The sequence below is a fragment of the Vibrio atlanticus genome (assembly GCF_024347315.1).
In the GTDB taxonomy this organism is placed as follows: Bacteria; Pseudomonadota; Gammaproteobacteria; order Enterobacterales; family Vibrionaceae; genus Vibrio; species Vibrio atlanticus.
On sequence record NZ_AP025461.1, the window covers coordinates 346,029 to 461,371 of the forward strand.

General features: G+C 44.1%; 111 protein-coding genes and 2 pseudogenes (2 of these 113 cut by a window edge). 57 read left to right on the forward strand and 56 right to left on the reverse strand.

Annotated elements, in window-relative coordinates; genetic code table 11:
• Positions 1–60: the 5' end (the start) of a response regulator gene (locus OCV30_RS17265; RefSeq protein WP_065679160.1), read on the reverse strand. The gene continues 645 nt to the left of window position 1, outside the view; 60 of the gene's 705 nt are visible here — the first part of the coding sequence; its start codon is at positions 58–60; the stop codon falls past the left edge of the window.
• A gap of 360 nt (positions 61–420) precedes the next feature.
• The gene (locus OCV30_RS17270) at positions 421–2,616 is read right to left on the reverse strand and encodes an EAL domain-containing protein (RefSeq protein ID WP_065679161.1); all 2,196 of its coding nucleotides are present in this window, start codon (positions 2,614–2,616) and stop codon (positions 421–423) included.
• Positions 2,617–2,894: 278 nt separating this feature from the next.
• Here OCV30_RS17270 and OCV30_RS17275 point away from each other — a divergent pair, with 278 nt between their 5' ends.
• From OCV30_RS17275 to OCV30_RS17345, 15 genes are all read left to right on the forward strand, one after another.
• The gene (locus tag OCV30_RS17275) at positions 2,895–4,007 is read left to right on the forward strand and encodes an alpha/beta hydrolase (protein ID WP_065679162.1); all 1,113 of its coding nucleotides are present in this window, start codon (positions 2,895–2,897) and stop codon (positions 4,005–4,007) included.
• Between the two features lie 424 nt (positions 4,008–4,431).
• Positions 4,432–5,037 carry a transcriptional regulator BetI gene (gene betI, locus OCV30_RS17280; RefSeq protein ID WP_065679163.1) on the forward strand — a complete coding sequence of 202 codons (606 nt, stop codon included), beginning with the start codon at positions 4,432–4,434 and terminating at the stop codon, positions 5,035–5,037.
• 113 nt (positions 5,038–5,150) lie between these two features.
• Positions 5,151–6,611, forward strand: a complete 1,461-nt coding sequence (betB, locus tag OCV30_RS17285; protein WP_065679164.1) for a betaine-aldehyde dehydrogenase — start codon at positions 5,151–5,153, stop codon at positions 6,609–6,611.
• Between the two features lie 72 nt (positions 6,612–6,683).
• Positions 6,684–8,411, forward strand: a complete 1,728-nt coding sequence (gene betA, locus OCV30_RS17290) for a choline dehydrogenase (protein ID WP_065679165.1) — start codon at positions 6,684–6,686, stop codon at positions 8,409–8,411.
• A gap of 157 nt (positions 8,412–8,568) precedes the next feature.
• Complete coding sequence (locus OCV30_RS17295; RefSeq protein WP_065679166.1) at positions 8,569–9,540, forward strand: choline ABC transporter substrate-binding protein; 972 nt, start codon at positions 8,569–8,571, stop codon at positions 9,538–9,540.
• A gap of 111 nt (positions 9,541–9,651) precedes the next feature.
• Complete coding sequence (choW, locus tag OCV30_RS17300; protein WP_009845976.1) at positions 9,652–10,494, forward strand: choline ABC transporter permease subunit; 843 nt, start codon at positions 9,652–9,654, stop codon at positions 10,492–10,494.
• 2 nt (positions 10,495–10,496) lie between these two features.
• A complete protein-coding gene (gene choV / locus OCV30_RS17305) occupies positions 10,497–11,711 on the forward strand; it encodes a choline ABC transporter ATP-binding protein (protein WP_065679167.1) in 1,215 nt (404 codons plus the stop codon).
• A gap of 362 nt (positions 11,712–12,073) precedes the next feature.
• Positions 12,074–12,556 carry a MarR family winged helix-turn-helix transcriptional regulator gene (locus OCV30_RS17310; RefSeq protein ID WP_009845974.1) on the forward strand — a complete coding sequence of 161 codons (483 nt, stop codon included), beginning with the start codon at positions 12,074–12,076 and terminating at the stop codon, positions 12,554–12,556.
• A gap of 443 nt (positions 12,557–12,999) precedes the next feature.
• Positions 13,000–13,656, forward strand: coding sequence for a Qnr family pentapeptide repeat protein (locus tag OCV30_RS17315; protein WP_012600074.1), 657 nt, complete (start codon positions 13,000–13,002; stop codon positions 13,654–13,656).
• A 230-nt stretch (positions 13,657–13,886) separates the two neighbouring features.
• The gene (locus tag OCV30_RS17320) at positions 13,887–14,147 is read left to right on the forward strand and encodes a DUF5062 family protein (RefSeq protein ID WP_009845972.1); all 261 of its coding nucleotides are present in this window, start codon (positions 13,887–13,889) and stop codon (positions 14,145–14,147) included.
• A 468-nt stretch (positions 14,148–14,615) separates the two neighbouring features.
• Positions 14,616–15,149, forward strand: a complete 534-nt coding sequence (gene ectA, locus OCV30_RS17325; protein ID WP_009845971.1) for a diaminobutyrate acetyltransferase — start codon at positions 14,616–14,618, stop codon at positions 15,147–15,149.
• A gap of 35 nt (positions 15,150–15,184) precedes the next feature.
• Entirely contained in the window at positions 15,185–16,450 is a 1,266-nt protein-coding gene (gene ectB, locus OCV30_RS17330) for a diaminobutyrate--2-oxoglutarate transaminase (RefSeq protein ID WP_065679168.1), read from the forward strand.
• Between the two features lie 13 nt (positions 16,451–16,463).
• Complete coding sequence (locus OCV30_RS17335; protein WP_065679169.1) at positions 16,464–16,850, forward strand: ectoine synthase; 387 nt, start codon at positions 16,464–16,466, stop codon at positions 16,848–16,850.
• Positions 16,851–16,929: 79 nt separating this feature from the next.
• Positions 16,930–18,354, forward strand: a complete 1,425-nt coding sequence (locus OCV30_RS17340) for an aspartate kinase (protein WP_065679170.1) — start codon at positions 16,930–16,932, stop codon at positions 18,352–18,354.
• Between the two features lie 183 nt (positions 18,355–18,537).
• Complete coding sequence (locus OCV30_RS17345; RefSeq protein WP_065679171.1) at positions 18,538–19,203, forward strand: HAD family hydrolase; 666 nt, start codon at positions 18,538–18,540, stop codon at positions 19,201–19,203.
• Between the two features lie 222 nt (positions 19,204–19,425).
• Here OCV30_RS17345 and OCV30_RS17350 read toward each other — a convergent pair whose 3' ends face one another.
• Positions 19,426–20,001, reverse strand: coding sequence for a sugar O-acetyltransferase (locus OCV30_RS17350; protein ID WP_065679172.1), 576 nt, complete (start codon positions 19,999–20,001; stop codon positions 19,426–19,428).
• 296 nt (positions 20,002–20,297) lie between these two features.
• Positions 20,298–21,296 carry an adenosine deaminase gene (gene add / locus OCV30_RS17355; RefSeq protein ID WP_065679173.1) on the reverse strand — a complete coding sequence of 333 codons (999 nt, stop codon included), beginning with the start codon at positions 21,294–21,296 and terminating at the stop codon, positions 20,298–20,300.
• Positions 21,297–21,416: 120 nt separating this feature from the next.
• Here add and OCV30_RS17360 point away from each other — a divergent pair, with 120 nt between their 5' ends.
• Positions 21,417–22,403: a LysR substrate-binding domain-containing protein gene (locus tag OCV30_RS17360; RefSeq protein WP_065679174.1), complete on the forward strand. Its 987-nt coding sequence runs from the start codon at positions 21,417–21,419 to the stop codon at positions 22,401–22,403.
• An 86-nt stretch (positions 22,404–22,489) separates the two neighbouring features.
• Here OCV30_RS17360 and OCV30_RS17365 read toward each other — a convergent pair whose 3' ends face one another.
• Positions 22,490–23,281 carry an AraC family transcriptional regulator gene (locus OCV30_RS17365; RefSeq protein ID WP_065679175.1) on the reverse strand — a complete coding sequence of 264 codons (792 nt, stop codon included), beginning with the start codon at positions 23,279–23,281 and terminating at the stop codon, positions 22,490–22,492.
• Positions 23,282–23,379: 98 nt separating this feature from the next.
• Here OCV30_RS17365 and OCV30_RS17370 point away from each other — a divergent pair, with 98 nt between their 5' ends.
• Positions 23,380–24,513 (forward strand): multidrug effflux MFS transporter, encoded by a 1,134-nt coding sequence (locus OCV30_RS17370; protein ID WP_065679176.1) that lies wholly within the window; start codon positions 23,380–23,382, stop codon positions 24,511–24,513.
• Between the two features lie 230 nt (positions 24,514–24,743).
• On the opposite strand, the gene OCV30_RS17375 is transcribed toward OCV30_RS17370, so the two are convergent.
• The 4 genes and pseudogenes from OCV30_RS17375 to OCV30_RS17390 form a co-directional block, all read right to left on the reverse strand.
• Positions 24,744–26,252 (reverse strand): SgrR family transcriptional regulator, encoded by a 1,509-nt coding sequence (locus OCV30_RS17375; protein WP_065679177.1) that lies wholly within the window; start codon positions 26,250–26,252, stop codon positions 24,744–24,746.
• A 10-nt stretch (positions 26,253–26,262) separates the two neighbouring features.
• Entirely contained in the window at positions 26,263–27,273 is a 1,011-nt protein-coding gene (locus tag OCV30_RS17380; RefSeq protein WP_065679178.1) for a Gfo/Idh/MocA family protein, read from the reverse strand.
• A 113-nt stretch (positions 27,274–27,386) separates the two neighbouring features.
• Positions 27,387–28,286, reverse strand: coding sequence for a homocysteine S-methyltransferase family protein (locus OCV30_RS17385; RefSeq protein WP_065679179.1), 900 nt, complete (start codon positions 28,284–28,286; stop codon positions 27,387–27,389).
• A gap of 136 nt (positions 28,287–28,422) precedes the next feature.
• Positions 28,423–28,620 (reverse strand): annotated as a pseudogene (locus OCV30_RS17390) (IS110 family transposase); the annotation flags it as partial.
• An 89-nt stretch (positions 28,621–28,709) separates the two neighbouring features.
• Here OCV30_RS17390 and OCV30_RS17395 point away from each other — a divergent pair.
• Both OCV30_RS17395 and OCV30_RS17400 read left to right on the forward strand, forming a co-directional pair.
• A complete protein-coding gene (locus OCV30_RS17395; RefSeq protein ID WP_065679181.1) occupies positions 28,710–29,099 on the forward strand; it encodes a hypothetical protein in 390 nt (129 codons plus the stop codon).
• 141 nt (positions 29,100–29,240) lie between these two features.
• Positions 29,241–29,942 (forward strand): lipoate--protein ligase family protein, encoded by a 702-nt coding sequence (locus tag OCV30_RS17400; RefSeq protein WP_065679182.1) that lies wholly within the window; start codon positions 29,241–29,243, stop codon positions 29,940–29,942.
• A 113-nt stretch (positions 29,943–30,055) separates the two neighbouring features.
• On the opposite strand, the gene OCV30_RS17405 is transcribed toward OCV30_RS17400, so the two are convergent.
• Positions 30,056–32,128: an alkyl/aryl-sulfatase gene (locus OCV30_RS17405; protein ID WP_065679183.1), complete on the reverse strand. Its 2,073-nt coding sequence runs from the start codon at positions 32,126–32,128 to the stop codon at positions 30,056–30,058.
• Between the two features lie 188 nt (positions 32,129–32,316).
• Here OCV30_RS17405 and OCV30_RS17410 point away from each other — a divergent pair, with 188 nt between their 5' ends.
• Positions 32,317–33,231 carry a LysR family transcriptional regulator gene (locus tag OCV30_RS17410; RefSeq protein ID WP_065679184.1) on the forward strand — a complete coding sequence of 305 codons (915 nt, stop codon included), beginning with the start codon at positions 32,317–32,319 and terminating at the stop codon, positions 33,229–33,231.
• Positions 33,232–33,319: 88 nt separating this feature from the next.
• Here the strand turns inward: OCV30_RS17410 and OCV30_RS17415 are convergent, their stop codons facing one another.
• Complete coding sequence (locus OCV30_RS17415) at positions 33,320–34,150, reverse strand: DMT family transporter (protein WP_029222796.1); 831 nt, start codon at positions 34,148–34,150, stop codon at positions 33,320–33,322.
• Positions 34,151–34,416: 266 nt separating this feature from the next.
• Between OCV30_RS17415 and OCV30_RS17420 the strand changes: the two genes are divergently transcribed.
• The 5 genes from OCV30_RS17420 (at position 34,417) to OCV30_RS17440 (ending at position 38,857) form a co-directional block, all read left to right on the forward strand.
• Entirely contained in the window at positions 34,417–34,806 is a 390-nt protein-coding gene (locus OCV30_RS17420) for a VOC family protein (protein WP_017102273.1), read from the forward strand.
• A gap of 51 nt (positions 34,807–34,857) precedes the next feature.
• On the forward strand, positions 34,858–35,382 hold the full coding sequence (locus OCV30_RS17425) for a hypothetical protein (RefSeq protein ID WP_065679253.1): 525 nt from the start codon (positions 34,858–34,860) through the stop codon (positions 35,380–35,382).
• Positions 35,383–35,552: 170 nt separating this feature from the next.
• Entirely contained in the window at positions 35,553–36,992 is a 1,440-nt protein-coding gene (locus OCV30_RS17430) for a 6-phospho-beta-glucosidase (protein WP_065679185.1), read from the forward strand.
• 99 nt (positions 36,993–37,091) lie between these two features.
• A complete protein-coding gene (locus OCV30_RS17435; RefSeq protein ID WP_065679186.1) occupies positions 37,092–38,090 on the forward strand; it encodes a LacI family DNA-binding transcriptional regulator in 999 nt (332 codons plus the stop codon).
• A 203-nt stretch (positions 38,091–38,293) separates the two neighbouring features.
• Entirely contained in the window at positions 38,294–38,857 is a 564-nt protein-coding gene (locus OCV30_RS17440; RefSeq protein ID WP_065679254.1) for a sugar O-acetyltransferase, read from the forward strand.
• A 57-nt stretch (positions 38,858–38,914) separates the two neighbouring features.
• On the opposite strand, the gene OCV30_RS17445 is transcribed toward OCV30_RS17440, so the two are convergent.
• Entirely contained in the window at positions 38,915–40,102 is a 1,188-nt protein-coding gene (locus tag OCV30_RS17445; RefSeq protein ID WP_065679187.1) for an MFS transporter, read from the reverse strand.
• 281 nt (positions 40,103–40,383) lie between these two features.
• Between OCV30_RS17445 and OCV30_RS17450 the strand changes: the two genes are divergently transcribed.
• The gene (locus tag OCV30_RS17450) at positions 40,384–41,265 is read left to right on the forward strand and encodes a LysR family transcriptional regulator (protein ID WP_017067576.1); all 882 of its coding nucleotides are present in this window, start codon (positions 40,384–40,386) and stop codon (positions 41,263–41,265) included.
• A 154-nt stretch (positions 41,266–41,419) separates the two neighbouring features.
• On the opposite strand, the gene OCV30_RS17455 is transcribed toward OCV30_RS17450, so the two are convergent.
• Together OCV30_RS17455 and OCV30_RS17460 are read right to left on the reverse strand one after the other, a co-directional pair.
• On the reverse strand, positions 41,420–41,917 hold the full coding sequence (locus tag OCV30_RS17455; RefSeq protein WP_065679188.1) for a hypothetical protein: 498 nt from the start codon (positions 41,915–41,917) through the stop codon (positions 41,420–41,422).
• A 139-nt stretch (positions 41,918–42,056) separates the two neighbouring features.
• On the reverse strand, positions 42,057–42,590 hold the full coding sequence (locus OCV30_RS17460) for a dihydrofolate reductase family protein (protein WP_065679189.1): 534 nt from the start codon (positions 42,588–42,590) through the stop codon (positions 42,057–42,059).
• A 93-nt stretch (positions 42,591–42,683) separates the two neighbouring features.
• Here OCV30_RS17460 and OCV30_RS17465 point away from each other — a divergent pair, with 93 nt between their 5' ends.
• Positions 42,684–43,253 (forward strand): TetR/AcrR family transcriptional regulator, encoded by a 570-nt coding sequence (locus OCV30_RS17465; protein WP_065679190.1) that lies wholly within the window; start codon positions 42,684–42,686, stop codon positions 43,251–43,253.
• A gap of 206 nt (positions 43,254–43,459) precedes the next feature.
• Entirely contained in the window at positions 43,460–44,992 is a 1,533-nt protein-coding gene (locus OCV30_RS17470) for a phospholipase D family protein (protein WP_065679191.1), read from the forward strand.
• 90 nt (positions 44,993–45,082) lie between these two features.
• Here OCV30_RS17470 and nfsA read toward each other — a convergent pair whose 3' ends face one another.
• The gene (gene nfsA, locus OCV30_RS17475) at positions 45,083–45,805 is read right to left on the reverse strand and encodes an oxygen-insensitive NADPH nitroreductase (RefSeq protein WP_065679192.1); all 723 of its coding nucleotides are present in this window, start codon (positions 45,803–45,805) and stop codon (positions 45,083–45,085) included.
• Positions 45,806–46,084: 279 nt separating this feature from the next.
• On the opposite strand from nfsA, the gene OCV30_RS17480 reads away from it, so the two are divergent.
• Both OCV30_RS17480 and OCV30_RS17485 read left to right on the forward strand, forming a co-directional pair.
• Positions 46,085–47,329, forward strand: a complete 1,245-nt coding sequence (locus OCV30_RS17480) for an NADH:flavin oxidoreductase/NADH oxidase family protein (protein WP_065679193.1) — start codon at positions 46,085–46,087, stop codon at positions 47,327–47,329.
• A 322-nt stretch (positions 47,330–47,651) separates the two neighbouring features.
• Positions 47,652–47,888: an HP1242/YdcH family protein gene (locus OCV30_RS17485; protein WP_065679194.1), complete on the forward strand. Its 237-nt coding sequence runs from the start codon at positions 47,652–47,654 to the stop codon at positions 47,886–47,888.
• Positions 47,889–48,139: 251 nt separating this feature from the next.
• On the opposite strand, the gene OCV30_RS17490 is transcribed toward OCV30_RS17485, so the two are convergent.
• From OCV30_RS17490 to OCV30_RS17515, 6 genes are all read right to left on the reverse strand, one after another.
• Positions 48,140–48,949: an SDR family NAD(P)-dependent oxidoreductase gene (locus tag OCV30_RS17490; protein ID WP_065679195.1), complete on the reverse strand. Its 810-nt coding sequence runs from the start codon at positions 48,947–48,949 to the stop codon at positions 48,140–48,142.
• 302 nt (positions 48,950–49,251) lie between these two features.
• Entirely contained in the window at positions 49,252–50,811 is a 1,560-nt protein-coding gene (gene glpD, locus OCV30_RS17495; RefSeq protein WP_029224413.1) for a glycerol-3-phosphate dehydrogenase, read from the reverse strand.
• Between the two features lie 287 nt (positions 50,812–51,098).
• Entirely contained in the window at positions 51,099–51,884 is a 786-nt protein-coding gene (locus OCV30_RS17500) for a DeoR/GlpR family transcriptional regulator (RefSeq protein ID WP_004732237.1), read from the reverse strand.
• 292 nt (positions 51,885–52,176) lie between these two features.
• The gene (gene glpK, locus OCV30_RS17505; protein ID WP_004732235.1) at positions 52,177–53,700 is read right to left on the reverse strand and encodes a glycerol kinase GlpK; all 1,524 of its coding nucleotides are present in this window, start codon (positions 53,698–53,700) and stop codon (positions 52,177–52,179) included.
• Between the two features lie 59 nt (positions 53,701–53,759).
• A complete protein-coding gene (locus OCV30_RS17510) occupies positions 53,760–54,614 on the reverse strand; it encodes an MIP/aquaporin family protein (RefSeq protein WP_004732234.1) in 855 nt (284 codons plus the stop codon).
• 448 nt (positions 54,615–55,062) lie between these two features.
• Complete coding sequence (locus tag OCV30_RS17515) at positions 55,063–55,494, reverse strand: PACE efflux transporter (protein WP_065679196.1); 432 nt, start codon at positions 55,492–55,494, stop codon at positions 55,063–55,065.
• Between the two features lie 130 nt (positions 55,495–55,624).
• Here OCV30_RS17515 and OCV30_RS17520 point away from each other — a divergent pair, with 130 nt between their 5' ends.
• Positions 55,625–56,512, forward strand: a complete 888-nt coding sequence (locus tag OCV30_RS17520; protein ID WP_065679197.1) for a LysR family transcriptional regulator — start codon at positions 55,625–55,627, stop codon at positions 56,510–56,512.
• Positions 56,513–56,638: 126 nt separating this feature from the next.
• Here OCV30_RS17520 and arsB read toward each other — a convergent pair whose 3' ends face one another.
• From arsB to OCV30_RS17535, 3 genes are all read right to left on the reverse strand, one after another.
• Positions 56,639–57,694 (reverse strand): ACR3 family arsenite efflux transporter, encoded by a 1,056-nt coding sequence (arsB, locus tag OCV30_RS17525; RefSeq protein WP_048609881.1) that lies wholly within the window; start codon positions 57,692–57,694, stop codon positions 56,639–56,641.
• Between the two features lie 102 nt (positions 57,695–57,796).
• Entirely contained in the window at positions 57,797–58,138 is a 342-nt protein-coding gene (locus OCV30_RS17530; RefSeq protein WP_004732207.1) for an ArsR/SmtB family transcription factor, read from the reverse strand.
• Positions 58,139–58,272: 134 nt separating this feature from the next.
• A complete protein-coding gene (locus tag OCV30_RS17535; protein WP_029224304.1) occupies positions 58,273–58,797 on the reverse strand; it encodes an HPP family protein in 525 nt (174 codons plus the stop codon).
• Between the two features lie 138 nt (positions 58,798–58,935).
• On the opposite strand from OCV30_RS17535, the gene OCV30_RS17540 reads away from it, so the two are divergent.
• The 4 genes from OCV30_RS17540 (at position 58,936) to OCV30_RS17555 (ending at position 62,465) form a co-directional block, all read left to right on the forward strand.
• Positions 58,936–59,532, forward strand: a complete 597-nt coding sequence (locus OCV30_RS17540) for a TetR/AcrR family transcriptional regulator (protein ID WP_061022292.1) — start codon at positions 58,936–58,938, stop codon at positions 59,530–59,532.
• 78 nt (positions 59,533–59,610) lie between these two features.
• Positions 59,611–60,408 (forward strand): Cof-type HAD-IIB family hydrolase, encoded by a 798-nt coding sequence (locus OCV30_RS17545; protein WP_065679198.1) that lies wholly within the window; start codon positions 59,611–59,613, stop codon positions 60,406–60,408.
• 181 nt (positions 60,409–60,589) lie between these two features.
• Positions 60,590–61,237, forward strand: a complete 648-nt coding sequence (locus tag OCV30_RS17550; protein WP_065679199.1) for a DsbA family oxidoreductase — start codon at positions 60,590–60,592, stop codon at positions 61,235–61,237.
• Positions 61,238–61,271: 34 nt separating this feature from the next.
• On the forward strand, positions 61,272–62,465 hold the full coding sequence (locus tag OCV30_RS17555; protein ID WP_065679200.1) for a winged helix-turn-helix domain-containing protein: 1,194 nt from the start codon (positions 61,272–61,274) through the stop codon (positions 62,463–62,465).
• 65 nt (positions 62,466–62,530) lie between these two features.
• Here OCV30_RS17555 and OCV30_RS17560 read toward each other — a convergent pair whose 3' ends face one another.
• Entirely contained in the window at positions 62,531–63,388 is an 858-nt protein-coding gene (locus OCV30_RS17560; protein ID WP_017096297.1) for a LysR substrate-binding domain-containing protein, read from the reverse strand.
• Between the two features lie 106 nt (positions 63,389–63,494).
• Between OCV30_RS17560 and OCV30_RS17565 the strand changes: the two genes are divergently transcribed.
• The 3 genes from OCV30_RS17565 (at position 63,495) to OCV30_RS17575 (ending at position 65,333) form a co-directional block, all read left to right on the forward strand.
• The gene (locus OCV30_RS17565) at positions 63,495–63,818 is read left to right on the forward strand and encodes a putative quinol monooxygenase (RefSeq protein ID WP_065679201.1); all 324 of its coding nucleotides are present in this window, start codon (positions 63,495–63,497) and stop codon (positions 63,816–63,818) included.
• A gap of 3 nt (positions 63,819–63,821) precedes the next feature.
• Positions 63,822–64,796: a Gfo/Idh/MocA family protein gene (locus OCV30_RS17570; RefSeq protein ID WP_065679202.1), complete on the forward strand. Its 975-nt coding sequence runs from the start codon at positions 63,822–63,824 to the stop codon at positions 64,794–64,796.
• 198 nt (positions 64,797–64,994) lie between these two features.
• On the forward strand, positions 64,995–65,333 hold the full coding sequence (locus OCV30_RS17575; RefSeq protein ID WP_065679203.1) for a Fis family transcriptional regulator: 339 nt from the start codon (positions 64,995–64,997) through the stop codon (positions 65,331–65,333).
• A gap of 81 nt (positions 65,334–65,414) precedes the next feature.
• Here OCV30_RS17575 and OCV30_RS17580 read toward each other — a convergent pair whose 3' ends face one another.
• From OCV30_RS17580 to ulaR, 4 genes are all read right to left on the reverse strand, one after another.
• Entirely contained in the window at positions 65,415–66,314 is a 900-nt protein-coding gene (locus OCV30_RS17580; RefSeq protein ID WP_065679204.1) for an AraC family transcriptional regulator, read from the reverse strand.
• A 136-nt stretch (positions 66,315–66,450) separates the two neighbouring features.
• Entirely contained in the window at positions 66,451–66,693 is a 243-nt protein-coding gene (locus OCV30_RS17585) for a hypothetical protein (protein WP_017078551.1), read from the reverse strand.
• 64 nt (positions 66,694–66,757) lie between these two features.
• Entirely contained in the window at positions 66,758–67,825 is a 1,068-nt protein-coding gene (gene ulaG / locus OCV30_RS17590; RefSeq protein WP_065679205.1) for an L-ascorbate 6-phosphate lactonase, read from the reverse strand.
• A 120-nt stretch (positions 67,826–67,945) separates the two neighbouring features.
• On the reverse strand, positions 67,946–68,701 hold the full coding sequence (gene ulaR, locus OCV30_RS17595) for an HTH-type transcriptional regulator UlaR (protein WP_065679206.1): 756 nt from the start codon (positions 68,699–68,701) through the stop codon (positions 67,946–67,948).
• Between the two features lie 339 nt (positions 68,702–69,040).
• Here ulaR and OCV30_RS17600 point away from each other — a divergent pair, with 339 nt between their 5' ends.
• The 6 genes from OCV30_RS17600 (at position 69,041) to OCV30_RS17625 (ending at position 74,582) form a co-directional block, all read left to right on the forward strand.
• A complete protein-coding gene (locus OCV30_RS17600; protein WP_065679207.1) occupies positions 69,041–70,864 on the forward strand; it encodes a PTS ascorbate-specific subunit IIBC in 1,824 nt (607 codons plus the stop codon).
• Positions 70,865–70,930: 66 nt separating this feature from the next.
• Positions 70,931–71,398, forward strand: a complete 468-nt coding sequence (locus OCV30_RS17605) for a PTS sugar transporter subunit IIA (RefSeq protein WP_017069724.1) — start codon at positions 70,931–70,933, stop codon at positions 71,396–71,398.
• Between the two features lie 10 nt (positions 71,399–71,408).
• Complete coding sequence (locus OCV30_RS17610) at positions 71,409–72,107, forward strand: L-ribulose-5-phosphate 4-epimerase (protein WP_065679208.1); 699 nt, start codon at positions 71,409–71,411, stop codon at positions 72,105–72,107.
• Positions 72,108–72,218: 111 nt separating this feature from the next.
• Positions 72,219–73,040, forward strand: coding sequence for a pyridoxal phosphatase (locus OCV30_RS17615; RefSeq protein WP_065679209.1), 822 nt, complete (start codon positions 72,219–72,221; stop codon positions 73,038–73,040).
• A gap of 4 nt (positions 73,041–73,044) precedes the next feature.
• A complete protein-coding gene (locus tag OCV30_RS17620; RefSeq protein WP_009845897.1) occupies positions 73,045–73,692 on the forward strand; it encodes a 3-keto-L-gulonate-6-phosphate decarboxylase UlaD in 648 nt (215 codons plus the stop codon).
• Positions 73,693–73,700: 8 nt separating this feature from the next.
• Positions 73,701–74,582 carry an L-ribulose-5-phosphate 3-epimerase gene (locus tag OCV30_RS17625; protein WP_065679210.1) on the forward strand — a complete coding sequence of 294 codons (882 nt, stop codon included), beginning with the start codon at positions 73,701–73,703 and terminating at the stop codon, positions 74,580–74,582.
• Positions 74,583–74,748: 166 nt separating this feature from the next.
• On the opposite strand, the gene OCV30_RS17630 is transcribed toward OCV30_RS17625, so the two are convergent.
• Positions 74,749–74,958, reverse strand: coding sequence for a hypothetical protein (locus OCV30_RS17630; protein ID WP_009845895.1), 210 nt, complete (start codon positions 74,956–74,958; stop codon positions 74,749–74,751).
• 246 nt (positions 74,959–75,204) lie between these two features.
• Here OCV30_RS17630 and OCV30_RS17635 point away from each other — a divergent pair, with 246 nt between their 5' ends.
• From OCV30_RS17635 to OCV30_RS17645, 3 genes and pseudogenes are all read left to right on the forward strand, one after another.
• Positions 75,205–75,834 carry an HAD family hydrolase gene (locus OCV30_RS17635; RefSeq protein ID WP_009845894.1) on the forward strand — a complete coding sequence of 210 codons (630 nt, stop codon included), beginning with the start codon at positions 75,205–75,207 and terminating at the stop codon, positions 75,832–75,834.
• Between the two features lie 4 nt (positions 75,835–75,838).
• A pseudogene (locus OCV30_RS17640) lies at positions 75,839–76,033 on the forward strand (ribulose phosphate epimerase); the annotation flags it as partial.
• Positions 76,034–76,280: 247 nt separating this feature from the next.
• The gene (locus tag OCV30_RS17645) at positions 76,281–76,418 is read left to right on the forward strand and encodes a hypothetical protein (RefSeq protein WP_012600138.1); all 138 of its coding nucleotides are present in this window, start codon (positions 76,281–76,283) and stop codon (positions 76,416–76,418) included.
• Between the two features lie 217 nt (positions 76,419–76,635).
• On the opposite strand, the gene OCV30_RS17650 is transcribed toward OCV30_RS17645, so the two are convergent.
• From OCV30_RS17650 to yiaK, 13 genes are all read right to left on the reverse strand, one after another.
• The gene (locus OCV30_RS17650; RefSeq protein ID WP_065679212.1) at positions 76,636–77,853 is read right to left on the reverse strand and encodes an MFS transporter; all 1,218 of its coding nucleotides are present in this window, start codon (positions 77,851–77,853) and stop codon (positions 76,636–76,638) included.
• 89 nt (positions 77,854–77,942) lie between these two features.
• Positions 77,943–78,266, reverse strand: a complete 324-nt coding sequence (locus OCV30_RS17655; RefSeq protein WP_065679213.1) for a hypothetical protein — start codon at positions 78,264–78,266, stop codon at positions 77,943–77,945.
• Positions 78,267–78,276: 10 nt separating this feature from the next.
• Positions 78,277–79,146, reverse strand: a complete 870-nt coding sequence (locus OCV30_RS17660) for an L-ribulose-5-phosphate 3-epimerase (protein ID WP_065679214.1) — start codon at positions 79,144–79,146, stop codon at positions 78,277–78,279.
• 9 nt (positions 79,147–79,155) lie between these two features.
• Positions 79,156–79,914 (reverse strand): IclR family transcriptional regulator, encoded by a 759-nt coding sequence (locus OCV30_RS17665; RefSeq protein ID WP_065679215.1) that lies wholly within the window; start codon positions 79,912–79,914, stop codon positions 79,156–79,158.
• A 7-nt stretch (positions 79,915–79,921) separates the two neighbouring features.
• Positions 79,922–80,608, reverse strand: coding sequence for a 3-keto-L-gulonate-6-phosphate decarboxylase UlaD (locus OCV30_RS17670; protein WP_065679216.1), 687 nt, complete (start codon positions 80,606–80,608; stop codon positions 79,922–79,924).
• Positions 80,601–82,094, reverse strand: a complete 1,494-nt coding sequence (locus tag OCV30_RS17675; RefSeq protein WP_065679217.1) for an FGGY-family carbohydrate kinase — start codon at positions 82,092–82,094, stop codon at positions 80,601–80,603. Before OCV30_RS17675 ends, OCV30_RS17670 begins: the two co-directional genes overlap by 8 nt.
• Entirely contained in the window at positions 82,094–82,582 is a 489-nt protein-coding gene (locus OCV30_RS17680; RefSeq protein ID WP_065679218.1) for a NanQ anomerase/TabA/YiaL family protein, read from the reverse strand. Before OCV30_RS17680 ends, OCV30_RS17675 begins: the two co-directional genes overlap by 1 nt.
• Before the next feature lie 48 nt (positions 82,583–82,630).
• Positions 82,631–83,494 carry a Cof-type HAD-IIB family hydrolase gene (locus OCV30_RS17685; protein ID WP_065679219.1) on the reverse strand — a complete coding sequence of 288 codons (864 nt, stop codon included), beginning with the start codon at positions 83,492–83,494 and terminating at the stop codon, positions 82,631–82,633.
• A 10-nt stretch (positions 83,495–83,504) separates the two neighbouring features.
• Positions 83,505–84,215: an L-ribulose-5-phosphate 4-epimerase gene (locus OCV30_RS17690; protein WP_065679220.1), complete on the reverse strand. Its 711-nt coding sequence runs from the start codon at positions 84,213–84,215 to the stop codon at positions 83,505–83,507.
• 96 nt (positions 84,216–84,311) lie between these two features.
• Positions 84,312–85,286, reverse strand: a complete 975-nt coding sequence (locus OCV30_RS17695) for a DctP family TRAP transporter solute-binding subunit (protein WP_065679221.1) — start codon at positions 85,284–85,286, stop codon at positions 84,312–84,314.
• Positions 85,287–85,307: 21 nt separating this feature from the next.
• Positions 85,308–86,588: a TRAP transporter large permease subunit gene (locus tag OCV30_RS17700; RefSeq protein WP_065679222.1), complete on the reverse strand. Its 1,281-nt coding sequence runs from the start codon at positions 86,586–86,588 to the stop codon at positions 85,308–85,310.
• Complete coding sequence (locus OCV30_RS17705; RefSeq protein WP_065679223.1) at positions 86,588–87,076, reverse strand: TRAP transporter small permease; 489 nt, start codon at positions 87,074–87,076, stop codon at positions 86,588–86,590. The genes OCV30_RS17700 and OCV30_RS17705 overlap by 1 nt, the downstream gene beginning before the upstream one ends.
• 24 nt (positions 87,077–87,100) lie before the next feature.
• Positions 87,101–88,102, reverse strand: coding sequence for a 3-dehydro-L-gulonate 2-dehydrogenase (gene yiaK / locus OCV30_RS17710; protein ID WP_009845879.1), 1,002 nt, complete (start codon positions 88,100–88,102; stop codon positions 87,101–87,103).
• A 427-nt stretch (positions 88,103–88,529) separates the two neighbouring features.
• Between yiaK and OCV30_RS17715 the strand changes: the two genes are divergently transcribed.
• The 3 genes from OCV30_RS17715 to OCV30_RS17725 all read left to right on the forward strand — a co-directional run bounded on the left by OCV30_RS17715 (position 88,530) and on the right by OCV30_RS17725 (position 92,455).
• Positions 88,530–89,699, forward strand: a complete 1,170-nt coding sequence (locus tag OCV30_RS17715) for a glycerate kinase (protein WP_065679225.1) — start codon at positions 88,530–88,532, stop codon at positions 89,697–89,699.
• A gap of 201 nt (positions 89,700–89,900) precedes the next feature.
• Entirely contained in the window at positions 89,901–91,352 is a 1,452-nt protein-coding gene (katE2, locus tag OCV30_RS17720; RefSeq protein WP_065679226.1) for a catalase KatE2, read from the forward strand.
• A gap of 230 nt (positions 91,353–91,582) precedes the next feature.
• Entirely contained in the window at positions 91,583–92,455 is an 873-nt protein-coding gene (locus tag OCV30_RS17725; protein WP_065679227.1) for a patatin-like phospholipase family protein, read from the forward strand.
• Between the two features lie 118 nt (positions 92,456–92,573).
• On the opposite strand, the gene OCV30_RS17730 is transcribed toward OCV30_RS17725, so the two are convergent.
• The 3 genes from OCV30_RS17730 to OCV30_RS17740 all read right to left on the reverse strand — a co-directional run bounded on the left by OCV30_RS17730 (position 92,574) and on the right by OCV30_RS17740 (position 94,988).
• Positions 92,574–93,566, reverse strand: a complete 993-nt coding sequence (locus OCV30_RS17730; protein ID WP_012600151.1) for a 2-hydroxyacid dehydrogenase — start codon at positions 93,564–93,566, stop codon at positions 92,574–92,576.
• Positions 93,567–93,789: 223 nt separating this feature from the next.
• A complete protein-coding gene (locus tag OCV30_RS17735; protein ID WP_065679228.1) occupies positions 93,790–94,122 on the reverse strand; it encodes a TehB family protein in 333 nt (110 codons plus the stop codon).
• 62 nt (positions 94,123–94,184) lie between these two features.
• Positions 94,185–94,988: a ferredoxin--NADP reductase gene (locus OCV30_RS17740; RefSeq protein ID WP_041473024.1), complete on the reverse strand. Its 804-nt coding sequence runs from the start codon at positions 94,986–94,988 to the stop codon at positions 94,185–94,187.
• Between the two features lie 340 nt (positions 94,989–95,328).
• On the opposite strand from OCV30_RS17740, the gene OCV30_RS17745 reads away from it, so the two are divergent.
• A complete protein-coding gene (locus tag OCV30_RS17745) occupies positions 95,329–96,282 on the forward strand; it encodes an acyltransferase (protein ID WP_065679229.1) in 954 nt (317 codons plus the stop codon).
• Between the two features lie 149 nt (positions 96,283–96,431).
• Here OCV30_RS17745 and OCV30_RS17750 read toward each other — a convergent pair whose 3' ends face one another.
• The 3 genes from OCV30_RS17750 to glgX all read right to left on the reverse strand — a co-directional run bounded on the left by OCV30_RS17750 (position 96,432) and on the right by glgX (position 101,303).
• Positions 96,432–97,175 (reverse strand): tRNA (adenine(22)-N(1))-methyltransferase, encoded by a 744-nt coding sequence (locus OCV30_RS17750; RefSeq protein ID WP_065679230.1) that lies wholly within the window; start codon positions 97,173–97,175, stop codon positions 96,432–96,434.
• 153 nt (positions 97,176–97,328) lie between these two features.
• On the reverse strand, positions 97,329–99,071 hold the full coding sequence (locus tag OCV30_RS17755; RefSeq protein ID WP_065679231.1) for a sensor domain-containing diguanylate cyclase: 1,743 nt from the start codon (positions 99,069–99,071) through the stop codon (positions 97,329–97,331).
• 258 nt (positions 99,072–99,329) lie between these two features.
• A complete protein-coding gene (gene glgX / locus OCV30_RS17760; protein WP_065679232.1) occupies positions 99,330–101,303 on the reverse strand; it encodes a glycogen debranching protein GlgX in 1,974 nt (657 codons plus the stop codon).
• Between the two features lie 432 nt (positions 101,304–101,735).
• Here glgX and OCV30_RS17765 point away from each other — a divergent pair, with 432 nt between their 5' ends.
• The 3 genes from OCV30_RS17765 (at position 101,736) to OCV30_RS17775 (ending at position 105,133) form a co-directional block, all read left to right on the forward strand.
• Positions 101,736–103,133 carry a carbohydrate porin gene (locus OCV30_RS17765; protein WP_065679233.1) on the forward strand — a complete coding sequence of 466 codons (1,398 nt, stop codon included), beginning with the start codon at positions 101,736–101,738 and terminating at the stop codon, positions 103,131–103,133.
• 78 nt (positions 103,134–103,211) lie between these two features.
• The gene (locus tag OCV30_RS17770) at positions 103,212–104,108 is read left to right on the forward strand and encodes a MalM family protein (RefSeq protein WP_083994602.1); all 897 of its coding nucleotides are present in this window, start codon (positions 103,212–103,214) and stop codon (positions 104,106–104,108) included.
• A 197-nt stretch (positions 104,109–104,305) separates the two neighbouring features.
• Entirely contained in the window at positions 104,306–105,133 is an 828-nt protein-coding gene (locus tag OCV30_RS17775) for an alpha/beta hydrolase (RefSeq protein ID WP_065679234.1), read from the forward strand.
• 116 nt (positions 105,134–105,249) lie between these two features.
• Here OCV30_RS17775 and OCV30_RS17780 read toward each other — a convergent pair whose 3' ends face one another.
• From OCV30_RS17780 to OCV30_RS17790, 3 genes are all read right to left on the reverse strand, one after another.
• A complete protein-coding gene (locus OCV30_RS17780; protein WP_065679235.1) occupies positions 105,250–108,126 on the reverse strand; it encodes an amylo-alpha-1,6-glucosidase in 2,877 nt (958 codons plus the stop codon).
• Between the two features lie 30 nt (positions 108,127–108,156).
• Positions 108,157–109,335 carry a maltose/maltodextrin ABC transporter substrate-binding protein MalE gene (gene malE, locus OCV30_RS17785; protein WP_009845865.1) on the reverse strand — a complete coding sequence of 393 codons (1,179 nt, stop codon included), beginning with the start codon at positions 109,333–109,335 and terminating at the stop codon, positions 108,157–108,159.
• Positions 109,336–109,875: 540 nt separating this feature from the next.
• Positions 109,876–111,507 carry a glycoside hydrolase family 13 protein gene (locus OCV30_RS17790; protein WP_065679236.1) on the reverse strand — a complete coding sequence of 544 codons (1,632 nt, stop codon included), beginning with the start codon at positions 111,505–111,507 and terminating at the stop codon, positions 109,876–109,878.
• A 194-nt stretch (positions 111,508–111,701) separates the two neighbouring features.
• Here OCV30_RS17790 and OCV30_RS17795 point away from each other — a divergent pair, with 194 nt between their 5' ends.
• The 3 genes from OCV30_RS17795 (at position 111,702) to OCV30_RS17805 (ending at position 113,391) form a co-directional block, all read left to right on the forward strand.
• The gene (locus tag OCV30_RS17795) at positions 111,702–112,619 is read left to right on the forward strand and encodes a LysR family transcriptional regulator (RefSeq protein ID WP_065679237.1); all 918 of its coding nucleotides are present in this window, start codon (positions 111,702–111,704) and stop codon (positions 112,617–112,619) included.
• A 173-nt stretch (positions 112,620–112,792) separates the two neighbouring features.
• A complete protein-coding gene (locus OCV30_RS17800; protein WP_009845862.1) occupies positions 112,793–113,041 on the forward strand; it encodes a prevent-host-death protein in 249 nt (82 codons plus the stop codon).
• An 11-nt stretch (positions 113,042–113,052) separates the two neighbouring features.
• Positions 113,053–113,391, forward strand: a complete 339-nt coding sequence (locus OCV30_RS17805) for a type II toxin-antitoxin system RelE/ParE family toxin (protein WP_065679238.1) — start codon at positions 113,053–113,055, stop codon at positions 113,389–113,391.
• 165 nt (positions 113,392–113,556) lie between these two features.
• Here the strand turns inward: OCV30_RS17805 and OCV30_RS17810 are convergent, their stop codons facing one another.
• From OCV30_RS17810 to OCV30_RS17825, 4 genes are all read right to left on the reverse strand, one after another.
• A complete protein-coding gene (locus OCV30_RS17810) occupies positions 113,557–113,802 on the reverse strand; it encodes a response regulator (RefSeq protein WP_065679239.1) in 246 nt (81 codons plus the stop codon).
• Between the two features lie 382 nt (positions 113,803–114,184).
• Positions 114,185–114,529, reverse strand: coding sequence for a hypothetical protein (locus tag OCV30_RS17815; protein WP_065679240.1), 345 nt, complete (start codon positions 114,527–114,529; stop codon positions 114,185–114,187).
• 142 nt (positions 114,530–114,671) lie between these two features.
• Complete coding sequence (locus OCV30_RS17820; RefSeq protein ID WP_083994603.1) at positions 114,672–115,214, reverse strand: YbjQ family protein; 543 nt, start codon at positions 115,212–115,214, stop codon at positions 114,672–114,674.
• 92 nt (positions 115,215–115,306) lie between these two features.
• Positions 115,307–115,343: the 3' end of a hypothetical protein gene (locus tag OCV30_RS17825; RefSeq protein ID WP_065679241.1), read on the reverse strand. It continues 377 nt past the right edge of the window; only the last 37 of its 414 coding nucleotides appear in the window; its start codon lies off the right edge, out of view; its stop codon occupies positions 115,307–115,309.

Genomic DNA, 115,343 nt, shown 5'->3' on the forward strand with positions numbered 1-115,343 from the left:
TTGCAGCATTTTCTGAAGTTTCAAATCGTCTTCCACGATGATCATTTTAGGTTTTGTCATTCCGTTATCAGCCTTATTGTGCGTTTAATTTATTGAGATTACGTGAGCTCGTTTAATTTTGGCAGCTCCTACTGTTGCATATTCATCACAAATGCGTCACGAAGAAATTTCTGACGTGAATGATTAAACACTTTCCATGCTAGTTCAATGCCGATTTGTAATTTTTGCTTGCGTTTTTCAGTAGGTTAGAGGTGGTGTTTTAGTCTGTTGGTGAAGAAGGCCGGAAATGAGAGCTCTAATGTCGAGTTTTTAGTTTAATAACAGAAGAGCCAGCCATGAAGCATCTTTTTAAAAAGGTTTCATGGCTGGTTGGAACTTAATTGGATTTTAAGTCAAAAATTAAGGCCTACGGTTTGAAATCTAAGCATGCGTATTTCTGTGTTCCGAGTTATGATTTTTGGCAAACAGAACAAAATCGTCTAGTGGCATTGGTTTTGCGAAATAGAAGCCTTGTACTTCGTGACACCCTGCGCGGCCTAAAAATTCAAGTTGTTCTTTTTCTTCAATGCCTTCAGCAAGTACATTGAGTGAGAGTTCGGTTGCTAACTTACAAATCATGCTCAAGATAGCTTGGTCATCGGTGTTGTTAAGTAAGTCCTTTACAAACTCTCGATCTATTTTCAGTCGATCGATAGGGAGTAGCTTCAAATAGCTAAGAGATGAATAACCAGTACCGAAATCATCTAACGCTATTTCAATGTTTAACTTCTTTAAGTCATTCAATACAGCCACGACCTTCGACACATCACCCAACATGGCACTTTCTGTTACTTCTAATTCCAGTAAACTCGGAGAAAGGCCAGTTTTTTCTAAGGTTAGTTGCGTCAGATCTAAAATGTTCTGTTCCGAAAACTGAATGCTCGAAATATTAACGGCAACCTTTACACCAGCAAGCGCTTTATGATTCTGCCACTGTTGGCAATCAGTGGTAGCTTGTTCGAAAATATGAGCCCCCATTGGAATGATTAAATGGGATTGCTCTGCCAGTTCTATAAAAAGGTCAGGCCTTACGAGGTCTCCATTTGGCTTTTTCCAACGCATGAGCGCTTCGGCACCAATGATACGATTGGTCTTTAAGCAAAATTGAGGTTGGTAATAAGGAATAAATTCTCTGTTTTCAATCGCATTGTTTATCTCTTTGATTAACGTTATACGTCGCAACGCAGCATTTGACAGTTCAGGTTGATGCTTAACCGTAATGTCATCGCCTTTTTCCTTGGATACATATAGAGCGATGTTCGCTTGAATGAGCATTTCAGAACTGCTTTGTGCGCCATTTGAACTGCAGGTTGCACCAAGGTTAGCCACTAGTTTTATCTTGTTCTCATCAATGATAATTTCATTTGAAACCACATCAATCAACATAGCAAAAAAAGCATCCGAACCTTGATCGCCATTGTGTTCTTTCGCAGGCACTGCGATACAGAACTTATTTTCATCCAATCGAGCTAAATTAAAATCAACCATGGTTGTGCATGCGGATAAGCGGTTGGCTAGGTGAAGCAAGATTGTGTCCCCGGCTTTATAGCCGAGTGTATTGTTGATATCTCTAAAACGTTTAATATCAATGATTAACACGGTGATGCGTTCATTTTTTTCTTTGTGTTTATTGAGCAACTCATCAAGCGATCGCAAAAACCCAAGACGGTTCGGCAACTTAGTGAGCGAATCATAGTAAGCCAGTGTTTCGATTTCTTTTGTTAATGCTCTGCGTTGCTGCTCTTTATCATAAAGGCTAGAAAAAGCACTTTGTAGTTCCGTTATCTCGTAATATTTTGCTGGTGGTAAAGACGCACTTTCTTCTTTGCCTTGTGCCAATAAACTAAGAGAGCGAGTGATGTTTTTTAACGGAGTCGATACTCGACGAGCGATGGCAAAGTTAATAAACATCACCGTCATAAAGCTGATTATGCTAATAGACATCAAAGATTGATTGATCATCTTTCCATATGTTAGCCATTCATCTACAACTGTATTTACCTCGAGAATCCCTCGTACATCGTTGAGTTCCCAATCGTGTTTAGGCGAGTCGGGGTGGCTATTGTGGCAGTTTACACAAGTTTGGTCATTGAGGCGGTCTGCCCGAGCGACGCGTACTCGGGTTCTGTCTTGCTCTTGTACAAACTCGACGTAGAACTCATCTGGTTTCTTGTTAATCGCGACCCACGCCCGTTGTTGAAATTCGTCAAAAAGCCTACCTTGACGGTTTTTAAAAGGATAAGGGCTGGTAAACGAGGTCGTGATGGTGAGATCTTTATCAGATTTATCAAGCATTTCGATTAAGAAGGTAGCAGGAACCGGAATAGTGTTCTCTAAGGATTGGTGCTGGGCTGTTGCCACGAGTTCTTTACTATCAACAACTTTCTGTACGACATTTGATGAGTAATAGTTACGAATACTATGAAATGTAGTCACGTAGTTCTTTGCATTTTCAACCGACACTTTTTGGACGAAATCTTCAAGGATAACGGTCGATATTAAAGAGAATAGTAAAATACAAGCAAGTGCTATTCCTATGATTGGATAAATAATGGTCCAAGATAGTGAACGCTTCATTGTCTACCTTTATTGATATTTTTAATTGCCTGACACTACTGAAGTGGCTTTCCATGTGGCTTGTTGATGATTTGTTAGCATTATATATAATTTTAGAGTTGCTGAATGTAAGCTCGTGTAACTGGTCTTATGAGTTGGTTTGCACTCTGGAGTGAGTGTTTTTAGCAAGGAAGGGGGGCGAGGATGTAGATGAAATACATTCCATTACATAGTTACGACAGATAATTTGATGGTTAACCAATAGAATTTCTCCAATCAAAATTTTGGGGAATAACGGTATGAAGTACTATCGAAATACGTGGCTAGCGTTACCTTTGGCTCTCTTGGCTGGCTGTAATTCAAGTTCAAACACGGGACAATCAACCACCATTTCGCAAAAGGAACCGAAGGCTGACTACGTATTTTCTTCAGCTAAACTTGGTGAATTGTATAAAGAGAGGCAAGAGCTCCAAGAAGAGGCTATGAAGCTCTCTTACGATGGTATTTTGTATGAAAAAATTCAGTTTGCTGAAGACATTAGTGATAAGCAAAAAGTGATTAGGCTTTTGGATGGCTTAGGCCAAAGTGTTGATCTGTACTTTCCTGAAGCTGGGTTTGATAGTTGTGGTATTTATACAGAGAGCAAGGGCTTGGATCTATTTGATTGTGATGCAGCACAACGCTTTACTTCAAATGATACAACGTCAATAAAAGCAATGACGAAGGATAAAAAAGTCTCCGTTAAGCTTGAATACCAAAACGAGTTGTCGCAATACGTAACGAGCCTAGGTTCGACGATTCTAAGTAAATCCAAAAATGGTAATAAAGTCACCATTACCACATCGTTTGCCTTCAACGCTTTTTACCGCGATGTGCTTAACGAGACTGGCGCTGTTGAACGCATTACTTCCACTCTAGGCGCATCAACCTATTCTCAGCTTTTTGATATCGTGAAGTTATACCGAGGCAGTGAGATGACGTTGAAGTTCACCAACCATATTGGCGGTAGTGCTGATGACGAAATCAACATGTACACCGGGCGTATGATCAATAACAACAAGATGACGACGGTTGTGACTCCAACGGGTTCGGTTTTTTCGGGTGGTACGGATCTATTTGCTGCTGGCAACCCACGCATATTGCAACGCGCTGATACTACCAAGGTCATTGAACTGAATAAACAGGTGGGTGTGCATAGTTGGGCTGAAGGGGATAAAACGGCCAAAACGGCCAAAGAATTCCCATACACCGACGTGGGTCATCGTAGACAAGCGACCTATTTTCAAAAGGTGATGGGAGATAAAGGGATCGATTTCTATATCTTCACTTTAGATTCTGCACCTGCTGCTGGTGAGCACTGGATGACCAAAGCAGACTCAGATAAGTACGGTTTCATTACAAGTATTGAGTAGTCAAAGAAAGTAGCAATAACGACTTCGTAAAGGTTGGTGATGGCTCTGTCATTATCGGCCTTTTTTGTTCATGTCTTGATTCGTTACTTTGTTGAGTGCAGATTTCCTAGTCTTAAATTTCAGTATTAAGACTCATTGATACCACCTTTCAACTTCCCCCAAAAAAGTGTCTACACGTATTCCTACTGATTTATGTTTTGCTCTTCCTAAGCAAAACTTTTGACCCGTAACCATCACACCTCAAATCTTTAATGATTTTATTTAGTGGTCTAAATGATATTTAATGCATTGTTTTAAAATGACTTATTTGATTTTGAATGGCGTATTGTTACGAGTTTGTTTTAAATAATCATTTGAACCCTAATTAAATTTCTGTCATTTTATATTTAACTGAACGTTCAATGAAAAATAAAAGGACTAAGAAATGCCCAAGGTAGGGATGCCTGATATACGCAAACCACAGCTCGTCCAAGCTACGATGACCGTGATTGATCTAGTGGGTTTACATGCCGCGAGTATTGCGTTGATCAGCAAAGAAGCGGGAGTCTCCACTGGTATTATTAATCATTATTTTGGTGGAAAGCATGGGCTGCTCGAAGAGACCATGCGAGAAATACTGCGCCAACTTTCGAATACCGTAACAACAGAATTAAAAGCGCTCCCTGCTGATGCTCACCAGCAAAGGATTAACGCTATCATCAACGGTAATTTCGAAGGCTATCAAGCGGAAAATAAAGTGTCGAAAACATGGCTCGCATTCTGGTCTTATTCGATGCATGACGCTCAACTCAAGCGCCTTCAGCGCGTGAATGAAAAGCGTTTGATTTCTCACTTACTTATTGAATTAAAATCGATTTTTCAACCTGATCAAGCGGAATTGATCGCACACGGCATCGCATCATTAATTGATGGCATCTGGCTGAGAGGGACGCTCAATCCTGAAGGCATTAACGCCGACAAAGCTCGTGCAATCATCAATGACTACTTAGACAAGCAGCTTACGTTTTACTCGTGTCAGCGCGATCAATGAGTCATCAAAAATTCTAGTGAGTGAGCTCAAAAGGCTCGCTCTCAACAACGATATGCATTCACAAATACATAGACCGATAGAGTCTAACAACAATAATTAAGTCAGAAGATCAAATGGAAATGAACTCGTTATACATCGATGGTAAAGCGGTTGACGCTACCTCAGGCGAAACTTTCGTCAGCATTAACCCTGCAAACGGCGAACCTATCGCAACGCTTGGCCAAGCTTCTTCAGCTGACGTTGAAAATGCGATTGAATCGGCGAAGCGCGGATTTGCGGTATGGTCAGCAATGACAGCCGTAGAACGCAGCCGCATTCTTTTAAAGGCGGTAGAGATACTTAGAGCTCGAAATAATGACCTTGCGAACCTTGAGGTTGTCGACACGGGCAAGCCGTTACAAGAAGCGATCGAAGTCGATGTGGCTTCTGGCGCCGACGTTATTGAGTATTTCGCAGGGCTAGCACCTACGCTGCAAGGTGATCAACAACCTCTTAGTGACACTCAATTTTTCTACACACGCCGCGAACCGCTAGGTATTTGTGCGGGCATTGGCGCGTGGAATTACCCTATCCAAATCGCAATGTGGAAATCGGCTCCAGCACTTGCTGCGGGTAACGCGATGATCTTCAAGCCTTCGGAAGAAACGCCGCTAACGGCAATTAAACTTGCTGAGATTTTCACAGAAGCTGGCCTTCCTGATGGCGTATTCAACGTAGTTCAAGGTGACTACCGAGTGGGTCAAATGCTAACGGCTCACCCTGACATCGCTAAAGTGTCTTTCACAGGAGAAACCGGTACGGGCAAAGCGGTAATGTCAGACAGTGCTAAAACACTCAAGTCTGTAACGATGGAGCTCGGCGGTAAATCACCAATGATCATCTTTGATGATGCGAAATTGGACGATGCGGTGTCGGCTTCAATGGTCGCTAATTTCTACACCCAAGGCGAAGTGTGTACTAACGGTACTCGTGTTTATGTACACGAAAACATCTACGACGCCTTTATCGACCAACTTAAAACACGTACTGAGAAGCTGATCATTGGTAACCCAATGGACATGGAGACTCAGATCGGCGCGTTGATTTCTAAAGAACACCTTTCAAAAGTCCTTGAAGCAATTGAGCTGGCTAAACAGTCTGGCGCTACCTTGCTGACTGGTGGTTATCAAGTGACGGACAACGGCTTAGCAAACGGCAACTTTGTTATTCCTACGGTATTCACCGATTGCCATGACGACATGCCTCACGTTCAGCAAGAAATTTTCGGCCCTGTTATGTCGGTGTTGAAGTTCACTGATGAAGACGATGTGATTCGTCGCGCTAATGACACCAAATATGGTCTTGCGGCTGGTGTGTTCACGCAAAACCTTTCTCGTGCTCACCGTGTTATTCATCAAATGCAGGCGGGTATTTGTTGGGTTAATACATGGGGTGACTCACCTGCAGAAATGCCTGTTGGTGGCTACAAACTTTCAGGGGTTGGCCGCGAAAACGGGCCAGAAACTCTACTCCACTATACGCAGACTAAGAGCATTCTTATTGAACTTGGCGACTACGCCAGCCCTTATGCCTAACGCGTAACACTCAATTTTATGGGTTAGCTTAACAGAACTAACCCTACTGACTCATCTCAGGGAAATCAAAACATGGAACAACGCTACGATTATATTATCGTCGGCGCGGGTTCGGCCGGCTGTGTGTTAGCGGATAGGCTAACGGAAAGCGGTGAACATAGCGTTTTATTATTGGAAGCGGGTGGTACGGATAAGAGTATTTTTATCCAAATGCCTACTGCGCTTTCTTACCCGATGAATACTGAAAAGTACGCTTGGCAATTCGAAACTCAACAAGAACCGGGCCTTGATGGACGTGAACTGCATTGCCCACGTGGCAAGGTGTTGGGTGGCAGCTCATCGATCAATGGCATGGTTTACGTTCGTGGTCACGCTTGTGATTTTGACCAATGGGAAGAAGAGGGCGCAGCCGGTTGGAATTACCAAGCTTGCTTGCCTTACTTCCGCCGTGCTGAATCATGGAATAAAGGTGGTGACGAATATCGTGGCGACAGTGGCCCCGTCGGCACTTGTAACGGTAACGATATGGCGCTTAACCCCCTTTACCAAGCATTCATTGATGCAGGTAAAGACGCAGGTTACCCAGAAACACAAGATTACAACGGCTACCAGCAAGAAGGCTTCGGCACCATGCACATGACGGTAGACAAGGGTGTTAGAGCCTCAACCTCTAACGCTTATCTACGTCGTGCATTGAAGCGTTCAAACCTTACCTTGAAAAAAGGCATCGTGGCACGTCGTTTCTTACTTGAAGCACTCGTCGCAAAAGACCAGTCATCAGAAGGTCAATCAGGCTTGAAAGCGGTTGGTGTCGAGTTTGAAAAGTCAGGCAATACCCAAGTGGCTGTAGCGAACAAAGAAGTGATCTCTTCTGCGGGATCTATTGGCTCGGTTCAACTGCTGCAACTTTCTGGTATCGGCCCGAAAGCGGTACTTGAGAAGGCGGGTGTTGAGCTTAAACACGAACTCAGTGGCGTCGGTGAAAACCTACAAGACCACTTGGAAGTGTACTTCCAATATCACTGTAACGAACCCATCACGCTCAACAGCAAGCTTGGTTTAGTAAACAAAGGCATGATTGGCGCAGAATGGATTCTGACTCGCAAAGGTTTGGGGGCCACTAATCACTTTGAATCGTGCGCGTTCATTCGTTCTCGCAAAGGCTTGAAGTGGCCAAATATTCAATACCACTTCCTACCAGCAGCGATGCGTTACGACGGACAAGCGGCCTTTGATGGACACGGCTTCCAAGTTCACGTTGGGCCTAATAAACCAGAAAGTCGCGGTACGGTAGCGATCACTTCTGCTGACCCGCATGCCAAGCCAGAGATCATTTTCAACTACATCTCGACTGAACAAGACCGCCAAGATTGGCGCGATTGTATTCGTCTGACGCGTGAGATTTTGTCGCAACCGGCGATGGATGTTTACCGTGGTGAAGAGATTCAGCCAGGTTTGAGCGTAACTTCTGATGAAGCGATAGACGAATGGGTTAAGCAGAACGTTGAAAGTGCTTATCACCCTTCTTGTGGCTGCAAAATGGGCGCTGATGATGACCCAATGGCGGTACTTGATGAAGAGTGTCGTGTTCGCGGTATTGATAATCTGCGCGTGGTCGACTCCTCTGTTTTTCCTGTTATTCCAAACGGTAATTTGAACGCACCGACCATTATGGTTGCTGAGCGTGCCTCGGATCTGATTCTGGGCAAGCCCGTTTTAAAAGAGCAAAACGTTCCGGTATGGATAGCACCGGAATGGGAAGAAACCCAAAGAATCAATAAGCCAGTAAGAGAAGCGTAAGCGTCTGTTATTGGCTAAAAAATAGCAAAAGCAGCAAAGAATTAGAACAACAAGTAACAAGCAAAAAATAACAAAACTAATTAGTTAAAAGTCAGAAGAACTGCTCTCTATCGGTGTTGATATCGAGCAGCAAAAGGAAAGATCAAAAGGAACCATTATGACGACTCTAAATATTCAGAACGTGGCGACAAAAACGTTAACAACACTCGCTATCAGCTCATTTGCATTTGCGGCGAACGCTTCTGTTGAGCCACAGCAATGTGAAAACGTGCGCTTTGCTGATGTCGGTTGGACAGACATCACCGCAACAACGGCAGTCACTTCTGAGCTACTGAAAGGCCTTGGCTACAAAACCAAAACAGACCTGCTTTCAGTACCCGTAACTTACTCTTCTATGGCCAATGGCGACATTGATGTATTCCTAGGTAACTGGATGCCAACCATGGAAGGCGATATTGCTAAATATCGTGAAGCGGGCACCGTTGAAACCGTTCGTGCCAACCTTGAAGGTGCGAAATACACGCTCGCTGTACCTAAGTATGTATACGACGCAGGTGTGAAAAGTTTCGCAGACCTAGCAACACATGCCGACAAATTTAAAGACCGCATTTACGGCATTGAACCTGGGAACGATGGTAACCGCCTAATCCAGTCGATGATCGACTCTGACGCATTTGGTCTAAAAGATTTCAGCTTAGTTGAATCAAGTGAAGCGGGCATGGTATCGCAAGTATCTCGCGCTGCTCGTCGTAGCCAGTGGATTGTTTACCTTGGTTGGGCTCCGCACCCAATGAACAGCAATGTTGAGATGGAATATCTATCAGGTGGTGACGACTTCTTCGGCCCTAACTACGGCGGCGCGAATGTTTACACCAACGTTCGTTCAAACTACCTGTCTGAGTGTGCAAACGTCGGTCAACTTCTACAAAACCTAGAATTCACTCTTGAGATGGAAAACCAGTTGATGGAAGAGATTCTTAACCAAAAAGTGAAGCCAGAGAAAGCGGCTCAACAATGGTTGAACAATAACCCTCAACAAGTTGAAGCTTGGTTGGACAACGTAAAAACGCATAAAGGTGAATCAGCGACTCGAGCGGTTACTGAATACCTAAAACAAGTTAAAGCTTAGTTTTACCTACCTACCTATCGATCTATTTATCAAAGCTCTATAAATAAAAAGGTGGGCTGACCAATTTATCGATTGGTTTGAAGTAGCCCACCCATAATAAAAGGCAATATTGTGAATTTTATTACGGAAAACAAAATCCCTGTTGGTCAATGGATGGAAGCAGGTGTTGATTGGCTAACAATCAATGCAGCAGGATTCTTTGACGCTATTTCGATTTTTCTAGAAACCGTCATTATGTTTTTAGTCGATGTATTTAAGTGGATGCCACCGGCTTTACCAATCGTGATGACCGCGGCGATTGCATGGTATTTACACCGTAAACCCTCGCTTGTGATTTTCGTGGTTGCAGCTTTGCTGACTATTTTAAACCTTGGCTACTGGCAAGAAATGCTGGAAACCTTTGTCCTCGTGTTTGCAGCGACAACGATTTCCGTATTAATTGGCGTTCCAGTTGGCATTATGGCCGCGCATCGCCCTTGGTTGTATACGGTGCTTAGACCCATTCTTGATTTAATGCAGACGGTTCCAACGTTTGTGTATCTGATTCCGACTTTGGTTTTATTCGGCTTGGGCATCGTTCCTGGCTTAATCTCGACCATTATATTCGCCATTGCCGCGCCAATTCGTTTGACCTATTTAGGCGTCACCAAAGTGCCTGAAGAGTTGATTGAAGCGGGTAAAGCGTTTGGTGCGAGCCGCATGAAACTGCTGATGAAGGTCGAATTACCAGCTGCTTTACCAAGCATTATGGCGGGTGTCACCCAATGTATTATGTTGTCGCTTTCGATGGTGGTTATCGCCGCTCTTGTCGGTGCTGACGGACTTGGTAAACCTGTTGTTCGCGCATTGAACACAGTGAACATCTCACAAGGTTTTGAAGCCGGGCTGGCGATTGTATTAGTCGCTATCATTCTTGATCGCTTGTGCAAAACACCCAATCAGAAGGAGGCTTAATCATGTCTAGCTCTCAGGAAAAAAAGACAATGGACGCGATTACCATTAAAAACCTTGATGTTGTTTTTGGTGATAAGTCGAAGCAAGCGCTCGAGCTACTCGACCAAGGTAAAACTCGCCAAGAGATCATTGATGAAACCGGCCAAGTGGTTGGCGTAGATAATGTGTCGCTGACCGTTGAAGAAGGCGAGATTTGTGTATTGATGGGTTTGTCTGGTTCTGGTAAATCATCTTTGCTTCGCGCAGTTAACGGCTTGAATGAGATCAGCCGTGGCTCATTGGCGATCAAAGATGGAGACAAGCTGGTTGATTTAGGTGAACAGTGCGACGAAGCGACCTTGCGTCACCTTCGTACTCACCGCGTTTCTATGGTGTTCCAAAAGTTTGCCCTAATGCCTTGGTTAAACGTGTCAGATAACGTCGCGTTTGGCCTTGAAATGCAAGGTGTCGCCAAAGATGTTCGTCGTGCTAAAGCGCGTGAACAACTTGAAATGGTGGGTTTGGCAGAGTGGGAAACCAAGTATCCGCATGAGCTTTCTGGCGGTATGCAGCAACGTGTTGGCCTAGCGCGTGCTTTTGCGATGGATACCGATATTCTTCTTATGGATGAACCGTTTTCAGCGCTTGATCCGCTGATTCGTGCGCAGTTGCAAGATGAGCTAATTCTATTGCAAAACAAGCTTAACAAAACGATTCTGTTCGTGAGTCATGATTTAGACGAAGCGCTGAAGATTGGTAATAACATTGCGATCATGGAGTCAGGCAAGTTGATTCAACATGGCAAACCTGAAGAGATCGTACTCACACCAAAAACGGAATACGTGAAAGATTTTGTCGCACACACTAACCCGTTGAACGTATTGAAAGGTCGCTCGTTGATGCAGCCACTGGATTCTTTGAAACAAGAAGATGAAAGTTGGAAGATCTGTGACTCTAAAGACTTATGGATTGAGCAGAGTGAAGGTACTTTGTCTGTAAAAGGTGAATCGACTTTAGCGCTTGTTGAGTGGAACGAATCCGACGATTTAACGGCAATCAGCGCGTTGAGTGTTGTAGTGGCAAGTCCAGAGATTGGAATGCGCGATGCGATTAAGCTTAAGCAGATCAGTAACCACCCAATTCTGTTGGTTGAAAACAATCAATTGGTCGGTATTTTGGATAACAGTGAATTTTATAATGCGCTTACTGGTAACTTTCAGATGAATACCGCTGCGTAAAATTTCGTTTTTAAGCTTAGCTATTGAGGCTGGTTTTTTATTGGGTGGAGAGGGTTAAATCTCTCTACCTCTATGATTATTAAAATATATTATTCTTTGAGTTTGTATTCTCTGACTCATTATTTTTGTCTTCATTGAAGCTTTGATTCCCCCTTCATTAGGCAAAAGTGCCGTACCACGCAAGTTTAGTGGTATAGAAAAGATTGAGAATAGTATTAACATCAGTACAATGCGGAAAAATCAATGAAGTAAATTATCAATTTACAGTGTAATTCGAGCGATCCTAAGCTGTTCAGTTTGGAAATCTCATCGCCACGGCACTGTAAAGTCACTCACAGTATATTAGTACAAAGGTCTGCATCTTGGATAAACATGACGAAATCTTGGTCGCTATTCGCCAAATTATTCGCGCTATCGATTTACACTCGAAAAAGCTGAGTAAAGAGTATGGTTTGACGGGCCCTCAATTGATTTTAATGCGCGCAATCCAAGAGATGGGTAATGTGACGATCAAAGAATTGTCTAATCAAACTAATGTGAGTCAAGCGACGACAACGACGATCATCGATCGCTTGGAATTGAATGGCTACGTACAACGTGTTCGCAGCTCGTCAGATCGCCGCAAAGTACACGCAAATCTGACTGAAAAAGGTCAAGAGCTACTTAACAATGCGCCACCACCGCTACAAGATAACTTTGTTAAAAAATTCCAAAATTTAGAAGCATGGGAACAAAGCCTACTGCTTTCTTCGATGCAACGTGTGTCTGCAATGATGAACGCCGAAGACATCGACGCAGCCCCAGTTCTACAGCTTGAAGGCATTGCAAACGTAGTCAAGAGCTAACGTAGTTTTAAATTGTCTAGCTAAGAAAAAGTTTAAAGAGTTATAAAATGGTCGCATCAAGCGGCCATTTTTTGATCTTGGCCTCCCAATTTGTCTGACTTTACTAATAAAAATCATCTTTTAGTTTTAGCCTATCGACATAAGCTAAGGTTTTCGAAAGACTAAGTATCAAGCGAAGGTATCTATATAGGCTATGGCATCAAGTTTATGCTGACATATGATGATCTTCTCGTTGTGTCTAATCTCCCCCCACTTCTAAGCGACAAAACTTTTTTCAAGATAAGCGCATGCCATAAAACGAAAATAACAACCTTAAATGGCTCGTTTGGTGCCTTAAAATAGCCAAATTAGGGTGTTTTAAGTTGCTGTTTTTGTTGGTTTTTAATTTGATGTTTTCTTAAGATCACAATGGTAGTCTTAGCTTGATTTCTTTAGGGGGTTAAATGGACACCAATAACAGCACTTATCATCAGCACAGTTTTGCTCAGCAAGATCTATCAGAGCTTACATTTACGGCCTGTACGTTTATCCGTTGTGATTTCAGACGTTCGAACTTACGTGATGCAACGTTTATTAACTGTAAGTTTATTGAACAAGGCGACATTGAGGGATGCCACTTTGATATTGCCGATTTACGAGACGCAAGTTTCCAGAATTGCCAGTTGGCGATGGCGAACTTTAGTAATGCGAATTGCTATGGGATTGAGCTGCGTGAATGCGATTTAAAAGGAGCGAATTTTACTCGTGCTAACTTTGCCAATCAAGTAAGCAATAGGATGTACTTTTGCTCTGCGTATATTACGGGCTGTAACCTGTCATACGCCAACTTGGAGCAGGCCTGCTTGGAAAAGTGTGAGTTGTTTGAAAACCGCTGGATAGGGACTTACCTTGGCGGTGCGTCACTGAAAGAGTCTGATCTCAGCCGAGGCGTGTTCTCCGAAGATGTATGGGGGCAATTCAGTATGCAAGGGGCTAACTTGTGTCATGCGGAATTAGAAGGGTTAGACCCTCGCAAAGTGGATACGACAGGGATTAAGATTGTTGCTTGGCAACAAGAGCAGTTGCTTGAAACCATGGGTATTGTTGTGATGCCTGATTGATTTTCCAATTCTGCATATCACGCTGTAAAACTCGGTTGTCGTATCACTCGGTGTAATCAACCACAGCAGTTAGAAGAAAAGCTCAAAGCTAATAACTTTGGGCTTTCCGTATTTGGAGTCCGTAACCTGCAATTTATCAAAGCGACTCCTCAAACTGAGAGCGAAGTAATCTTGTGAGTCTTTCGGTTTGATATACTCAGTGTTCATTCGATTAAGATGATGGAGATGATATGTCGAAAACCGCGAAGATCATTAATGAAGATAAATTGCTAAAGAAAGCTCTGGAAGTCGGTTCTAAAATGGCAAAGTTACAAGGCTTTGATTTGCCACACTCATCTCAACCTATAAAAGTTAAGGCTGTGTACTTGTTTCTCGTTGGAGTTAATCAGATCACGCCTTTACCTGAAAGTAAGCTTGATGGCGCGAATATTAAGAAGCGTTTAGCACTATGGATCCACAAGGCTCTGCCTGATAATGATCCCCTGAAGTAATTCGCGATTAACTCAGTGATTCGAATTTGTTTCTTTTGATTGATTGCCAATTTATGTTTACTTGAAAAACCTAGCTATCTCACGCTAGGTTTTTTTGTTTTAGGTATCTGCGTTTCAATATTAGAGCCTAAGCCATCTCTTTTTAGAGCGTCACTGTTTACCTTATTCAGTATTGGAGTCGTCGATATTTTTGCTGATTCCTATCCTTCCTACTCAGGCACTTGAACGCTGTATTTTATGAATTGCACTAACGATTTCCTTTCGTCTATTTCCTTCAAGACTCTCAAATTTATACCGACCCAATAAATACATTAGAACTCAAAGTATTATCTAATACATATAATACTTACGTAAGTGTGATCTGTGTCGCTAAAATTTGATTTTTAGCGCTAATGTGTTGATCTTTGTGTATGGGAAATGCTCATAATTAAAAGGAATTTAATTAGAGTTCAAAGGAAATGTCTCGGTATGATTACGTCAGCGCCTTGGATATTGTATCCAGAGGTTGTAGAAAAGATGATTGAAAAATGGAATTTTCGTGAGCCAGAAGTTTCGGATGGCAACAACATTTATCAATTAATTTCAGAGTGCCCCCCATTAGATACTAACTCTTCATATTGCAATTTCTTGCAGTCTACTCACTTTAGTAAAACTTGTATTTTAGTGGAGCACGAAGGTGACCTTGCTGGCTTTATTTCTAGTTACCAAAAACCCAGTGAGCCCAATGTTCTCTTTATTTGGCAAGTGGCGGTGGCGCCTAAGTTTAGAGGCAATGCTTTAGCCTACAAGATGCTGAACACCTTACTTAAACGAGAGGGCCTAAAGAGCATTGAAGCGATAGAAACGACTATCACTGAATCAAACCAAGCGTCTTGGGCATTGTTCAAAAAGCTGGACGAAAAAAACGGTAACACCGGGAAAGTGACTACTTTCTTAGATGAAAATCTTCACTTTAACGGGCAGCACGATACCGAATACCTCTATCGAATCCTCCTTAAATAATCAAACACTTATAGGAATTAAATAACGGCATTATCATGGATATTTTTAAAAAGCAGGAATCTAACGTACGTTCATACTCGAATAGTTTTCCAGTTACTTTTAGTAAATCAAAAGGTTGCTGGCTTGAAACGAAACAAGGTGATCGTTACATCGATTTTCTTGCTGGAGCAGGATCTCTCAATTACGGTCACAACAATCCAATACTTAAGCAAGCCTTGCTTGATTACATTGAAATGGATGGGATTACGCACGGTTTAGATATGCATTCAGAAGCCAAAGCTGAATTTTTAGAAGCGCTTACTCGCTTGATTCTAGAACCAAGAGATCTCAATTATAAAGTTCAATTTACAGGCCCAACAGGAACTAATGCCGTTGAAGCCGCGATTAAATTGGCTAAAAAAGTGAAAGGCCGAAGCAGCATTGTAGCGTTTACCAATGGTTTTCATGGTTGTACTGCAGGTGCACTGGCTGCTACGGGTAACCAGCATCATAGACAAGGCGCGGGTTCAAATCTTAACAACGTTACGCGTTTGCCATTTGAGGGTTACGCTGGCATTGATGGATTAAAATTGTTCGAAACGATGTTAGCTGATAATTCTGCCGGTATGGATAAGCCAGCAGCCGTCTTATTGGAAACGGTTCAAGGTGAAGGTGGATTGAATGTCGCTTCAAATGAGTGGCTACAGCGCTTGAGTAAAATTTGTAAAGCCCACGATATCTTACTCATTGTCGATGATATCCAAGCGGGTTGTGGTCGAACGGGTACGTTCTTTAGCTTTGAACCATCAGGTATCAAGCCAGATATAGTCACGCTGTCTAAGTCGATAAGTGGTTATGGCTTACCGATGGCCGTCGTTTTATTAAAGCCTGAATTAGACAAATGGCAGCCGGGAGAACACAACGGCACCTTCCGTGGTAATAACCATGCGTTCGTTACCGCTACGAAAGCGTTAGAAATGTATTGGTCAAATGATGATTTTGAAAATCATATTCAACGTAGCTCAAGCATGGTCGATGATGTCATTCAACGCAATATCAAGCGTTTCCCAGAGCTATTCGTTCAACGCAAGGGACGTGGAATGATGATTGGCATTGAATGTAAAGATGGAAACACGGCTGACGAAATTGCCAAAACGTGTTTTGAAAACGGTATGGTCATTGAAACAGCTGGCCCTAACGATGAAATAGTGAAGTTCTTTTGCCCACTGACGATATCTGAATCGGAACTGATGCAAGGTTTAACCATCTTCGAAGATTCAGTAGAAATTGTAGCAACTAAGTATTTCAAGAAAGTATCGTAATAGGGACAGTAAAATGATTGTTAGAACACTTGATGAATGTCGCAATAGCGAAAGACGTATTGTTTCGGATAATTGGGAAAGTACTCGCATGTTGTTGAAAGATGACAACATGGGTTTTTCATTTCATATCACGACAATTTATGAAGCGACGGAAACACATATTCATTACCAAAACCATTTAGAATCAGTATATTGCATGAGTGGTGAAGGCGAAATTGAAGTGGTTGGGGGGGATACTTATCCCATTAAACCTGGGACGCTTTATATCCTTGATAAGCACGATGAACACTATTTACGTGCGTATAAAAACAAAGAAATGGTTATGGCGTGTGTATTCAATCCGCCAATTACTGGCGCTGAAGTTCACGATGAAAACGGCGTTTATCCTCTGGTTGATTAACCGATTTTTTCTGGGGTGAAATCTCACCCCAATTTCAATTTATCTAGTCTTTATTGCTTCTCTATAACTAAGGTCTTTTATGACATTTACCGTAGAAAAAATCGGCGGTACATCCATGACAGCATTTGATGCTGTGCTCGACAATATTATTCTCCGCCCGAAAAATCCGTACAATCGAATTTTTGTTGTGTCAGCTTATAGCGGGATGACAGATGCACTTTTGGAGTGCAAAAAAACAGGCAAGCCAGGTGTTTATCAATTGATCGCAATGCGTGATGATTCTTGGGAAGAAGCGTTATCTTACATTGAAAGCCGTATGTTGTTGATCAACGAGCATATTTTTGCAGATCCTATGAATCGTGCGCGTGCTGATAAGTTCATCCGGTCGCGTATTTCAGAAGCGAAGAACTGTATTACAAATATCCTTGAAACGTGTCAATACGGTCAGTTTTCATTGAGGCATTACTTGCCTCAGATCCGCGAGTTTCTCTCTTCAATTGGCGAGTCACATAGTGCGTACAATACGGCTCTTAAATTGAAAAATATTGGTATTAATTCAACCTTTGTTGACCTTTCTGGTTGGGATAACAAGACTCCTCAGAGTTTGGACGATACCATCAGAGACGCTTTTTCAGACATAAATGTGGCTGAAGAGCTACCTATAGTGACGGGTTATGCCTATTGTAAAGAAGGTTTGATGCATACTTATGATCGTGGTTACAGTGAGATGACGTTTAGCCGTATCGCGACTATGACCAAGGCATCACTGGCTATTATTCATAAGGAGTATCACTTTAGTTCGGCCGATCCAAAAGTCGTTGGGGTTAGCTCAGTTAAACCAATTGGAGCGACTAATTATGATGTTGCCGATCAGTTAGCAAACCTTGGTATGGAAGCTATTCATTCTAATGCCGCAGCAGGGTTGCGCGAGAGTGGAATCGAACTACAAATAAAGAACACTTTTGAGCCAGAGCATGAAGGTACACTGATTTCTTCAGATTACCGCCCAGACACCAATCAGATAGAGATTATTGCCGGAAAGCAGAAAGTATATGCATTGCATGTATTTGATCAGGGGATGGTCGGTAAGGCTGATAACGTCAGTTATGAACTAATGGAAATTATCGCGGATGCGAGAGTTAACCTTATCGGAAAAGAGATGAATGCTAACTCTATTACGTATTATCTAGGTGGTAGTTCAGAAAGTTTAAATAAGGTGTTTTATAAGGCAGAGAAGCGATATCCGAAAGCCTCTATTTCGGGACGCATGGTCGCTATCATTTCGGCGATCGGCTCTCAAATTGACACCAATAAAACGCTAGCAAATGGTGTATTAGCTTTGATGAACAATAGTGTTACACCTATTGCGTTACATTCGTCGATGAGAAACGTGAATGTACAATTTGTTGTGAGCGACGATAAGTATCAAGAGGCCATTTGTGCATTACATGAAGAGTTTTTTGAACAAAAGCAAAAGGTCACATCATCAGTGAGTGCTGCTTAAATCTAGAGCGGTGAGCCTATCCCATCGACTAACTGAACGTTTGATCTGTAGGGTTGAGACTGCAAAAAATTCTGTGTAAAGGCCATTTTTATGATGGCCTTTTTCGTACCTGCTCGATGACATATTGTGATTTCAGTCCTTATTTTGTAAAACAAGGTTATGAACTTTAAGGTGCGGCATTTAATGTCGGTGTTGTTGTTATTTCACGCGAATAATTCAGGAGCAAGGTATGAGTACTCATCAAATAAAAATGTGGTATTTGACGTCGGCAATGTGATTGTACGTTGGTCACCGCTAGAAATTACTCGCCTGACTTTCGGGGAACTTGATGATCTGGAAACCCAAGCGCGTTCAATTTTCCAAAGTTCGATTTGGTTGGATTTGAACAAAGGATTCTTGACCGAAAGTGAGGCCAAACTTCGCTACCAACAAGAGTTAGATTTATCTTCATTAGAGTGCGATCGCCTGTTCTACTACGTAAAGCAAACGCAGATCTTGCTGTACGGTTCTGTTGACCTCATCAAGCAAGTAAAGCGAGCAGGTTATGCTGTGTATGCGTTAACCGATAACGTGGTTGAGATTGTTGAGTATCTAAAAGCCACCTACGAGTTTTGGTCATTGTTTGATGGAGCAACGGTATCGGCAGAGTTGGGTATGCTCAAGCCTCAACCTGAAATTTACCAAGCGCTGCTGTCTAATAATGGTCTTGAAGCTTCAGAAACTGTCTTCATTGATGATATGCCTTACAACGTTGAAGGGGCAAAGGCTGTAGGTATGGCCGGTATCCAGTTTAGTGATGCTGTGCAATGCGAGAACGCACTACGTGCTTTTGGCGTCGAATTGACGTGATCATGTAGCGAAGTGCTCAAATTATCTATATTTAGTCAGGTTTCTCTATGCGGATAGTCTAGGTAGAAAAGCTAAGTAGAAAATGACGGATAGAAAATATTGATAAAAGCGAAAATGAATCGGTTAAAAAGAGGTGATGTTTCATGTGAACATCGCCTCTTTTTGTATTCGTTGTTCTAAGTAGCTTTATTCTACGGGTGGGCTCTATTCTTCTATTTAGCTTTATTGTTCAGTATTCAGGTGTCGAATCAACTTGGCTGGTGTACCACCGTATAAGCAGTCTGGCGGTACATCGTTGTTGACCACAGAGTTCGCTGCAATCACTGAACGAGCCCCAATTGTCACGCCTTGGTTGATCACTGAGTTACCGCCAACCCACACATCATCTTCGATTGTTATTGGTAAACAGAAGGTTTCCCATTTACGGCGGCTACGATAATCAAGGGAGTGTGATGGCGTATAGAATTGCGCACTTGGTCCAATTAAAACATTGTTACCGATCTTGATGTTCGCACCATCTAGCATTACTACGTTCATATTAATGAAGGTATCGTCGCCAATCTCGATGGTTTTGCCAAACTCACAATGAAAAGGGGGCTGGATTAAGCTGCTGCTACCAACCTTACCAAATAGCTGCTCTTGCAATGTGTGTTGCTGGTCTGGGTCTTGGTGGTTGTTGAAAGCCATTAGCGACTTTCTGGCATTGGAACGCATAGTATCAATTTCTTGGTCTGCACCATCATACACTTGCCCAGATAGCATCTTCTCTAGTTCAGTTTTATCGTTTTTATTACTCATGCTTTCCCACTTTCCGAGAGTCTCGGTTTAATACCAATCGTAGTAAATAACTGATCATCCTAGCTGGTTAAAACGCTCAATAACTGCGTTAGAAATTTTGATTGTAGAATAACTACTTATCGAAAATTTCTGCCTTGTTCTTAAGCCTTTTTCCTGCGCTATTTATGATCACTTACTTACTGTGATTGGTATAAATGACGAATACTGCAAGATTAGCGATTTTCGGGCATAAAAAAAGAGAAAAGCCTCAGCCTTTCTCTTCCTGTTTTTCTACTTAGCAATCAAGATTGCATAAATTAGATTTGCTCAACGAAACCCATTAGGTGCTGCTTCACTTCGTCTGAAGCAAAAGCGCTCTCTACAGAGTATTTGTAGATCTCTGCGTAGTCTTCTTGTGTTAGGCCGAATGTTTCACACACACGCTTCACTTCGCTGGTCATGGTTGTGTTCGACACAGTGCGGTTGTCTGTGTTGATCGTTACAACGATGCCGTCTTTCTTGAATTCAGCAATTGGGTGGTCGCTGAACTTGTGAATACACTTAGTTTGCACGTTACTTGTTGGGCAAGTTTCAAGCGCAACTTGCTTCTCTTTAACGATGTTGTACGCGTCTTCGTTGCCTTGGATGTGAACACCGTGGCCGATACGTTCAGCGTCAAGCATTGTCACTGCATCGTAAACGTTTTGACCGTGCCATTGCTCGCCAGCGTGCACGGTAATGCGGTAGCCTTTTTCAAGAGCGTATTGCGTGTATTCAGGGAATTCAGCACAGAAGCCTGGTTTTTCACCGCCAGCAATATCAAACGCAACCACGCCTTTACCTAGGTAAGGTTGACCTGCATCGATTACGTCTTTAATAGAATCTTTAGGGAACATACGAAGCACAGACATGATGTAGTTGCCCTTGATGTCGTATTTCTCTTCAGCGCGCTTCATGCCTTTTACTGCGCTTGCAATGATCGTATCAAGAGACAGACCTTTATTTACGTGCAAGATTGGTGCGAAGCGAACTTCTAGGTACTTAACGTTTTCTAGTGCAGCGTCTTCGTAAAGCTCGAAAGAGATACGCTCAATCGCTTCTTCTGTCTGCATCACTTGTAGTGGCAGGCTGAAACAAGCCAAGTACTCATCTAGGTTTTTACAATCTTCTGGCACCGTTAGAGATTGAACAACCGCGTCGCGATCTTCAGGTAGTTCGATATTGTACTGTTTTGCTAAGTCAATAATCGTATCTGGGCGAACACTTCCGTCTAGGTGGCAGTGTAAATCAATCTTTGGTAGTGCTAGAAAATCCATGAGTATTCCTTAATTCTATTATTCTTTGAGTGTTTTAACTCACATGCGCTAAATTTACCAAGACAATGATATGATTTAAAGTGACAATTAATCATCATTAACCTGAATTTAGGGAATATCATGGTAGATGTTAAAAGCTTACTTAAATGCGATATGAATTTGTTGCTTTGCCTACACGTTCTTATTGAAGAGCGAAGTGTGAGTAAAACAGCAGAGCGACTCTTTTTGAGCCAGTCTGCGGTAAGTAAACAGCTCACTAAGCTGAGAGCTTTGTTTGATGACCCGCTATTTGAGCGAGAATCCAAAGGGCTATTCCCCACACCCAAAGCACTCGCGTTAGCGCCTAAGATCCATCAAATCCTACTGCAAATCGAAAAGCTGACCGTTCCCGAAGTTTTCGACCCTAAAGACAGTGAGCGTACCTTCACTATAGACCTTGTCGAAACCGCGTACACGGCGATTTATCCGCATTTTATGCCTACGGCACTTGCTGATGCGCCTCACATCACCATCAACAGTTCAACGTGGAGCAGTGATAGCTTCAAGCGCTTACTGAAACGTGAAGTGGATTTCGGTATCGGTATCTTTGAGCTGGATGAGCGCGCTTCTACCCACGTCCAGTGTATTCCTGACGAGCTGGATTATGTGGAACTGTGCTTGGACTACTCGGTGTGTTTGATGCGAAATGACCACCCAGCCTTGCAAGAAGAGTGGAACCTCGACACCTTCTTGAAGTATCGACACATACAGTTGGTGACGGGCGGAGCAGGTGATTGGCTTCTAATGGAAGTGCTAAATTCCAAGCAATTGGAAATCAACAAAGCCGCTAACGTGTCAGACATCACCAGCGCGATTAAATTGTGTAAGCAGAGTGATCTGTTGATGTGTTACCCATACAACTCGGTACGCGATTACATTGATAGCGGAGAGTTGGTGATGAAGCCCGTTCCGGTTGATTTGGTGCCAGGAGGCTTGTTCTTGCTGTGGCATAAATACTTCGATTCAGAGCCGAGCCATAAGTGGCTCCGAGATTTGATAGTCAATAAGACCCAAGACACCCCTGATGTCAGTCACAACTTGTCAGTCACAACTAAAGCACTTGATTAGTTGAATACCTATTAAAAAACCAGAACGCGTATTCTGTTTTTTTTGTTTTTGAGATTAGAGGGAATATGTGAGTTTTGGCTCGAGAGTTAAGTTCTTAACTTAGCGAAAGCCAACGGCGTTTGCCCAGTTTGTTGCTTAAAAAAGGCAATAAAGGCGCTATCTGAAGAGAATTCAAGACGATGGGCAACATCACTGACAGGTAAGTGTTGGGCGAGTAGCTCAATCGACTTAATGAGTCGCCATTGCTGACGCCAGTCTTGATAAGTCATTCCTGTTTCAGCCCTAAACAATCGCGTGATAGTTTTAGTGCTCGCCCCAACCGATTGAGCGAGTTCATTGAGTGGTGGAACCAAGAAATCTTCTCTTCCAACTTGCTCGCTAAAACGTTTTAATCGGCGATCTGTCGGCAGTGGCAATACCAAAGATTGCTGCTTCGCTTGGTTGAATTCTTCCCAGAACAACGTACAAGTTGTGGTTGTTTTATTCATGGTGATATCCCAATCCCACAGCGCCATTTTGTTGATCAGTGCTTTCAATAAATCATCGACTTTGACTGTTGTGATTTCTGGCGGGCACTCGAACAGAGCGGTATCAAAATATAAAGAACGATAAGAGACCACATTGGTCATCTGCGCTCGGTGCGGCACGTGTGGCGGGATCCACACGGCTTTGGTCGGCGGTAAAATACACAGAGCATTGTCAAGCGTGAGCGTAATACAGCCGTATGGCGCGTAAAGAAGTTGCCCTTTATTGTGCTGATGGATTCCAGAATCATGCTGTCCGAGATCTGCAGCAATCCCCACGACGTTTGCTTTGATGCCATTTGCATCAACGATTGAATCTACGTCAAATACGGTTGTTTCATTGATGAATGCCATTTGTCTCAATCTTGATGTTTTTGGTTTTAATGTTGTTAACGAGTCAAGGTTAGTTTCCACTAGACTGCCCGTCAAGTTGATTGATATTGGAATAAATGATGAAAACAAAACCTTCGCTATGGCAGATGATGGTGCTACTGATGTTTCCGCAAGTTGCAGAGACCATTTATAGCCCGGCTTTAGCTTCTATTTCGCAGTCTTTTGCCGTGACCAACGCTCAAGCCGCCCAAACCCTCTCGGTTTACTTTTCGGCGTTAGCGATTGGTGTGGTGGTATGGGGAATCTTGGCCGATAAGTGGGGCAGACGACCAATCATGCTGCTCGGGTTAACTATCTTTGCTTGTTCAGCAATAACGGCAATGCAAACCGAAAGCTTTACTGTTTTGATGTTGGCGAGAGCTACGAGTGCATTTGGTATCGCCGTTGGTTCTGTGGTGACACAAACCATGCTCCGTGATGTGTTTAGTGGTGATGAGCTTGCTAAGGTTTTTAGTTTTATGGGAATTGGACTATCGATCAGCCCTGTTGTCGGGATGCTATTAGGTGGTCAGCTCGTTCATGTGGGCGGTCACCAAGCAGTATTCTCTGCGTTGTTTGCATTGGTCATGTTAGTGCTAATTTACAATGTAAAGATGCTCCCAGAAACTCAGCAGGCAAAACAGCCAACGCAACTTAAAGCGCTGGGTTTTAAGATGTTAAAAGATCGCCAAATTTGGACCTCTGCCATGCTGGTGGCGTTGTACAACATCGCGCTGTTTTCTTATTACCAATTAGGCGCTTTTACTTTTTCAGAACTTGGGCTCAATGCAGAGATGTTTGGCTATAGCGGTGTTGTTTTGGGATCAGGTACATTCCTAGGCAGCTACCTAAACAAGATACTATTAGACAAAGGTTTTTCTCAAAATACATTACTCAGCGTTGCCTGCGGTTTGTTGATGTTTGGCTCTTTGGGCGTGTTAGCGATGCAGCATCATATTGGGTTCCTGTTACCAATGATGTTGGTGGTGATGGCGTTTGGTATCGCAATCCCTAATGTTTTGAGCGGTGCGTTGGTCGACTACCGTTCACAGGCGGGCAGCGCTGGCGCGATGTTAGGTTTGCTTTATTATTTGATGATTGGCTCTGGACTGGCCGTTGTTGGTATGGTGCAAAACTTAGGCGTGAGTTTGGTGTGTTGCGCGCTAATTGTGGCCGCTATTACTTTCACATCCAAGGTTAGAACTCGCTGTTAGTATTGGCTCAACGTTCGGCTCATTGATGACTTTAATACACAATCCTGCTTTTTGACCGAAGCAGGTTTTTAGGTTTTTCTCTAGAAGAAAGATCATATTGTCGCGGTAATACAACCAGTCTCTGCAGAGCGTATTGGTAGTGGCTCAGACTCAAGTCACAGCTATGCGATCGTCGGCTAAGCTCCATTATATGAAAGTAGGTAAGGCTAGCAAACTTGTCTAGCCATAAATCACAAATGGTTGATCCATAATTGGTCGAGCTCACACCAACCAAAGCCATTCACTTGTGCGCCGTGTATCTTTTCAGAAACCTCTAAGTTGAACGCCTCTTGTTTGAGCTCAACCACAACCCCAGAGTTATTCAACCAATGCTTGAGTGCTAACAGTGCATTCATCGCTAACTCAAAGTTTGGCTGGCTTCTTATTGAGGCTAAGCCTTGTTCTATTGTCTCTAGCATCTCAGTTGGCAGCGCTAAGTCCTCAAAGGGGAAGCGAGTGAAAAAGCTTAACCACGAAGTGAAGGGGTCGTTCTCATCAATAATGCTGCATAGCACGACGTCTTTGGTAGTTAGGTAGTTCCCATATTCCACGTTGGTTTTGCTGTCGCCGGATACTGATAATTGATCGAAAAGGGTTTGGCATTCAGAGGTGTCTTCAACGGTGAATTCACGAACTGATTTAGTTAATGCTGGGTTCTGAACCTTGAAAAACGTTGAACCGAAATCCGGTTGGGAAGCATGGTCATCGCCACGCACGGTGGTCGTCTTTTCGGGCAGTTTCACACACACCTGATTTTGAGCGCAGGCTTTGCTTTGTGCCCACTCTGGATAGACCCACAACTCGACTCGATTGAGAATCGGCGTGCTGTGTGAATAGGCGCTATTACGGGTCAATCTCAACATTTTGCTTGAGAATATGTCTAATGAGAACGCGCCAGAACCAATCAGCCTATCAGTCGGTGATGAGGGATCAAAGACGGAGGCTTCAACTCTGGAAAGTAAGCGCGGTAAATGCCAATCAGGTTGATTTAATTTTACGACAACCACATTACCTGCCGAGGCAGAGACCTCATCAATATGCTGATAACAGCGACGCCATATTTTGCTTTGGCAGAGCGAGTTTAGGTTGCGCGTTATGTCTTGAGGTTCGAGTGTTCGACCGTTATGAAAGTGAACACCATTGCGAATCTGAAATTGCCACTGTGTCGCATCTTCATTAGGCTGCCAATGATAAGCCAGATCGCCGCTGAGTTTACCGTGCTTAACTGAGGTTAGGCGTTGGCAAACTTGCATCACTAAGAAGCGTTCGGTGCGTCTAAGTACTCGTTGAGGGTGAAGAGCCTCGAGTTCTCGGTGAAAGGGGATGTACGCGATATTCTGCGCCGACGGATTGGTATTGCTTAGAAAGGCTTGTAACTCAGCGCCAGCATTGCGGCCATTGAAGCTTAAGGTGCTAAACACCTGTTCTATATTACCCGCATCGGCTTGGGTTTGTGTGTATTGGTAACACGCCTCAATGGGCTCAACCAGACACGTGAGTTGTGCTTTCTTGCTGCGGCCTGAGCTGGCTTGCCACTCAATCCAACCTTGTGCTGTCATCGCTTTTATTAAGGTCTGAACATGACGTTCACTCACATGCAGCAGTGTAGCCAGTTGGTTGACCTGACAATGCGATACTCCAGGCCCAAAAGCCTGAAATATCTTTTCATACAGTTCAAGCTTGCGCTTAAGGTTGCCCAATTTGCTTTTCCTAACGACGAGGTTGAGTTAAGTGTTGATAGCCAGAGTCAATGAGTGCTTTTTCCATCGTGTCGAGAACTTGAGAGGTTATCTCTGAGCTTAGGATATCCGATTCAGTTTTTTCTTGAAGCACCAAACCTGAAAAATGGTCGATTTCAAATTCGAACCCATTGCCCGTCACTCGTTTGTTGATGGTCGACTTTTGCCCTTGATGTTCAATCTCAATAAAGGCTGGATTCCACCATTTTTCGTGAATGGTGATTTTGGTATCAGGCCCAGTCAAGTGTGCCGTTCGGGGAAGGTTCTGCACTGTTGATGCCGATATCTTACCGTTCATATCACCAGAGAATGTAAAGCACGCATCGGTATCGACATTCGCGCCCTCATACAGACACGACATCTCTACCTGAGGTTCTGAAGGGGTCACCCCCAGTGTTCTGCACAGATCGTAAAAGAACCAAAGCCCATAGACCCCAACATCAAGCGTTGCTCCGCCTGACAAATCCGGATTGAAGATAAATAAGCCCGGCTTATAGTCATGATGGTTACCAAAGCTGGCTTCGATTGAATCTATCTGAATGTTGTTGTCGACCAAAAATGATTGAAGCTCACGATACGCGGGAAACACCACGGTTTTCATTGCTTCTAGCAACATCACACCATTTTGATTTGCGAGAGCTTTCATCTCCAGCCAATCATCAAGATTGGTGAAAGCGGGCTTCTCGACCAATACGTGTTTTTTATGGCTTAGAAACAGTTCAGCTAAAGGCTTGTGATAAGGATGAACCGTAGCGATGTAAACCGCTTCAACACTAGGGTCATTCGCCATGGCTTCATAAGACCCATAAGCCTTGTCGCAACCAAACTTATTGGCGAACGTCGCTGCGCGTGAGTGATCTCTTGCGGCAACGGCATACAATTCACCATGCAGACAGTGCTCGATTACAGCTGTTGCGAATCGATTGGCGATATTGCCTAGCCCAGCGATACCCCATTTAATTTTACGTTGCGTGTCGCTCATCAGTTGCTCCAAATCGTTGTTTTGTATCAGTGTACTCAGAGACGCCACATACAAATAGAGAACAGATTTCTCAACCTGTTCTCTATTTATTTTATTCTAGTTTAAGCTCAGGATTAGCTCTGTAGGGAGCGTTTCCAATCGGCTAGGGCTTGAATGTGTTTTGGCCCAATGCCACAACAGCCACCGATAATATTCGCGCCAAGAGCGTGCCAGCGTTTAGCGTAAGTTAAGTAACCTTGGCCATCCAGTTCACGCATTTCTTGAAATATGCCATTCGCTTCATGTTCGCGGCTGATCGGTGCAAAGTTATTGGCGTAGACACCAATTTCTAAATCACTACCTAACTCACCAATCACTTGCTTAGCATCGATAATGGCTTGATCCATCACTTCAGGCACTGAGCAGTTAAACATAATGCCTTTCGCGTTCGATTGGCAGGCAAGTTTGATGGCGTCTGTTACGCTCTCGCCAGATCGAATATGGGCAGAATCGCCCTTGGTGTCTTCCAAACTGAATGCGTAGTAACAAGGTTTATCTGACTGCTTAAGAACCGCATGAATGGAATCGAATTCTTGTAGGCTACAGATAGTTTCTGCTATCCAAAGGTCGATGTTCGGGTCTTGGGCATCGTAAAGCGTTTGGATGATTGGCGCTGCTTCTTCTACCTTGAATAAGTCTGGTCGGTAGCTGCCAAATGGCGGTGGAATCGCGCCCGCGACTTTTACGGTGTGAGATGCATTGTCAGCAACTGCTTTAGCCAGCTCACCAGACAGTGCTGCGAGTTCAAAGCCTCGTTGCTCGAACAGTTCTTCGCCTAAGTGAAAGGGTACACACGCGTAGCTATTGGCGATCAGGATTTCAGCACCTGCATCGACAAAGTTTTGATGCGCTTGGCTAACAAAGTCGGGTACTTCAATCAGCGCTTGAGCACTCCAAAGCGGTTGAGAAAATGGCGCGCCGATTTCTTTGAGTTCTCGGCCCATGCCGCCATCAAGTATGGTTAGTGTTTTCATATTCAATACTATCTAAACAATTGCTGAAGTTCTGCCGCCACCATATCAGACAACCTTGTCAGACAGAAGCAATCAAGCCCCTGTGTTATCGAGAAAAGGTGTCGGACTGTTTTGGAGATAGCCTCGGCATAATTTAGATCACCCTTTCCCAATAATGTGCACTACCACACGCATCAATATCTATACGCATGAGTGGCATATTTGCTATTTTAGTCAGTAGGTTAGAGCGAGTTACCGACTTATGAAGTATAACCTTACCTTTTTGGTCTACGACATGAAGACTAAAGTGGTTTTTAGCTAGGTCGATACCGCAGAAATAAGAATAATCAGACATGGTGCCTCCGATGCATTTAAGTACCACATAAGTGTGGCAGATCCTCGGTAGGGGGAATCCATGTCATTCGTTATGCGAATGGAGGCAATATGATTTTCAGTTGGCTTAAAAACTACGTTTCAATAGAGAGGAGAATTGAGTCTCATCCTAAGTTCATCGATGCTTTTAACATAGTTGGGCACGTTTTAGATGGTGATAAAACTAAAATATTTGATGGCGTAGAGGTCTCATATTCGAAAGCTGTTCTAATATTGTGTGTACGTGACGCCAATGAATATTACCAAGCTTGGGAATCGCCAGAATACCCATATCATGAAGATGCATTGAATGTGTTGAAAGCAGAATGCAGTCGTATTTCTGAGTTGATCGATAAACGTATTGAAATTCGAGACTACTCTTCAGAGACTCGAACTCATGAAATTGTTGAAGTTTACAATGAACACCATAGACAGTTTGTTTTGGAATCTACTAACCTGTGAAAATTCGCATAACAAACGACTATGGCACCAATAATTAAATTTTGGTGCTGTTTCCATCCCGTATAGCGACATCGACATATCTCGTAAACTATCTCAGAACGCTAAATACTAAGTCACCACAATCTGTAGAGGAAAAGTGCATTGAAGTTAACGAATAAACTCGTGCGTTACCCGCACATTGATGTTGATCGTGCGTTTGAAAAAGAAGCTGAGTTATTGCAGCAAATACAGGCTGGTGAGATTGGACAAGCCTTAATGCTGTGGCAAGCAAAAACGCCAACACTCGTTTTGCCCGCAGGTAAAAAGTGGCCAGTGACCGTAGAATCTAGACAGCAACTCGCGGAACAAGGTTGGCAACTCACCTCGCGTAAAACAGGTGGCGCTCCCGTTCCCCAATTACCGGGAATCATAAACCTATCGCACATTTACCATTGGCCTCGTGATCAAGCCTACAACATCCAAAAAGCGTATCGACATTTATGCGATGTATTAACCTTGTTTTTTAAGGATCTGGGCATTGATGTGGATGTACACGCAACCCCCGGCTCTTATTGTGATGGTGACTACAACCTCAATATCAATAAACAAAAAATAGTGGGTACTGCGCAGCGTGTATTGCTTAAACAAGGGGGCGGCCAAATTGTACTTTCGCAAGCTTGTATCTTGTTAGATGCCGACTTAGAGAACATCGTTGCGCCTGTGAATTTTTATAATCAAATTTGCGATAACCCGACCGTGGTGAATGCGCAGGTTCATACTCCGCTGTACGCTCATCTGAAAACCCTACCCAACGTAGACTCACTCTTTCAGAGGTTAAGCCAAGCCTTTATCAAGTATGCATAATGCTCCCCTTACAAGAAAGCCCCGACCAAAAGGTAAGGGCTTGTTGTGTGTTCTTTATCGAACGTTTTTCTAGCTAACTGCTGTCGTTTTTATCTATTTAGTGTATCGGACGTTTAATGCGCGTGCACAGCTGAATCTTGGTATAGCTCTGCATCCACTTCTTCGCCTTTGTTTGGACGAGGAACAATCTCAAAAGAGGTATCAGCTTCAGTCAATGAAGACAGCAGTTTGTTCAACGATGTTTTGTCTCCTTTCACGCCCGCTTGGCCATCTTCCAATAATTGGTTGAGTGTCGTTTTCTGCAGTACGATGTCTGATACATCTGATTTGTTGATGATCAGTGTGGTATCGGCACCTTGCAGGTCAGTTACTTGAATGTTGTTCAGGTTGCCATTCGACATCTCTACGTAGTAGAACTCTTTCACATCAGGTAATTGGATATTCATGGTAAACGGTGTGTCTTGCGCCTTCAATGAATCCACTTTTACCGCTAAGTAATCCAGCAAGTTTTCGATGGTCATGTTCGCCAAGACATCCGGAGAAGCCGTTTTTGGTGCGCCCGGCTGTGTGCCGATGCGCAGTTCTTGAGCACCTGTTAGATAGATGTTTCTCCACCCTGCGCCTTCTGATTGATAGCCTAGCTGTTCATAAGTATCGGCCAGTAAACCACGCGCTTTTTTGTTCTCTGGTTCCGCTTGGACAACCTTGTTCAGTGCTGTTGCAACGAAGCGATATTCGCCTTCTTGGAAATCTTGCTGCGCTTTCTCAATCACTGCGTCACTGCCACCCATGTATTCAACAAACTTAACCGACTCTGGGTGAATCTGTAGCGGGTTCAGATTCGCTGGGTTCATGTCGAAGTAACCAAGGTACATGTTGTACACCGCACGAGCGTTATGCGAGTAGGTACCGTGGTAACCATTGGTGTGCCAAGACTGTTGAATGCTGTCTGGCATTACCTTGTAAATTTCGTCACCGATGTCTTGTAGAACCACACCGTTATTGGCTAAACGAAGTGTTTGATTATGTGTGAAACCGTAAGCATCACGTTGCATTTTTAGGTAGTCAGAGATCTCTTGTTCGCCCCAAATTGGCGATGAGTGAGAGGCAAATAGCACCTCGGTATCTTCACCCCAAGTGACCAACATCTCGTTGATTTTCTTAGACCACTTCAAGCCATCACGTACTTTTGCACCACGTAATGTGTAGAGGTTGTGCATGCCTTGATACGTTAGCTCACCAGTCCAAAGTGCCTTCATGCTTGGAATATAGGTCACCATTTCTGATGCCGCTTCAGTACCTGATGCATCCATGAATTGCATCTCTAGGCCGTCGATAACCAGCGTTTCAATTTCTTCGTTGTGGTTAAGTTCGTAATCCGGCAATACGTAAGTAATGGTGCCAGTCGACAAGCCTTTCGCGAGTGCCGCATCCACAATACCGTGCTCATGACGATTCAGTGTTGCGCCATATTGATAAGCGGTACGTCGAGACATCGCATTACCTGCCAGTACGTTTTCGTCGACGATTTCTTTCGTGATGTTTTTCGAACCGTATACTTTTACATCTGGATACGCGTCTTTGATTGCTCGTGCACCGCCAAAGTGATCGGCATGTGAGTGTGAGTAAATCATCGCTACTACAGGTAAGTCGCCACCATCAGGCACGTTGTTCTTAAAGAACTTTAATGACTTAGCTGCGGATTCTTTTGTGAGAAGAACGTCGTAAACAATCCAACCATTGTCACTGCGGATGAAAGAAATAGACGCTAAATCGGCACCACGTACTTGATACACTTTGCCCGGGACAACTTCGTACAAACCTTCAGCAGCTTGGTTCAGCACGGCTTGACGCCAAAGCGAAGGGTTCACTGAATCGGGCGCTTGATCGGCATTGTTCACGCTAGGATCGATGAAGTTGAAGCTGTTACGAATAATATCGCCAGTTTCTTGATCGAAGCTCGCAATCAATCCTTTGTTGTTATTTTCGAACGCGCGAGTGTCGTCGAAGTTCAGCGTTTTCGCGAATTCTTGGTTTGCTTTCGTCGTCATCTCGGTCGCGTCTTTGCCACCCTGATCGCCGATATCGCTAAAGTGTGCGTGGTCATGGTTAGCTGCAACAGCAGGAAACGCAATAGAGATTGCTAGGAACAGTGATGCATTTTTGAAAGTGCGTGATGGAGTCATAGGTGCCTCTTCAATTCGGGATTTCGTTTCGTTGAGGGAATTATATGCCTAAGACATATAGCAAAAAATAAAGTAAGCTTTAGTTAACACATCACGATTGGCTATGTATTGAGTCGTACAATGGTTAGGGAACGAAGATAAAACCTGACCTATGATTGATTAAGAGCACATTGACAGGGAGAGTAACGGTGAGCGCCATGGAAAAGTTGGATTTAAATCTACTGAGCGTGTTCTTAGAAGTGTACCGATTAAAGTCGATCACGCTTGCATCAGAATCGCTTGGTATGACTCAACCCGGTGTCAGTGGGGCATTGAAACGGCTGCAAATACAACTGGGTACAGACCTTTTTATTCGAGAGGGTCGAGGTATAACGCCGACCAATGCAGCGATGCAGTTGGCGTTACGTATAGAGCCCGCATTGGACGGGATAACCAGCGCGGTCAGTACCTTAAAGCAGTTCGATAATCAGCAGCATCATGTGTTTCGAATTCTGGTCAACGAGATCGGTTTAACCAAGCTTCAGCCCCTTGTAGAAAAGGATGATACGCTTGGTAATATCTCAATTGAATTCAATATGGTACCAAGCAATGAGGAAGACCTTCTACAGAGTTTGAGCATGCAGCAAGCCGACTTAGCGATCGATATTCACTACCCACAAGTGAATGGCTATATGAACCAGCAAGTGATTGAAGATGAGCTCGTGCTGATCGCCAAGAAAGGGCATCCAAGGATTGATGGATCGGTAACGGAAGCGCAGTATTATCATGAGAAACACATCACCTTCAGAATGCGTCGCTCTCACCTTTACACCGCGGATTACTTTACAAAAAATCCGATACAGCAGCGAAAAGTCAGTTCCGAATGTGATTCATTAATGACGATGTGTGTGTTGGTCTCTGGCTCCGACTGTGTTGGTAGTACATCTAGAGGTTTTGCTAATCAGTTTGCGGAGCGATTCCAACTGCAAGTTCTCGAGCAGCCTTTTGAGGTATTACCGATGAAACAGTATATGATTTGGCATAAACGAACAGACTTAAACCCGGCACATCAATGGTTAAGAACCAAGATTCAACAATACATGACGGGCTCTCAAAGCTGTTAACGATTCAATGAAAAACGGCTTCCATTTGGAGGCCGTTTTTGTCTCTGTTACTTGAGGGTCTTAATTAGGTTTTTTGGATTCAATCAACTTATTGTGCGCGTTTCTGACGAGCGGCTTTGAGCATTTTCATTGGCGACATTCCTGTCACCAACATGGTGCCGGTGATAACCAGAATTGAACCAACAATCGTATTGATGCCAATTGCTTCATCTAAGAATAAGTTACCCCAGAGAATACCAAATACCGGAATGATGAAGGTTACGGACAGGGCTGAAGGTGCGCCGAGTTCAGAGACGAGATTGAAGTAAAGTAGATACGCTAACCCAGTACATACCGCGCCTAATAAGATAACCGACGTAGTGATCGTAACGTCGGGTGTTTCTCTCATCGGAATAAAGAATACAAATGGCAAAACCAGCAACACCGCAGCCCACATGCTGCCATGAGCATTGTTGAATGCCTCAACTTTAGGGGCTTGTTTGGTATAGTTTGACGCTATTCCGTAGCTAAAGGCCGCCATCACTGCTGCAAAGATAGGAAGCATAGCCTCACGGCCAATGTTCATCGCATCCCAACCGACTAACACGCCAACTCCCGTTACCCCAATCCCAAGTCCCAATAGAACTTTCGCCTCGAGTGCTGTTTTGGTCCATATTGCACCAATGATCGCCGCCCATATTGGCGCGGTAGAGTTCAAGATGGCGAGTGTCGAGGCGTTCAGTGTCTGCGCGGCATAAGCGAAAAGCAAAAAAGGAAGTGTGGTGTTAAACAGCCCGAGAATGAAGAAGTGTTTAGCGTGATCATGAAAAGAGAGCTTCTTTTTTAAATAGAAAGAAACTAAAAGCAGAGTAAGTGCTGCAAACAGAACTCGCGCTTCAATCAAGACTGCGGGCCCTAATGGATTAGCGGCCATTCTCATGAAAAGAAACGAGCCTCCCCATATAGCCGCAAGTAGTATCAGTTTTAAAAAGCTCACAGTTTGAATCTCAGATTGTGTAAAACACCGACTATGGATCAAAGCTATGTATTGCACAAATTTAGATGTTAATACTGTGCAGCTAATTGTTGGTATTTTGATAACGGAACTGACCATTAAATAGGAACACTTTTGATGAATTATGTTCTGTTTATCCTTCCTTGTCTGACGAGTAATCTAGTGTCATATGTAAACATTAGGTGATAAAAATGAAGATCGAACACATCGCAATTTGGACCAAACAACTCGAAGTGCTTAAACGTTTTTATGAGGATTACTTTGGTGCAACGTCCAACCAGAAATATCACAATCCAAGCAAAGGCTTCTCTTCATATTTCTTGTCTTTTGAAAGCGGTAGTCGCTTAGAGATCATGGAAATGTACTCTGTCCCTGAATCGAAAGACGATATCTATGACCAGTTCACAGGCTTCATCCACATGGCGATTTCATTAGGGTCGGAACAAGCGGTCGATCAACTGACTCAACGTTTGGTCGAAGACGGCTATGAGCGCTTAGATGGCCCAAGAAGAACAGGCGATGGTTATTATGAGAGCTGTGTGCTCGATCCTGATGGTAATCGCTTGGAACTTACCGTTTAATGTAGAGACTCAATTGAGTTACTCATCTACTAACGGAACTGAGGTATGACAATGATGAAGCTTGCTGTGACTTTCCTTTTTAGTCTTGGGCTTATGGGATGTGCTACCTCAGAACCTGTGTATGAGCAGGAGACGGACTCGAAACCTGAACCATCACAACCCATAGGTTACCTCGGTTTTAAAGCTCACCAAGAGTGGGCCATTCAATTTAACGACTGTACGGTCTATGATTTAACAGGCGCACAACCTTACCAGTGGTTTGATCGCACTTCAGCCTCTGTGAGCTGTTATACGTATAAGCCAAACGATGCTATCAAGACTCTGTTGGTTTACTCCGATGCTGATTTCAACAGCAATAAACTCACTCCAATTGACCGTTTTCAAGAGTTGCAGGTATCAGAGTCAGGCTGGGGCAGTTTTCCTGCCGTCTACGAGACCAACGGCACCAATTGGCTGAAAGTCAAAGAGGGTTGGATTCACCTCACACTAGCCGATCAGACTTTGGTTCAGTTCTATCCCGGAACTCAAGACCAATCTAGCAAACACACACATGATCAATATTTTGAAGAGCACTGATCGTAACGCTGACTTTTGATTAGTCTGTAGTTCGATCAGAAAAAGATCGTTTAGTTATTGCTGAAACCGGTTTCAATCTGTATCTTTGCCTTTATTGAAATCGGTTTCAGAGTTGTGAACGCAGCTCTAATCCTGCTCTTTTTTGCGAATAACTTGTAGCGAGTAATGGTATGAACAACGAATTTCCGAACGATTTTTTATGGGGTGGTGCGGTTGCAGCGCATCAGCTAGAAGGCGGCTGGGATGCGAATGGTAAAGGTGTCAGTGTTGTTGATGTATTAACAGCGGGCGCTCATGGTGTACAACGTCGAATCACCGATGGTGTGATTGATGGCGAAAACTACCCCAACCAAGTCGCTGTTGATTTCTACCATCGCTACAAAGAAGACATTAAGTTATTCGCAGAGATGGGTTTTAAGTGTTTTAGAACCAGCATTGCGTGGACGCGTATTTTCCCAAATGGCGATGAAGCTGAGCCGTGTGAAGCGGGATTAGCGTTTTATGACGATCTGTTTGATGAGCTATTGAAATACGATATTCAGCCTGTGGTCACACTGAGCCACTTTGAAATGCCTTACCATCTAGCTAACGAATATGGCGGCTGGATGAACCGCAAAGTGATCGACTTCTTCGTTAAGTATTCAACTACGGTGATGGAGCGATACCAGCACAAAGTGAAGTACTGGATGACGTTCAATGAGATAAATAACCAGATGAACACCTCGGCAGACATCTTCGGTTGGTTATGTTCTGGCGTGAAGTTCCCACAATGTGAAAAGCCGCAAGAAGCAATGTATCAAGCGGTTCACCACCAGTTTGTTGCAAGTGCTTTAGTGGTTAAGAAAGGTCACGAGATCAACCCAGATCTTCAGATTGGCGCAATGTGTGCGATGGTGCCTTTCTACCCTCGCTCTTCAAAGCCAGAAGACATCATGGTGGCACAGCAAGCGATGCGTGATCGTTACTTCTTCTCGGATGTGATGGTGCGTGGTCACTACCCAAATTACGCCAAGCGTGACTGGGCAATCAAAGGCTTCAACATTGAGATGCAGCCTGAAGATGAGCAAATCTTGAAAGAAGGTAAAGCGGATTACTTAGGCTTTAGCTACTACATGTCGAATACTTTGGATTCTTCTTCGCATCAGTCAACCGAAGAAGCAATGGACGGCGGTCATGAAAACTCGGTCGATAACCCGTTTATCCAGTCTAGCGATTGGGGCTGGCCAATTGATCCAACGGGTTTACGTTTCTGTTTGGCTTCTCTGTATGAACGTTATGAAGTGCCATTGTTCATCGTTGAAAACGGTTTTGGCGCTGTTGATACCATTGAAGAAGATGGCAGCATTAATGACGACTACCGTATTGCTTACCTTGGCGACCACATCAAAGAGATGAAAAAAGCAGTCGTAATCGACGGTGTTGATTTGATGGGTTACACCCCTTGGGGCTGTATCGACTTAGTGTCGTTTACCACCGGTGAGATGAAAAAGCGTTATGGCTTCATTTATGTAGATAAGCACAACGATCAATCTGGCTCACTAGAACGCAAGCGCAAGAAGTCGTTCGAGTGGTATAAAGGCGTGATTGCATCTAACGGTGCCACTATTTAGAATGCATTTCCCAGCGCAGTTATGTGAACTGTGAGCTGTCATTTTGCAATGAATTAGTCGGCCTATGTCGGCTAATTTTTTATAAAGGAAAAGAAGCGAATGGTAACCATGCTTGATGTCGCGAACCGCGCAGGCGTATCTAAATCGACCGTTTCTCGTGTCTTAAATGGCAAGAACATCGTGCGCCCAGATGTGGTAAAAAAGGTATTCGATGCGATTCAAGAGACGGGTTATCGGCCAAACTTGTTAGCTCAGCAATTGGCGACCAAAAAAACCAATTTCATCGGCTTTGTGATCACCAATGAGTTGTTCAATGGCCCTTACTTCTCTTCCTTGATGTATCACGCGGCTTCTTATAGCGAAAAGTCGAATCACCAATTGGTGATCACCGACGGCAAACACAGCGCAGAAGACGAAATAAAGGCGATCAATTTCCTGCTGGATATGAAGTGCGCGGGCATCATCATCTATCCACAGTGCTTAACCGAAAGTGAGATTGCAAAGATCATCGAAAGCACTGACACACCGATTCTGGTACTCAACCGAGAAATGCCGTCGAAGCCCAATCATGCTATTACCACCGACCATTATCAGAGTGCTTGTCTGATGGTAGAACACATCATCGAGCAAGGTCATACAGATATTGCGGTCATTCGTGGTAAAGCCGGCTCTTCGACCGATGAACTGCGTTACCAAGCCTATCAAGATGTGCTAACTAAACAGGGTATTGCATTGGATGACTCCAAAGTAGCTCAAGGTGATTGGACGATGGAGAGCGGTTACCGTGCCGCGCAAGCTTTAGTGGAAAGCAAAGTAAGCTTCACTGCGATCTTGTCTGAAAACGATGACATGGCGATTGGCGCGATCAAGGCGTTAACGGAGCTGGGATATTCATTGCCGAAAGACATCTCAATTGTTGGATTTGATAACAGCAAAGTCGGCGCGTTCTTAACGCCAAGCTTAACCTCTGTGAGTGTGCCATTAGAGCAAATGACGCAAAAGGCGATCCTGAAAATTGTCGGTGAAAAAGAGCAAGCGACCACTATCAATACCACTGGCAGTTTGGTGTTACGTGATTCGATAGCGAAGCTAAATTAGCACTGATCGAATTTCATATTTCACCTACAAAAAGTGACGAGCTGCGCATCTCTTCAACCAAGCTCAAACACTCCTTATTCACTGTTATTTAGATGTGCGATATTGCGTTTTTTTGTCGATGAATTGACCACCATTAGTTAAGTAATGTGAAACTAGATCAGTAATATGAAAATAACTAATTGATGCGAGAACAGGTAAGTAACGTGAAAACAGAAAAACAAAAAATGCTAGCAGGCGAACCTTATCAGGCTTGGGATAAAGAGCTTTATGCCGCTCGTATCGAGTGTCGTAAGGTGCTTCAAAAACTCAATAACAGTATTCCTGACACTCCTGAATGGGAAGCGGCAACGCAAGCGCTCATTCCAGGCTGTGAAAATGCGCACTTAGAACCTCCATTTCGTTGTGACTACGGCTCGAACATCAAGCTGGGCAAGAACTTCTACGCTAACTTTAACTGCGTGATTTTGGATGTGGCTGAAGTGACCATTGGCGACAATGTGCTGCTTGGTCCGAACGTTCAAATCCTGACCGCAGGTCACCCACTCGATGTGAAAGGCCGAGTAGAAGAAGGCGTCGAATTTGGCACGCCAATTAACGTTGGTGACAATGTTTGGCTTAGTGGTGGTGTGATCATCTGCCCTGGCGTGACCATTGGCGAAAACAGTGTGATTGGCGCGGGCAGTGTGGTAACTAAAGACATCCCAGCCAATGTGGTTGCCGTCGGTAATCCATGTAAAGTGCTGAAATCGATCGATAACGGACAATAATCAGATGTAAATGACGAAGCCCGAACCTAGGTTCGGGCTTTGTTTTTTCTATCCTTGCTAGATGCTAGACGGAACAGCTTGTTGTGCTTGCTTCTTATCTAACGCACCACTGAATCGAGTCAGAACAAGAGCGATCAAAACAATCACAGCACCTACCCAAGGGGTGTTCATTAATCCAGATTTCGCGACAATCAAACCACCGCCCCATGAGCCTAATGCAATACCGACGTTGAAGGCTGCAATGTTCAATCCAGAAGCGACATCAACGGCGTCTGGTGTGTATTTCTCAGCCAGTTTCACAACATATACTTGTAGCCCCGGAACGTTACCGAATGCAAATGCACCCCAAACCAAAATAGTCCCAACGGCTGCATAAGGGTTTACAGCGGTAAAGTTGAATACCACCAGTACTGCGGCTAAACCAGAGAAGATAACGGTCAGCGCTTTAATCGGGCCTATCTTGTCAGCCATTTTTCCGCCCCAGATGTTACCCACCGCCACTGACACACCGTAAACCAACATGATGAGACTGATTGAGCTCGAATCAAACCCAGATACGTTTTCCAGTATTGGAGCAAGGAAGGTAAAGGCTGTGAATGTGCCGCCATAACCTAGTGCTGTGATAGCGTAAACCAACAGTAATCGTGGTTGAGTTAGAACTTTCAACTGTGCCGAAATCTTCGCCGCAGGTGGTTGCTTAAGGTTGCTTGGAACCAAGATAGCGCTACCGATAAGAGCAATAAGACCAAGCAGAGCAACGATCAAGAAGGTTGCTTGCCAGCCAAAGGTTTGGCCGATGTAAGTGCCCAGTGGTACGCCGGTTACCAATGCAACCGTTAAACCCGTAAACATGATCGCGATGGCACTGGCTGCTTTATCTTTTGAAACCAAACCTGTCGCGATGGTCGATCCGATCGAGAAGAACACACCATGGGCAAGGCCAGTCAAAATTCGTGCGGCGATCAGCGTGTTATAGCCTGGAGCTTGCCACGCCAATAAGTTACCAATGACAAACAATGCCATCACGGTCAGCAACACCGCTTTACGATTCCATTTGCCAGTTAATGCCGTTAATACTGGTGCGCCAATAGCAACGCCAAGCGCATATAAACTAACTAATAAACCTGCCGATGGCAGAGATACATTCAAGTCGCTCGCCATGGTAGGAATCAAGCCTACGATGACAAATTCTGTGGTTCCGATGGCAAAGGCGCTGAGCGTCAATGCAAGTAATGCTAATGGCATAATCATCTCTCTTACTGTTCTTTGCTAAATACCGAGCGCGATAAAATGGGGCAGCTTGTGACTGCAATAGGAGCGCTTCGTTTGATGGCGAGGATTATCTAGCAAAATATATTTGTGAAAAAGGCCATCATTAACAAATAACCTTTGTGCTATTTGCAATAATTGGAGAGTTAGCCGATCATTGGATTAAGCTGATGAGATCGAAAAGACACAGATGATTTGAGCTGTGATGATCACAAGCGAGATGACATTAAACAAAATGAAAATAGTGAAGGAGCCTTATGTTAACCCGTTCAGATGATTTAGAAATGGTACTCACCGTTGTCGATGCTGGTGGTTTTTCTGCGGCGGCAGAGGCGTTGGATGTGCAGGTCGCCAAGGTGTCTCGTTCGGTGAGTAAGGTTGAGTCGCAACTCGGCGTCTCAATATTCAACCGAACAACGAGACGCGTGGAATTGACGGAGGAAGGACGGCAGTTTGTCGATTCAGTCAGGGTGGGATTACAGATGATTCAGAGCGCGGAAGAAGAAATCGTGTCGCGCGGAGAGTTGCCAAAAGGTCGTTTAAGAGTCGATGCCGCCAGTCCATTCGTATTCCATCAGCTAGTGCCGTTGGTGCAGTCATTCAAAGAGGCTTACCCAGACATTGAGTTGGAACTCACTTCCAACGAAGGCTTCGTTGATCTTCTCGAAAAGAGAACTGATGTTGCGATTCGAATCGGTAAGCTGTCCGATTCAACACTGCACGCTCGACCGTTAGGTAAAAGCTTACTCCATATTGTGGCGTCACCTGGTTATCTCGCTAAGCGTGGGTTGCCCACCAAACCTGAAGATTTGAGTTCGCATCAAATTGTGGGGTTTGCGGGTAACAAAGTGCTTAACCATTGGCCTTTACCAAATCAAAGTGATGTCGCGCCTACTGTGACAGCCAGTAATGGTGAAACCGTGCGTCAACTAGTCTTAGCAGGAAATGGTATTGCTTGTTTATCGGGGTTTATGGTGCAGGAAGATATGGCTGCGGGTCGCCTAATCCCTATCTTGGAACAAGACAAACTTGCCAACACAGACCGAGAGCGAGTGAATGCGGTTTATTACAAGTCGTCCTCTGTCTCTAAACGTATCTCGGCGTTTATTGATTTTATACAGCCCCGTTTGAGCTTGTAGGGAAGAATGAAACACTCTTTAGCAGCACACAGTCAAACCGTTATTTGAATCGTTTGAGAACGGGTATTCGTATCAATGTTTAGAGAGCACATATTGTTGTCTTGAGATTCGATAGGTGGATGTGATCTCAATAGCGTTTACTGACTTTCAGTGTTTAAAAACCGCCCGCCCACGCATCAAAATCGTCAATATTGTCGAGTTCTTGCTGGCTTCTTGGCACAGGGTAATAAGGCAAGGCTAACCTTTGAACGGAAGGTTGCAGTTCCCAATCGGGCGTAATCTTGAGTCGGGTTAATTCATCGTTGAGGCGCACAAACATATAGTAGCCATCGGCATGGGTATTGGCGTAACTCGCGATAGTTGCGATATCACCGGAAGGTAATTTTACGTCTCGACCCAGTGGATAGAGTTGGTGCAATGCGAAACTCACTTTGGGATCTTCAAGTTTGTCTTGCTTAAAGCGTTCTAGGCCAATCGCGGTTGAGGTCGTGCGCGGCTTCCATCCTGTGAGGAACAATCCACTCAAGCTATCTTGGAATGGCTTACCCTTTCGATTGCCTTCATTGGTAATGAATTGAACCGTCAGCGTGTCTCCCGATTCTTGCAGAATTTCTAAAAACTGTTCACCAGTGCGATCGACCAAAAGCTTCATAATATCCAGCTACCATCAAGAATGAGAGACGATAAAGGGTACTACTTTAGGGGAGGTTTTGGTAGGGACTATAAAGGTTATGCAGCGTGAACACTGTTTTCAGTGTTGATCGTTACATTCCCTTTATATGGACAATAGTTTAACGCTTACGCAAGTAGTGAGTTTGTACAATTTCATCTAGGTAAGTGTTGACGCCTTTCAATGTAAAGTTGAGAGGAGAAACTAAGTCACCAAACAAAGGCGAGCCACCACCAAGAACGACAGGAATCGTCGAGATGATCAGCTCATCAATCAGGTCTTCTTTCATGAAGTTTTGAATGGTGACGCCACCATCAATGTAAAGGTTGTTCATGCCTTTGCCGTTCAGCTCTTCGATGATCTGAGTTAACTCGCCCTTCATCAGGAACACTTTACCTTCCAGTTCCTTAGACACTTCCGTCAAGGTGTTACTCAGCACATAGACCGGTTTGGTGTAAGGCCAATCAATACCAAAGCTCAATACCATATCCATCGTGTTGCGGCCCATGACCAAAGCATTAATGCGATCAGTATGGGCGTTGTAACCCATGTCATCACCCTCTGGATTTGGGATCGCGTGGAGCCAATCTAGGCTACCTTGTTTGTCCGCAATGTAACCATCCAGACTCACGCCGATAAAGACAATATTTGACATTTTTAACTCCGAAATTGAACAGGAACTTGGCAATTACACCGTAATAAATTAAAATATTCTACAGTGTAGAAATTAAGTTTAAGAGGTGGCGTTATGACTGTCAAGGATCAACAACGAGGTCGGCCAAAGAGTGGATCAAGCCAACTCAGCGCTGAGAAGATCTTATATACGGCCAAAAACATGATGCGCGAAAGTGGCAAAGTCCCGAGTATTCGGGGGCTAGCGACAGAACTCGGTGTGGATGCGATGGCGATTTACCATTACTTCAAAAACAAAAATGATCTGTTGGAGTCGATCACTGTGTCGTTGGTAGGAGAAGTTGCGGAGCCTGAACAAAACCAAGCGTGGCAAGAGAACCTTTATCAACTGAGTGTGAGTTACCTGTCGGTACTGAATAATTATAGTGGGTTGCTAGAAACCCTGCTGACGATGAAATCTCTTGGGCCTGTCGAGGTGTTTAGCGAGCGCTTTGAAGCGGTGCTGAGTCCTTTGGAGCTAACATCAGAACAAACGGAAGACGCCCTTCATTTGCTGGTGGACTATCTGCATGGCTACGCGCTGGCGCTGAACTGCAACCCAGACAGAACTGAGATCACAGTTGAGATGGTGCGAAGGCCTTTAGGCTTGTACTGCTTGGGTATCGAACAGTTGAGATCGCAGTAATTTCAGAACCAAGATGAAGGTTTCAGGGCGCGGTTTAGTGATGTGCTGCTCACGATGAGGTTCTGATGTTTCATTTATAGTGGATAATTACCTATAAATTTCAGGCTTTAGCAGTAATAATCAATGAATAGACCTGAACAGCTTGTTAATCGCAAAGCTGTTGGGACAGTTTCTAAAGACGTTACCGTGAAAAGGAAGTCAGACACATGCCTGTGCTCCAACGCATCAGTTTAACCTTAGTTTTAGTCGCTATTCTCGGCGGCTGTTCTTCATTACCCGAAGGCATCGATCACCCGACAGAACCGCCAACCTCTCCTACACCTAGTTCTTTATCGGTTCTAACCAATGAATTTCAGCCTGAAGCTTTAGAGCAAGGCAACACTGCGGTTCGTCTGCAAGAGTCCGGTTGGGATGCTTTGGCACAGCGATTAGCGCTGGTCGAAAGTGCCGAGCACACCATCGACATTCAATACTACATCTGGAACTCTGACGAATCGGGCAGCTATCTCGCTAGCCGTTTATTAGCCGCGGCCGAGCGTGGTGTGAAGGTGCGCGTAATGCTGGATGATATCAACCTCAACGAACGTGAAGGTTTGCTGTCGGCACTGGATGCGCACCCGAACGTCGAGATTCGTATCTTCAATCCAACACCAACACGCCGCGGTTTCAGTAAATGGCTGAGCTTTGTCGGCGACTTTTCTCGTTTAAATCGCCGTATGCACAATAAGTCGTTTACCGTCGATGGTACTTTGTCTGTGGTGGGTGGACGTAATATTGGTGATGAATACTTCGACCTTTCTGATGAAATCAATTTCCGAGACCGCGATGTATTAGTCATGGGCTCGGTAGTTAACACCATCCAAACCAGTTTTGTTGAATACTGGAACAGCCGTTGGTCTTACCCTGTCGATATGCTGGGTGATGACGAGCAACCTGATCTCTCGAAGATAGATAATATTGTCGTTCCGCATTATCAAAATTATCCTGAATTACCATTAGATCGTAAGGCTTCTGATAGCTTACTGAAAGAGGTGATTGGTGAGATGACTTGGGTGAATGCGCGTTTTGTTTATGATCAACCCGTCCCTGATGACTCCGATAATACTGATGAACCAAAAGCGACCGCGATTCTTCTAGGTAAGTTAGCGAGCGAATCGAAACAAGAGATCTTATTGGAATCGGCTTACCTTGTATTCGATGATGGTCAGCTTGAAGAGTGGCAGGTATTGAATAACAAGGGCGTTGAGATAAAAGCGCTAACTAACTCAATGGCGTCTAATGATCTGGTGACCAATCACTCCGCTTATGCGGGTAGACGTTACGACATGCTGGAGCATGGTATTGACCTGTTTGAGCTAAAACCAGAATCTAAGCTGTGCGAAGCTTCGACTCAAGACGTGTCTAAATGTGCGCCTGAGACGGCCTATGGCTTGCACGCAAAATCAGTCGTATTCGACCGCAGCATCGCGAGCATCGGTTCATTTAACTTCAACTTGCGTTCTACCTACCTCAATACGGAATCGGTTTTGATCATCGAGAATAAAGAGATTGCTGAAACGTTAGCAAAAACTATTGAGCAAGCAATGAGTGACGACAATAGCTGGCGTTTGGAACTGGAAGATGGTGACGTGTATTGGTATTCAGGTGAACAAAGTTGGGACAGCGAACCAGAAACAGGCAAGTGGGAACGCATGCAGTCAGGCTTCTTACAGTTGTTACCGATTGAGAAGTATCTGTAGCAAAATCGGCACCGTATAAATGAAAAATGTCAGCGCATAATACGCTGACATTTTTGTTTGTGCTGCTTATTGCTGAAATCGCTTAACGGTCTATCGCTTGGTCAGCTGTTTACTGTTTAAGTAAGGCAGAATGTGAGGGCGAGACTCTCCAGACAGCTTCTGCGTGATCTGCTGTGACCAGCTGCTTTGCTTCTGATTGCTTGAGCGGTTTGCGTAGTAGCTCTGCATCGAATCGTCGTAGCGAGCAATCTCATCTAGGCTCAGCGGTTGGTATTGGTTTTCGTGCATCACCACGTGAGCAGGAAGGCGAGGTTTGACTTCAGGCTGCTGCGCAGGGTGACCTAAACACATACCAAATAGCACGGCCGTGTGTTGTGGAAGTTCCAGTAGTTCATCGACTTGTTGTGCGCTGTTACGTAACCCGCCAATGTATACGCCACCTAAACCTAGAGACTCAGCAGCCAACATGCAGTTTTGCGCCATGATGCCAGAATCTACCGCGCCAATCAGGGTCAGTTCAGTAAAGTCGGTTTTCACTTCAGGGTTGATTTGCGCGTGGCGTTGATAGTCGATACAGAACACCAAAAACTCAGCCGCGTTCTCAACGTAAGCTTGGTTGCCTGCGTATTCGGCTAACAGTTTGCGCTTCTCTTTGTCTGTCACTCTCACGATAGAAACAGCCTGCAGTAAGCTCGATGATGAAGCCGCGAGACCAGCCTGAATAATCACATCAAGTTGTGCTTTTTCAATCGGTTGATTTGTATATTGACGAATGGAGCGGTGCCCCAGAATAGTTTCAATCGTGCTGTTCATAACTCTCAGACAGTCCTTGTGATGATGGCGTAGAGAATCACAATAACGACAATTACCATGAGCGTAAAGGGTGTTCGAGCCTTTCTGGTTGGCATATTTCAGCAGCGTCAGCCCAGTTTTTGAGATTCTATTTATAATCGATTAATGCCAGCTGCTATGCCGCTGGTATTTTATTATTGAGTGAAACTTGCTTGGAAATACGCACTAAATGCTCAGAACTGTCGGATAAAATAGGGCATACTGGACTGAATATATAGACCAAAGAAAGTAACCACGCGCATGAATCCGATCTGCCTCAACGACCCTTTTTCTCTTCCTAATGGCCAAGTGATCAAAAATCGCCTGTTCAAATCGGCAATGAGTGAACAGCTAGGTGATAAACACCATAATCCTAAGCAAGGTTTAGTCACGCTTTATGATCGTTGGGCTCAAGGAGGAATTGGTCTATCCATGACGGGCAACGTGATGGTCGATAGAGGCGCGCTTGGTGAACCTAAAAACGTTGTGTTGGATGAGCACAGTGACTTAACCATATTTCGTGAGTGGGCGAGTGCCGGGACACAGAATGGTTCGCAGATATGGATGCAACTGAATCACCCAGGTAAGCAAATTCCTAAGTTCTTATGTGATAGCCCGGTTGCGCCTTCGGCGATCTCTTTAGAGCGTGGATTAGAGAAAGGCTTCAATACGCCACGAGCTCTGACTGAGACGGAAATCATCGCAATTATTGATAAATTTGCGCTGAGTGCAAAGCTATCAAAACAAGCAGGCTTTACTGGTGTGCAGATTCACGGTGCTCATGGTTATCTCGTGAGTCAGTTTTTGTCTTCGAGACACAATCAACGCCAAGACAAATGGGGTGGCTCACTCGAAAACAGACTTCGTCTTGTGCTTGAGGTTTATCGCGCGATTCGAAAAGAGGTCGGTGAAGATTTCCCTGTCGGAATTAAGCTCAACAGCGCCGACTTCATGAAAGGTGGCTTCACTGAAGAAGAGTCGATGCAGGTTGTGCAAACACTGAGTGATAACGGTATCGACCTGATTGAGATCTCTGGCGGCACCTATGAAAGTCCATCAATGATGGGTTCAAAGAGCAAAGCTGAACCAATCAAGGCCAGCACGGTAAAACGTGAAGCGTATTTTATGGATTACATGGTGAAGGCGAGAAAACTCGTCAGCACTCCGCTGGTGGTCACGGGTGGTTTTCGAACCGCGCAAGCAATGAATGAAGCATTAAACACCTCGGCGACCGATTTTATTGGTATTGCGCGCACAATGGCGGTTGATCCAGATTTCCCTAACAAGTTAATTGAAAACCCTAGCCACGGCATGCTGCTAACGGTGCCAACCACAGGAAAGCCCGCTTTAGACAAAATGGCGATGGTTGGGCTGGTTTGGTATGAACATCAGATGTGGCGCATTGCCTCTGGCAAGAATACCGACCCTAAACTAAGCGCATTAAGTGTGGTGGTAAAAACAATTCTCAGCGCCGGCTGGCACGCTTTCAAAAAGCGCAGAGCGTAAGCAATCATGGATTGTTAAATCAGAACTTTAAGGAATTGAAGTTCTGCTTTTTGTTATTTGTTCTCTTTTCAAATTTAAATTATCGATAAATACATCGTAGGGCACCCAGCCAGTCTTCCTTATAAAGCCTTGCGCTGAAGTGAGGCTTTCTTCTATGTAAAACGACTGACTTTTTGGGTGCATGTTATAAATTTTTGAATCTGAACTGTCTATATTCTACGCTGTGTACTGGATCTCGTTTGTTATTTGTACCACTTGCTAAGGTTAATAACGAATGTGTTTAAGTTTAATCCAATCACTTTACTCAACTTAAGAGGTTTCTATGTTAGGTGAAAATCACTCTCTTGTTCACGAATTTCCTGAAATGAAAGACAAAATTGCTGAGCTTGCTAAAACTGACGATGGCTTTGCAGAAGATATGAAGACATACGACAACCTTGATAAAGAGATTCGTAAACTAGAGCTGAAAGATTCACCCATTGATGACGGCTCGATGCTCCAATTAAAACATGATCGTTCTGAGCTTAAAGATTCACTGCATGCTCGTTTAACGAGCTAGTGAGCTGGTAATTTTGCTGACTAACTAACTAACTGACTAACTAAATGGCGAATTGCAGATTTAGACAAAAACTCCTTCGGGAGTTTTTTTGTTTTTGACTCAACAATATAGAGGAATTGAAACCCACTGTATTGTTGGGTCAAAAATAGATTTACGGCAAGGCTCTGCATTAATAAAGTTCTACCTTACACAGTGCAGAGCTTTTTAGTATCAGCGATTGCCTAAGCTTAAAAAGATAGGCTTCTGTTTCTCTATGACAAGATTGTCGTAATGATCTCTTCAATTTTAGCGACAACTTGCTGTGATTTATCACCGTATATAGCATCTGGGTGCGGGTTAGCAAACGTGTTGTTGTCGTTATCAAAGTATTGACCGCCTGCTTGTGCGAACTCATCAGACAATGATGCGCGAACCAGAATATCAGAACCGATGCTTAGGTCGCCGCCTGCAATGCCGTAAGCGTCTTTCACCATCTTACTGCCTAGTAACGAAGCTGGGTTGACCGCAACCACCATTGGCGCTGTAGAGCCTGACTCTTTTGCCATCTCGCGAGTCCACATGGTGATCGCAAGCTTGCTTTGTGCGTAAGCGTCGCCATCAGAAAGCGGTTTCTTGCCTTCTAGCGCTTCGATGTTCACTGCTGCTTGCGCCGCTGAAGATAGGTTCACTACTCGGCTAGATGCATCGAGTAAAGGTAGCAGACGTTTAGTCAGGTGGTATGGTGAAATGGTATTCACAACAAAACGAACATCTAAACCGTCTTTAGTGATTGGGTTCGGAGTGTTGAACACACCTGCGTTGTTAATCAGTACATCAATCTTATCGTGCTCAGCAATTACTTTGTCAGCCAACGCATCCACATCGGCCAGAACAGACAAGTCTGCCACATAACTTTGAATTTTTACTTCATCAGAGATCTCCACAAGTTGTTGCTCTACGTCTTTGAGCTTGCTTGGGTTACGTCCATGCAATAAAACGTGGTGACCTTGTTGAACAAGTACTTTTGCCGTTTCGAAGCCGATACCATCGGTAGAGCCTGTGATCAGAATAACTTTTTGCATGGAATAGATTCCTTATTAAAACGCTGACATAGTGAGCGTTTCTAAATGTGTCGTTTCGTTGAGGTAAAGAATAGCAATCTTTTGTAAAGTTGATAATCAAGCTGATTAATAAAACACTATTTAGTTTTTGTTGAAAATAGAGGTGTGAACAGAGCCTCAGTCCGTGCGAAGGAGACGATCAATCGAGAGATTTATCTGATCGAGTTCTTAGGCCGGAATAGCAGGCAATAAAAAAGCTTAGCGCGGGGGACGCTAAGCTTCGTTGTTAAATATGTTCTTGAACCATGTTTAGGCTGGTGGGGTTAGCCTACTTGAGAAAAGCTTACAACCTTGCTTTGTAGCTTCTCTTTCAGGTAATCCGTCACCGCTTGCTGCTCGGATTCGCTCATGTACAGGCCAAGTTTGGTTCTGCGCCACAAGATGTCTTCGTCTGTCATCGCCATCTCTTCATTGATCAAGTAATCGATTTCAACTTGATAAACGCCATGCGCTTCGCTTGAGAATTGGATGCCAAGGTCAGCTTCGCTATTTGCGCCTTCCAGTAGCTTCCACGTGTAAGTACCAAATTGAGTCACGTAGCGAAGTAACAACGCTTCAGATGCCCAAGGGTATTTAGTGTGGATCATCTTCGCAAGCTGCTCTCTGCTGCAACTAAAGTTACCACCTGGAAGCGTGTCGTTCGCTGTCCATGGTGCACCCATGTTGGTTAGGTGTGGTTCTAACTTTTTAAGTGCCGCTTCGCCGAGCTTACGGTAAGTGGTTAGTTTGCCGCCGAAGATCGAAAGCAGTGGTGCTTGATCCAGTTCTGCGTCCAATTCCAATGTGTAGTCACGAGTGATCGCTTGTGGTGAATCCGATTCGTCGTCACAAAGCGGTCTTACGCCACTGTATGTCCAAACCACGTCTTCACGACCGAGCTGTTTAACAAAGTGTTGGTTAACAATATCAATCAAGTAATCCACTTCGACATCATCAATTGCGACGTTACGTGGGTCGCCTTTGTATTCAAGGTCGGTGGTGCCGATGATCGAGAACTTATCTAGGTAAGGGATCATGAACACAATGCGATTGTCTTTGTTTTGCAGAATGTACGCTTGTGGTTCGTCGTGAATGCGTGGCACAACAATGTGCGAGCCTTTGATCAGACGAATATTACGAGGCGAAGCCTGCTCTAATCCATCATCAAAGAACTGTTTAACCCAAGGACCAGCAGCGTTAACAAGCGCTTTTGCTTTGCGTTCAAAGCGTTGGTTTGTCATGACATCAAGGATCGTCACATGCCAAATACCACCTTCGCGGTGCGCTTTTTCAACACGGCAGTAGTTACGTACTTCTGCGTTGTTTTCTTTTGCTGCCAACACGTTGAGCAATACCATACGCGCATCATCCACCCAGCAATCTGAGTATTCGAAGCCTGTCTTCATTTCTGGTTTCAGTAGCCCTGATTTTGCTAGGTTGACTGTCTTACTTCCAGGAAGAGTAGTGCGCTTACCCAAGTTATCGTAAAGGAATAGGCCACAGCGAATCATCCAAGCTGGGCGTAAAAATGGTCGATGAGGTAAACGGAAGCGCATTGGTTGAGCAACATGAGGTGCTTTTCTTAACAAGACTTCACGTTCAGCGAGTGCTTCCGAAACCAAACGAAATTCGTAATGTTCAAGGTAGCGTAGGCCACCGTGGATAAGCTTTGAGCTAGCGGAAGACGTTGCAGATGCGAAATCATTTGCTTCGTATAAGCCAACGTTTAGACCACGACCTGATGCGTCTGCCGCGATGCCTGCACCGTTGATGCCGCCGCCAATCACGATCAAGTCTAAAGTGGAAGATGTACTGTTGTTTGAATTATTTTGTTGAGCACTCATGGTTTTGACCTCTTTCTGAGTGAACGAGCATTTTAGAACATAATTGAATCCTATATGAACTTTCGTTTGCGGTCATTTATTATTTTCGTTTATGCGCGTTTTATGTGATTTGGGCATAAAAAAACCTCTGCTTATGAAAGCAGAGGTTCAAATAAGTCTAATTCGAGCATAGAAGCGACAGTGACAGTGACAGTGACAATGACAGCGAGCAAGTTTTACTTTTTTAACTTTTCTATAAAGAATCGTGATTCATTTAAGAAAGTGGCTCACTGAGCACTTATGTTGAGTTATTCGCTCACAGGACGAGCGGTATCGATCACTTCTAATGGTATTGCTGAATCTTTAAGGATGTTGAGAATCTCTTCCGGTGGCTGCTTGTTGGTAAAGACCATGTGCGCTTGAGAGATATTACCGAGCTTAACCATCGCGTTACGGCCAAACTTGGTGTGGTCGACGGCTAAGAAGATGCTGCGACTGTTTTCGATGATAGCTTGTTTCACACGAACTTCGTGGTAATCAAAGTCGAGCAGTGAGCCATCAAAGTCGATGCCGCTGATGCCCAAGATACCGAAATCGAGGCGGAACTGCTTCACGAAATCGAGTGTCGCTTCACCAACAATGCCACCATCACGGTTGCGTACTTCGCCACCCGCCAGGATAACCTTGATCTCTGGGTTCGGTAGAAGGATGCTGGCAACGTTAATGTTGTTGGTGACGACTCTTAGTTGTTTGTGGTTTTTGTTGAGTGCGCGTGCCACCGATTCTGGCGTGGTACCGATATCAACGAATAGGGTTGCACCATCTGGGATGTGCTTAACCAGTTCGTCGGCGATCACGTCTTTTTCGTTGAAGTTAAGCGCTTTACGCGTGTTATACGAGGTGTTTTCTGAGCTTAAAGGAATGGTTGCACCACCATGATAGCGACGAATTTTGTTGCTATCGGCAAGTTCATTGAGGTCTCGTCTGATGGTTTGTGGGCTGACATCGAACTTTTCAACGAGCTCTTCGGTACTCACATATCCTTGTGTTTTTACCAGATCTACAATCTGCTGGTGTCTTGGTATCTGCTTCACTTAACTTACCACTCCCTGCGCGCAAAGGGCTCTAGCGCGTCAAAATCGAAAATATAAACTCACGCTATTGTGCTCGAATTGATGAAAAGAGAGAAGTAATGATGGTAAGGAATCATGTCTAAACCGCAAAAACGCTGCGCAAAACGCGGAATTTGAGCCTGAAACGCAAAAAAGAGCACAAAATAGTGCTCTTTTTAGTTTCGTTTGCTGAGGTTCGAACAATCTAGTCGATTAGATTACTCGGGTTCCTAGGTCAGCGGCTAATGATTAACGATTAGCTGAATAATCAGTATTACTCGTTGTCATCGTCATCGTGCAGCTCAGACCAAACCTGTGCACACTTGATAGCACGTTTCCAACCTTTGTAACGGCGGTTACGCTTCTCTTCGTCGTGGTGCGGCATGAATGTGCGGTCAAGAACGGCTTTGTCTTGAAGCTCATCAATGCTGTCCCAGAAACCAACCGCTAGGCCGGCAAGGTAAGCGGCGCCCAGAGCGGTTACTTCCGTTACTTCAGGGCGGTGAACTTCAGTATCCAGCACGTCTGATTGGAATTGCATTAGGAAGTTATTCGCTACTGCGCCGCCATCAACACGTAGTTTCGCTAGCTTGATGCCAGAGTCAGCTTGCATTGCGTCAAGTACGTCACGCGTTTGGTAAGCAATACCTTCCAACGTTGCACGGATGATGTGGTTAGAGTTAACACCACGAGTCAGGCCAACAATCGTACCGCGAGCGTAAGCATCCCAGTATGGTGCGCCTAAACCAGTAAACGCAGGGACTACGTAAACGCCGTTTGAAGAATCTACTTTTGTTGCGAAGTACTCAGAGTCTTCTGCGCCAGCCAGTAGCTTCATTTCATCACGTAGCCATTGGATTGATGCGCCGCCCATGAATACTGCACCTTCAAGTGCGTATGCAGGCTCACCTTTAGGACCACATGCTAGCGTTGTTAGTAGGCCGTTCTTTGATGTTACTTTCTCTTGGCCTGTGTTCATTAGAAGGAAACAACCTGTGCCGTAAGTGTTCTTAGCTTGGCCTGCTTCTACACACATTTGACCGTAAAGTGCAGCTTGTTGGTCACCCGCAATACCCGCGATTGGGATACGAGTACCGCCTTTACCACCAAGGTTCGTTTGACCGTAAACCTCAGAAGAGCGCTTCACTTCAGGCATCATGATTGCTGGAATGCCCATTTCATCAAGTAGCTTCTGATCCCAGCATAGGTCGTTGATGTTGAACAACATAGTACGTGACGCGTTGGTGTAATCCGTAACGTGTACACGTCCTTGAGTCATTTTCCAAACCAACCAAGTATCAACGGTACCGAATAATAGTTTGCCAGCTTCAGCGTCTTCGCGAGCGCCTTCAACGTTGTCTAGAATCCATTTTACTTTTGTACCTGAGAAATACGGGTCAAGGACTAAGCCTGTATTGTCACGTACGTAGTCTTCTAGGCCACGCGCTTTTAGGTCTTCACAGATGTCTGCAGTACGGCGACACTGCCATACGATTGCGTTATAAACAGGCTTGCCTGTCTCTTTGTTCCAAACAATGGTGGTTTCACGTTGGTTCGTGATACCAATGCCCGCTAGCTCATCGCTGCGGATGCCTGCTTTAGCAAGAGCTTCAACCAATGTAGAGCTTTGAGTCGCCCAGATTTCCATTGGATCATGCTCAACCCAACCCGCTTTCGGGTAAATCTGAGTGAATTCTCGTTGAGAAGAACTAACGATGTTTGCATCGTGATCGAGGATTACAGCGCGAGAACTTGTGGTGCCTTGGTCTAGGGCAACAATGTATTTTTGCTCGGTCATGGTAAGAATCCTTTTTCTTTCGTTATTTATATTTTAGTAAATGTAAGGTCGCTTAGGGATTAAGCTTGAGCTTGTTCAGCTTCTTCTTCTGTTTCACATTGGTTTGGAATTGTGCAGCCTTGGCCTTCTACTGGTAGGTAAGCACCGATAACACGTGGGTACAACCAACCACCAAAACACGCACCAGCAATTGGAGCAAGAATTGGAACGATGAAGTAAGGAATATCACGAGCACCGCTTAGTGCGAAATCCCAACCTGCAAAGTAAGCGAACAGTTTTGGTCCGAAGTCACGAGCAGGGTTCATTGCAAAGCCCGTCAGTGGACCTAAAGAACCACCGATAACCGCGATAAGAATACCGATCAGTAGAGGGTTCATTGCACCGCGAGATGCGCCGTTGTTCTCATCACCTAACGCTAAAATGGCAAACATCAACACTGCAGTAATCACGAATTCCACAGCAAAAGCGCCGAAGAAAGAAAGTGAAGCATGTGGGTAAGTCGAGAAGATACCAGCAGTTGATAGTGCGTCTTGGCTGCTACGAACAAAGTTATGTGCGATTTCGTAGTCAGTAAATAGGTTGCTGTACAGGCTGTAAACCAATGCTGCAGAGCAGAAAGCGCCAAGCAGTTGCGAAATGATGTAAGGCACCACTTTCGCTTTATCAAAGCCATGGAACATGGCCAGTGCAATCGTTACGGCTGGGTTGATGTGTGCGCCTGAAACGCCGGCAGTACAGTAAATTGCAATCGCAACACCGAAGCCCCAGATGATGCTGATTTCCCATTGTCCGAATGTCGCACCAGTTAATACCAGAGCGGCCACACAGCCAACGCCAAAGAATATGAGTAATCCTGTACCGATAAATTCAGCCAAGCATTGCCCAAATAAAGAAGGGTGTTTGTTTGTTGTCATGTTCGAGTCCTTTTTAGTTTTGCTTATCTAGCACGTGTATTGTGCATATATTTGCGAACTCGAAAATAAACGAACATCAAAAGTGAGCGTTTGAGCATAAAATTGTTAATTAAAGTCACTTGAAATGTTAATCCGAACACTTTTGCTCGAAAAAGATGCTCGCATGAACGTCATTGCTCGAATTGATAGGTTGCGAAGCCGCTCAAACTACCTATATGTAAATGAATGCGCAACTGGTACGAGGAGTTTATGTTTGGATTTGTGATGCTACTTCGTGAGTGGAGGATTATTAGACTTAATTAGGGAGGGCTGTGTGATGTTTTTGCTATGTAACAAGGGCGTTAACAAATGAGCTTATATGCATAAATGAATAAACTGCCAACTATGTTGTAGTTTGGCAGTTTTAATTTGGGTGTATGTTCTTGTTATACGATACGAACTTACCGCTCTAAACCAGAGCTGCCACTTTTCCTTTCGCAACCAATTGATCTCGAACCGAGTCATACGCCCAGTTGAACGCAATCGCGTAAAGTACGAAGAAGATAACTAGGCCGATGTCCATGATCAGTACGGTTAGGAAGTCGAGTTGTAGAACCCACATCAAGACAGGTAGAGTCACTGTCATTAAGCCAAGCTCAAAACCTAATCCGTGCAGGATACGTGTTTTCGTGGTTCTTTTGCTTCGGTCTGTTCCGTAAATTTTGTCGTAGCCATAGTTGTAAACGTAGTTCCAAGCCATCGCTATCAATGATATTGCAAGCGCTAAGCCTGCCATTTCACCTGCGCCGTTTCCTGTAATATAGGTTGCAAGCCCTGCCATCAAAACCAAAGCAACCAATTCAAATAGCACCATGTGCAACATGCGTTCTTTATGTGACATTTTTCTAACTCTCTTTACGATTAAATAGCCGCCGATGGGCTAATGACTTGGCTAGATAATATCTACTTAAGTGATAATATAAAGATAGTTAGTATCACATATAATGATAGAAAGTTTTGGGAGAAACCGAATGTACAACATTGAACAACTGAAAATGTTTGTGTATGCCGTTGAATTAGGGTCATTTTCTGCCAGTGCTCGTCATTTGGGTAAGGTGCAGTCAGCGGTAAGCCAAGGCATCAGTAATCTTGAAATAGATTTTAATGTTGAGCTTTTTGATCGTTCGACTCGAAAGCCTTCACTAACCAAAGCGGGCGAGCAGTTATTTAAACAGGTGAAAGCGATCGTACTTCAGGTTGAAGATCTGAATGTGACGGTTAACGCGATGGGTAGCGGCGAAGAGGGGCTCATCAAAATTGCATTAGATGATTCATTACTGGTTCCGAACTTATCTAAGATCCTTAGTCAGTTCAGTTATCAATTCCCGGCGACTGAAGTTGAACTGGTTGCGTGTACCACAACAGAGGTCAATCCGTTAATTATCGAAGAGAGAGCCGACATTGGATTGATGTTTACCAACTTGGCTTTTGATGTCGGTTCTGAGCCATGCTTTATCGGTCACTTACCGTTTATTGCTGTGTGTCATCCAAGTCATGCGCTCGCAAAAACAGGTGTGGCGAAACTCACTGACTTACTCCCGCATCGTCAGTTAATGTTGAGGGGAGACAAAGGCAAGGTGATGGATCAGTTTCCGCTGATTGCCGGAAAGGTATGGTGGTCAAACAGCTTTATTGTGATCAAAGAGATGGTACTTGGCAGCGATATTGGCTGGGCATACTTACCCAAGCACCTTGTCGAAGAGGAGCTGAATAAGCAGCGTTTAGTGGAGATTAATGTCTCATTCGATCACAAAACATGGTCGCCGCCCGTTGATCTTGTTCTGTCTAAAATACGCTCTAAAGGCCCTGCGTTACTTTGGCTTGAACAAGCTTTGAAAGGCTTATTAGACGAAACGTAAACTGGACGAGACTTAAATTGGATCAAACTGAATAAAGAAAAGGCTCACCGTTTAACGTGTGAGCCTTTCTGTTTGACGTGATGCTGCTTTTTATCAGCTCTAGATGTAGACGCTAGACGCTAGACGCTAGACGCTAGGTTTAACCGTCTGACCGTTGTAGTACTTGTCTTTCATCTTAAGCGCCACGTTCACTAGGTAAATCAACACAGGTACTTCAATCAGTGGACCGATAACACCTGCAAACGCTTGGTCTGAGTTGATACCGAATACTGAGATTGCCACTGCGATTGCTAGCTCGAAGTTGTTACCCGTCGCTGTGAATGCAATTGATGCGTTCTTGTCGTATTCAATACCCATCTTCTTACCAATGAAGAAGCTTATGAAGAACATTGCTGTGAAGTAGATAGTCAGTGGAACCGCAATCAACAATACGTCCATTGGCAGCTCAACAATCATCTCGCCTTTTAGGCTGAACATCAGAACGATAGTGGCCAGTAGTGCAATCAGTGTGATTGGAGAGATGCGTGGAATAAACACATCGTTGTACCACTGCTCGCCTTTCATCGACACAAGGATCTTACGGCTCAAGAAGCCCGCTAGGAATGGGATACCTAGGTAGATAAGTACACTGTGTGCAATATCGATCATCGAGATATCAACCAACATGCCTTCGTAACCAAATACTGGCGGAAGAACGCTGATGAACAACCACGCCATAAAGCTGTAGCTCACCACTTGGAACGCACTGTTTAGAGCAACTAATGCCGCACCGTATTCTTTGTTACCGCCGCCGATGTCGTTCCAAACCAGCACCATCGCCACACAACGAGCTAGACCAATCAGAATCACGCCGACCATGTAACCTGGGTGGTCACCCAAGAAAGTCAGTGCCAACACAAACATCAGAATTGGGCCAACAAGCCAGTTCATGATCAAAGATAGTTTGATGGCTTTCTTATCTTTGACCACAGTGCCTAATAGGTTGTAGTTAACCTTAGCCAGAGGCGGGTACATCATTAAGATAAGGCCAATTGCCAGTGGAATGTTGGTTGTGCCAACAGACATTGATTCGTTCCACTGTTCGATTTGTGGGAACAAGGTGCCAAGCAGTACACCAATGCCCATGGCGATGAAGATCCACAGCGTTAAGTAGCGATCGAGAAAACCTAATTTTGGTTTCATTATATTGTCTCTTTGGTTGTTATCGTTAATCGTCGAAAAGCGATATTTAAAGGCAAAAAATACGCTTAGTTTATTGTGTTCGACAAACTAAGCGTGGTTAATCTATTTTAAAATGGTGTCGATAAGCGATTCAAATTGCTGAATATTATCTCGGTTAATACGGTAGCACATCTTCGGTGGTATCGATTCAGCAGTGATGAAACCAGAGGTTTTCAAGATTCTTAGGTGCTCTGATACGGTTGATTGTGCCAAACCTAATTCGCTAACTAAATCACTGTTCAAGCAGCCGCCCGATTTTTCTAACGTTGAAAGGATACTCAATATACGAACTCTTGCCGGGTGAGCGAGCGCTTTGGCCAGAGCTGCCATTTGCGTTTCAGCTTCGGTATCACCATGTCCGATTGGTAGAGCACAGCCACCAGTTGTAGAGCAAGTTTCGTTCATATTGATGTTTCGCTTTCCATAATCGTTAAATGACGATTAATAGTAAGCCCATTTTATATAAGGGTCAATGTGATCTTTCAATTTGCTTCTAAATTGGATGTCAAAATCCATATTTATCATTGAAATTCAATAGACTAAGACTTGGATGAACCAAACCAGTATAACGGCCACTTTTGTTGTGAATCGCTGTTATTCAATAGCGTACTGATACCAACCAAAGCGATGCTGCCTACTAATACGGGAGTGAATAAGAACGTCCAATCCACATGTGCGGTACCTGCCAAAGCTATCACAATCGGATTGGCGCCAGCGGGTGGGTGAACCGCTCGAAAGTATTGCATTAGCATGATGGATGAGCCGACAGCGATTGCCATGGCCAAATAAGAATCCCCAAAGCCATATAACACGACTAAACCCACTGCAGCCGAAATAAAGTGACCCGCGATGACGTTTCTAGGTTGAGCTAACGGCGATGTAGGCACCGCGAACAGTAGTACGCACGTCGCACCAAATGGAGCCATTAACCACGAGAAGCCAGAGCTTTCTGCTAATAGGCACAAGGTTAAGATGCCCAGCGTACCGCCAATAAAACCTTTAATCAGTTGGCTTATGCTTGCTTTCGGAGGAAGAGCTCCACCACCAGATAGTTTACCGATCATAATCATTTCCTCTTGTTATCTCTTTTTATTGCAAGTGTACAGATCTGTACTGTTTGATTTGAATGATACAGATCTGTACACTTCTTGCAACGAGAAATTGAGCTCTACGATTTCAGAGCGATTTGAGGTTGATGAACGATGAGTAAAAAAGATTTGATTCTGGATGTAGCGGAGTCGCTATTTAATCAGTTTGGTTATACCGCTGTTGGGGTGGATATGATCCGAGACGAAGCGGCGGTTTCTAAGACATCCATGTATCGTCACTTTGGATCGAAAACCAAGCTGATTGAAGCGGTGTTAGAAAGGCGTCATCAGCGTTTCGAGTCGAGTTTAGAGGCGGAACTGTCATCAACCTCAGGATTGCAAAACCAATTGGATGCGCTGTTAGATTGGCATCTTGCGTGGTTTGAACAACCCGACTTCAAAGGCTGCATGTTCATGCACGCCTTGGCGGAATTCAAAGAGTCCGAAGATGACATTGCGATGCTCTCGCGACAGCACAAGGCTTGGCTCAAGAGTACTATTTACAAAGTAGTCAGTGGTGGCGAAGAGGTAGACGTTGCAACATTAGAATTACGCAGCGAATCAGTCATGACCTTCATTGAAGGGCTTATCGTGAGAAGTGAGTTTGGTGAGTTAGACGCGAGCTTAGATTCAAACTCAGATTTAGGCGCTGACTCAAAGAAAAAAGCCTACCGAAAAGCATTGCATTCACTGGCTACTCTAGCGATATAATCGAAGGCAGAACCGTTACACAAGATAACGAAAAATCATAATTTACACTTTAATTTTTACTTATAGGTAAGCCCTGAAATGCCACAACAGAACATCAAATTTATCGCTGCTGATATGGACGGCACTCTGCTTAATGAACACGGAAAATTAGACCCGGAATTTTTCAATCTTTATGAGCGCTTAGAAGCTCAAGACATTATTTTTGCTGCGGCATCGGGGCGTCAGTACTACAGCCTGATGGAAACCTTTGCTCCACTTAAAGATCGCATGATGTTTGTTGCTGAAAATGGAACATTGGTGATGCATAAAGGCCAAGAGCTTTACAGCTGCTTACTTGATACTGATGCCATCAAAGAGATCATTAAAAAAGCTCGCGCGATTGAAGGTGCTCATGTGGTGCTATGTGGTAAGAAGTCTGCATACATCGAAACCAAAGATGAGCGTGCTCTAGCGGAGATCTCTAAGTACTACCATCGCCGTGAGAAAGTAGAAGATTTACTGGCGGTAGAAGACGATTTCATCAAGGTGGCTATCTGTCACTTCGACGGTTCACAAGAGAAAGTGAACCCAACTATTGATGCCAAGTTTGGTGAGAACTACCAAGTGGTTGTCAGTGCGAAAATTTGGTTGGATGTGATGAACGCTGAAGCGTCAAAAGGTGCGGCGATTAAACATCTACAAAACACATTAGGTTTCACTTACGAGCAGACCATGAGTTTTGGTGATTATCTAAATGACTTGGAAATGCTTAAAGAGAGCTACCACTCTTACGCTATGGAAAATGCACATCCAAAGCTGAAAGAGATCGCTCGTTTTGGCGCGCCAAGTAACGTTGATGCGGGTGTGTTCCAAGTACTTGAGAAGCTGCTAGCGTAACGCGGTTAAGCTCCAACAGATTTTTATTAAAGCCAGCTCGGTAATAGGAGTTGGTTTTTTTGTAGGCTACAGATCCAGTTAGTTAAATTTGAACGATTGTTCAGGTTGTTGTAGTCTGAAGATAAATTGGATGCCTGCTTATACAGCAGATATGCCTTATCAATGATCATTTGGAATGACGATGAGCAAGAAACTTCAACTCGATATTATTTCTGACGTGATGTGCCCTTGGTGCGTGGTCGGCTACAAAAACCTAGAGCAAGCCGTTTCAGAGCTTGGCTTAGAACAACAGATTGAATTTGAATGGCAGCCGTTTGAGCTTAACCCTGATATGCCGGAAGAGGGCGAAAACCTGCGTGATCATATCATGAGAAAATACGGTTCTAGCGCAGAAGAGAGTCAACGTTCACGTGAACAGCTTGCGGCTCGTGGCAAAGCGGTTGGTTTCGATTTTAACTTCTATGACAACATGAGAATGGTGAATTCACGCCACCTGCATGTGCTACTGGATTTTGCACTAGCGCACGGTAAACAGACTGAGTTAAAGCTACGCTTCTTTGCTGCTCACTTCACAGAGCAAAAAGATCTGTCTGATCTTGAGGTCATCGCGCAAGAACTTGAAGCGGTTGGGCTAGATTCAACGAAGGCACTGAAGCGCCTAAAGAACACCGACAACTTGAAGCAAATTGAAGCGCAAGAGTTTGAATGGCAACGCATGGGGATCTCAGCTGTTCCTACTGTGGTGTTCAATCGTAAGAGTGCAGTCACTGGTGCGCAGACGGTCGAAACGTACAAGCAAATTCTTCAAGAACTTATTGCTGAATCATAAGCCGATTATTGGTATCAATTAGAGTCTGAATTACATGGAATCATTGTCACTCGCTCAAGCGCAAAAGATTGTACTGCTTTCGCAAAAATTGCCGTCCAAAAAGCAACGCAATGGAGGCACTTTGGCGAACACGCTGTCTGCGATTGAAAACCTTGGGTATGTTCAAATTGATACCATCTCTGTGATTCAGCGAGCTCACCATCATACGCTGTGGAACCGCAATCAAGACTACCAACTGAATCATCTGGATAAGCTGTTAGAGCGTCGAGAGGTGTTTGAATATTGGTCGCACGCCGCCGCGTATTTACCCATGCGCGACTACCGCTTCAGCCTACACCGCAAGAACGGTTTTGCGAGCGGTAAGCTTAAGCATTGGTATAAAAAGGATGATGCACTGATGGCGCATGTTCTCAAACGTATTGAGAGCGAAGGGCCATTAATGGCGAAAGACTTTGAAGGGGATAGACCAAACCCCGGCGGATGGGGCGGTAAACCTGCCAAACAGGCACTAGAGACTTTGTTTATGCAAGGTGACTTAATGGTGCCGAGCCGAGTGAACTTTCATAAGGAGTATGACCTAACCGAGCGAGTTTTGCCGAGCGGAATTGATACCTCTGAGCCGACCGAACAAGAGTACATCGAGCATCTGATCACGCGTTATTTAGAGGCTAACGGAGTTGGAATAGCGTCGGAAATGAGCTACCTACTCAAGAACACTAAGCCTTTGATTCTGAAAGCACTCCAACAGATGCTTGAAGATAAGCAGGTTCTGAAAGTAGATATTCAAGGCTCTGATTACTATGTCCAGCCAGGTGCTTTTGATCTGCTGAATCAACCTCTTTCCAGAACCAAGTTAAAGATATTGTCTCCGTTTGATAACTTGCTGATTCAACGAAAGCGAATGCAATCATTGTTCAACTTTGACTACCTCCTAGAATGCTATGTTCCAGAGGCCAAGCGCCAGTTTGGTTATTTTAGTTTGCCGATTCTGTGGCAAGGTACGCTGGTGGCACGAGTGGATTGCAAGGTCGACAGGAAGACCCGTTTACTCAACATTCGCAACTTGGTTGTTGAAGAGCGAATTAAAAACCATGAGTCGTTGGTTCATGCTTTATGCGATGAGCTAAAACACTTCATGGTGTTCAACCAATGTGATGAGATGATCGTCCATAACACCACACCTTCTGATCTTGGCAAACGCTTGATGAACCATTGGCAAACGGTTTAGTGGCTTTGTTGTTTAGAAAATTCTTCATTACTTAAAAGCCTTTTTGTGAATTAGTCAGCGCTTAGCTATTCGGAAAGAGAGGCTAATAAAAACTCGACAAAGGTTCGGTTTTTCAATGACAGTTGTTTGGTTTTGTAGAGCAAGTGAATCGGCTTTGGTAACGGCGCCATGCCGGGTAGGATTTCCAATAGCATTCCACGCTCAATTTCTTCGGTAACTAAGATAGTCGGCTGTAACAACACACCTACGCTTTGTAGAGCGGCATATCGCAACACATCACCATTATTCGACATCAAGCGCACACGTTCTTTGTTCGGTGTGGCGTGAGGAGCTTGGCTGCTGTAACTGAACCCAAGCGACGGGTGCTGCGCCAAGTCTTCTAATACTCTGATTTCAGCATGTTGGTTAAGGTACTCAGGAGCCGCGCAGTAACACATCTCATAATCCCCTAAGTATCTGGCGACTAAACTTGAATCGGACAGGTCGCCAATTCGCACAATCAGGTCAATGTCGGATGAATAAGGGTCGACAAGGTCATTATTCAACATCAGCTCAACGTTAATGGTTGGGTGATGTGCGAGAAATTTGGCCACGATAGGGGCGAGCACCTTGTTTCCATAGGTAACTGGACAGTTAATTTTTACCGTGCCTTGCGGTTGATTTTCCAAGGTCTGAATCAGGTTCTCTGCATTGCTGATGTCTTCGAGAATTCGCTTACACTCACGATAGTAAAGCTGCCCTGAGTCGGTTAACGATTGCTTACGCGTGGTGCGGTGGATCAGCTGAGAGTTCAGACTGGTTTCTAAGGAATGGACATGCTTACTGATCATGGTCGCCGACAGGTTGAAGTGGTTGGCGGCGCTACGAAAGCTGCCTTGTTCCACCACGTAGACGAAGACTTTCATGCTGGTTAACTTATCCATTAAACACTCTTGGTTGATAAACAATAAACAAAAGGTGAGTTTATCAATTATTAGGGGTTAATTATATTAATGGCAAACCGATAATTGACTAAAATAAGAGCGTGAAATGCTTCAAATGAACGAAACCATCTTTGTTACTGCCGAACTTAAGATCAAAACCAACGTAGAGAGAGCTGCTGCGATCGAAGCTATCGAACAGTTTTGTTTAGACATGCAAAGCGAGCCGGGCTGCCTACAAGCAATTGCAACCTATGATCAAAGTCAAAGCGATCGTGTGATCTTGCTTGAGCAATACGCAAACCGTGAAGCGATCAATCAGCACTTTGTGATGCCTCATACCAAAGCGTTTATTGAGCGTGGCATTACCGAGTTGGTTCAAGCATTCGAAACGCAACGTGGACCTATCAAAGCACAAGAGCAGGAGATCTAAGACATGAAATGGGGAATCCTAGGAACCAGCTTTATCTCAGGCGTCATGGCGGATGCGATCAAAGGCGATGCTCAAAGCGAGCTGTATGCTGTCGCTGGTCGCACAGAGAAAACACTCAATGAGTTTGCTGCCCAATACCAATCAACACGAACCTTCAACAACTATGATGCCTTGATTGAAGATGAGTCGGTCGACATTATCTACATTGCTCTACCAAACCATGTCCATCATGAGTATGTGATTAAAGCGGCTCAAAAAGGCAAAGCGATCTTGTGTGAGAAATCGTTATCGGTTGATATGGAAAAAACCGAGCAAGCTTTGCAAGCGGTGAAAGAAGCGGACGTATTCTTTGCTGAAGGTCTGATGTACTTAAACCATCCACTCATCGCTAAGCTTCATCAAGAGTTGGCAACCGGTGAGATTGGCGAAGTGCGCTCAATTCAAGGTTCATACGTTGCGGCGATTGATCAGTTCGTTAATCCTGCAAGTAAAGGCGCGTTGTACAACCTGGGTTGTTACCCAATGTCTTTGATTCACTCTGTCGCACAACAACAGTTTGGTGAGAGTGTGTTTGATGATGTGCAGATCTCAGCAATCGGCCGACGAGGCGAAGATGGCAATATCTGTGAGTCGTCGGCGATGATGCGTTTCAACGGCAGTTTTACCGCGCAAATCCACACTGCTGAAGATCACGGCTTAAAGCATGGTTTTACGATCCTAGGTAGCAAAGGCTGTATCACGCTAGATACTAATCCATGGCTACCGACGGCAGAAAACACGTTTACCGTAGAGATCTATGAGACGTCGATACGTGAAGTGAAAGTCGAAGCGCAAGGCGATGGTTTCCATTATCAAGTGCGCAATATCCGCCAAGCGGTTGAGCAAGGTGACACACAACTTGCTGCACCGATGGCGACTCATCAAGACTCTCGCGTGATCATGAAGTTACTGACTGATTGGGAACAAGCGGCGAGCTAATATCTTCGTAAATTCTATATTCGCCTCATGTATGATTGCCTCGTAAGTGATCAAGCATGAGGCTTCTTCTCTATATTCTACTCGCCTCTTCCCAATAAATACTTTGCATTTGAAACCGCCACAGTGTCCAATATCAGGTAGTACGAAACTGACCGAAAAACCTTGTTTTTTTAAGGTGTTAAATAGGACCTTTGCCGCATGCGTAAATCAGATAAGAAAATAGAAAATCAAATCAGAGACGTGTTAACCGACGTTTGTGAAGTTACGTTAAAAGGCTTCGATGGTTTTCTTTGGGTGACTCATACGGTCAATTTCTCTTCTTTTCCACAGAGCCTAAAAATCGCCTGCGTATTCGACACCAATCAAGATAGAGCTAACTTCTTAGAGGGAGGTGGCCAGCAGGAGGTTTCTGTTGCCATCCAAAAAGCGTTTAGTCAGGTTGGGATTCAACTGAAGAACATTGATAAGCACGTTAGCTTCGATACACAAGAAAATTGTGACCGCGACCATCAAGGGAAGTGGAACAAAAGGCTTTAATAAGCGGTAGCGCTACGTGTAAAGCGATCTAAAGAGACGAAAGCCTACGCGAAGTAGGCTTTGTTATTGTATTTACTCTTGTTACTTAATTGCAGTACAGAAGCTGACGTCTGAATACTGAGTTTGCGGATCGTAGCTGTGGTAAAGCTCAAAGCAAGGTCGGTCTTCGGTTTCAATGCCGGATTCAATGATGTTACTCATTAAATCATCCCATGCTTTTGCATATTGACCGACTTCGGTGATCGTTTGTCGCATCACTGCATATTGCCCACCGGGAAAATCTTTTAATTCGATCCCACTTGGCACTTCAGTGTCGTCTGAAACCATCAAGCAGATGTCTGTTCGGCACTTATCTGTTGGAGTTATTTCTGGATTGTCATGATAGATAAAGATGCAACTATTGCTCGCTAGTCCTTTCATTTCTGCCCATTGATAAAGACGACCGCTTGGCTCTTCATAGCCTTGTCCATAGGGGCCTGTCACTCGTACATACGCCAGTTTTGATGCTTCAAATTGTTGTGTTTTCATTGTCATACTCCATGTTGAAAGTTCGGAGTTAGTATATGAATTGCCGTCAGTTGCATCGTTTCCATTCTTGCGCAATGAGTGTCCAATCTTGCTATTTCGAGTTAGCTCGCTGAACGCTTGGTAATCTTCGCAATCGCGAAATGCACTCGGTGTTACACCGAAATGTTGTTTGAATGCCTTGGCAAAGCTCTGAGACGATGAAAAGCCATAATCCAATGCGACGCTAATAATAGGTTGTTTGGATTTGAAGAGATCATTGGCTGCCGCTTCGAGTCTCAATCGTCTGATGAAATCAGCAAGCGTCTCGCCTTGAACAGCCTTAAAAGTACGATGAAAATGGTAGGGTGAAAAGTTGGCTAACGCCGCGACTTCTGGCAGGTTCAATGGCTCGTTAAAGCGTTTTTCTAGATAACGGATAACGGGAATCAGCCGTTTGTGATAGTCAACTTTCATTGTTTTTCTCGCCTGTCTGGCCTTGTTTTGATGTTAGACAGAGAGCCTAACCTATCCAAACAGAGTTGCAATATTCACTGTGTAAAGGTGAGATGGACAAAGGGGATCATGTGATGAACTGGGGGGACAGAAGGCTCTAGAGGTTTTGCATATCGACTGATTGATGATTGAAGCCAATTGATCTTGCAGCATTAAGCAGAGCTTGTTGGGTTTTGAACACTCTTGGTTTCAGCTTTCTGTCAGACTCTAAGAAACTATTTACTCCCCATTTATTGCTTCGAACCATTAGATAATAACCATCATTATTTGGAGAGTTAACTGCGACGGCTGATTCTAGATCACCACGCTTGAAGTGATGTTTAAATTCGCGCAACAACATAAAAATTCCATTTTAGTAGATAAAGAAAAGGGAGCTCATGCTCCCTCTTTGGTTGATTTTTTAATTACAAGAATGCGCGGTATGGCAGTTCTGGGTTATTTTTAAAGATATCTGCAAAGCCGCGGAAGTGTTGGTAGTGCATGCGACCTTTATCTGTTGGGTAAGTGTATCGACCACCTACTTGCCAGAAGAAAGGTGCGAAGCCGTATTGCAGGCGCTCTTTTTTCATGTTCCACAGCATTTCAATTTCACGTGGGTCATTTTGGAAGTTAGCCCAGATATCGTGGTGGAAAGGAACCACGACTTCACAATCCAAAGATTCAGCGGCGCGTAAAATGTCTGAAGATGTCATTTTGTCAGTCACGCCACGTGGGTTCTCACCGTAAGAAAGCAGTGCAACGTCGATCTTGTGGTCATTACCGTGCTTAGCGTAGTAGTTTGAGTAGTGAGAATCACCAGAGTGGTAAACTGAACCGCCTGTCGTTTCTACTAGGTAGTTAACTGCACGATCGTCCATGCCACCTAAGATATCAGTGTCTAAAGAAGAAGTGCCTTCAGGAAGTGTCACTAGAGCAGTACGGTCGAATGCATCAAGAACCTTAATATTGACGTCTTTGATCTTAATCTCGTCGCCAACTTTCGCGATAACACAACGATCTTCTGGCACACCCCATTTCATCCATAAATCAACACACGCTTTAGGACCAATGAATTTAACGTGCTCGCCACAGTTTTGTAGAACGGCTGCAGCAACGTTGATGTCAATGTGGTCGCCATGGTCATGAGATGCCATAACCGCATCGATCTCTTTAATAGCGAAAGGGTCCAGTGGGAAGATTGCAGTACGTAGGTTTGGTTGAAGTGCTTCAACACCACCCATACGCATCATTTGGTGTTGGTTTTTCATTTTTTGAACAGCTTGTGTTTTTTTACCAGTACCACACCAGAAGTCCATTGATAGGTTTGCACCACCTTCTGATTTTAGCCAAATACCTGTACAGCCAAGCCACCACATAGAAAATGTATTCGGTTGCACGACAGTTTGTTCGATCTCTTCATTTAACCATGTGCCCCACTCAGGGAATGTATTAAGGATCCAAGACTCGCGAGTAATTTCGTTTACGTTGCTCATGATAATACCTTTTATTTCAATAATTTGATTAATTTTGGATGTAGGGAACCGAGCGCCCTAATTTTGATTAAGGCACTGAGCTAAATTTATTATTATTTGGTGGGCTTGCTCGCCCTGGATTTAAACTAGGATGACTTGCGTCCCTTGTGCTTCAATCCGCTTAACGACGTCTGGGTTGGCTTCTTTACCGGTGATGACTATGTCAATTTGCTTAGCGCTGCAAAATAGCATTCCAGTACGTTGCCCAACTTTTGAGCTGTCGACTACGACGACAAGCTTGTCTACTTGTTCAAGCATTTGCTGTTCTGCGACAGCGGTTAACATGTCTGCTTTATAGAGGCCAGCATCGGTTAAGCCTTTACCTGAGGTAAACATCCAGTTTCCGGCATAGCCTCCCAGTGAATTGGGCGCGGGATTTAAAAAGATGTTCTGTGCTTTGTTGTATTGACCACCAATGATGATGACATCGTCATGATCTTCGTTGATCAAGTAGCTTGCGAGTGGGAAGTAGTTCGTTACGATCTGTACATCTTCCCCACATAACTGTTGTCCAAGTAGGAACGCAGTAGAACCACAGTTGATCACAACTGTATCTCCAGCCTCGCAAAGTCCTGCTGCTGCTTGCGCAATCTCTGCTTTCTCTTCATAGAACTCAGTGCTGTTGATATTGAGTGGTGACCACTTTCTCTTCTGATTCTCTACTCGCTCAGCGCCATTTCGAACTTTTCTAAGTCGGCCAACTTCATCTAATTTAGCGATGTCACGTCTTGCAGTAGCAGGTGAAACACTAAATTTATCAATAATATGTGAGACGTTTATTGTCTGCATATCTTCTAATAGCGACACGATGCCGTTATGTCTTTGTACTTCATTCATATTTATCACTCTTTATGTCGTTGTGACAATTTGATGATTACTTTTGATTTGTTTTGATTCTAATAATCACCATCATGATTGTCAAACTACATTGCTATAAAAACTAGATCTTAATCACAATGATTTATAAGTCATTGATTTTATTTGATTTGTTGTTTTTTGGTGTGATCCGAAGCTCAATTAGGCACATTCTGGGTGTGGTTAATTGATATAAATCAAAGTAATCACAAGTGAGCATTGAATGATTACTTTTGATTGGTAAAGTCTAATTCGTGAGCAAAAATAGACATCATCACATCCTACATACCATTAAAATTAAAATTAATCAGGGGTAAAGATATGGAATTCTTATACGATATTTTCTATATTTTTTACAGTCAGGTAATGACCAAAGCACCTTTGCTACTCGGTCTTGTTACTTGTCTGGGTTACATTCTACTCAAGCGTGACGCAACAACTATTATCTCCGGCTCTATCAAAACCATCGTTGGTTTCATGATAGTGCAGGTAGGTGCAGGAACATTGGTAGCGGGTTTCAAACCAGTGATTCTGAAAATGAGTGAGATTCATGGATTGACGGGGTCAGTGATAGATCCGTACACAACCATGATGTCTACCATGGAGACCATGGGAGACAATTATTCTTGGGTTGGATATGCCGTATTACTGGCACTTGGTCTCAATATTCTTCTTGTTGCCTTCCGCCGCATCACGGGCATCAGAACCATCATGCTTACGGGACATATCATGTTCCAACAAGCTGGCCTCATTGCTGTTTTCTACTTCGTGCTTGGTGCAGGTATGTGGGAAACCATCATCTATTCAGCAATATTGATGGCGTTGTACTGGGGTATCTCGTCTAACATCATGTTCAAGCCTACCCAAGAGGTTACTGGCGGGGCGGGTTTCTCTATTGGTCACCAACAACAGTTTGCGTCATGGATAGCAACCAAGGTTGCTCCTAAGCTTGGCGACAAAAATGACAGCGTTGACCACATCAAACTGCCTAAATGGTTACACATTTTCCACGACAGTATCGCAGCGACAACGCTAGTCATGACTGCTTTCTTCGGCATTATTCTTCTTTCATTTGGTCTTGATAACCTTCAAGACATGGCAGGAAAAACACACTGGTTTATCTATATTTTCGAAACTGGGTTGAAATTCGCAGTGGCTATTCAAGTTATCGTCACCGGCGTCCGTATGTTCGTAGCGGAATTGTCTGAGGCATTTAATGGTATTTCTCAACGCCTTATTCCTAACGCTGTGTTAGCAATCGATTGTGCGGCTATCTACGCATACTCTCCAAATGCAATGGTGTTCGGTTTCATGTGGGGCGCTGTTGGTCAATTCACAGCCGTTCTTGCAATGTTAGCCTTTGATTCTCCTATCATGATCATTCCTGGCTTTATCCCAATGTTCTTCTCGAACGCGACGATTGGTGTGTTTGCGAACCACTTCGGTGGTTGGAAAGCGGTAATGAAGATCTGTTTCGTGATGGGCATCATCGAAGTGGTTGGTTCTGCTTGGGCAATTCATATCTTTGCTCAATCGGGAGCAGAGTTTAATGGCTGGATGGGTATGGCTGACTGGGCTCTGGTATTCCCACCTATCATGCAAGGTATTTCGAGCTCTAACATGTTCTTCTTCGGGATTTTGGCTTTAGCTGGTGTCTACATGTACTTCGCTTCTAAACAACTACGAGCTGAAGAAGACGCAGAAGCTGCCGCTGAAACAATGACCGCAGTAACACCTGAGGGCATTGAGGTTGAAGTCGCAGTACCACAACAATCAACAGCAACTGATCAATCTCTATCAGCTCCTACAACGTCAGAAATTCGCGTCTCACCAGCAGCTGAACAGAAACCGGTTCGTGTCTTAGTGTGCTGTGGTTCAGGGCAAGGTTCTTCAATGATGTGCTCTAAGAAAATCAAAGAGTACTTGGACAAGAAAGGCATTCCTAGTTCGACCTTTAACAGCGCTATCACTGATTACAAATCGCACCTTGGTTCATTCGACATCATCGTTACTTCGGTTGCTCTGGCAGCGAAGATCACGGGTCTGCCTGAAGGTAAGCAACAGTTAGCGGTTAAGAACATGATTATGGTGAAAACTTTCGGCGACGAGCTTGTTTCCATCATCGAGAACAACTTTCATAAATAATTAAAAACGGCTCAGTGGTGTCGCACTGCTGAGCCAATAAAAACAATTATATAAGTGAGCAATAACATGAACTTAAAAGAATCTCTTATCAAGAATAACTCTATCCTACTGAATGCAAAAGCAGCTGACTGGAAAGCGGCGATCAAGCTAGGTACTGACGCATTGGTTAAAGCCGGTGTTGCTGAAGAGCGTTACTACGACGCGATTACCAAAGCGATTGGCGAAGAAGGCCCTTACATCTGTATTCACGATGCGTTCGCTCTGCCTCATTGCCGCCCTGAAGATGGTGTGATTCGCACCGGGTTTGCGTTAACCGTGCTTGAAACGCCCATTACGTTTGAAGGTGTTGATGAGCCAGTTGATGTACTGATCACGCTAGCGGGTAAAGATTCAGAAGAACACATCGAAGGTACCATGCAAGTGGCGAACTTGATTGAGTTCGATGAAGACTTCTCAAAACTGCGCGCATGCAAAAGCCCAGAAGAAGTGGCGCGTTTAATTGATGCTGCGTTACTGCAAGCGGAAGCAGCGTAAGGAGACAACTATGTCTAAATATAGCCAACTGAAACAACGCGTCTTAGAAGCCAATTTGCAGCTTCCGAAGTATGGTTTGGTGACATTCACTTGGGGCAATGTCTCTGAGTTTGATCGTACTAATGGTGTGATAGCGATTAAGCCATCAGGTGTCGAATACTGCGATATGACAGCTGAAGATATGGTGGTCGTCGATCTAGAAGGTAAGGTTGTTGAAGGGAAACTTAATCCTTCAAGTGATACCGCAACTCATTTAGAGCTTTACAAAGCTTTCCCTGAGGTCAGTGGCATTGTTCACACACATTCACGCAGTGCCACAATTTGGGCGCAAGCGGGTATCGATATTCCAGCATTGGGCACTACTCATGCGGACTATTTCTACGGTGACATCCCATGTACACGTCGATTGTCTCACTCTGAAATTGCTGAAGAGTACGAGAAAAATACTGGCTTGGTGATCATTGAAGAGTTCAAGCAGCGTCGAATTGATCCAATGGCCGTTCCCAGCGTGATTGTTGCAGGACATGCGCCTTTCTCTTGGGGCAAAGACGCCAACGATGCGGTTCACAACGCGGTGGTATTAGAAGAAGTTTCTGCAATGGCGTTGGCAACGCGCACCTTGAACAGCGGCATCAAAATTCAGCCAGAACTATCCGACAAACACTACTTACGTAAGCACGGTGAAAATGCTTATTACGGCCAACAGTAAATCGACTGTTCGTTTAAGTAGGCTGTTTAAGTAAGCCGTTTAACGAGCTTCGACTCTAAGTAGTTTCAATATTGATTAGGCCCGACTTCAGGGAATAAGTGAGAGGACTCTATGTATAAAGTGCTGGCGTTAGATCTCGATGGAACCGTGTTAAAGGATGATCACACGATTCATCCAGAACTGAAAAAGGCGATCCAAGAAGCCAAACAAAGTTGTCATGTCGTGATTGTGACTGGTCGACACCACACAGCAGCACGACCTTATTACTACGAATTGGGGTTAGATACGCCAATCATTTGCTGTAACGGCACTTATGTTTATGACTATCAAACTGAAACGGTATTGACTCAAAACGCGATAGATAAAGACAAAGCACTGACCTTCATCTATATGGCAGAAGAGTTTCAGCTCAAAATGGTCATGTACATCACGCATGCCATGACGTACTCACACTACAACCCATTTGCCTACATGTTGGCATTGGAAAGTTGGGCAGAAACGGCACCAGAGCAACATCGCCCTCAAATTTACCAAGTGGAATCATTCATTGAAACGGCTCAGCAAGCCGAACACGTTTGGAAGTTTGTGGTGGAAGGTAGCCAAGACTCAGTAGACCGTTTAATGCAACACCCATGGATAGAAGAGAACTTCAACGGTGAGCGTTCTTGGTCAAACCGAATCGACTTTGCTGCGAAAGGTAACAGTAAGGGCCTACGCCTTGCTGAATACATCGCAGAACTCGGTTATCACGCCGATCACGTCATTGCCGTCGGTGATAACCACAACGACATATCCATGCTTAAGTACGCCGGGTTAGGCGTAGCGATGCTCAATGCTGATGACATCGTCAAGTCACACGTTCAATGCGTGTGCTCAACAGATAACAACCATGATGGCTTAGCCCGTCTAATACGTGAACAAATTAAAGGATAACAACATGACTAAACCAATGATTCAGATCGCCCTAGACCAAACAAACCTTCCTGCTGCCATTGAAGTGGCAAACAACGTTGAAAGCTTCGTTGATGTGATTGAAGTGGGCACTATTTTGGCGTTTGCAGAAGGCATGACAGCGGTTTCTACGCTTCGTAAAAACCACCCAGACCATATCCTTGTGTGCGACATGAAAACCACCGATGGTGGCGCTATTTTGGCTCGCATGGCATTCGAAGCCGGTGCTGATTGGATTACCGTTTCTGCTGCTGCACACATCGCAACCATTGGTGCATGTAAGAAAGTCGCTGATGAATTTAACGGTGAAATCCAAATCGAAATTTATGGTAACTGGACAATGGACGACGCTCAATCTTGGGTCGACCTAGGTATTTCACAAGCGATTTACCACCGTTCTCGTGACGCTGAATTAGCCGGTGTAGGTTGGACAGAAGAAGATCTCGTGAAGATGCGTGCATTGTCTGAAATGGGTATCGAGCTTTCTATCACGGGCGGTATCGTGCCTGAAGACCTTTACCTATTTGAAGGCATTAAAGCGAAAACCTTTATCGCAGGCCGTGCACTTGCAGGCGACAAAGGTAAAGAGACAGCAGAAGCGCTAAAAGCTCAGATCGATCGCTACTGGAACTAGGAGGCGTTATGTATCAAAACTTGTTACGCCACCGTGTTGGGCTTTATGAAAAGGCTCTACCTAACGAACTCAGCTGGGAAGATAAACTTAAGCAAACCAAAGAACTCGGCTTTGATTTTCTTGAGATATCGGTCGATGAATCAGACGAGCGTCGCAGTCGATTAGATTGGAATGACGAAGAAGTGTATGCCTTGCGTCACCTGTGTGAAAAGCATGGTGTACCGCTGCAATCCATGTGTTTAAGCGCGCATCGTAAGTTCCCATTTGGTTCAGCAGATCCGGCGATTCGTGAACAAGCAGTTATTCATATGGAAAAAGCGATCTCACTCGCTTATAAGTTGGGTATTCGTACCATTCAACTGGCTGGGTATGACGTTTACTACGAGCCAGCGGATAAGGTGACTCACCAGAGGTTCATTGAAGGCATGAAGCTTTCGGCGCAGTTGGCGGAAAGATCAGGGGTAATGCTCGCTGTGGAGATCATGGATACCGATTACTTGAACTCTTTAAGCAAGTTTGAAGTGCTGAGTCGCGAGATTAACTCGCCTTATTTCACGGCATACCCTGACGTAGGCAACATCTCTGGCTGGAACTACGACATAGTGACGGAGCTAAAACTGAGTAAGCCTCATATCACTCAAATTCACCTCAAAGACACTTATAAAGTAACTGACGAATACAAAGGGCAATTCCGAGACTTAGTGATTGGTGATGGCGAAGTAGACTTCAATGCAATTTTTGAAACGTTGAAGGAGACTGAGTGCGTCGTACCACTCGTGATCGAGATGTGGGCTCAAGATGAACGTTGGAAAGAGAACATTCTCACGGCACAAAAACGTTTGAATGATGTTTGTGTGCAAACGGGTGTTCCGAGATTGTTTGATCACTAACTCTACTTAGAATGATTAACTGGTTTCTCTTTGCGTTTTCGATGCTCCTAACGAAAAGAGAAAATGCAGCATATTGCCCCCAATATGCTGCATTTTTATATCAACTCGGCACTTTAAGCCATTTAAAGCAGCAGAAATGATGTCAATTTCGCAATAGCTACAGTGTTTAAACCGCGATCGTCACATGATCACGGCCCACTTCAGCCATCTGAATCAGGTAGTCCGTGTGGTATTTTTTCTTGATGACGATTTGGCTACCGATTTCAGCAACAATCTTTACCACTTCCAACGCATCAGAAGGATGCAATGAAGAGTCTTTTGAAATTTCGATATTAACGCCTAAATTTGCCAATTTGATGATGTCGCTAGAATGCATGGTCGTGTCCAAGGTTTTTGATTTTCGTGGACTATATCATCTTCAATTTATGCAACTCTACTTGGTTTAAGTAAAAATGGGTGAGATGTGCTCAAAATATGATTTCAATAGTAAAACAACGGCTTTTATTGCATCAATTCGTTTAATTGTCGGATTGTTGAATAAGATCATATTAAGACGATCATGAATAGGTTTTATGTATGGTGATTAGTAGTATGAGTCTCAAAACAATATGAGAGATTGACGATGCCAAAGTTAGATAAATATAAAGGAATTATTTTTGATCTCGATGGGACTCTGGTCAATTCTATGGTGGCACACGCTCATGCATGGGAACAAACTTGTCAGAAGTTTGGTATTCCCTACGACAAAGAGTGGCTCGATCAACTTGGTGGGATGCCATCGCGAAAAGTGACTCAAGAGATCCTTAAGCGTTACGATCTAACTCTTGATGCTCAACAAATTACTTCGGACAAAATTGCCAACTTTGAAGCCATTGAGCACAAAGGGGATGTTATTCCAGAAACCTATGCACTCTTACAGCAACAGTATCAGTTGAAAAAGATAGGTATCGGCACTGGTGCTCAAGCCAAGCATGCAAGGGCGATTTTAAAGACGACCGATATCCCATCAATGATACGTACGATTGTGACTTCAGATGACGTAGAAAATCACAAACCTAACCCAGATACTTTTCTGAAAGTCGCTAGCCAGTTAGAGCTTGAACCGAGCGATTGTGTGGTGTTTGAAGATACGATTATAGGCCAGCACGCAGCGACATCGGCAGGCATGGATTGCTACATGGTTGAAAACGGGCAGATAACTAAATTTGTTCCAGCGAATGGTTTGGAAGTGGGTAGCGGACCTGAGCTCTGAAACTAAGCTGCGTTCAATCAGATCGCGCATTAATGAATCAGGCCGAAATATTCGTTTAGAAGTCGACGGTGGTGTGAAAGTTAACTACATAAAAGAGATTGCTGAAGCGGGTGCCGATATGTTCGTTGCGGGCTCTGCTATTTTTGATAGTGAAGATTATCAACAAGCTATCGATTCAATGCGATCGGAGTTAGCTTAATTGAATTAAGTAGTGTATCTACTTATGTATAAAGGCTCGAAGTATTCTGTAGACCAGGCTTCGAGCTTTTTTGTATCTAATAGATGTTGATTTAATGGAAAACTACGTGGAGTCAGGGGAGGTTGCGTTGTTGGAGTTCTCTTCAGTTATAGCTTTTTCGTTGTGTAATAAAACTACAGTTAATGTTGACTTTGGTCACATAACGGCGCAAAATTGACCTCAGGTCACATAACGATGAGAACACAGTATGAACGCTACAGTAATCACGAATGAAAACAACGTATCACTAGCAAAACCTTCAGTAATGAATGAAGTTCTATTTTTTGCTAAGTCTACCGTTATCATGGGTGCAATTATCCTACTTGTTGCTTCTGCTTGGGTTTAATTTCTAAAATAACCCGCGTTAAGTGTGATCAGTGGTGGTGATTAGCCACTCACTGATTCAAACTAACGTCAGAAGCACTAAATTTATTTACCTTCCCCATTCCACCTTCCCTTTCTCCACCCTGACTTTTAGACCAATCAGGCCGACTTTCTAGTCATCTACTTAGTTACTGAATCAAGTGATTGACTAAACCAAGTTACCTATCTAAACCAACTGTTTAAACACGATGCTTTAAACTAGACCAGTACAAAACTATCATTAATACATACGCTAATGCGGGCGCAATATAACTCGTACTCAGCGAAAGCTCATCAATCAAACTCGCCTGTACGAATGGTAAAACAACCCCTCCAATTGAACACATAATGAGAATTGCTGCCCCTTGTGAGTTTTGCTTACCTGATGCATGTAGCGCTTGTGCGTAAATGATAGGGTAGAGTGCTGAATTACATAACCCTACGACAAGCATCAAATAGCCAATCCAAACATAACTTTGATAGACCGCAACGGCACTAATCAAAGCGGCAATAACGCAAGACAGTGAGAAGAGATAGTGCTTGTTTACAGTGTTTCCAAACTTGGCGAATAACACTCTTCCAACAAACATTAATACCCAATAAAGAGCGATGATCTGTGTTGCGAAGACCAAACCAAGGTCGCCATATTGCTGGTCGGCAAGATACGCAATAGTAAAAGTACCAAAACTGACCTCGACACCGATGTACAGCAACAGTACCAACGCTAACTTCATAAACTGCTGATTTTTAATTAGAAGCCTTAACCCTCGCCAAAAGCCAGTCATCTGTTTTGGTTTGATATCTGGAAGCTTCATTTTGCTAAAAAATACCAGTAAGCCGAAAAAGAACAGGGCGATGAATAAGAACAGATACGAAACTTGATGGGCGGTGTTGTCGACGTTAAAACTTGTAGCCACGAGAATGACAGCGGTAAGCACTAGCGGACCAAGCACAGTGCCAACGGAGTTAGATGCTGTTGCCACACTTTGACGTATAACACTCTTATCGGGTGTCGAGAGAAGTGATACGTAAGGTGAACTCACTACTTGAATTGCTGACACACCTGAGGCCATCAATAAGATCCCAATGAGTGTTGGAACAAGCTCTTCTCCTCGCACTAAATATGCCATGGCTAGACAGCCCAGAAGGCACCATATCAAGCAGAACTTCAGCGTAGTTCTATAGCCAATTTTTGCCATGACAAATGACGTTGGAAGCGACACCGTAATTCGGGTGATAAAAAAGGCCATGGGAAATAGCATCGCCATTTTATAATCGAGAGAGAAAGCTTCTTTGTAATGTGGAATTAGCGAGTTACTTGAAACGGTAATTAAACCCCAGATAAAAAAGATCAGAGACAGTAAGACCAGTGGGGCATCTTTTAACGGGAATACTTTTTTTAGCGGGAATACTTTCATAGTAATTCCTTATCAATAGCGATAAAAAAAGCAGAAGATGATCTTCTGCTTTTCGATTGAGACTTTACGGTGTGTTGCCTATTGAGCCGTTAATCACGTACAAAATTGATGTGATGAACATAAATGTTGTATTTCTCAATAATCATCTTCGTTGCATGCATACTTTTGATTCGTTGCTCAGAATCTAAAGCAGCAGCCATTGCTGACTCGTTCTCGTAACTGTGTTGCATCATAAGCAGTAGGTTTTTATGGCTGTCAGCTTCAATTGCTTCAGGCTTATTCAGCGTTAACCCTTGGTTATTCGGAAATGTGCGAATAATAGGCGCGACTTCGTTTTCCATGTATTGGTAGAAGTCTTGCTTTTGATCTTCAGTTAAATCGGCTTCGAAAAAAGCGGTGCGAAAAATTGTCATGGTCGTTTCCTTACAGTTCAAAGCCAGATTGGTTAGCGATAGATTTCAACGTTGCTTTTGCTTGTTTGATATCGTCTAACCAGTTGTCATTTTTAGCCCACATTTCAATCACTAATGGTGCGCTGTAATCAATTTCAGCAAGTGTTTTGAAAATAGCAGGGAAGTCGACTTGGCCTTCGCCTATAACAAGATCTCGGAACTGGCCTTTGCAGGTTTCTGAAACTCGCAGTGTATCTTTTAGGTGCACTTGTACTAGGTGATCACGGCTTAGCTTTAGTTCGGTACACACATCGTAATTCCAACCTGAGATGTTACCGACATCTGGGTAAGCCATGAAGTAAGGCGATGGGATCTCACGCTTAAGCACTTCAAACTTACTTAATGAGTTGAGGTACGGAGTATCCATGATCTCTACACCTAACATGATGCCTGCACGTTCTGCCATTTTGGTGGCTTGTTGCATGCCTTCAATGAAGCGAGCGTGAGTTTCAGCCGATTGTGGCTCGTAGTAAACGTCATAGCCTGCCATTTGAATACAGCGAATGCCAAGCTTGTAAGCCAATGAAATCGCTTTTTCCATGATGATCAGCGATTCAGTGCGGATACCGTCATCCATTGAGCCAAATGGGAACTTACGGTGCGCGCTCAAACACATCGATTGGAATGGCATTTGATGCTTTTCACATAGGCGGCGAAGTTCATAAATCTCTTCGTCTGACCAATCTAAACGAGCACGTCGCTCGTTGGTCTCATCGACTGAAATTTCTACAAAGTCGAAGCCAGCTTCTTTGGCGTGAACCAAACGCTCTTCCCATGTAAGGGTGGTTGGCATCGCTTTTTCGTAAATACCTAATCTGAATTTGTTTTTAGAATCAAACATTCTTTTTCCTTAAAAGAGTTGTTGTTCTATACGCGTTGTTATGTCTTGAATTCTGCTAGCAATTTCTTCGTAGCCGAGAGCTTTCATTTTTGGCGTAAGCGAAGAGACGCTAACCGCGTATACAGGAGAATTGTTCTTGTCAAAAATAGGGACAGCAACACAAGAAATACCCGCTTCGTTCTCTTCATCATCGAGCGCATAGCCACGCGCTTTGATTTTATCGAGAACATCAAAAAACTGAGACTTATCGAGGATCGTGTTTTCAGTTAACGGTTTAATGGTGCTGACATTGCGTTGCCAGTAGGTTTCTCGAACGCTCTCAGAGCTAAATGCGAGGTAGCATTTACCTGCCGCTGAGCAGTACATTGGAGAATGCAGCCCCACGTAGGTTCGAGTTCTAAAGGAAGAATTAACGGGTTCGAACTTGTCTTTAAAAATGATGTTGTCAGCATCAAAAGAGAGGAAGTTAACCGTTTCATTCACATCGTCGAGTAGCTCAGATAGGTATGGCTTAACGGTGCCAGTGACATCAGAGTTGATAGCAGCGTGTCCAAGCTGAACCAACTTCATTGTTAAGCGATATTCTTTACCTGAACACATTTGAGCAACATAACCAGAGGCTTCAAACGTTGCTAAAATACGGTGGACAGATGACTTGTTGAAGCCTGTCCCTTCAGACACTTTTTGTAGCGAAACGCCATTAGGATAATTCCCAAGGAATTCCAATACGGTCAGTGCTTTAGACAACGATTTAATTTGCTCACTCATATATGTGCTACCAGTGTTTACCTATTTCAGTATGGAAGTTTTCTGCGATGTCACGTCCATTGCTACCAGCTAACGCTCGGCCAGCAATAAACGATTTTGCAGACAGATTCTTAAACAAATGCAGATCGTCAGGAACAATACCACCAGTAATGGATAGTTCAATTCCAATATCCGATAATTTCTGTATTTTTATCAAATCTTCTTCGGTCCAGCTCACACCAGCAAGTTCCGCATCACGAGAACGGTGATAAATTGCTTGTTTAATGCCCATGTCGACCCAAGCTTGCGCATCTTCCATTGTCCAGTGTCCATACAGCTCAATTTGCACTTCGCCGTCGAATTCATCCGTTACTTTCTTCGCTGAACGAATAGTTTCGATGTGTGCTGCTGCACTTACTGTTACCCAGTTAGCGCCGGCATCCATCGCCAAACGCGTTAAAATGGCGCTGGCATCGGTGATTTTCATGTCACAGACAATGATGTGATTTGGGTATTTTTCTCGTAGGATTCTTACGCTATCTACGCCGTGGGCGAAGGCTAAAATCGTCCCGATTTCAATTACATCTAACTTATCTGCAACATGCTCTATTGAGGCTAATGCCGTGTCGATATCTGTGGCATCAAGAGCCATTTGTAGCAACGGCTTAGATGATTTGAACAAGGGTTTAGATGCTTTTAATACAGTGTTAGGCATGCATTTCATCCTCAAATTGTTTAAACAACTGCACCAGTCTTTGATAGTGCTTATATTTCTTTTGGTATATATCGTAGTGTTCAGGGTTCGGCTCGATACGTGACGTAGAATTAGTGATGGCTTGAGTACATTCTTCTAATGAAGCGAACTCACCTGCGCCGACCATTGCCATCATTGCGGCACCTAATGAGCCGGTTTCATCCACGTCTGATATTTCAACGGTCATGCCGGTAAGGTCAGCCAGCATTTGCATCCATACCGGGCTAGATGCAGGGCCGCCTGTCACTTTTAGTATGTTGGCTTTTGGAAAACGCTGACGCATACGTTCTAGGTGAATGTTGTGACAGAATAAAATGCCTTCCCAAATGGCTTGAATTAGGTGCCCTTTAGTATGGTGCGATTGCAGACCATAGAAGCCTGACTTTAGGCCAAGCCCTTGGTTTGAACCGTAAAGGAATGGCACAAAGTAGATACTGCTTGATGCCGGATCTAATGCTTCGACTAACGCTTGATTTTGCTGGTGGTTAATCTGGCCATTTTCACCAAGGTAGTCGGCGAACCATTCATAATTGCCAGCAGAAGTTGGGCTCGCTTCGTGAATGATGTATTCGTTATCGACGGCGTAATGGCCGTAAACAAAGTTGTGGCTTTCTTGCGTTACTTGCTTTGATATGCCAGACGTGACCGCCCATGTGCCCATCACGTAATTCAGAGTATCTTCTGAAGAGTTGATTCCAGAACAGATCGCGGTAGACACAACATCAAACAAACCGCCGAACACTGGCGTACCTATTGCTAGTCCGGTTTCATTAGCAACGGCCGCCGTGATTTTCCCTGCTTGCTGTTGAGGTTTTACAACGGGTGGTAGTGCATCCCAAATTTCTTCGATGCCAAAGGTTTCCAGAAGGGCTTTGTCATACTCACCAGTAATGGAGTTGAAAAAATTACTTTCTGAAATATTGGTCAGTTCTGCTGCGACTTCGCCCGTTAAGCGATATCGAAGGTAGTCGTGAGACATCATCACTGCGCCAATGTTGTTGTATCGTTCGGCATCGTTTTCTTTGATCCAGCGAATAATCGATACAGGGTGACCTGTCCACAGTGTTTGCAGTGTGGTTGGATAGATCTCTTGTGCTTTACCCTCTTCTAGCCATTCTTTAACGATAGGCAGTGAGCGAGAGTCAGAAGACATAATACCGTGGCCGAGGTTCTGTCCCTCTTTATCAAGAAGGTAAACACCTTTGCCTTGGGCTGAAATGCTCAAGCCTTTAATAGAGGTTGGTTCTACTTTTGTGGTCTCTAAAAGCTGCTTAATGACATCGACAGCGTTACCCCATAGTGCGTTTAGGTCGCGTTCTACCCAACCTTGTTTTTCGTTGATGACGCTCGCCGATACGCGGGCAAGACCTTGTTGTTCACCTTTTGCGTTAAACAACGCGGCTTTCATAAAAGTGCCGCCAGAATCAATTCCAATGTAGTAATTCATTATTTGGCTTCCAGTAAATCGTTGTGAATCTTCACCACCAGTTTTCTTACCGGTTGGCTGTCATCATTTTCAATATTGGTGATGTGCACGATATTTGGCGTGAATAAATAAAATTGATTGCGTTTTGCATGAATGAAGCTGAGTTCAATCCCAGGGTATTCGTAAAACTGAAGGTCACGTTCTTGGTTATAAGGTTGTGCGTTGCTGTGTTCGCCAGTGTCTATAGCCCATGCCATCACTTCAGAACCTTCGAGAATGATCTGCAAGTCAGAATGGTATTTATGGACTTCAGGTTGGAAGCTTCCTAGAGGCTCTTTGTCATATTCCAATACAACAAACCATGCTTGTTTTGAATCAAAACCAGGGAGTTCATGGCGACCTAATGCGAGTTTTTCTTGGTCGAGACTGTTCAAGTACTCAAGCACATTTTGAATAACGACAGGGTACGACTTACTGATCTGCGTAGGTTGAGTATTTCCGACTAACATAAAAATTCTCTTTAAATATAAACAGCTTAATAAAGCCGATGCTTTAAATTAATGGGCACTAAATAGGTCTTGTAAAAGCGTCGCTAACCCTGTCTTATCGTCATTATTTTTAGGCGTGATCTGGTTGGCTGAGCTTTTTACGGTGTCATCTGCGTTTTGCATTGCGATGCCAAGTCCTGCTGCTTTAAGCATCGAAATGTCATTGTGGTTATCACCAATCGCGACACACTGCTCTAGGCTGATACCGAGCGGCTCAATGTAGCGAGTCAATGCATTACCTTTGCTATTACCTTTTGCTGCGAAATCGACACGATCAATCCAAGATCGTTCGCCGTTGAAGTTCTCTTTCACAAAAGGAATCTCTGCGAATGTGTTTACTTCACCTTCAACGACAAACTTCCACACATACTCTGAAAATTGTGCTTCATGTTGGAAGTCGTCGACCTTTTGAATGTTTGGTCGCTGGCTTTCTGGAAAGGTTTGAGACCACGTCAGTAGCGCTTCCATGTATTCAATAGGGCGTGCTCTCGAGTAGAGCATTGCATCACGCACATACATCACCATCTTCAGATCATGAGCTTGAGATAGGGTGATAAACTCAGCGGCAATTTCTTTGTCGATAGCGTTTTCTTGAATGACCGTATCGTTCTGGTAATCAAAGATGTAAGTGCCATTGCAACAAATTATTGGCGTCGATAAACCAAGCTGATCGTAATAAGGTTTTGCCGCGACATGATGGCGACCCGTAACGATAACCACATGAGTGTGTTGAGCGACTTGCTTGATGGCTTCGACTAACTCTTGGCTAATCGTGTGCTGCGAGTTGAGCACCGTCCCATCGAGATCTAACGCCAATAGCTTGTGCTTATCCAATTTATGTTTATAGGACTTATGCGGTGATGACTTATGCATGTGCGAGGCCTTACTTCTGTCCGTAGTATGAGTTCTTGCCGTGTTTACGGTTGTAGTGTTTATCTAGCAGCTCAGGTTGAATCGCTACTTCTGGACTGATAGCGCGAGTGGCTGTTGCCATGGCAGCAATCTCTTCCATTACCACTGCATTGTGCACTGCATCTGAACCATCCTTGCCCCATGTAAATGGTGCGTGGCCTGCGATGATGACACCTGGCATTGCCTGTGGATCGATATCGCGTTGGTTGAATTCTTCGATGATCACCAAGCCTGTGTTTTTCTCGTAATCTGACTCAATCTCAGATTTCGTTAGTAGGCGAGTACAAGGCACATCACCGTAGAAGTAATCGGCGTGTGTGGTTCCAAGCGCTGGAATGTCTCGGCCGGCTTGCGCCCAGATTGTTGCATTACGAGAGTGTGTGTGAACAATGCCGCCAATAGTTGGGAAGGCTTTATAAAGCTCAACGTGCGTAGCCGTGTCGCTTGAAGGGTTCAGCTTGCCTTCAATGCGGTTGCCTTCTAAATCGAGAACCACGATGTCATCTGCCGTCATTACATCGTACTCAACACCTGATGGTTTGATTGCAATCACGCCACGTTCGCGATCGATCTCAGAGACATTGCCCCAAGTGAAAGTCACTAAACCATATTTAGGAAGCTGCAAGTTTGCTGCGAACACGCGTTCTTTTATTTCTTGGTATGTTTTTTGTTGTTGAGACATTGTGTTTGCCCATGTTGGATTGAGTTGATGACGAGCGGATTGCCTAGCTAAATTTTCTAGCTAAAAAAGAGGACTAGGCAATCGCACTCAATTACGTTACTTAGCTGCTAGTTTGATCTTGTTGATCATCACGTCGCCATTCTTCTCGATGTAAGCGCTCCAAACCGGTTGGATAGCTTGTTGGAAAGCAGCACCATCAACGTCACGGTTTACTTGCATGCCGTTTGCTTCTAGTTGAGCAATCATCTCGTCTTCTTTCTGGATGCTTAGCTCACGTTGCATTGCTACGGCTTCAACAGAAACTTCTTCAATGATTTTTTGCTCGTCTTCCGTTAGCTTGTCGAACTTACGTAGGTTCATTGTGAGAACGAGTGGTGAGTAAGCGTGTTGTGTAAGGCTTAGGTATTTTTGTACTTCGTCAAACTTGAAAGATAGCGTTACAGAGATTGGGTGGTCTTGAGAGTCAACAACGCCTGTTTCAAGTGCAGTATAAAGTTCAGATACTGGAAGTTGCTGCGGGTTAGCACCGAGTTCATTGAACATGTCGTTTAGCGCTTTCGAGCCATTCACACGCATTTGTAGGCCTTCAACATCTGAAGGAACACGAATAGGTTTTTCGTTGTTGGTCATGTTGCGGTAACCATTTTCAGGGAAACCAAGACCTTTAAGACCGAATTTTTCAAAGTTCGCTAACACTTCTTTACCCGGTTCGCCGTCCAGTACTTTGTATGCTGTTTGACGATTTGGGAACATGAACGGCAGAGTGAAGGCCGCTGATTCAGGCATTAGGCCGTTGTAGTTGTTCAAGCCAACCATCGCTAAATCAACGATGCCAGCACGTGAACCATCGATCATTTGCTTATCACTGCCCAATTGACCTTGTGGGTAGATGTTTACTTTGATTTCGCCGTTTGAACGAGCTTCTACTTCTTTCTTAAAGAACAAAGATAGGTCTTGTTGCAAATCCGACTCTGGTGCAGCGTGCGCCAGTTTTAGAGTCGTAGCGGCAAAAGCGCTAGAGCTCATTGCGATAGTCGAAGCGAGTAGAGTAAGTTTTAGTAGGGTTTTCATTATTATTTTCTCCGTCGAGGATTAACCAATGACAAACGACATTGGCACAGTGATAATGCTTGGGAAGATGACAAACAGTGTGAGCAGAGCCATGTAAGCCGCGATGAAGGGCAATACACCTTTCACTGCAGTCGACATTGGTACTCTCGCTACACCACACACTACGTTTAGTACGGTGCCTACAGGAGGCGTAATCAAGCCAATTGAACAGTTGATAACGAACAGTAGGCCGAAGTACGTTGGGTCAATCCCAGCCATCTTGATGACAGGCATTAAAAGGGGTACAAGGATTAGAATCGTTGGGCTCAAGTCCATAACCATGCCGACACAAAGTACGAGCAACATAATTACTGCCATTAATAGGCGTGGGCTATCCACCAGTGGACCTAACATTTCTGCGAGTTGTTGAGGAAGCTGAGCAACAGTAATTAACCACGCTGCAACCATTGCACAACCCACCAAGAACATAACCATTGCGGTCGAGCGACCTGCGTTGAGTACGATGTGGTAGAACTTCTTAATAGTGAGTTCTTTATAAACAAACGTTGAGATGAAAATAGCGTAAGTGGCGGCGACTACAGCGGCTTCTGTCGGTGTAAAAATGCCGAAACGAATACCGACAATGATGATGACTGGCAGCATTAAGGCCCATACACCTTCTCTAAGTGCTGCGCGCTTTTCTGCTTTTGTCGCTTTTTCTGATGTCGCTAGGTTTTCTTTACGAACTGTCCAGCGCCACACAAACATCAATGTCATACCCATTAACAGGCCAGGAACAATGCCGCCTAGGAACAGGTTTTTGATCGAAATGCCGCCAGCAACACCAACAAGAATTAATGGAATTGAAGGTGGAATAACAGGTGCGATGATACCGCCTGAAGCAAGTAAGCCCATTGAAGGTGCTTCTGGGTATTTCGCGGCTTTCATCATTGGGTAAAGAATACTGACCAAGGCTGCTGCATCTGCTACAGCTGAGCCAGAGAGACCAGCAAGCAGTACCGAAGTCATTATTGCAACGTAACCCAAGCCACCTTGACGGTGTCCCACATAAGTGGTTGCTAGGCGAACAATACGCTGCGACAAACCACCCGATGCCATTACTTCACCCGCAATGAGGAAGAATGGAATGGCAAGCAGAGTGAAGCTGTCGACACCATTAATTAAAGACTGCGCAAGAATGTCTGCACTAAAGAAGTCCATGTGAAGCATCAGCGCCATTGAAGACAATAACAGTGCAAACGCAACAGGAAGACCAAGTAAGATTGAGACAATCAATACCGATAAGAAAATGGCTAACGTCATTATTCTTTCTCCTCATCTAAGCTATCTAGCTGCCAGTCGGGCTTGAAGATTCGCATAAAGGCAATCACGCCCATTAACAAACCTGACACCACACCGGCTAAGTAAAATAATGCTGAAGGAAGCCCTGTAAGCTGAGAAATATCTGACCAATTAGACATCATTTGACGATATGAACCGACGTAAAGCATGCCTACAGATATCAGTACTATTACCCAGCAGATACGTCTTAGTACGGGGACTGCTTTTGGGAAGAGTCGTTCAGAAACCTCCGCAACAGCGAGGTGTTCACCTCGGCGCAGCACAACGGCAGCACCGAGCATGACAACCCATACAAGACCAAGGCGAGATAGTTCTACAGAGGGACGAAGACCAGAAGAAAAGCCGTAACGTAGTACTACGTTCGTAAATACGAGCGCAACCATGCAGGTCAGAATGACCGCCATGATGACATCGATACTTTTCCAAATACTCTTAAATACACTTTGCATAACGCTTTCCCTACCTTTGGCTCATTACAGAGACGTAATTTGTTCCCAAATTCCATCGTTAATTTCAATGCCGCCAGCTGCTTCGTGTTTCTTGATGAAGTTTTCAATTTCAGAACCAGCAATCATCACTGAACCTGTTTCTGCAGGCTCTGACTCAAGTACGTAATCGCGGATGCGTTTCATCTCTTGTGCGTAAGTGCTTTGGTCCATTGTCTTGCTTAAGTCGATAGCGATAAGGAATTGAGATACACCAAACTCGCCACCCATATCTTCAGTCAGTGCGGGTACTGAGTGGCCGCCAGTGATTGCCGTTAGCATCATGTCTAGTACGATTGCCATTGATGAACCTTTCCAGAAACCCATTGGAAGTAGGCGTTTGTTTTCCCAAAGCACATGCGGGTCTTTAGTGAGTTCACCTTCGTTGTCAAAGCCACCAACAACAGGGAGTTCTTTGTCAGCAAGCACGAAGTTTTGTAGCTGGCCGTAAGAAAATTGGCTCATTGAACAGTCAACAACCACCGGTGGATCGCCCGCAACCGCCATGATGAGAGGGTTTGAACCAACACGGTGATCTTTACCACCCCATGCTGGCATCACTGCGATTGAGTTGGTTGATGCAATTCCTGCAAAACCTTCGCGAGCCATTTTCAATACGTAAGCACCGCCACGCATCCAGTGGTTAGAATTACGCATACCGACCATGCCAATGCCGTAGTCACGAGCCAATTCCATGGCACGTTCTGCACAGATAAGACCGTTAAGAACGCCTGGGCCGTAGTTACAATCCCATTGTTCGAGTGCACCCATGCTGTTAACGCATTCTGGTTCCGCATTGAGTTTGATTTGACCTTTATCTACTTGGTCAATGAATACTGGAAAACGGTTGATGCCATGTGAGTAAGTGCCTTCGTTTGCCATCTCAACAAAACCAGCCGCAAGCTTGGTTGCCATCTCTGGCTTCATGTCGCGAGCTAAAAGGATTCGTTCGTATTCTTGTTGTAGTTTTTCTGTTGATACTAAAGGCATCTGTGTTCTCCGATAATTTGAATTCCATAATACGGAATCAATTATTGTTTTTATTCCGAAAAAATTCTGTGAGCAAAGTTACGAAATATTTCCTTATTAAGTTTTTCTCTAATAACTGTTAACTGGTTAAAAAGTGGAACAAAAAGATTTAAAGATTCCGCAATGCGAAACAAAAAGCGTGTTCAGGATCTGGTTTCTACGACTAATTGAGGTGAAATTCGACAATTTGGCGGGATTAAACTTGTCAAAAGATGGGTTATTAACCAACCGTAACTTTACTGAATATAAAATAGTGGCGGTGAAATCTGAGGTGTTGGTCAAATTCGGAGAGGGAAGTACGCACAGTTGACCCGTCTTCTATATAGTGGTTTTGTTGTTTTTGTACTATTGCTTGGTAGATATTTGTGAAGTATTGGAGCCAGCTTCTATGAAAATTGTTATTGCACCAGACTCGTTTAAAGAATCTTTATCGGCGGTATCGGTGGCGGCGTGTATTGAAAAGGGCTTTCGTGAAATCTTCCCTGACGCTGACTATGTGACCTTGCCTCTGGCCGATGGTGGCGAAGGTACGGTAGATGTATTGCTACAAGGTTTAGCCGGACAAAAGCGAACAAATAAAGTCCAAGGGCCATTGGGTGAGTTGGTTAGTGCAGAATGGGCGATGTTAGAACCGTCAGCTCAGAGAACCATGAGAACGGCTTTGATAGAGATAGCTGCTGCGTCTGGTTTGGACTTGCTTACATCAGAACAGCGCGATCCTTTGGTTGCTTCTTCTTTTGGTACTGGGCAACTGATACTCGAAGCGATAGAGCAGGGTGCTCAAACCATCATTCTTGGGTTGGGTGGCAGTGCGACTAACGATGGCGGTGCAGGTATTGTTCAAGCTCTAGGTGGGCGCTTACTCGATAGGAATGGACAAGAGCTTGGTAGAGGTGGTGCTGCACTTGCAGAACTTGCATCAATAGATCTTACCGGCTTAGATTCGCGCTGTGCAGATGTCGAATTGATTGTGGCGTGTGATGTTGATAACCCATTGTGTGGCGATAACGGTGCCAGCTATATATTTGGTCCGCAAAAAGGAGCGACACCTGAACAAGTCTTAATGCTTGATAAGGCGCTTGAGAATTTTGCTCAAGTTGCAGAAACGCAAGGTTATGCCGGTGGCGATGAGCCTGTTTACAAGCGCGTGGGTTATGGCGCAGCTGGTGGCACGCCGATGGGGCTTGGTTTGTTATTCAATATCCAAATTAAACCCGGCATTGAGATGGTGCTCGATGTTTTGCAAGCTGATGATCTATTGAAAGGTGCCGACTTGGTGATTACTGGCGAAGGGCAGATGGACAACCAAACTCTGCAAGGGAAAACGCCTTATGGCATTGCTAAACGAGCGAGCTTACAAGGCATTCCGATCATAGGCATTGCTGGCTCACTGGGAACAGAAGTAGAAGCACTTTATGGTGAAATGAACAGCTTGTTTGGTACGGTTCGTTCTCCTCAGTCACTTGACCAAGTTCTGCTAGAAGCCGAACTAAACCTTACCAGAACGGCGAGAAATATCGCTGCGACTCTGAAAGTAGGCCATGCGATCTTGAAATAAAGTGAGGTTTGACAATTGGTTACTTAACATCATGGTTCGATAGGTTTTATAGATAGCAACGATAAATAGAAACGATTATATTTTATACCATTAGAGGTCTATTCTATACCCATAATATTTTAGGGGCTTTTGAAAGGAAGCCAGTATAAATATCAAGGTGCACTCACTATTGCTGCACCTTTGGACCTTAAGGAATAGATCATGAGTAAAAAACTAACTACAGCTGCGGGTTGTCCTGTTGCTCATAACCAGAATGTTCAAACTGCGGGTAAGCGCGGTCCTCAACTTCTTCAAGATGTTTGGTTTTTAGAAAAGATGGCGCATTTTGACCGCGAAGTCATTCCAGAGCGTCGTATGCACGCGAAAGGTTCAGGCGCTTACGGTACATTTACTGTTACGCATGACATTACCAAATACACCAAGGCAAAACTGTTTTCTGAAATAGGTAAAACGACCGACTTGTTCGCTCGTTTTACAACGGTTGCGGGTGAGCGCGGCGCCGCTGATGCTGAGCGTGATATCCGCGGCTTTGCATTGAAGTTTTATACCGAAGAAGGCAACTGGGATATGGTGGGTAACAACACCCCAGTATTCTTCCTTCGTGATCCTCTTAAGTTTCCAGATCTAAACCATGCGGTTAAGCGTGACCCGCGCACTAACATGCGCAGTGCGAAGAACAACTGGGATTTCTGGACTTCTTTGCCGGAAGCTCTACACCAAATTACCATCGTGATGAGTGATCGTGGTATCCCTGCTACTTACCGTCATATGCATGGTTTTGGTAGCCATACATTCAGCTTTATTAATGCAGACAACGAACGTTTCTGGGTTAAGTTCCACTTCAAATCTCAGCAAGGTATTAAGAACTTGTCTGATGCAGAAGCGGCACAAGTGATCGGCGATGACCGCGAAAGTCATCAACGTGATCTGCTAGACAGCATTGATAATCAAGACTTCCCTAAATGGACACTGAAAGTTCAAGTGATGCCAGAAGCGGACGCAGCGAAAGTGCCATACAACCCGTTCGATCTGACTAAGATCTGGCCACACGCAGATTACCCATTAATTGAAGTGGGTGAGTTTGAATTGAACCGTAACCCACAAAACTTCTTCGCTGAAGTTGAGCAGTCTGCATTCAACCCGGCAAACGTGGTTCCGGGTATCAGCTTCTCACCAGACAAGATGTTACAAGGCCGTCTGTTTGCTTACGGTGATGCACAGCGCTACCGTTTGGGTGTTAACCATCAGCATATCCCAGTAAACGCACCTCGTTGCCCTGTCCACAGCTACCACCGTGATGGTGCGATGCGTGTTGATGGTAACTTTGGTAGCACACTTGGCTATGAGCCAAACAACGAAGGCCAATGGGCAGAGCAGCCAGACTTTGCAGAGCCAGCATTGAACCTAGATGGTGCTGCAGCGCATTGGGATCACCGCGAAGATGAAGATTACTTCTCGCAACCGGGTGACTTGTTCCGCCTGATGACGCCAGAGAAACAAGCGATTCTGTTTGATAACACTGCTCGTAACCTAGGCGGCGTGCCTAAAGAGATTCAGCTGCGTCACTTAAGACACTGTTACAAAGCCGACCCAGCATACGGAGAAGGCATTGGTAAGCTACTTGAAATCGATGTAAGCGAATTTAAGTCGTAATCAATAAGTTTGATTAGTTAAATGAAAGGCCGTTGAGTGAATCACTCAACGGCCTTTTTTGATCATGCTGTGTATTAGGTGAGTCATGTAAGTCGTACCAATTACTTGAAAATTAGCACCATTTCTATTGATAGTTTTTGCCTATCAAATTAATAAACTCATCCCATTATATTTAGTTAGGGTAACGGATTATCCTACGGCTATCAGTTTATAAAGTAGAAGAGTTTGAGATGAGTAAGAGCGCATTAATCGTTGAAGGTGGGGCAATGAGAGGCATCTTCGCAGCAGGAGTATTGGACGCTTTTATGCAAGACGATTTCCGTCCTTATGATTTTGCTATTGGCGTATCTGCGGGTGTGTCGAATTTGGTTGGTTACTTATCTCAAGCTCCGAAGCGTAGCTACAACGTGATTACTACCATGGCGACGGATAAAACGTTCTTCAATCCTGCTCGCTTTGCTAAAGGTGGCAATTTGGTCGACGTTAAGTGGTTGTGGGATGAATCTAACCATCGTTATCCACTGGATTGCGGTCAGCTGTTCTCAAGTGTTCCTTTAATTGCTGCTGTAACTAACGTCGATACTGGCAGTGCCGATTACTATCATATCAAGCCTGAAAACCTTTCTAACGTGGTTGAAGCAACCACCGCGTTACCTATCGCTTACCGTGAAACACCGTGCTTCTCTGGTGGTTGCTATACCGATGGTGGTGTAGCCGACTCTATTCCGGTTCGCGAAGCCTATCGTCGTGGTGCACGAGACATTACCGTGATTCTTTCTCACCCATTAAGCTACCGAATGAAGCCGCAGAAGTATCAGTGGATGCTGAAAAAGCTGCTAAAGAAATTCCCTAATATTGCAGAGTCGATGGCGGTGCGTGCCGAAAACTATAACCAGTCTTTGGAGTTCATTCGTAACCCTCCAAAAGATGCGACCATCAAGGTGATTGCGCCACCAGAAGCGTTTGCAGTGAAGCGTTTGACAATGGATCAAACGGTCTTGAATGCAGGTTATGAGATGGGTGTGAAAGCAGGGGAAGAGCACCTTGCCATTAGAAAGGGTGTCTATGGCTTAGATACCGAAGATTGTCATTTCTGCGTTTAGAACTGTTTTTGAATGCGGGATAAACGAGAAGCCACGCTGTTCACTTAGGACTAGCGTGGCTTTCTATTTCTAGATTGAGTCTATTACTAACTCAGTCTGCTATTAACTCAAGTTGTTGTTAAACCAGTTCGTTGCCGCTGGTATTGCCAGTAAAGAAGGCATCAACACTGGTGAGCGTTGTATTGGCGATGTTGAACAAAGCATCTTTGGTCAAGAAGGCTTGGTGACCTGTAAACAATACATTGTGACAAGCAGATAGGCGACGGAATACGTCATCCACAATCACATCGTTAGATTTGTCTTGGAAGAACAACTCTTTCTCGTTGTCGTAGACATCAAGGCCAAGCGCGCCAATCTTGCTTTGTTTCAACGCTTCGATTGCTGCGGTTGAATCCAGTAGTTCACCACGGCTGGTGTTGACGATCATCACGCCATCTTTCATTTTCTCAAATGCCGTTGCATCCAACAGGTGGTAGTTCTCTTTACTCATTGGGCAATGCAGAGAAATCACGTCAGATTCTTGGTAAAGCTCGTCGAGCTCAACGTATTTAGCGCCCAGTTCTTTTGCCAATGGGTTCGGGTATGGGTCGTAGCATAGGATGTTCATGCCTAAACCTTTCAGAATACGCATGGTTGCTAGCCCAATTTTGCCAGAGCCGATCACACCAACAGTTTTACCGTGGAAGTTAAAGCCAACCAAACCCTCAAGAGAGAAGTTCGCATCACGAGTACGTTGGTATGCTTTGTGTAGTTTACGGTTCAAACACATCATCATGCCGACTGTGTGCTCTGCTACTGATTCTGGAGAATAAGCCGGAACGCGAACCACTTGCAGACCAAACTCTTTGGCTGCGTCTAGGTCGACTTTATCAAAGCCCGCACAGCGCATCGCGATCAGCTTGGTGCCGCCTTTAGCAAGAATCTCTAACACGTCTCGCGATAGGTCATCGTTTACAAACGCACAAACCACTTCGTTGTCGTGCGCCATTTTTGCTGTTGTTGTAGTGAGTCGAAAATCGTGAAAATGGAACTCGGCGTTGAGTTCGCCTTTTGCCAGTTCAAATGATTTTTCGTCGTATGATTTTGAGCTAAAAAAAGCAATGTTGAGCATGGCTTCCTCTCTTACCTAAAATATAAATAACCCACTGATTCATTCTTTGAAACGGGATTAAAACTAATAACTCTGTTCAGTGTGCTAGAGTTTTTTTCTCTTGTCTATCACCATTAGTCATTGTAATTACTATGGTTATTTGGTCTGTTGTCTTCACTTATTGAACATTAAAAATCACAGTACGAGGCAGCTTGCTTATAAGTTCATCAATATTGAATGGATCTTACTTTCGGGTGTTGAACATCTTCTTAGTCTCTTTCTCAGACCAGAAGTTAATGTTGAATTGTGCGTCGTCGCTAAGCTCTACTCGATGCCAATATTGAGGTGGGCTGGTGGCAAATTGCCCAGGCAGGATCGTAATAACACTTTCCGGTTCTGTCGCGTTTGCATCAGCAAAACCATAGAAGGTGACGGTGCCTTTCATTACGCAGATCTGCCCGAATACACCTTCTGCGGTGTTGTGGTGATTAAGCAATGCAGCCGGTATGTTGTCTTTGGTGAAAAATGGCGTTGAACGTTGAATTTTCCAGTGTGACGGAATACGTAAATGACTCATATAAAACCTCTTGTCTGTATTTTGAATACAAGCCTTAGCTTTGATTGAATTGGTGACCGTGATTACCAGTAGTTTTCACTGCTGAATTGGCCGGGCTTTCGGCGTAAGTGCTTCTCGAAACCTAAGTTGGTTAGTGCTTCACTTGTGTCGCGAACCATTTGCGGATTGCCACAAAGGTAGAAAAAACTGCGGGTTTGATTGAAAGTGACAGACGTGGTTTGCTCAAGGTCGCCGCCAAGTAACAAGCTTGGGATTCGTCCGCGCAAAGTTCCGGTGACTGATTCTCTAGAAATAATTGGCACATATTGTAGTTTCCCTTGGAAGTGATTAACGAGTTGATTGATTCGATCTTGATACGTGAGGTCTTGCTCTGTTCTTACGGCATGAACCAGTACAAGGTTTTTGAACGAGGTGACTTTTTCAGATTCAGAGCCGTTATGCTGCTGTATCTGCATGCTTTCGAGCATTGAGATAAAAGGCCCAACGGCGGTTCCGGTTGAAAGCATCCATAGATCGTCGGCGATCTCTGGGATCTCCTCTAATGTCATGAACCCACTTGGGTCTTTGCCGACAAATATGTCATCGCCTACCTTCAACTCATGAAGTTGAGGTGAAAGCTGCCCGTTCTGATCCTTAATAATCAAAAATTCCAGATGTTGATGACCTTGTTCGTGCTCTGGCGCATTCACCATGGAATAAGCACGTCTGACAAACTCGCCTTCACTGTTACGTAGCCCCAGCTTAGTGAACTGCCCCGCTTGGTAGGGCGAGACTGGCGCACTGACTTGCAGCGAGAACAGTTGCTCTGTCCATTCGGTCTTGTGTACGACTTTTCCGGTTACTAAGCCATGAGGAATATCTGTCATATCATCACCTTTATTTAGAGAAGTTATCTCATTAAGGATACTCAACTATTTACACTTTGGAGTTGCATGTACCATGCCATTAGTGAGAATGCTTATCAATACCGATCATTCGGTGGAAATGAACTTGAATGATGTCAAATAGACTTTGCACTATTGTGTCTAAATGACATCTTTGTTGTTTTTTGATGTGGCACTTTCAGATTAAGGGGAGAGATTGATTTGTGGGCACAGACCAAAATTAGTTCCGTGGTTTGACCCTTAATGTATTCACCAATAACTAAAGAGAATATTTTATAGATGAGTATAATGGCGGCTTTCGATCTCAATATAGCCGTGTTTTATGCTTGATAATCTTCGTATGGCCTTGAACGTGTTGTTCGTGACCATCAATACCGCAATGACTGCGTTTACCGTGAGCTTTTTTGGCCTCATCAAACTGATTCTTCCAATCTCTATTGTTCAAAAGTCATGTACTCGTTTAGCGAACTTCACATTTTGGTGTTGGGCTTCGCTTAACCTTTGGATGTTGAATGTGAATAACGATATCGAGTGGCAAGTTGAGGGCGGGGAAGACATCTCGACTAAGCAATGGTACTTGATGATGTCGAATCACCTCAGTTGGGCGGATATCGTGATCTTGTCTTCGATCTTGAAAGACAAGATGCCAATGACTAAGTTCTTCCTTAAGCATGAATTGCTGTACGTTCCTTTTGTTGGTTTGGCTTGTTGGGGCTTGGATATGCCTTTCATGAGACGTCACTCACGTGAGTTTTTGATTCGTAACCCTGAGCGTCGCAATGATGATTTCGAGGCAATTAATAAGGCATGTACTAAGTTCAAATGGGCACCGACAACCTTGGTGAATTTTGTGGAAGGGACTCGTGCAAACCACGAGAAACTGGCGACAGCGAAAACACCTTATCGACATCTACTCAAGCCAAAAACCGGCGGTGTGGCGTTCGCTCTATCGGCAATGGGCCCAATCTTGGATGGTATTGTGGATGTCACTCTGGCTTATCCAGAAAATCAGGCTTCTCCATTTGAAGACATGCTGAAGGGGAAAATGACCAAGGTGGTGGTGCGTATTAAACTGCACCCAATGGATGAGAACGTGAACGGTAATTATTTTGAAGATAAAGCGTTTAAACGTCGTTTCCACAGTTGGTTGAATAGTACGTGGAAAGAGAAAGACGACTATCTCGATACGGTTTATGCTCTTGATACGGTTGATACGCCCTGTGAGGTTGAAATGATTGATGAACCTGATGTCGCTTATAAGAAACAAGAACAGTAAGATCATACCAAATCGATAGCATCAAAAAAGCCGATAGTTCATTGAACTGTCGGCTTTTTTATTGATTGGACTTTGTCTACTCAAACAGTGCAGTCAGTGCTCACTATGTTTTAAAGCGCTAAAACAAGGATGGTCAAAGAGTGAGGAAGTTAAATCGCTTGGTAAGCCTCAATGATGTGCTTAACCTGACTGGTTTTGCCTTGCTTCTCTTGTCCTTGATGGATGCGCAAGTAGTGCTGCAATGTTTTGGCTTTGTATTGCTGTGATACTTGCTTCTGTTGTTCACAGTTCGGAGTCCAGATCTTGTCGCCGACGCTTGATATCTCAGTTACCGTTCGGTTATTGCCGTTTTCATCTAGATTTTTGTCGCTTTCACCTTGGTTATTGCTGACCAATAAAATCTCGTAGTAACGACGGTTCTCTTCAATTAACACTTCATCAATTAGGCCGAAATTGAGCGCCTTTAAATGATTTCTTAATTCGAACTGCTGATGAACCGGGCAAAGCAAAAAATCGATCGCTTTGTCTGGATGCTTGCAATGAATATCGTTGACGAGCTTTTGTGTTAGATCGCCTCCCACCCCCGCAATAATGACTAGATGTCTGCCAGTGTGCTTTTCCAATGGAATCGCTGCGACATCCAAGCAGTAGACTTGCCATTGGCTGGTCATCGCTTGTTGGTCTGAATTATCTTGGGGAAAGTAACGCGTTAGCTTGCCTTCCAGCTCATTCATCAGAGTAGGGACAATATCGACAAAATGAATCTGCGGTGCTTTGTGGTCAGATAATAGCTGAACACCCAAGAAGCCGTGATCACAACAACAGTCCCAAATATGTTGGTAGTCATTACTGACAAGGGAGTGGAGAGTTTGCAGTCGGTTACTTAGCTTCATAAGGCTCGTATCGTCAAAAAAGGGTATTGTTGTATCGAACGCGCATTGTAATGACTTTCCATAAAAACAAAAGCACCTAGGGGATTAATCCTAGGTGCTTTTTTGTTATCGGTATCGTACCAATCGGTGTGATACGAGCGTGTTAGCTAATGTCTACGACGCTTTGGCTACGCCTCTAATGTGACCTTCTACTCGATTCTTTCCAAGTTGTAGTGCGATAAGCTTTGCTTGTTCCGCAAGGGCTAAAGCAGAGTCTGTTTCGCCGTCTATTTGCGAAAACCCGACGCTGATACTGAGTGACAATGTGATATCCGGAGTGACTATGGTTTTCTCGGCGATGCTGACTCGACATTGTTCCAATTGGTGCTTGGCATCCTTCGCATCATTCGCTTTGAATAAAACGGCGAACTCCTTGTCCCCAACTCGAGCAAGGCAAAGCCCTTTTGGCTTAGGAAAGTAAGAACGCATCGCTTCTGCGGCGAGCTTTATCATCTTGTCGCCAATCGCTTCACCGTAAGCTCGATTTACGTGGTCAAAGTTATCGATATCGAGCAGAGCTACATAGGTATCGGGTTCGCATGCGTAGTTGTCGATCGCGATGTTAAAACTACTTTTGTTGTCTAACTGAGTCATGAGATCTTTACTGCTCAATTGATGGTGGAGCAGTAAGTTAGACAACGAGACTTCCGTGTAATCTTTGATCATACGTAAAATACTTTGGCTGATCGGCAAGGGCGCATTGACGTAAATCACCGCGATTAGCTGGTTACGAGAGTGCAAAGGGATACAGTAGTGGCGTTGGAGTATTTTTAGTTTACGAGCCAATGGATCCGCGTATTTGCTGCTTCGATAAGCCATGCTCTCGGGAGCAAATCGCTCAGCAAGGGCTTTGTCAGAATGTACCGTTGATTTGTTTCCATGATAATCGATGGTACTGAATGAATGGCTCTCTGCTTGATAAAGGCAGAATTGAATGCCTTTTTGATAGGTAAAGCTATTGAATATGGCTTTTAACTCTCGTTTAAAGCTGGCGAGATCATCAACTTTATTCAGTTGAGATAACGACATGTTCAAGCGGTGAGCCAGGTAGTGTGCGCCAATCCATAATAGAAGCAGTGACCCGAGTACCACGCCAGTTAGCGTAAATTGGTGTGAGCTGGTGAGTATGTCGTGACGATCAGTGCCCGAGACGAATACCCAGTTTAAGCTGTTGTCAGCATCAAATACCGTTATTTTGAAATTATCTTGATAGTAGTATTCGTGTTGGCCGACGGTCTCACCTTGCGAGAGCTGGTGGCTGATGCCGGCATGATAGCTGATGGATTTGGAGCCAATGCGTTTCGGATCAGGATGGAAAACCAGTCGTTCGGTTGCTCTATCAACCACAAATACATAGCCACGGTCTAATGTCTTTAAGTCTCTCAGGCCTTGTGTGGTATGCAAAAGGTCAAACTCAATCCATATTTCTTTGTTCAACTGTTCCGTCGTGTGTTTGATCGCGAAAACCCAACGACCATCGGGTTTTTGGTAGATAGAAGAGATGTAAAAACCTTCTACAACACTATCTATTGGATTCCACTGGATGGCATCGATCTGCTCATTGGAAAGAGGCAGGCCACGAGTTGAAATATATTGTTGGGATTGAGGCTGGTATTGAACAATATCGGAGAAGTTAGGTGTTCTCTTAAGAATATTGTCACTGATGTCCCTGAATTTTTGTTCACCGACTGGGCCTGATGTAGATAAGCTTAAACTGGTTTCCAAAAAATAGAGTTTGCCGAATGTGGCTTCGATGTTGGAATTGATGATGGAACTTGCGATACGAATATTTGATAGTGATTGTTCTTTTGCCGTCGTTTCTACTTTTTCAAGTTGAGCTGCAGCAAGATAGAGCATCCCTCCAGTTAATAAAATAATGTATGGTTTAAAAAGCCGAATTAATGTTTTAGGTAAAGCCATGATATCCAAAGACGTTATAGATTCATTTTTATAGTACGGCCATACTAAACAGTTTTCGTAATCACATCAATGCAAAATGTTCCATATAAAAAATTGAGTTTGTGACGTTCAACTAATAAAAAAGCCAGTCATAAACATAACTGGCTTCTATGGCTTCGCACGTTCTATTAAGCTGGTTTGGCTTTTAACCTAAACCTAAACCGAATCAGTCTTGTTTGGCGAATAGTGCAAAATTGCCATTGAAACGGGAGATAACAGCATTTCACCTTCGGCATGACCCGGTTTCACGTTTCGCAAGTTGGTATCACAGATGGTTACCCAGTCTTGCTTACGGTCACTCGGCAAAGAAAATCGAGCAGGTGCGTTGGTTTGGTTGATCAGATAAATCAACTCGTCGCCATCTTTGCCGATGCCTAAATGTAAGGCTACGGAGCTTAAACGGTTCCAATCATCATGTTCCATGATTGTGCCATCAACACGGCTCCAGAATATACGGTTAGAATTACGTTTATCGCCACTGAACGCTTTGATAAACGGCACCATGTATTGCTGACGTGCGGAGATCATCTCAGATAACCAAGCCTTGAAGTAAGTCTTACGCTCGGAATCTTCCCAGTTGAGCCAGCTGGTGACCCCGTCTTGGCAGTACGCGTTGTTGTTCCCCTTTTGAGTATGAGATAACACATCGGCCGTCAAAATATGCGGAATACCGAATGCAAATAACAGGCTAGCCATGAAGTTACGCTTTTGCTTTTCGCGTGTTGCGATAACCAAAAGGTTTTCTGTGTTGCCTTCTACACCATAGTTTTCAGAGCGATTATCACCGTGTCCATCGCGGTTGCTCTCACCATTTTCTTCATTGTGCTTATGTTTATAAGAAACAAGATCTTGCATGGTGAAACCGTCATGATAAGTGATGTAGTTGACGGTTAATTTGTACGGCCAGTGTGCGGCACTGTAGATGTCACGAGAGCCCATTAAGCGAGTCGCAAACTCTTTCAAGTAGCCTTGATCACCACGCCAGAAGCTACGAGTGATATCTCGCAGTTTGTCGTTACATTCATTCCACCCCAACGGAAAATTGCCAACTTGGTAGCCATTTGGCCCGATGTCCCATGGTTCTGCAATTAACTTGGTTTCTTTCAATACCGGATCTTGGGCGACGGCTTTGAAGAAAGCAGCCTCAGGATTGTAGTTATCGCCTTCGCGCCCCAGTGTTGCTGCCAAATCAAAACGGAAGCCGTCGACTTGGAACTCACTAACCCAGTAGCGCAGTGTATCCATTACTAAGTTAAGTGCTGGTTGGTGGGTGAGGTCGACCGTATTACCACAACCGGTGAAGTTCGCGTAATGACAGCCATGCTTAATGTAGTAGCGGCTATCCAGTGCTTTTAGGTTGAAGGTTGTACCACCTTCACCGCCTTCTGCAGTGTGGTTGTAGACGACATCGAGAATGACTTCGATACCGTTGCGGTGCAGTTCTCGAATCGCGGTTTTGAGTTCACTTACGGCGTCTTTCTCTGCGTAGCGTGGGTCTGGCACCATAAACAAATATGGATTGTAACCCCAGTAATTAACTTTCCCCATATCCAATAGGTGGGGTTCATGCATACATGCAGCAATAGGTAAAAGTTGTAGAGAATTGATGTTTTGCTGTTTATAGAATGCAAGCATTTCGGGGCTAACTAACCCCAAATAACGGCCTTTCGTATTGGTCGCGACTTCTGGGTGAAGTTGAGATAGGCCTTTAACATGGGTTTCGAAAAGAACGGTCTCTTCGCGGCTAATACGCGGCTTTTCGACATCTTGCCAATCGAACGTGTCATCAACTACGAGACACTTCGCCATCGAAAAGCTTTTTTCATTGGTATATGGCGTTGCGTAATCGAGCGGTTCGCTTATTGCTTTAGCGTAAGGGTCGGAAAGTAAGATCGGGCCATTATCAGTTTCAGCAATGAAACCGTATTTTTGTCCCGCTTTAATACCATCAACAAATACATATCTGATATCAGCGTATTCATTTTCCAATTTATAAGTGGTGAACTCATCGTTCTCGTCAAAAAGAGCGAGAGAAAGGGATTTACAGTCAGGGGAATAAATTGAGAAGTTACAGCCAGTGTTACCTAGCGTTGCGCCTAGTGGATAAGGGCGAGCGAGCGTTCTAGTCATTGCTTGATTTCTTGTTCGTTTATCAACATCAGTGAACTATTAGTAAAAGGCTTTGTCCCATTAAGGTCAAGCAACTTCATAGAATAAATTTTGTTGAAAAATAATTCATCGATGAAGTTCAAATTATATATTTGAAGTAGATCTCACTTATGCTGAATAATTAGATCTGTGTGCTGTCTACTCCTCCTAGATTAAGTGATCCAACCCTTTAAAATACCATTCTGTATAAACTCTACTCCCTTCTCATCCCCCTTAATTTAGTTCGGGGTGGAGGAAGTCAAACTTGTCATCCCCTCTTAATATTGGCTCCGTTGAAACGAATCAGGGGAAACCCTAAACCTCTCTATCTTACGCCCACCATTACTGCCTTTGGTTGTCGCAAGAGAGCAAAAATATAAAACCTAAAATAAATCGTCCTTAATGGAGTTAAGAATGAAAAAAGTAAGTTTGATTGCTGCTGCAGTGGCTTCTGCACTTGTCGCTGGTTCAGCGTTCGCAGAAAGTGAAGTTGCACTTGATGTAACAAGTGGTGACTCTGCAATGGAAGTAGAGGTAAAAAACCCTACTGACGTTATCACTGACGGCTGGGAAGTGCATGGTTACATGTCTTCTAACGTTCGTGTTGTAGATGGTAAAACAGTAGACACTGAATTCGGTAAGCCAGATTACAAAACAGCGGGTACTCACGGTAAGAGTACTAACCAAGTTGAATTTGTAATTAAGAAGCACTCTGAGTACCAAAATGGCGTGTGGGCGGATTACGTTCTTCGTACTGAATATGGTAATGGCAACTCTTACGCTTATTCTTCATCAGGTAGCCAAAAAGCAGATACAACAGCACAGTTTGAAGTAAAAGAAGCCTTCGTTGAGCTTGGCGGTATTTTAGGTGAAGACACTTCTATTTGGGGTGGTCAACGTTTCCTAAACCGTGCTGCAGGTATCTTGTCTGGTGAGTTCTGGAAGCAGTCATCAGGTATTGGTGCTGGTATTCAAACTAAGCTTGCAGGACATACTGCTGGTATCGCTTACGTAATGGCTGATCCTGATGCGGGCAAGGCCGATTACATGAAGTGTCAAGATCCAACTAAACCTGAATACGACGCAACAAAACCTGCATGTGAAACTGTGACTAAAGGTGAACGTACGACAGCGTCTTCTATTGATTTGTATTTCTACGGCGTAGAGACTGGTATTGGTTCTCTAGACTTTGATTTTAAATACGGTCAGAAAGTGGTAAACGACGGTGAAGATCAAGATGGTATCGGTGCATCTGTAACACTAAACACAAGCTACTACGGCCTAGACGGTTGGACTCAAAACGTAATTGCTTACGGCTCTGGTGTAATGCAAAACCGTGGTGTTAACTTCGGTGGTTGGTCTGGCGGCGATGATAAAGCTGAGTCTCTATTCTTAACTTCTTACGGTGTACTAAACATTTCAGAAAGATGGCAGCTAGGTACGGAAGCTGTGTACTTTACAGCTCTTGACCAACTGTTTGGTGCTGACGGTTTGACTCGTTACATGGTTGCTGCTCGTCCTTCTTACAAGCTGAACGACAACGTTCGTTTAGAAGCAACGGCTTCTTACGGTCACGAAGAGGGTGATGAAGGTTACTTTGGTGGTCGTACTGGCGATGCTGTAGAGAGCGATATTCTTAACCTAGAAATTGCAACTGCATTTACAGCGAACTCTGACTACTTCGGTCGTCCACAAGTTAAGCCTTACATTAGCTACATTAAAGCTGATGATGAAGCAAGTGCTAAACAAATTGGTATCGATAACGGTAAAGACGAATTTGTATTCGGTGTACACACTGAAATTTGGTTCTAAACCGTTTAAAGTATAAGGCAGCCATTGGCTGCCTTTTTCCGTTTCCCCCAACAACAACCAATAGTGAGAGAGATTACAATGACAAATAAAAGCTCTATGTTAGCCGTGGTACTAGGTGCCTTGCTAAGCGGTTGTGCTTCCGATGCTCAGGTTCAAACTAAACTCGATGCACCTACCAATGCAGAAGTATGCTGCAGCGATTTTTCGCAGTTCCCATACGCACAATTGAATGATAATGAAGATTTAAAATTTGATATCGACTTGGGATCACCCGTCGGTACATTTACAACAGGCAATAGCCACTTTGCAGCGTTCAAGTTCAGCGAGCGCTCAGGTGAGATGGTCGTTAAGCTATCGAGCTTGATGATCGATGATTCAGTTTTTGCTCCAGAAGCTATGCTTCTAGATGAAAACTTTAAGCCAGTGCAAACATTGAAGTTTGAAGACTTTAAGGTTCAGGCATCCGACGCTTTTACTCGCACGAGTTACATTGAGCGCTTGCGTATTGATGCGAGCAAGACACCTTATATTGTTATCTACACGCCTGCTGATGAGCTTGGCAATAAGGTGAAAGTTGATCACCCAGCAAAGGTGAGAGCGAAAGAATTTGGTGAGGTGATGCCTATGGTCACCGATCCGGTATACACCAATCAATTAGGTGGTCGTTTAGAGTTAGAAATTAAAACTTTAAAACTTCGCCCTTACCGTGCTAAACCTGCCGTAGCGCCAGTCGCTGCTGTTGCTGCCCCTGCCGCTCTGGCAGCAACTGCAACAACACCGACTGCTGTTGCACCGAAGAAAGCAGACACGCAGATACGTGTGCAGCAAGAGACAAAAGACTTCTATTTGTCTGCTATACAAAATGCGGTGAAGTCAGGTGATATACCGAAAGCTTTAGGTTTGTTAGATGAAGCGAAGGCACTTAATGTTGAAGGTGCACAAGAAGCTTTTGTGCGAGCCGTCAACGCAAAATAGCTTGTTCGCTTGTTCGCTTGTTCGCTTGTTAGTTAGTTAGTTAGTTTAATAGATTAGTGGGCTTAATGGCTTAGCAGCCTAGTATCTTAGTCGCTTAGATAGAGATAGAGATAGAGATAGAGATAAAGATAGAACGCTCCTTTAAAGGGGCGTTTTTTATATCTGAATTTATAGACACTTCAAGTTTAGAGGTCGTTATGCAATCTGAATTGATTATTATCGATGAGTTCTTTATTCCACAGTTGAATCGAACTCGAACGCTCCGCATTTACCTTCCTGCGGGGTATCACCAAGCAGAGCACGCTTATCCTGTCTTATACATGCATGATGGGCAGAATGTCTTTGAGAAGTCTACAGCGACGTATGGGATGTGTTGGGATGCACAAACGACACTCGATGAGATGCAAAGGCTCGGTAAGTTATTCGGGTTAATTGTTGTCGCCATCGACAGCAGTCATGAGCTTGATGGCATGGAGCGTTACAATGAGTATTCGCCTTGGCGCGCTAACCAAGAGATAAAAGAGTTGGGTGTTGGTGATGAGCTACTTAAATTTGGTGGTGAAGGGGACGAATACATGGCGTTTATCTGTCATACATTGAAGCCTTATATCGACCAAACATACAGAACAAAGCCGATCCGAGAGTTTACGTACCTTGCTGGCAGTTCAATGGGCGGACTAATTAGCTTATATGGTGGCTCACTGTACCAGAATACCTTTGGCGTGCTTGGGGTTTTCTCTCCGGCGTTTTGGTTCAATAAACCCTCATACTTCGAGTATATGAAAGAGTTTAGCTTTCTGTCTCCAACGAAAATATATATGGATATGGGAACGAATGAAGCTCGTGAAGAGGCAAGCGTAGATTTTGCTGACGTTTATCTGAGTGGTTCAAGGGCAATGAACACGTTACTCACTCAAAAGCCGAACGTGACGCTGTTTTATCAAGAAGGGCAAGGTCATCAACACAATGAACTAGCTTGTTCGTTGCGATTCCCGGATTTTATCGACTTTATTTTTAGACAATAAAAGAAGGCCTAACTCCGTTTTGTCTTCGTAACCGGTGTATTAGGCCTGCTTTTTTATCGCTTTATAGCCATATCACTTTATACGTCTATAAAGCGATAGGCTTAGTATCAGCAAAGCTAGTCCTTGGCTGCTGACAATTTTTGCTTATTGCGCTTGTTCAACAAGTAGTCCTTGCTCATCAAGCTGTTGTGTTGCCTTGCAAAGTCGGGCTTGGCAAATTGTAAATCGCGTAAGATGGCGTTATTTGGCTTTGGTTGAATCTCAAACTGCGCTTGTTTGTCGTTGACCGTGACCTGTTGTTGGTGACTGTCGATCATGATCTCCAACGATTGTTTTAATGGTGTCGAGATTACGGCAACAGACTCATGGTTTATGTCTAGCGTAAGCACCAATGTGATTTCGGGACTTACCGTATCTTCTAGATTTGACTGAATCTTGTAATGAGAAATCCCATTTTTGGATTCAAATGACAGTCGTAGCTGGTTTCCTTGACCAAAAGGCAACGAAGCCACCAATTCGCTCCAACAACTTGGGAAGTTTGGTGTTAGGTGTATCTGATTGTCCAATAAGCGTGGGCAATATCCCAAATAGTCCTGTTGCGCGTTACGAGCGTATTCTGAAACGGACCAGGCTTGAGCAAACGTCCCTGATTCTATAAGGTCGCGGTCACTATCTTGGAAAGCGTCTAAATTCTCACTCATTGTCCCTCTACAGCCTTGTGTAAGGATCTGTTTTGCCAAGTTTTTGGATAGTTGGTAACTGAGATCTTGCTGCTTAAACTTGTTGAGCGCCGTAATGGTAAAGCCCGCATTCCACCCCCAGATCGTCCCGTTGTGATAAGCCGCGTCTTTGTGGTACATGGCTTGATTATCGTGATAAGGATGAAAATCGACATGCTCTTGTTGCAACGAGCAGATGCCCCATGGGAACAATAGCGTTTCTACCGCGTTCTTGACGATGTATTGCTCTCTTTCATTTTGATTAAGCTGGCTTTTCTGAGGAATTGAAATCGTCATCAACTGATTCGGGCGCACGCTATAATCAGGCACATCATCTTGTGATAAATGATCGGCTAGGCGATGGTTTTTATCATCCCAAAACTTAGTGGCGAAACTCTCTTTCACTTTTCCGGCTTGGATTGTCCAGCTCTTTTCTGAATCAGAGTCGCCCACCAGATTAGCGAGTTGAATCGCGCAGTTTAAGCTTTCAAACCACAAAGCTTGGATGTCATTGGCTTTGGGCCCGCGAGGAGACCATGGTGTCATCCCATCAATTTTTGCATCCATCCACGTATCAGGGTGGCGATGTGCCATCAGACTGTCTTTATTCGAATAATCTTCATTCAAGCAATCTTTACTCAAGCCATCTTTATTCAAGTAATGTTTTTCGACACCCGTGATGAAACGCTTGAGAGTGGGGTAAATGGCCTTAGCGAACGCCACATCGCCAGAGTAGTTGATGTACTCAAGGGCTTCACGAATCATCCAAGGAGTACCATCGGTGGTGTTATAAATGATGTTCGTTTTACTGGTCACTCGATTCGGGATTCGGCCGTAATTTGTGGAATTTTCGTCGAGCATCTGCATGGACGCAAAGTTTTCAATGATCTCTTTTGCTTCACTAAACAGCCCATTAACCAAGCTTGTGCCCGACAAAGCGATAAAGGTGTCGCGGCCCCAACAGTCCTTGAACCAAGGTAATCCAGCCCAAATGCCCGTGCCGAACTCATGACTCACAAAGGTTCGGCTTGCAAGGCGCGACCACATGACGGCTTGGTTGTATTCAAGGTCGTTGGTCCACAAATAATTATTGGTTAAGAACTCATAAATCCGCTGTTGGTGAAGAACGTGTTCGTTATTTTTGATCGCTTGATTAACCAATGAGCTAGCGGTTTCAAGAGTTTCAGCAAAGCCGAGGTAGACGACAAGTTCAGTTTGTTTATCTGACGTCGTGAGCATGAGTTTTGTATTGCTCTCTGAGAGCTGAACTAGGTCGCGAAGTTCAGGGTGAGCGTCTAGCGAGATCTCTCGTGCATGTACAGCATGATTGCTTGCGATGGCGACAAACCTTGGGCAGCCGTCTGGGCAAACTTGAGGGCTGAGTTCTATGACGATGTTTGAGTCTGAGGTATGAACTTTAGAGTGAGTGGTCGGTATGTTGAGTTCTGGAATTAAGCTTAAAGCGCTCGGTTTGTTTGACGACACCGTGAGCGATACGAGTCTGGAACCTTGAATCAGGCTCAGGGACTCTCGGTTATGATCATAGTGATGTTCAATACCATAAGGCGTCAGGCTGGCACGCTTAGCCTCTAACTTGTTATTGAGCTTGCCGTCGATATAGCTGGCGAAGGTTCCCAGTATCCAACCTTGGTGGTGACGATATTTGCCACCGTTTACATAGCTATAGGTTGCGCCATGATAGTAACCATCGACATTATCCCCGAACACAAACGGAAATGACTGTGTCTCTGAGATGGTGAGCTCTTGGAACAGTTGGTCATGTGGCATTGCAAATTCAGGGTGTTGCCAGTGAGTTAGCGTCTCCTCAATCTCAGCCTCAATCAGGTGAGTATCAATAGGCTCACGTTGAGGTGTTGATAGATCATTGTATTCCCCCTTGGTTACGGTGATCGTTGGCGTCGAAGAGCCAAATTGCACCTTCAAGGAGTATTGACCAGCGACAGCGGGAGAGAGCAGCAGATCATTGCCAATACCTTGTGTATTGATAAGCGGCATTGCTTGTTCCAATTCACAGAGAGTGGCTACACTTTCATGCCCTGAAAGTGTCCATTGCTTGGTGCCATCTGAATCCGAAATTTTGAAGCGGTAAAGGTCGGTAGATAAACATAGGTTTGCTCGATAGGAGCCGTCTTGCTCTTTGAACAATGGGGTGTCTAACCCCCAACCATTGAATGTACCTTTTAGGTAAAGAGTAGGGATTTGCATAGCGACTTGATTTCCAAAACAAAAAAGGCACAGCATGCGCTGTGCCAAAGGACAATAGGATATTAATAAAAAGAAAGGTTATTTGGTGATTTGTTTCGCTGCTGTGTCTAGTGCTTCTCTAACGGTTTGCTTACCCTGCATTGCGTTATCGATAGCCGCACCTTCAGCGAACCAGTAAGCCGTCATTTGCGGAATGTTTGGCATGATTTCGCCGTTTTCAGCATTCGTCATGGTTGATTTGATGCGATCATCGCTCTCAAGAATTTTTTGGAATGATTTTAGTGTCACCGCGCCAAGAGGCTTGTCATCATTCATGGTTTTCAGAGCGTCGTCTTGGAATAGGTAGTTTTCTAAGAACTCGACAGCAAGATCAGTATTTGGACTCGCAGCATTGATACCCGCACTTAGGATTCCAACAAATGGGTTACCTTTACCGCCATTTAATGTCGGCAGTTCAGCAACGCCATAATTAACACCAAGCTTGTCTAAGTTACCCCAAGACCAAGGGCCATTAATGGTCATCGCCACATTGCCATTGGTGAACTCTGCTTCTGCGACTGAGTAATCCATATTCGGGTTAACTACCCCTTGGTTTACCATATCAACTAAGAATTGAAGGCCGCGAACACCCGCTGCATTGTTAACACCTGTGCTTTTAGCGTCATAGCCTGTTGCTGTTTTTTCAAACGCGAAGGCACCACCAGCAGAAATCATCGGCCATGTGAAGTACGCATTTTTCACATCCCACATGATGGCTTTTTTGTTTTGCTTAGCCATTTCTTTCTGAATGTCAGCAAGCTCTTCCCATGTTTTTGGTGGGTTTGGAAGTAGGTCTTTGTTGTAGATTAGAGAAGGTGCTTCGATTGCTAGAGGGTAGCCCACAACTTTACCGTTGACTGTCACCGCATCCCAACTGAAGTCGACAAGCTTTTCTTTGAATTCTTTACTTGGGTTAAGTTCGTGAAGTAGGCCTGATTCTGCGTAGCCACCAAAACGGTCGTGTGCCCAGAAAATGATGTCAGGGCCGCCGCCTGTTGCTGCGTGTTGTTGGAATTTAGCTTCCAGTGAATCTGGGTACTGAACGTTAATTTTCACTCCGGTATCTTCTTCGAATTGTTTACCAATTTCAGCAAGACCGGCATAACTTTTATCGCCATTGATCCAGATAGTGATTTCACCTTCTTCCATAGCAAAAGCCGGTGCATTGAAAAGAGCAGCAAGGGTACAAATAGACAGTGTTTTCAATAGAGGTTTCATAGTTTCATTCCATATTCAGAAGGTTATCCATAACGATAATCACTTCTATCAGTTCTTATTATCTGAGAGTGATTTTAGCTATTTCCTCTCTTCTTGAGAAATAGGTAAACAGGTGGGAGATATAGTAAAAATCTATATCATTATGGTGAGCCTAGTATTTTGGAGGCAGTGGGCAGCTTTTGTGATGTTGAACGTGAAAAGAAATGTGAAGACGGGCTCAAACAAATTGATGGTGATTTAGCTATCGCTCGCTAAGAAGAGCGTTGCGTATATTGGCTTATGCGATGTCGGATTCAAGATACGGATATGTCGAGTTAAATGTACGTTTATGTTGGAGCTAATATTTCGCTATGTCGGCTAAATATGTGGCTATGACAGTTAAGTTTTTTCGCTAAAGAACAACGAAAAAGGCAAGGGGTTACCTTGCCTTTGTTCGGGGGTTAGCTCTTATGGTGCTATAGCTTCATAGCTTCATAGCTTGATGCTTTATAGCTTTATAGCTTTATAGCTTTATAGCTTTACAGCGAATACCTCATAGCTTTACAGCTTTACAGCGAATGCTTCATAAGGGGCTAAGTTGAGTTGCGCGTCGAGGCTCGAAACCTCACCATAGTTTTGGATTAGGCAAGTTGCTGTTTGAGTACGATACTGCTCAGGGACATCAAGCGTTAACGCTTCCCCAGAGAAGTTACATACGACAAATAGCTGCTCACCATCCAACTCACGTACGTAGGCGAAAACCTTGTCGTGTTCTTCAAAAACAGGAATGAATGAACCGTAGACAATCGCTGGGTGAGCTTTTCGTAACTCTATCAATGTCTTGTAGTGATAAAATATGGAACTTGGATCAGCCAACGCACTTTCGACGTTGATCTCTGGGTAATTTGGATTCAGCTCAATCCAAGGTGTTCCGTCAGAGAAGCCTGCATTAGTTTGGTTATTCCAATGCATTGGTGTTCTAGCGTTGTCACGGCTGTTCTCGTGAATGGCGTCCATCATGTGTTCATGAGTGACACCCGATTCCGTTTTTACTTTATAGAAATTGTGCGTTTCAATATCTTTATATTGGTCTAGATTGTCAAAAGCGACATTGGTCATGCCAATCTCTTCACCTTGATAAATGTAAGGTGTGCCTTTTAAGAAGTGCAAACACGTCGCCAGCATTTTTGCTGACTCAACTCGGAGATGTTTGTCATCACCGTATTTTGAAACCAAACGTGGCAAATCGTGGTTGTTCCAAAAAAGGGAATTCCAACCACCATCAGCCAGCTCTAGCTGCCACTTGGTCAGCACATTTTTGAACTCTCGAAGATCAAGCGGAATCGGGTTCCATTTGTCACCGTTTTCCCATGTCAGGGTAATGTGCTCAAATTGGAATACCATAGAAAGTTCATTCCTATCTTGTCCACTGTATAGCTTGGCTATTTCTGGTGTTGCGCCCCAAGTTTCTCCTACGGTTAACAAATCCTTGTTACCAAAGGTCGCCTGATTCATTTGTTGTAATAGCTTGTGCAGCCTTGGTCCGTTACCAGTGATTCCTTTATCGATCTCTTTACCAATAAGATCAATCACATCTAAGCGGAAGCCGCCGATGCCAAGGTCAATCCACCAGTTCATCATAGTATGAACTTCTTCTTGAACCTTCGGGTTTTCCCAGTTCAAATCTGGCTGACGTTTCGAGAATAGATGGAAGTAATATTGTTGTGTGAGTTCATCCCACTGCCAAGCACTTCCGCCAAAGATAGAACCTTGGTCATCCGGTGCGTTGCCATCCGGTTTTGCATCGCGCCAAATGTAATAGTCTCGATACGGATTGTCTTTTGAAGAGCGTGCTTGCTCGAACCAACGGTGCTCATCTGACGTATGGTTTACCACTAGATCCATAACAATCTTAATGTCACGCTCTTTCGCTTCATCCATCAGGCGTTTCATCTCTTCCATCGTGCCAAACTCTTCAGCAATCGCTTGGTAGTCGGAGATGTCGTAACCGTTATCGTCCATTGGAGATTGATAAACAGGAGAGAGCCAAATGACATTAATGCCTAGTTCTTTAAGGTAATCGAGTTTGCTGATGATTCCATTTAGGTCACCGATACCGTCATTATTCGAGTCTAAAAAGCTACGCGGGTAAATTTGGTAGACCACTGCGTCATGCCACCATTTCTGTTCCATCTCAATGTCCACTTAATGAGTTAATTGACCTTACTATAGTGATTTCATCTTACACTGGGAAATAGCATTACTAATGCTCTCTATAGAAAAATCCTATATCATGAGTGCTATCCACTGCACACTGTGTTCAGTGGTTTAATTTGTTGAATTTCTAACCTCGCATTTTGTGATCGAATGCAAACTAAGAGAATCCTATGAACAAGCTATACCGATACTTTCTGATGGTTGCGCATACTGGCAGTATTAAAGGTGCCGCGGAAAAGCTGAATATTAGCCAGCCCTCCTTGACCGCTGCGATCAAGAAATTAGAGAGTGATGTTGGTGTGGCTATTTTTACTCGTAAGTCAAAAGGCGTTGAGCTTACCGAGTACGGGTTGTTGTTTCGGGAGTTTGCACAAGAACAGCAAGAAAAGCATCTGTCTTTAATGCATCGCTTTACCGACATGCAGCAGCGCCAATCAGGTAAATTGAAGCTCGGTACTGGGGAAGCTTGGTGGGAACAATTTGTGTGCAAGGCGGTTGAGGAATACAAGCAACAAGAACAAATGGGCTCGCTACATTTAGAGTTCGGTAACAACTTGTCTTTGATGCACCACTTGGTTCAAGGTGATATCGACTTGTTTGTTGGCCATGAAATCTATGGGATGCATGAGAGATGCAAAGTAACGTTTTACCCACTCTTTCGAGACAAAGAAGCGGTGTTTGTTCGTGCTAACCATCCATTGCTAGCGAAGAAGCACTTAGACCCGATCTTGTTAAGGCGTGAGATGTTAGCGTTTCCAATACTCCAAGTGACCCCCGATCACTCTAGACATAACTCTGTACTGTCTGATCACGTAAATTCACAGCCTGGTGGGCGCGATACCGAGGTGGTTGGGCGAGATGTCTATGATGTTGACTCTCTTTTTGCGAGCTTAGATATGTTAAGAATGTCTGATGCTGTCATGCCATACAGTCATAAAATGTGTGACTGGATGAAAGACAAAGGCTTCGAAACCTTACTGATTGATGACTCTAAGCTAGGAAACGTTGGCCTCTACGCGAAACAGGGAGCGGAAGACCTCAAGATTAAGACGTTCATTGAGATCTTACAAAAAGCCAACTTTGATTAAGCATTGCATGAAATACGAAACTCGTTTGGGTAAGAGTCCAGTCTTGGTTGTGCAGAGCAGTTTAAATAAAGTCTAAATTTGAACTAGTAGTGATCGGGTAGTACAATATAGCTATTGAATGAGTGATGACATTCAACTAACTAAAGCAACAAATACAAACAGAGTGAGTGATTATGGACACAGCAAATGTAGAAACCGTCAGTTTCTTAAAAAAAAATGCGGCTAACTTGCCTTTAAGTGAACCACTAACGATCACGCAAAATGGAAAACCTACGTATGTAGTTGAGTCGTATGAAGACCATAAAAAACGTCAAGATGCCATTGCGCTAATGAAACTGGTTAGCTTTGCAAAAAATGATGTTGTTCAAGATCGTGTAACTTCGTCTAGAGATTTAAGAAGTCGATTAGCTGCCCGTAAGTAACAAAGGTAAATATGACTCATAAAGTAGAAATTCAATACACGGAAACATTTGAAAATTCGCTAAATGATTCGATTGATCACCTAACTCAATGGAATGATGAAAAATCAGTCATTGAAGGGATTGAGAGTCTTTTAGATGCCTTTGAAGAAAATGTGAGCCATAACCCTAACATGTATTCTAGATGTTCTGAGCTTGTAGGGTTGGGGGTCACTAGTATCAGAGAGTTCAAAAAATCGGGTTTTAGGCTGTTTTATGAGGTGAATAATGGCACGGTTATAGGCCTAGTCTTATTAAGGCAAAAACAAGACATATCAATGGCTCTCGTTGATTATTGCATCATACATAAATAAAGTTATAGCAGAGATTTAGCTCATGTACTTATAACCCCGTTTAGTGACTTACGGGGTGTGTTTTAATTCGAGTTAAGCGGCTGTTGTTAAAAAGCTTTATGATGTGTTCGCTTTAAAATCCAAAGGCTATCAGCCGTAATAGAAAGCCCCTCTACACCCATTCGCTTACCCTTTGGTCTGGTGACCTGTTTTCTTCGCAAACTTTTGCATCGCTTCAGCAAAGGTTGTTGCCCCACCTTTGGCTTGAACCTGTACTACCTTATACCCCAATTTCTCTAGCGCTTGGCGCTCTGCTAAAACAGCGTCATCGTCTTGCTGGCTGCCCTGTGCTGGCTGATGAAGGTAACACCCTTCTAATTGACCATCTTCAACTAGTTGGTGGTGTTTCAGTGCATTGATATCAAAATTCATAATCAGTCTTTTCGTGTAAATGGGGGATACCTACGGCAAAGGCTGCAAGTATCGATAATTCGATTGTTTGTACCATAAGGCATTTTAACCATAAAAAGCGAATGGAAAAACAGTAAACCAGTGGAATGTAATCGGGAGCGGTTAACCTCAGAAAAGGGATGAGGTAATTGAGATCGTGCTAGCACGTTTTTGGACAAAACCAAGTTAGGAGAGACACCAAACTTGGCTGTTTCGAATGAATAATTCTAAGTAAAAACCGTGAATGGAATGCCTTTTCACCACCTTCCACTTGATTTCAGAGTACTTATATAGAGGCATCAGGCATATTCAACAATCGGGATTAAGTACTGGCTACGCAACATTTAATCCTTATTTGTTAAGTTTATAACTTTGATCGCTTACCAGTGGCGTATTCGTAACAGTCTGCGTAAATATGTGCGGAAAACTCTTTAGATACGTTATCTAGTTCTTGATTGGCAGCCTTAAAACTTATCGCTTCTTTGATAAAGTTACCGTTTCTCAGTCCGTCAAGGTAATCTGGATTTTTGGTTACGTACAAATCGTTAAGTTTTTCTTCAGATGTACCCATTGAAAGATCTTTCATAATTTGTTTTGCAGTCTCAGCATAATTTTCGCAGTTTGCGATTTTTTCTTCAGTGCTGATTTTTCCAAATGCTTGAAACGAAAAACCAATTAGAAGTACTGCCAATACTTTATTCTTATACATTCTTACCTCAAGTATTTAATTCAACATGGATTCAAAAACTTAGCTGATTTAAGTGAGCAACGCTACCACCGAACCTAATCCTTTGCTCCGTAAACACATAACCCAACGCTGGATGAAAAATGCCATGCGTTGGGAACCTGTCTCAAACGCTTGTTTGGCGTTTTTCCACAACAACCGCAGTGCCTATAGCAGTAACCATAAACATTGACTTTCCACCACCCGAAACCTCATCTACGTCGATAGAAACACCAACGATAGCATTGCAGCTTTTACTTGCAGCTTGCTTTCGTAGACCAAGGAGGGCATTGGACTTGATTTGATCAAGTTTATTGTTATACGTACCTGATTGTCCTCCCACAATGTCACGAACGCCAGCGAGAATATCACGTAGGAAGTTCGTACCCGCAACAACAGTCGTTGTGATTACACCATGGTTTTCAATAATTTCGAGGTCACTAGATATAGAGTTAGTTGATGAGGTCTTAACAAACTCAAAGTTGTCTTTACTCTTTAATTGGGACTCCCAAGTTGCAATAGCCTCTTCCGCATTCGCAGCTTCACAACTATCACTGAGAATCGTGAAGCCTTGCTCCATAAACGAGCCAATTTCTTCAGATGCTGTTGCTGACATTACGTCTACAGGAACAGTTACACCAGATTTACCAAAAACAATATATTTATTCATCTATACGTACCTATTTTACGCTTTAGCGCATACCCTAGACACTACACCGATTAGAAAAGTATGTTGAAACCTTGATCGTTTTTATGGCGCTTTTAACTGATTTTATTAGCTATATAAATCAGTGTTTTG

Excerpts from the sequence above, each read along its gene's own strand:
- ectB (WP_065679168.1), top strand. The coding sequence starts at position 15,185 with ATGGATATTTTTAAAAAGCAGGAATCTAACGTACGTTCATACTCGAAT.
- OCV30_RS17470 (WP_065679191.1), top strand. The coding sequence starts at position 43,460 with ATGCCTGTGCTCCAACGCATCAGTTTAACCTTAGTTTTAGTCGCTATT.
- OCV30_RS17295 (WP_065679166.1), top strand. The coding sequence starts at position 8,569 with ATGACGACTCTAAATATTCAGAACGTGGCGACAAAAACGTTAACAACA.
- OCV30_RS17665 (WP_065679215.1), bottom strand. The coding sequence starts at position 79,914 with ATGAGTGAGCAAATTAAATCGTTGTCTAAAGCACTGACCGTATTGGAA.
- OCV30_RS17775 (WP_065679234.1), top strand. The coding sequence starts at position 104,306 with ATGCAATCTGAATTGATTATTATCGATGAGTTCTTTATTCCACAGTTG.
- OCV30_RS17455 (WP_065679188.1), bottom strand. The coding sequence starts at position 41,917 with ATGAAGCTTTTGGTCGATCGCACTGGTGAACAGTTTTTAGAAATTCTG.
- OCV30_RS17275 (WP_065679162.1), top strand. The coding sequence starts at position 2,895 with ATGAAGTACTATCGAAATACGTGGCTAGCGTTACCTTTGGCTCTCTTG.
- OCV30_RS17485 (WP_065679194.1), top strand. The coding sequence starts at position 47,652 with ATGTTAGGTGAAAATCACTCTCTTGTTCACGAATTTCCTGAAATGAAA.
- OCV30_RS17445 (WP_065679187.1), bottom strand. The coding sequence starts at position 40,102 with ATGCCATTAGCATTACTTGCATTGACGCTCAGCGCCTTTGCCATCGGA.
- OCV30_RS17430 (WP_065679185.1), top strand. The coding sequence starts at position 35,553 with ATGAACAACGAATTTCCGAACGATTTTTTATGGGGTGGTGCGGTTGCA.
- add (WP_065679173.1), bottom strand. The coding sequence starts at position 21,296 with ATGGATTTTCTAGCACTACCAAAGATTGATTTACACTGCCACCTAGAC.
- OCV30_RS17405 (WP_065679183.1), bottom strand. The coding sequence starts at position 32,128 with ATGACTCCATCACGCACTTTCAAAAATGCATCACTGTTCCTAGCAATC.
- OCV30_RS17725 (WP_065679227.1), top strand. The coding sequence starts at position 91,583 with ATGAGTAAGAGCGCATTAATCGTTGAAGGTGGGGCAATGAGAGGCATC.
- OCV30_RS17585 (WP_017078551.1), bottom strand. The coding sequence starts at position 66,693 with ATGTTGTTGCGCGAATTTAAACATCACTTCAAGCGTGGTGATCTAGAA.
- OCV30_RS17740 (WP_041473024.1), bottom strand. The coding sequence starts at position 94,988 with ATGACAGATATTCCTCATGGCTTAGTAACCGGAAAAGTCGTACACAAG.
- OCV30_RS17315 (WP_012600074.1), top strand. The coding sequence starts at position 13,000 with ATGGACACCAATAACAGCACTTATCATCAGCACAGTTTTGCTCAGCAA.
- OCV30_RS17735 (WP_065679228.1), bottom strand. The coding sequence starts at position 94,122 with ATGAGTCATTTACGTATTCCGTCACACTGGAAAATTCAACGTTCAACG.
- OCV30_RS17395 (WP_065679181.1), top strand. The coding sequence starts at position 28,710 with ATGATTTTCAGTTGGCTTAAAAACTACGTTTCAATAGAGAGGAGAATT.
- OCV30_RS17730 (WP_012600151.1), bottom strand. The coding sequence starts at position 93,566 with ATGCTCAACATTGCTTTTTTTAGCTCAAAATCATACGACGAAAAATCA.
- betI (WP_065679163.1), top strand. The coding sequence starts at position 4,432 with ATGCCCAAGGTAGGGATGCCTGATATACGCAAACCACAGCTCGTCCAA.
- OCV30_RS17545 (WP_065679198.1), top strand. The coding sequence starts at position 59,611 with ATGCCACAACAGAACATCAAATTTATCGCTGCTGATATGGACGGCACT.
- OCV30_RS17810 (WP_065679239.1), bottom strand. The coding sequence starts at position 113,802 with ATGAATTTTGATATCAATGCACTGAAACACCACCAACTAGTTGAAGAT.
- OCV30_RS17660 (WP_065679214.1), bottom strand. The coding sequence starts at position 79,146 with ATGTTTGATTCTAAAAACAAATTCAGATTAGGTATTTACGAAAAAGCG.
- glgX (WP_065679232.1), bottom strand. The coding sequence starts at position 101,303 with ATGACTAGAACGCTCGCTCGCCCTTATCCACTAGGCGCAACGCTAGGT.
- OCV30_RS17320 (WP_009845972.1), top strand. The coding sequence starts at position 13,887 with ATGTCGAAAACCGCGAAGATCATTAATGAAGATAAATTGCTAAAGAAA.
- OCV30_RS17350 (WP_065679172.1), bottom strand. The coding sequence starts at position 20,001 with ATGAGTAATAAAAACGATAAAACTGAACTAGAGAAGATGCTATCTGGG.
- OCV30_RS17575 (WP_065679203.1), top strand. The coding sequence starts at position 64,995 with ATGCGTAAATCAGATAAGAAAATAGAAAATCAAATCAGAGACGTGTTA.
- OCV30_RS17770 (WP_083994602.1), top strand. The coding sequence starts at position 103,212 with ATGACAAATAAAAGCTCTATGTTAGCCGTGGTACTAGGTGCCTTGCTA.
- choV (WP_065679167.1), top strand. The coding sequence starts at position 10,497 with ATGTCTAGCTCTCAGGAAAAAAAGACAATGGACGCGATTACCATTAAA.
- OCV30_RS17625 (WP_065679210.1), top strand. The coding sequence starts at position 73,701 with ATGTATCAAAACTTGTTACGCCACCGTGTTGGGCTTTATGAAAAGGCT.
- betB (WP_065679164.1), top strand. The coding sequence starts at position 5,151 with ATGGAAATGAACTCGTTATACATCGATGGTAAAGCGGTTGACGCTACC.
- OCV30_RS17705 (WP_065679223.1), bottom strand. The coding sequence starts at position 87,076 with ATGCAAAGTGTATTTAAGAGTATTTGGAAAAGTATCGATGTCATCATG.
- OCV30_RS17580 (WP_065679204.1), bottom strand. The coding sequence starts at position 66,314 with ATGAAAGTTGACTATCACAAACGGCTGATTCCCGTTATCCGTTATCTA.
- OCV30_RS17480 (WP_065679193.1), top strand. The coding sequence starts at position 46,085 with ATGAATCCGATCTGCCTCAACGACCCTTTTTCTCTTCCTAATGGCCAA.
- OCV30_RS17610 (WP_065679208.1), top strand. The coding sequence starts at position 71,409 with ATGTCTAAATATAGCCAACTGAAACAACGCGTCTTAGAAGCCAATTTG.
- malE (WP_009845865.1), bottom strand. The coding sequence starts at position 109,335 with ATGAAACCTCTATTGAAAACACTGTCTATTTGTACCCTTGCTGCTCTT.
- OCV30_RS17515 (WP_065679196.1), bottom strand. The coding sequence starts at position 55,494 with ATGTCACATAAAGAACGCATGTTGCACATGGTGCTATTTGAATTGGTT.
- OCV30_RS17360 (WP_065679174.1), top strand. The coding sequence starts at position 21,417 with ATGGTAGATGTTAAAAGCTTACTTAAATGCGATATGAATTTGTTGCTT.
- OCV30_RS17655 (WP_065679213.1), bottom strand. The coding sequence starts at position 78,266 with ATGACAATTTTTCGCACCGCTTTTTTCGAAGCCGATTTAACTGAAGAT.
- OCV30_RS17450 (WP_017067576.1), top strand. The coding sequence starts at position 40,384 with ATGTTAACCCGTTCAGATGATTTAGAAATGGTACTCACCGTTGTCGAT.
- OCV30_RS17565 (WP_065679201.1), top strand. The coding sequence starts at position 63,495 with ATGCTTCAAATGAACGAAACCATCTTTGTTACTGCCGAACTTAAGATC.
- OCV30_RS17435 (WP_065679186.1), top strand. The coding sequence starts at position 37,092 with ATGGTAACCATGCTTGATGTCGCGAACCGCGCAGGCGTATCTAAATCG.
- OCV30_RS17600 (WP_065679207.1), top strand. The coding sequence starts at position 69,041 with ATGGAATTCTTATACGATATTTTCTATATTTTTTACAGTCAGGTAATG.
- OCV30_RS17750 (WP_065679230.1), bottom strand. The coding sequence starts at position 97,175 with ATGAAGCTAAGTAACCGACTGCAAACTCTCCACTCCCTTGTCAGTAAT.
- OCV30_RS17630 (WP_009845895.1), bottom strand. The coding sequence starts at position 74,958 with ATGCATTCTAGCGACATCATCAAATTGGCAAATTTAGGCGTTAATATC.
- OCV30_RS17805 (WP_065679238.1), top strand. The coding sequence starts at position 113,053 with ATGACTCATAAAGTAGAAATTCAATACACGGAAACATTTGAAAATTCG.
- OCV30_RS17620 (WP_009845897.1), top strand. The coding sequence starts at position 73,045 with ATGACTAAACCAATGATTCAGATCGCCCTAGACCAAACAAACCTTCCT.
- OCV30_RS17550 (WP_065679199.1), top strand. The coding sequence starts at position 60,590 with ATGAGCAAGAAACTTCAACTCGATATTATTTCTGACGTGATGTGCCCT.
- yiaK (WP_009845879.1), bottom strand. The coding sequence starts at position 88,102 with ATGCCTTTAGTATCAACAGAAAAACTACAACAAGAATACGAACGAATC.
- OCV30_RS17605 (WP_017069724.1), top strand. The coding sequence starts at position 70,931 with ATGAACTTAAAAGAATCTCTTATCAAGAATAACTCTATCCTACTGAAT.
- betA (WP_065679165.1), top strand. The coding sequence starts at position 6,684 with ATGGAACAACGCTACGATTATATTATCGTCGGCGCGGGTTCGGCCGGC.
- ulaG (WP_065679205.1), bottom strand. The coding sequence starts at position 67,825 with ATGAGCAACGTAAACGAAATTACTCGCGAGTCTTGGATCCTTAATACA.
- OCV30_RS17675 (WP_065679217.1), bottom strand. The coding sequence starts at position 82,094 with ATGAATTACTACATTGGAATTGATTCTGGCGGCACTTTTATGAAAGCC.
- OCV30_RS17460 (WP_065679189.1), bottom strand. The coding sequence starts at position 42,590 with ATGTCAAATATTGTCTTTATCGGCGTGAGTCTGGATGGTTACATTGCG.
- OCV30_RS17415 (WP_029222796.1), bottom strand. The coding sequence starts at position 34,150 with ATGAGAATGGCCGCTAATCCATTAGGGCCCGCAGTCTTGATTGAAGCG.
- OCV30_RS17490 (WP_065679195.1), bottom strand. The coding sequence starts at position 48,949 with ATGCAAAAAGTTATTCTGATCACAGGCTCTACCGATGGTATCGGCTTC.
- OCV30_RS17270 (WP_065679161.1), bottom strand. The coding sequence starts at position 2,616 with ATGAAGCGTTCACTATCTTGGACCATTATTTATCCAATCATAGGAATA.
- OCV30_RS17680 (WP_065679218.1), bottom strand. The coding sequence starts at position 82,582 with ATGTTAGTCGGAAATACTCAACCTACGCAGATCAGTAAGTCGTACCCT.
- OCV30_RS17745 (WP_065679229.1), top strand. The coding sequence starts at position 95,329 with ATGCTTGATAATCTTCGTATGGCCTTGAACGTGTTGTTCGTGACCATC.
- OCV30_RS17815 (WP_065679240.1), bottom strand. The coding sequence starts at position 114,529 with ATGTATAAGAATAAAGTATTGGCAGTACTTCTAATTGGTTTTTCGTTT.
- OCV30_RS17535 (WP_029224304.1), bottom strand. The coding sequence starts at position 58,797 with ATGATCGGTAAACTATCTGGTGGTGGAGCTCTTCCTCCGAAAGCAAGC.
- OCV30_RS17820 (WP_083994603.1), bottom strand. The coding sequence starts at position 115,214 with ATGAATAAATATATTGTTTTTGGTAAATCTGGTGTAACTGTTCCTGTA.
- glpD (WP_029224413.1), bottom strand. The coding sequence starts at position 50,811 with ATGAGTGCTCAACAAAATAATTCAAACAACAGTACATCTTCCACTTTA.
- OCV30_RS17510 (WP_004732234.1), bottom strand. The coding sequence starts at position 54,614 with ATGACAACAAACAAACACCCTTCTTTATTTGGGCAATGCTTGGCTGAA.
- ulaR (WP_065679206.1), bottom strand. The coding sequence starts at position 68,701 with ATGAATGAAGTACAAAGACATAACGGCATCGTGTCGCTATTAGAAGAT.
- OCV30_RS17560 (WP_017096297.1), bottom strand. The coding sequence starts at position 63,388 with ATGGATAAGTTAACCAGCATGAAAGTCTTCGTCTACGTGGTGGAACAA.
- OCV30_RS17465 (WP_065679190.1), top strand. The coding sequence starts at position 42,684 with ATGACTGTCAAGGATCAACAACGAGGTCGGCCAAAGAGTGGATCAAGC.
- OCV30_RS17690 (WP_065679220.1), bottom strand. The coding sequence starts at position 84,215 with ATGTCTCAACAACAAAAAACATACCAAGAAATAAAAGAACGCGTGTTC.
- glpK (WP_004732235.1), bottom strand. The coding sequence starts at position 53,700 with ATGACCGAGCAAAAATACATTGTTGCCCTAGACCAAGGCACCACAAGT.
- nfsA (WP_065679192.1), bottom strand. The coding sequence starts at position 45,805 with ATGAACAGCACGATTGAAACTATTCTGGGGCACCGCTCCATTCGTCAA.
- OCV30_RS17615 (WP_065679209.1), top strand. The coding sequence starts at position 72,219 with ATGTATAAAGTGCTGGCGTTAGATCTCGATGGAACCGTGTTAAAGGAT.
- OCV30_RS17425 (WP_065679253.1), top strand. The coding sequence starts at position 34,858 with ATGATGAAGCTTGCTGTGACTTTCCTTTTTAGTCTTGGGCTTATGGGA.
- OCV30_RS17715 (WP_065679225.1), top strand. The coding sequence starts at position 88,530 with ATGAAAATTGTTATTGCACCAGACTCGTTTAAAGAATCTTTATCGGCG.
- arsB (WP_048609881.1), bottom strand. The coding sequence starts at position 57,694 with ATGAAACCAAAATTAGGTTTTCTCGATCGCTACTTAACGCTGTGGATC.
- OCV30_RS17520 (WP_065679197.1), top strand. The coding sequence starts at position 55,625 with ATGTACAACATTGAACAACTGAAAATGTTTGTGTATGCCGTTGAATTA.
- OCV30_RS17370 (WP_065679176.1), top strand. The coding sequence starts at position 23,380 with ATGAAAACAAAACCTTCGCTATGGCAGATGATGGTGCTACTGATGTTT.
- OCV30_RS17570 (WP_065679202.1), top strand. The coding sequence starts at position 63,822 with ATGAAATGGGGAATCCTAGGAACCAGCTTTATCTCAGGCGTCATGGCG.
- OCV30_RS17700 (WP_065679222.1), bottom strand. The coding sequence starts at position 86,588 with ATGACGTTAGCCATTTTCTTATCGGTATTGATTGTCTCAATCTTACTT.
- OCV30_RS17670 (WP_065679216.1), bottom strand. The coding sequence starts at position 80,608 with ATGCCTAACACTGTATTAAAAGCATCTAAACCCTTGTTCAAATCATCT.
- OCV30_RS17795 (WP_065679237.1), top strand. The coding sequence starts at position 111,702 with ATGAACAAGCTATACCGATACTTTCTGATGGTTGCGCATACTGGCAGT.
- OCV30_RS17635 (WP_009845894.1), top strand. The coding sequence starts at position 75,205 with ATGCCAAAGTTAGATAAATATAAAGGAATTATTTTTGATCTCGATGGG.
- OCV30_RS17530 (WP_004732207.1), bottom strand. The coding sequence starts at position 58,138 with ATGAACGAAACTTGCTCTACAACTGGTGGCTGTGCTCTACCAATCGGA.
- OCV30_RS17765 (WP_065679233.1), top strand. The coding sequence starts at position 101,736 with ATGAAAAAAGTAAGTTTGATTGCTGCTGCAGTGGCTTCTGCACTTGTC.
- ectA (WP_009845971.1), top strand. The coding sequence starts at position 14,616 with ATGATTACGTCAGCGCCTTGGATATTGTATCCAGAGGTTGTAGAAAAG.
- OCV30_RS17540 (WP_061022292.1), top strand. The coding sequence starts at position 58,936 with ATGAGTAAAAAAGATTTGATTCTGGATGTAGCGGAGTCGCTATTTAAT.
- OCV30_RS17420 (WP_017102273.1), top strand. The coding sequence starts at position 34,417 with ATGAAGATCGAACACATCGCAATTTGGACCAAACAACTCGAAGTGCTT.
- OCV30_RS17365 (WP_065679175.1), bottom strand. The coding sequence starts at position 23,281 with ATGGCATTCATCAATGAAACAACCGTATTTGACGTAGATTCAATCGTT.
- OCV30_RS17385 (WP_065679179.1), bottom strand. The coding sequence starts at position 28,286 with ATGAAAACACTAACCATACTTGATGGCGGCATGGGCCGAGAACTCAAA.
- OCV30_RS17645 (WP_012600138.1), top strand. The coding sequence starts at position 76,281 with ATGAACGCTACAGTAATCACGAATGAAAACAACGTATCACTAGCAAAA.
- OCV30_RS17345 (WP_065679171.1), top strand. The coding sequence starts at position 18,538 with ATGTCGGTGTTGTTGTTATTTCACGCGAATAATTCAGGAGCAAGGTAT.
- katE2 (WP_065679226.1), top strand. The coding sequence starts at position 89,901 with ATGAGTAAAAAACTAACTACAGCTGCGGGTTGTCCTGTTGCTCATAAC.
- OCV30_RS17380 (WP_065679178.1), bottom strand. The coding sequence starts at position 27,273 with ATGAGCGACACGCAACGTAAAATTAAATGGGGTATCGCTGGGCTAGGC.
- OCV30_RS17755 (WP_065679231.1), bottom strand. The coding sequence starts at position 99,071 with ATGCTCTATCTTGCTGCAGCTCAACTTGAAAAAGTAGAAACGACGGCA.
- OCV30_RS17790 (WP_065679236.1), bottom strand. The coding sequence starts at position 111,507 with ATGGAACAGAAATGGTGGCATGACGCAGTGGTCTACCAAATTTACCCG.
- OCV30_RS17340 (WP_065679170.1), top strand. The coding sequence starts at position 16,930 with ATGACATTTACCGTAGAAAAAATCGGCGGTACATCCATGACAGCATTT.
- OCV30_RS17335 (WP_065679169.1), top strand. The coding sequence starts at position 16,464 with ATGATTGTTAGAACACTTGATGAATGTCGCAATAGCGAAAGACGTATT.
- OCV30_RS17695 (WP_065679221.1), bottom strand. The coding sequence starts at position 85,286 with ATGAAAACCCTACTAAAACTTACTCTACTCGCTTCGACTATCGCAATG.
- OCV30_RS17650 (WP_065679212.1), bottom strand. The coding sequence starts at position 77,853 with ATGAAAGTATTCCCGCTAAAAAAAGTATTCCCGTTAAAAGATGCCCCA.
- OCV30_RS17685 (WP_065679219.1), bottom strand. The coding sequence starts at position 83,494 with ATGCATAAGTCATCACCGCATAAGTCCTATAAACATAAATTGGATAAG.
- OCV30_RS17555 (WP_065679200.1), top strand. The coding sequence starts at position 61,272 with ATGGAATCATTGTCACTCGCTCAAGCGCAAAAGATTGTACTGCTTTCG.
- OCV30_RS17800 (WP_009845862.1), top strand. The coding sequence starts at position 112,793 with ATGGACACAGCAAATGTAGAAACCGTCAGTTTCTTAAAAAAAAATGCG.